Consider the following 106,932-nt stretch of genomic DNA (forward strand, 5'->3'; position numbering starts at 1 on the left):
CTCACTTCCCACGGGTTTCCCGCATTTTTTGCACCGCGCGCCCAGAATCGGATGGATCTTTTCCACACAATTCCGGCATAGATACGGCTCCTCACGTGACAGCAGTCCGTCACAGATGGGACATCGTCTCGGATAAACTGCGTTTAAAAGCCAGTTTCCTGTTTTATTTTTTTCTTTCATGTAACCTGCGCTTTCCCTTATCCACTCTGCCGGATGCAGCCGCATCCATGCCCCGGAAAAACGTGTTTACGCGTTTTCTTCCCGCATTTCCCAGATTCTTCTGGCGAGCGTTGTATACCGGTTCGCCTCGATATGATTTCCGATCATTGCCTGGAATGTCACATCACTTCCAACGATGGTGACGCACTTTCTGGCTCTCGTCACGGCCGTATACAAAAGATTCCGCGTCATCAGCATGCGCGGGCCGCCGAGCAGCGGAATCACAACCGCCGGGTACTCGCTTCCCTGCGCTTTATGTATCGTTGTGGCGTAGGCGAGCTCCAGCTCGTCCGCCTGTTTGAACGTATAGTCTGCGAATTTTCCTTCCTCAAACTCCACGGTGATCACCTCGGTATACGGGTTGATACTCCGGATCATGCCGAGGTCTCCGTTGAATACACCCATACCGCGCTCCGCCACGATTCCGTTGATGCCGCGGATTTCCCACTCCATCTGGTAATTGTTGCGGATCTGCATGACCTTGTCGCCCTCGCGGAGGATATTACCTCCATTTTCCCGCTCGGCTTTGTCCGGTGCGGGCGGGTTCAGGTATTTCTGCAGAATCTGATTCAGATTTTCCACGCCGAGTGCACCTTTCCGCATCGGAGTCAGAATCTGGATATCCTGCGGGCGGGCATCCACATAACGCGGCAGTTTCTGGGACACCAGCGTCACCAGCACTTTCCAGATCACGTTGACATCGTACCGTTTCAAAAAGAAGAAATCTTTGCTCTTATTGTCCAGTATAACCTCTTCCCCATTATGGATCTTATGTGCATTGACAACAATATCGCTCTGGGATGCCTGCCGGAAAATGTGTGTCAGGCAGACAATCGGAAAGCATTCCGAACGGATCAGATCCCGGAGGACACTGCCCGGGCCGACACTTGGAAGCTGGTTCTGGTCTCCCACCAGGATCAGCCTTGTTCCCGGCACAATCGCGGAAAGAAGGGCATGCATCAGGTGGATATCAACCATCGACATCTCATCAATGATGATGACATCCGCGTTGAGCGGATTATCTGCGTTCCGCTCAAAATGCACATTTGCCGAGGAATCATCCACATTTCCCGTCAGTTCCAGAAGACGATGGATCGTGCATGCCTCACAGCCAGTTGCCTCTGTCATTCGTTTCGCCGCTCTTCCGGTCGGCGCTGCCAGGAAAATGTCGAGGCCTTCTGCCTCAAAATAATGGATCATCGCATTGATGGTCGTCGTTTTTCCGGTTCCGGGACCTCCGGTCAGGATCATAAGACCGCTGTATGCCGCCTCAACGACTGCCGTCTTCTGCATCTCATCCAGCTCGATCTGATATTTTTTCTCGATCTTTCCGATCCGCTTTTCGATTGCCTCACGGTCTTCCTCGCATGTAATATTCAGCTCATGCAGCATGCGCGCCGTACTCAGTTCCAGATAATAATACTGGCTGGCGTACACAATCCGCAGCGGCTCATCCCCTTCCCGTTCGGCCGGGAGCTCGCGGATGACCGCTTTTTTGTCGATTGCCATATCCTGCAGAGATTTCTGCATCCGCTCCGGTTCTACGCCGAGAAGTTCCTGCCCTCTCCGAAGCAGCACCGGTTCCGGCAGATAGACATGGCCTTCTGCCGTCGCCTGATTCAGCACATACGAAAGACCGCTCTTGATGCGGAATTCGCTGTCCACGGCAATCCCGATTTTTCCGGCAATCTCATCCGCCGTCCGAAATCCCACGCCTGCGATATCTTCCGCCATTTTATACGGGTTTTCCTTTAAAATCCGGTACACATTGTCCCCGTACTGCTGATAAATCTTTGCACCGAGATTCAGTGCAATGCCATATCCCGAGAGGAAAATCATCGCATTCTGCATTTCGGCTTTTTCTGCCACCTGCTGTGCAATTTCACGCGCTTTCCGCTCGCTGATTCCCTTTACCTCCGCGAGGCGCTCCGGCTCTTCCTCGATGATCCGAAGCGTATCGTCACCGAAGCGGCGCACAATTCTTGCCGCCAGCGCCGCACCGACTCCTTTGATCGCACCGGAACCGAGATACCGCTCCAATGCAACAGAATCCTGTGGAACTTTCGTCTCATAGGATTCAATGCGGAACTGCTTTCCATAGGCAGCATGTTCAATATAATCTCCGGAAGCCTCGATCAGCTCGCCCTCTCCGATCATCGGAAGCGTGCCGACGCATGTCAGCTCGCGCCCCTTCATGCTCAGATTCAGGACGGTATAGCCGTTCTCCTCATTTCGGAAAATAATGTGTTCTACGTAGCCTTCTACTTTTTCTTTTTCACTCATCTTTTATCAAAACTGGCTTTCAAATTCATTCATCACTTCGCGGTACTGGCCGGTTCCAAGCGCAACGACGCTCGCCGGATTTTCTGCTGTCACGGTATTGATGCCGGTCCGCTCCTGGATCAGCTCGTCCATTCCGGCAAGGAGACTGCCGCCTCCGGTCAGGATAATGCCGCGGTCGAAAACATCGGATGCCAGTTCCGGCGGCGTTTTTTCCAGCACGGCACAGATCGCGTCCGCAATCTGGTTTGTCGTCTGGACAAGGGCACCTCGGATTTCGTCGGAGGAAACCGTAATCGTCGCCGGAAGTCCGGTGATGACGTTTCTTCCCTTGATCTCCATCGTTTTCTCCTCGGCCCGCGGATAAGCGGAACCAATCCGGATTTTCACTGCCTCTGCGGTCTGTTCTCCGATAAATACGTTGTATGTTTTCCGTACATAGCGGATGATATCCTGGTCAAATGTCTCACTGGAAATCTTGACCGAATTAGAAACAACGGTTCCCGCAAGCGAGATCACAGCGATATCCGTCGTGCCTCCGCCGATGTCCACGATCATATTTCCGCATGGTTTCGTAATGTCAATTCCGGATCCGATTGCCGCTGCCACCGGCTCCGGCACGATCAGCACTTCCCGGGCTCCCGCCTGGTACGTTGCCTCCTCCACAGCCTTCCGCTCTACTTCCGTCACACCGGACGGCACACAGATGCTGATTCTCGGTTTCCGGAATGCTCTTCTTCCCATTGCCTTCTGGATAAAGTAGCGCAGCATGCGCTCGGTGATCAGAAAGTCCGTGATCACGCCCTGCCGCATGGGCCGGACCGCCATAATATTGCCCGGTGTCCGTCCAATCATCTGACGCGCTTCTTCTCCAATTGCCCGTACTTTATCTGCATCTTTATCATACGCAACTACGGACGGCTCCTTTAATACAATGCCTTTTCCCTTGGCATAGACCAGGATGCTGGACGTCCCCAGATCAATTCCGATATCGGTCGTTGCAGCCATAGTAATCCCCTTTCCTGTTCTCTTTTATTTTTCTTTATTTTAATCTGTTTGAAATTTGTATAGAATAAGTTCGGGTTCAAAACACCCGAAACACAAAAGGATCGAATGTGTTCTGAACCCAACCCGCTTCTTATTATATACAATCCCTTTTAAAATGGAAAGGATTTTTTAGAGATATTTTTCGACATATTTTCCGGTGTAGGATACCGGGCTCTTGGCCACTTCCTCCGGCGTTCCGCACGCAATCACGGTTCCGCCGCCGTCTCCGCCCTCCGGTCCGATATCAATAATATAGTCCGCCGTCTTGATGACATCCAGATTGTGTTCGATAACAACGACGGTATTTCCGCCCTCGGACAGGCGGTGCAGAATCTCCACCAGTTTGTGGACATCCGCAAAATGAAGTCCCGTCGTCGGCTCGTCGAGAATGTAGATCGTTTTTCCCGTGCCGCGGCGGCTCAGCTCTGCTGCGAGCTTGATACGCTGCGCTTCTCCACCGGACAGCGTGGTGGACGGCTGGCCGAGTCGGATGTAGGAAAGGCCGACATCGTACAGGGTCTGTAATTTCCGGAAAATCGACGGTACCGGCCTGAAGAATTCCAGTGCCTCCTCGACCGTCATATTCAGCACATCGTAGATGCTCTTTCCTTTGTATTTGACTTCCAGTGTCTCACGGTTGTACCGTTTTCCATGGCAGACCTCACACGGCACATAGACATCCGGCAGGAAGTGCATTTCGATCTTCAGGATACCGTCGCCGCCGCAGACCTCGCATCGGCCGCCCTTCACATTAAAACTGAATCTTCCCTTCTTGTAGCCGCGCGCCTTGGCATCCTGCGTTGCCGCAAACAGGTCGCGGATCTGATCGAACAGACCTGTGTACGTTGCCGGATTGGAACGCGGTGTTCTTCCGATCGGGGACTGGTCGATGTCGATGACCTTATCGAGCTGTTCCATACCGATGATGTCTTTGTGTGCACCCGGAATCGTCCGCGCACGGTTCAGATCTCTTGCCAGCCGTTTGTACAGAATTTCATTGACAAGGGAACTCTTTCCCGATCCGGAGACTCCGGTCACGCAGGTCATGACACCGAGCGGGAAATTCACGTTGATATTTTTCAGATTGTGCTCTTTTGCTCCGACTACCTTCAGCCAGCCCGTCGGCTTTCTGCGCTCGGACGGAACCGGAATTTTCAGCTCTCCGCTTAAGTATTTTCCGGTGATGGAATTCGGATTTTTCATCAGATCTTCCGCCGTTCCGATCGCCACCAGCTCTCCGCCGTGCTCACCGGCTCCCGGGCCGATATCGACAACGCAGTCAGCGGCGCGCATCGTATCCTCGTCGTGCTCCACGACGATCAGGCTGTTTCCGAGGTCACGCAGATGTTTCAGCGTCGCGAGAAGTTTGTCGTTGTCTCTCTGGTGAAGACCGATGCTCGGCTCGTCGAGAATATAGGCGACACCGACAAGGCCGGAGCCGATCTGCGTTGCCAGACGGATTCTCTGCGCCTCACCGCCGGACAGCGATGCCGTTCCACGCGCCAGGGTCAGATAGTTTAATCCGACATCCGCAAGGAAGCTCACACGCGCACGGATCTCTTTTAAAATCTGCTTTCCGATCAGCAGCTGCTGTTCGGAGAGTTCGAGGTTCTGCATAAACTTCTGCAGATTGTCGATGGAAAGGGATGTTACTTCAAAAATATTTTTATCTCCGACCGTCACACCAAGCGACGTCGGTTTCAGACGCTGGCCATGGCACGCCTGGCACGGGGTCACACGCATGAAGGTTTCGTATTCCTGTTTTGTAGAATCCGATCCGGTCTCACGGTAGCGGCGCTCTACATTTTTGATCAGCCCCTCAAAAGCCACATCGTACACACCGACGCCGCGCTGACCGCGGTAATGCACCTTGACGGATTTTCCGTTCGTTCCGTAAATCAGGATATCGTGGATTTTTTTCGGATATTCACAGAACGGAGTGGAAAGGGAAAAATCGTACTCCTCTGCGAGCGCATCGAGAATGGCTCTCGTATAGCTCGATTTGTCCGTGCAGGACTGCCAGCCGAGCACGGTGATGGCTCCGTCTGCGATGGATACGGTCTTGTCCGGAATCATCAGATCCTCGTCGAACTCCATCTTGTAGCCAAGGCCGGCACAGCTCGGGCAGGCGCCGAACGGGTTGTTGAAGGAAAAGCTTCTCGGCTCAATCTCCTCCATGCTGATGCCGCAGTCCGGGCAGGAAAAGCTCTGGCTGAAGTTGAGCTGATTTCCGTCCATCGTGTCGACCACCAGAAGGCCGTCCGCCAGATCCAGTACGTTCTCGACGGAATCCGTCAGACGTTTCTCAATGTCCGGTTTGACTACAAGACGGTCCACAATAATGGAAATGTTGTGTTTCAGGTTCTTATCCAGCGTGATCTCCTCGGACAGCTCATACTGGCTGCCGTCGATCATCACGCGGACATAGCCGCTGCGTTTTGCCTGTTCGAGCACCTTTTCGTGTCTTCCCTTGCGGCCGCGCACAACCGGCGCGAGAAGCTGGATTTTCGTCCGCTCCGGGAGTGCCATGATCTGATCGACCATCTGGTCCACCGACTGGCGGCTGATGACTTTTCCGCACTTCGGGCAGTGCGGAATACCGATTCTCGCGTACAGAAGACGGAAGTAATCGTAAATCTCCGTCACGGTTCCGACGGTGGAACGCGGGTTCCGGTTCGTCGATTTCTGATCGATCGAAATAGCAGGCGGCAGGCCTTCGATGCTGTCCACATTCGGTTTTTCCATCTGTCCTAAGAACTGGCGCGCGTAGGAGGAAAGGCTCTCCATGTACCGCCGCTGGCCCTCCGCATAGATCGTGTCAAACGCAAGCGAACTCTTTCCTGAACCGCTGAGGCCCGTAAATACAACAAACTGGTTTCTGGGGATATCGACATTCAGTGCTTTCAGGTTGTTCTCCCTGGCTCCCCGTATTCTGATAAACTCTTTTTTCTCTGCCATAACTGTTCCTCTTATTAATTGGAATCCCTGTCCGGACAGGGACAGGAATCTTGTCTCGTTTTCTCCCATTATAGCACACCGCCGTGCGTTGTGCAAACATTTGTTCTATTTCTTTATCATCTTTTTACAGCAGAAAATCTGCCAGAATCACATTGCTGACGGAAATCCCATCGCGTGTCAGAGCCAGGCGCCCGCTGTGTTCCTGTAAAAGATGCATCGCTTCGTATTTCTTCAGAACCCCGCCGTATACGGCATGGATCTCCTTTCCAAACTTCTCCTCAAACTCCGTCGTCGAGATCCCTTGTGTCATTCGAAGGCCGAGAAACATAAATTCTTCCATGGCATCCTGCCGGGAAAGAATTTCCTCATCCTCACGGATCTTTTCCAGTGCTCCGCACGCTTTCAGATACAAAGATCGATCTGCCGTGTTCGTCCACCGGCGGTTTCCGAATAACGATGCCGCGGAAGGCCCGAACCCCAGATAATCCGTCCTTTTCCAGTAGCCGATATTGTGGCGGCATGCGAAGCCCGGCTTTGCATAATTGGAAATCTCATACTGGAAAAAGCCGTATTCTGCGAGGATTTCCGCCGTTCTGGCATACATTTCGCGTTCTGTGTCCTCATCCGGCAGATCCAGTTTCTGCTCCGCAAACGGGGTTCCCGGCTCCACGATCAGGCTGTAGGCGGAAATGTGCTCCGGAGAAAGCTCCGCGATCGTCCGAAGACTCTCTTCCCATTTCTCTTCACTCTGCTCCGGCAGACCTGACATCAGATCCACGTTGATATTCGCAAACCCGGCATCCCGTGCCAGTGCAAAACTCTCCTGAAATTCCGCAAACGTGTGGATTCTTCCCAGCCGTTTCAGCTCCTCATCGTGAACCGACTGACAGCCGATACTGATCCGGTTGAAGCCGCTCTTCCTGTAACATTTCAGTTTTTCCGCATCCAGCGTTCCCGGATTGGCCTCCAGCGTAATCTCAGCATCCTCTGAAAAAATGTACTTGCTCCGCAGTTTTTCCATCACACGGGCGAGCATTCCGGCATCCACTGCGGATGGTGTTCCGCCGCCGAAAAAGGCGGAAATCACTTCACTTTCTGCCGTCTCTTCCGCTGCATCGATTTCTGCCAGCAGAGCCTCTTCATACTCCTTCTGCATTGCTTTCGTGCCCGGTCCCGAGACAAAATCACAGTAGGCGCATTTCCGGATGCAGAACGGGATATGCACATAGAGTTCCAGTGGTTTTCTTTTTTTATTCATTCTGCTTTTCCTCCGTACGATCGAAAGACCGGCCCCTGCGCTCCCGCAACAGCAGGCGGCGCCGACAGGCCGGTCTCATTTTTATTTCTTAATTTTCATCCAGTTTCAGTACGCTCATAAAGGCTTTCTGCGGAATCTCCACGTTTCCTACCTGGCGCATCCGCTTCTTACCTTCCTTCTGCTTCTCCAGCAGCTTCTTCTTTCGGGAAATATCGCCGCCGTAGCACTTGGCGAGGACGTCTTTGCGCATCGCGCGGACGGTTTCTCTGGCGATAATCTTCGATCCGACAGCCGCCTGGATCGGGATTTCGAAGAGCTGCCGCGGAATCTCTTCTTTGAGCTTCTCGCACATCTTTCTTCCGCGCTCGTAGGCAGATCCCTCGAATACGATGAAGGACAGCGCATCCACTTCTTCTTTATTGACGAGGATATCGAGTTTTACAAGCTCGCTTCTCTCATAGCCGAGCAGCTCGTAGTCGAATGACGCGTAACCTTTGGAGCGGGATTTTAAAGCATCAAAGAAATCGTAGATAATCTCATTCAGCGGGAGATGGTAATGAAGCATCGCACGCGTCGTCTCCATGTATTCCATTCCCTGATACTGGCCTCGTCTCTGCTGGCAGAGCTCCATGATCGGTCCGATGTAGTCGGTCGTCACCATAATCTCTGCTTTTACCAGCGGCTCTTCCATATAATCAATCTCGGACGGGTCCGGCAGATTCGACGGGTTGGTCAGGTCAATGACGGTTCCGTCGGTTTTGTGAACCTTATAGATAACGCTCGGTGCGGTCGTCACGAGATCCAGATTGTACTCACGCTCCAGGCGCTCCTGAATAATTTCCAGGTGAAGCAGTCCAAGGAAACCGCAGCGGAAGCCAAAGCCCAGTGCTGCCGATGTCTCCGGCTCGTAGAAGAGGGATGCATCGTTTAACTGCAGTTTTTCCAGCGCGTCGCGCAGATCGCCGTACTGTGCGCCGTCGGCCGGGTACATGCCGCAGTATACCATCGGGTTGACTTTTTTGTAGCCCGGCAGTGCTTCTGCACACGGACGGTCGGCATCGGTTACGGTATCACCCACGCGGGTGTCGCGCACGTTTTTGATGCTGGCGGTGATATAGCCTACCATTCCGGCGGAGAGCTCGTCGCACGGGATCAGACGGCCTGCGCCGAAGTAGCCGACCTCGACAACTTCCTCGACAGCGCCTGTCGCCATCATGCGGATTCTCGTTCCTTTTTTCACGCTTCCTTCCATCACACGGCAGGAAATGATGACGCCGCGGTATGCATCGTAGACGGAGTCGAAAATCAGTGCTTTTAACGGTTCCGTCGGATCACCTTCCGGTGCCGGAATTTTCTGTACGATCTGTTCGAGCACCTCGTCCACGTTCAGGCCGGTTTTTGCGGAAATCCGCGGAGCATCCTGCGCTTCCAGTCCGATGACATCCTCGATCTCTGCAATTACACGGTCCGGCTCGGCGCTTGGAAGGTCTACTTTGTTGATGACCGGGAACACATCCAGGTCATGGTCAAGGGCGAGGTAGACGTTGGCAAGGGTCTGCGCCTCGATACCCTGCGATGCATCGACAACGAGCAGCGCGCCGTCGCATGCGGCAAGGCTTCGGGAAACCTCATAGTTGAAGTCAACATGGCCCGGGGTGTCAATCATGTTTAAAATGTACTCCTCGCCGTCGGCCGCTTTGTATACGGTACGGACTGCCTGTGCCTTGATCGTGATGCCGCGCTCACGCTCCAGATCCATATTGTCCAGCACCTGATCCTGCATCTCACGCTCGGTCAAAAGGCCTGTTTTCTGAATAATACGGTCCGCAAGGGTTGATTTTCCATGGTCGATATGGGCAATAATACAAAAATTACGAATTTTACTCTGATCTATTCCTGACAAGTTTTTTCCTCCTGCTTTTTCCCTACGATACCAGATTGCTCCATATTTCGTACTCCCGCAATCTGTCTATTTTGTATGATACGAAATTCCACTCAAAAAAGCAAGATAAATTTATCCGCCTGATGCCGGACTTTTGCCCGACAGAACCTTATGCAGGATATCCGCAAACGGCCCCATTGCATTTTTCACCTCCTCGACCGTATTCGTCTGCGCACCAACCTCGAGAAGAACAGATCTCGGGCGGAGATGGAGGTTGTAGCGGTAGCCTTTTAAATAGATACAGCGCGAAAAGCCGGGATAATACTGTTTTGCCTCATACTCCATCTGAAAGGAAAATGCAAGGTTTTCCGCCTGATACGGATTGGGCAGGCTTGTCAGTTCGCCGCTTTCTTTCGTGCGGGAAAGGCCGTTGAAAAACATGATCTGCGCGGTCGGCTTTCCGTTGATTTCTGTCACAAGACGTTTTGAACCATTGACCCCGTCCCGGTGCAGGTCGATCACGACCTGAATGGACGGGTGTTCTTCCAGCGCCGCTGCGATGACCGGCTCCGCGTAGTTGTAGGCGCGGCTCCGCTCGAGACAGCCTTCTTTCATGTCAAATGCCTCTGTAATATGAAGCACTTCGTATCCGTACTGCTTTTCCAGAAGCTCCTGCAGATCATCACCGAGGCCGATTACCGTGTCCGCTCTTTCTCCCGGACGGGAATCGGCGAAGGTTTCCTGCGAATGGGTATGATAGATCAGAATCTGCGGGCCTTCGGCATTTTCCGGCAGGGTCAGGTCTTTTCCGAGCAGGGTGCTGCCGTCGATCTCGCCCGGCAGGACCGAAGTGTTGGGATCGACAACGAAGAAGCGGTTCAGGAGCGCCTGCGGGTCAGCAAGAAGGTCAGGTGAAATTGTCTCCTGAATCGTGTCGGCCTCCGGGTAGAGAATCTCACGCGGTGCGCCGCCGGTTTCGATGGTCTCCTCCGGGACAGACTGCGGCGCTTCGGGTTCTGCCGTTGATGCCGACTCTCCGGCTGCCGGTTCTGTGATTCCTGTTTCCGTCTGCTCCGGCTCCGTGATTTCCATTCCATCTTTTTGAGTTTCATCTTTTTGAGTTCCATCCTTTTGATCTTCCTCAGTTCCCTGCTCCTTCGATTCTGTCTGCCCTCTTTCTGCTCCCGGTCCCGGAAACGAATCCTGCTTCGCCGTATCCGTTTCCGCTGCTTCTGTCCCGGCAGACAGCGTATTTTCTGCCGTGCTTCCCTCCCGAAGCGCCGGTATCTGATCCCGCACTGCCGCGAGGAGATTTTCCATCCATCCCCTTCCGTCCTCTTTTCCGTCATAAAAAAGAAGCGGCATCATCACATCCACGGATAACTGCTCCGCCTGTGCTGCCGCCCGCTGCAGCAGAACTTTCCCCTCTAAGAAATGATTTTTCCGGAGAACCGCTGCACTGCGGAACAGCAGTATACTGCAGGACAGGAAAAGACATCCCCATCCGAACCATCGTCCATTTCGCCTGGCATTCCACATATTATCACCATATTCATGATATGTTACAGTTCCCCGGAAAATGCCTGATTCATACCTGCCGCAAGAACTCCGGCCAGGCGGCGGACCATCTCGTCGATCTCTTTTGTCGTCACGTAAAGGCTTTCGAGCGCCGGTGAAATGACTTCTCCCAGAAATTCATCCATCTCGGACTCCTCCAGCGATTCCAGAACGCCTGCGACGGCATCGTGGACGATCGTTCCTGCCCCTACAACGGTCGGCACACCGATTCCGATGACCGGCACTCCGAGCGTCTCCTGATTTAAGGCATTGCGGTGGTTTCCGACGCCCGAGCCCGGCCAGATTCCGGTGTCGGCAAGCTGGATCGTACAGTTCAGCCGGTGAATACTGCATGCGGCAAGGGCATCCACGGCGAGAATCACATCTGGATGGGTCTGTTCTGCCGTTCCGCGCAGGATTTCCACTGCCTCCATGCCCGTCTGTGCCATAACGCCGGGAGCAAGGGCACTCACTTCCCGGCCCTTCTTTCCGTAGGTGCGCACCAGATGGCGCGTAACGTTAAGCTGCTCCACCGTCTCCGGCCCGAGCGCATCCGGCGTGATGCCGCGGTTGCCGAGGCCGGCCACAAGAACGGATCCGCACGCTTCCGGCACCATTTCCATCAGACAGTGGGAAAACTCCTCCGCCGCTTTCCGGCTCTCCTCCTCGTCTGCCGTCAAAAGCAGCGGCGCTTCGATCGTCACATACGTCCCTTTCGGCTTTCCCATCATTTTTGCACCCTGCTCCGATGTGATTTTCACAATGGTTGTCTGAATTTCCGCCTTTCTTTTCTTCTTCTCAATCTCGACCCCGGAGATCTCCACATGGTCCCTCTCAAATTTTTCCTGATTCTCCATCGCCAGGTCTGTCCGCATCCTATACTTTCCTATCATACTTTTCTCCTTCTCCTGTATTTTTGTTGTAGTTTTTGCAATTTTTCCAAAAATATGTATTGACAAACCATGCGAAATATTATAGGATAATAAAGCATGTTTCAGTGGAGCGCCCGTGTCTGTTCCATTGAATAACATCCCTTAAATCACATTAATTTTAAAAATATTGGAGGTGTACAGTTTGGCTAACATTAAATCCGCAAAGAAAAGAATCCTGGTAAATCAGACAAAGGCAGACCGCAACAAAGCAATCCGTTCTGCAGTTAAGACTTCTATGAAAAAAGTAGATGCTGCTGTTGCTGCAAACGATAAAGAGGCTGCTGCTGCTGCATTAGTAAATGCGATCTCTACCATCGACAAGGCTGCTTCTAAAGGCGTTTATCATAAAAACAACGCTGCCAGAAAAGTATCCAATCTGAGCAAAGCTGTAAACTCAATCGCATAATAAAGATATAAACCAAAGAGAACTTAGTCATACCGTCATGTGGCTGGGTTCTTTTTTTATGCTTACCAAAAGAGTGCGCCGCGACAGATCTTTTGATAAACACAGAACAAGGCGTACCGGTACAGGAAAACTGGCCGATACGCCTTGTTCTTTTTAGAAAACTCTGCTCTTACGCCGCCCTGCTGTATTTCGTAATCAGCAGCTCCACGCTCAGCAGATCGGAAATTTTTCCCGTCTTCACGTCCTCTTCCATCTGCACGCAGTCATTGACCGCCGCTTTTAATTCCTCCGCCGCATACTGGCGCGACATGGGAATATAGTTCCGCACAACGAAGCTCTGCAGTCCCGTCCGTTTTGCGATCGTCGCCTGATCGCAATGCTCTGCCAGCAGCTCTTTGACCTGCAGCAGCAGATTGAACTGGCGTGCCAGCAGAAAGAGAATCCGCATCGGCGGCTCCTTTAAAGCCAGCAGATCCTGATACAGATCGAGCGCTTTCCGCTGCTTCTTCTCCGTTACCGCGCGGATCATCTCGAAAATCCGGTTCGTAATCTGCGTTGTGCAGACTGCCTCGATATCCGCCCGCGTGATCACATCTCTTCCCATCGTATAGCTGAGCAGTTTTTCCAGCTCCTGCGAGATATTTCCCATATCCGCGCCCGTCTTTTCCAGAAAATCTTCCATATCCTGGCGCGTGATCTTTTTTCCCTCTTTTTTCATCATGCCGAGTACCCAGGTCATCAGCGTCTTTTCGTCCTGACGAGCAAATTCCACTGCTCTTCCCTGCTTCTGCACCGCCTTGTACATACGGTTCCGCTTATCGACTTCCTCCTCCACGAAGATCAGCACCAGATAATCCGGCAGGGATCCCATGTAGTCTGCCAGCGCGTCGGCTTTGTTTTTGAAAAATCCTGTATTTTCCAGCAGAATCACACGGCGGTCCGCAAAAAACGGCATCGTCTCCGCAAGGTCAATCACTTTGGGAATCTCGGTTCCTTTTCCCTCAAAGCGGGAGAAATTCATCGTGTCGTCCTCCGGCAGCAGTGCGTTTTTCAGCTTGTTTTTATACTGATGCTTCAGATAGGCTTCTTCTCCGTAGAGCAGGTAGGCCTGCTTAAAATTCTGCGTTTTGATATCTTCTAAAATGCTTTTCATTCCATCCTCTTTCTTTCGTTCCGGCAGAAGCACGTTTGCGCAGTGCCGCAGCAGCCGGAGCTTTTGACCATTCAGGAGACGGGAAATTCCACATCCGACCGGTATCCGTGAACCGCCAGGCGGTCACGCTTCAGCTGTACTGTCACGGCTCCATCCACCGGTGTTCCGTAGATATGGCTTTTGCAGGCACGAAGCCGCTCCAGCAGCTCCCGGTGCGGATGGCCGTACCGTCCCGGCCACGCGCAGGAAATCAGGCTGATCTGCGGCTGTATGCGGTTCAGAAATGCCTCGCTCGTTGAATTTCTCGAGCCGTGGTGCGCCACCTTTAAAATCTGGCACCGCTCTGCCGCCCCCAGGACCTCTTCTTCTCCGCTTCCCTCCAGATCTCCCGTCAGAAGTGCGCGGCAGGCACCGCAGGAAAGCTGTAATACAACACTTCCGGCGTTTTCCTCTCCCGTATAGTCTTCGCCCGCTCCCGGATGAAGTACCGATACGGTGAGTTCTCCTGCACGGATCTCGTCTCCCTTTTTTAGATATTCTACCATAATTCCCGCTTTTTGTGCGGCTAAAATAAAAGGATTTTCTTTTTCGCTTCCTTTCATCCACACAGGCAGGAACAGATGGCGGATGCGAAGCGCCGTTTTCTGCTCCCCGATCAGCTCCAGCAGTTCGAGGATTCCGTTCGTGTGATCTGCGTCCGGGTGCGTGACAACAACGGCATCAAGAGCGGCAATGCCGCGCTGTTTCAGATATGGGAGAATCCTTTTTTCCCCGATCGCAGACGCACTGCTGCTCCCGCCGTCATTCAGCATCACAAAACGGCCGCTCTCCACCACCAGCGAATCGCCCTGGCCGACGTCCAGCGCTGTAATGGAAAACGTTTCCCGGGGACGGTAAAAAAGCAGAACACAGGCAAAAAACATGGTAATACCAAAGAGCATCCGCTCCCGCCTTCGTGCCTGCGCACCTTTTCGTTTTGCCCCATCCGGATTCATCTCCCGTTTTCGTTTTCGCACATACAGTATCACCAGCAGACCGGTCAGAATGATTCCATATCCTGCCATCTGCCATTTTTCCGGCTGACCGCAGATCCACACATTTCCCGGAATCTGTGCGACCGCCGCTGTCATCTGCCGCAGAAGTGTGAGCAGGAACCGCGTCGGAAGCAGAACAACACTTCCCGCTTTCACGCTTGCCAGTCCCGCCAGAAGCCCCGCAGCACCCGTCAGCAGCACCGCCGTCATGACAGCTCCTGCAAACAGATTCGGCAGAAACGCAAAGAGCGGAATCTCATAAAAATACCACGCCTGCAGCGGGATCATGACAAGCTGCAGGGAAAGGTACACCATCGCAGCCTCTTTTCCTTTCGCCGCAAGCTTTTCCAGCCCCGTTTTTTCCCCGCGTCTCTTCCGTTCCGCCTTCTCCCCCGCCAGAACCGGATAAACCCCGGAAATGGCTGTTACTGCTCCAAACGAAAGCCAGAACCCGCTCTGCTCCAGATACGAGGGGTTTTCTGCCAGCATCAGAATTGCCGCAAGAGAGAGCGCACTTAAGGAATCATACGTCCTTCCCACTGCGACAGCTCCCATCCGCACCGCAAACATCACCACTGCACGCACGGTCGCCGTTCCGCTGCCGGTAAACATGCCATACAGCACCATACCGGCGGCCGCTGCCAGAGACGCGGAAGTTTTCGGCAGATGCAGCGCCATCAGCAGCCGTCGGAGTGCCATGCCGAGCAGCATCAGATGCATGCCGGAAACGGAAATCAGGTGCAGCAGACCGCTCTGCTGATACGCCAGATACGTCTCCTCCGTGAGTTCCGACCGTTCCCCGAGCAGCATCGCAGAAAGCACACCTGCCTCCTCCTCCGGCATCATTTCTTTTAAAACGGCACAGCACCGCTCCCGCTCCAGCCGGAGCGCTTCGCCGAGATTCCACCGCCCGGCATCCACAACTTCCTCCCGTTCCGAAATCACGTAGAACGCACAGCCTTTTCCCTCATAATATGTTTTCTCATCAAACATCCCCGGATTGCGCGGGCTTTCCGGCTTTTTTACAGTTCCGTACACCCGCACAGCGGCTCCGACCGGCAGATCTCCCCGCTTTGCGAGCAGATAAATTTTCCCTTTGCTTCCCTCCCCACGCAGCACATACCCGTTGTTGCTGCTCTTTTTCTCATACGTTTCAATTGTCCCTGCAATCCACACCTTCCTGCCCTGCTGCGCTTTGTTTTCGTATTTGGGGTCAGAAAAAGGCGTGCCAAGAGGCACGCCCGCAATCCGCAGCAGCACAAGCACCAGCATGAATCCAAGACACGCCAGGCACATGGGCCGTTTTCTCATGTATCTTTTTCCTCCAGATAAGACAGGTCTTCCTCGTAGAACTGATTGAGTTTCATCGTTTCACGGAAGGTTACATCGCTCTCTCCGTTGATGGAAAACTGCACCTTATCCACCTTACAGTTCGCCGTGATGGAATCCACCACCGCGTAAATCGGAATCTGCTCCGCCACACTCGAAAGCGCAGAATCCTTAAAAGATTTGTCAAAATTCACATAGGCAATCCGATCGGATGTCGTGACACTTAAGACATTCATCGTATCCGGCAGCACTGCATAGTGGCCGTCTTCTTTCGGTCCCTTCATCAGCTGCTCCACCACGACACGTTCCAGCGGAATGTTCGTGCTGTACGGCACCCGCCGCGTCTCTTTCACAAGATGATCGCCTGCTTCATTTGCAAAATACAGTGTCAGCGTCGCATACTGATACTGATAAATTTCCCTTCCGGAATTTTCCAGAAAGCTGTCCGCCGTCATCGTTCCGATCTCGCGTCCTTTGGAATCCTTTAACGGATCCCCGTCAATCAGAAGCGTCACGCGCTCCACCTCCGGAACCTGCACAAAGGTACGCACCAGTCCTGCACGCACCAAAACCTCCTGCGGCCGCGCAAGCTCTCCGTACTCTCCACTTAAGTTCAGCGTAAGGAGCCCGTTCTCCAGCGTATACGTCTTGATGGAAATCCCATTGGAAAGAAGTGCCTGGTTTCCGTCCTTGGCAGGTTTCTCCTGCAGCGCGTCAACCAGCTCCTTGATCAGTTTCTGATCCGTTCCTTCTTTTGGTTCATACGGCTCCTGCACCAGTGTTGTGCCGGTTTTGTCCAGGCAGTACAGGTGATACGCCGACTCCTTCTGGCTCTTCTGCCACTGCCCGCAGCCGCTAAGAAGCAGCACGCCGGCCAGCAGTACGCCAAGTATCCGTTTCATGTGCGCCACCTCCTACATCACGTAATTCAGAGGAATCCGCACGGAAAATGTCGTTCCCTCGTTTTCTTTGCTGTATACACGGATCGCTCCCCGGTGCATGACAATCGCGCTCCGCGCAATCGCAAGGCCAAGGCCGGTTCCGCCGATTTCCCGCGAGTGGGACTTGTCCACGCGGTAGAAACGCTCGAAGATATGCGCAATCGACTCCTCCGGGATGCCGATGCCGGAGTCTGCCACCGTCACGTAGAAATATTTGTGATCCGCATTTAAGGATACACGCACCCATCCATTCTCGTTGTTGTATTTGATGCCGTTTTCGATCAGGTTCGAGAACGCCAGCGAGAGCTTCGTCGCATCCACCTCCGCATTGACCGGGCGGAAGCTGTCGAGAATGAGCTCCACATTTTTCTGTGCGGCAATCGGATGAAGCCGCTTCAGCAGCTGCTCTAACAGCTCGTTGATATTGACCTGGGTGATATTGAGGTCTGCCACCTTTTTATCCATCTTGACCAGCGACAAAAGGTCGGTAATAATCTGGTTTTCGCGGTCGATCTCCGAGGTAATATCCTGCATGAACTCCTGATAAAGTTCCACCGGAACGCCCTCCTGCCCGTTCAGCGAATCCGCCAGAACCTTCATGGACGCAAGCGGCGTCTTTAACTCATGCGAGACGTTCGAAACAAATTCCTGGCGGGAATCGTCGAGCGTACGGACGCGGGTCAGCATCTTGTTGAATGCGTCCGTGATCAGCTCTGTCTCGAGGTAATCCGGAACAGAAATGCTTTCGTCGAGATAGCCGTCGGTGATGTCCTCGATGGAACGGGTGACCTTCTGGAACGGCTTCATCAGAATGCCCGCGAGCAGATAGCCAAAAACCAGCACGAGAAGCGCAATGATCGAAAGAATCGTCATTCCCTTCGTCTCCAGAATTTTCATATTCGCACGGATCTCATCCGTCGAAATGCTGACGAGCATAACGCCGAGCGTCTCCTTCGTCTCGGTATTCTGAATCCGCACCGTCATTTCCAGATAGCTGTTTTTCCGGTCGTACTGGCTCGTCTCCTTGCCCTGAAAGCTCTGGATGACCTCCTGCGAGATAATCGTCTTTCCGCGGTCCATATCGTACGTATCTTTGATGACGCGGAAATCCTGATCGATAATCAGGATTCTGCCGCCGTAAATATTCGTCAGCATACTGAGCTGTCCGTTGATGACATCCGATCCAGGATCTTCCATGTAATTCTGCTGGATGAGCTGGTTGCAGATAATATCGCACTGATTTTTTACGGTAATGCTGCGCACCGATACCGCACGGTCCTCATAGCTGTTTACGATGCTCTTCTCAAGGATCACACACGGTACAATGCCGATGATCACAAGAATCACCGTGATGCGGAAGCGCAGACTCCGCAGAAACTTCCATTTTTCTTTGTTTTTAAGCCTGGAAATAGTAACCAACTCCCCACTTTGTGTGAACGTACTTCGGTTCACTTGGATTTTTCTCAATCTTTTCGCGCAGACGGCGGATATGTACATCTACGGTGCGCACGTCGCCCGGGTACTCATAGCCCCAGACAATGTTCAGCAGGTTCTCTCTGCTGTACACCTTGTTCGGATTGAAGACGAGAAGCTCGAGCACATCGAACTCCTTCGCAGTCAGATTGATCTCGCGGTCTCCGATGAAGACTCTTCTGCTCTCGCAGTCGATCCGCAGGTCTTTCACCTGTACGACTTTTGCTTTCTCTTCTTTTGGCTCCTGGCGGGCCGCACGGCGCATGATGGCCTTGATGCGTGCTTTTACTTCCAGAATGTTGAACGGCTTTGTGATGTAATCATCTGCGCCGTATTCCAGTCCCAGGATTTTGTCCATGTCCTCGCCCTTTGCGGTCAGCATAACGATCGGAACGTTGGAAAATTCACGGATCTGCTGGCAGACGGACAATCCGTCCAGCTTTGGCAGCATCAGATCCAGAAGGATCATATCGTATTCTTTTTCTTTTGCCATGGAGAGTGCTTCCTCGCCGTCGTATGCGCAGTCAACCTCCATGCCGTCCTGCTCCAGGCTGAAGCGGATTCCTTTTACGATCAGTTTTTCATCATCAACTACAAGAACTTTCTTTGCCATTTCTTCTCCTTCTTGTTCTAAACCTCGATAGAACCCCTTATCTTTTCAAACATCTTTTCCTTGATGCCCTCAATGTTCATAATCTCCTCAATCGAACCAAACGGGCCGTTTGCTTCGCGGTAGGCGATGATGGCATCCGCACGGCTCTCTCCGATGCCGGAGAGTGTCATCAGTTCTTCTTTTCCGGCCGTGTTCAGGTTGACTTTGCCGGAACCGGAAGCCTGCTCCGTGCCGCCCGTATTCTGCTGCGGCGTTTCCGTGATTTCCATGTTTTCTGCCTCCTCGCGCGTCCAGACGGTGATCTGCTCTCCGTCTTCGATTTTCCGTGCAAGATTGAGGATTTTTTCTTCAGCATCCGGCAGAAATCCGCCTGCCGCTTCCACAGCCTGCACTACGCGGCTTCCGCCCGGCAGCGTGTAGACACCGGGGGAAGCGACCGCACCGCAGATATAAACCTGCACCGTTTCTTCCGGTGCTGCCTCCTGTGCCTCACGTTTTTCCGGAATGCCTGTGGTTTCTCCGGCGCTTTTTTCGGAAACCGTCTGCTCCTCATCCACTTCCTTCTGATTCCCGAAAACGGTTTCCGTCGTGCTCCCGCCTGTGCTATCTGACAGTTTGTATTCTGTATCCCTGTGGTTGCATCCGCAGAGCAAAAAAACCAGCATCGCCGCCAGTATTTTTGCATGTTTTCTGCCTCTGTCCTGCTGTTTTTTCAATTTCATGCTGTGTACTCCCTTCCGCTTCGCATCTGACGCGCAAGGGTCCCTTGTGTACGCATAACTACGTTTCTATTGTATCGAAGAAACCATAAAAATACAAGTAGAAATCTTAATCGTTATTCCCACTGAAACACTACAATTCCCACAACGGCGATCGCCATGCCGATCAGTTTTCGCACGGTGAAATCCGTTTTTTCCATACCGAAAAGGCCGAACAGTTCAATCAGCCACGCCGCTGCGAGCTGGGAAATGACGATCAGCATCGCCGCCTTCGCCGGGCCGAGCCCTGCCATACTCCAGATAACCGTGATCGTGATAAACGCGCCAATTGCCCCGCCGAGCAGCAGATACCACGGCTTTACGCGGAACAGATCCCCGATGGGCTCCCTCCCGGTGATGCACCATGCCGCAAGACAGACGGCAAACGCACTGATCTGCACCCAGCCGGCCGCCAGCCATGTACTCGTCTGTTTCGTCACCTCTGTGTTGAAAACGCCCTGAATACTCATCAGTGCGCCGGAAAGCAGCGCTGTTAAAATTCCCGCCATTGATTTTTCCTCCTGCTGTTTTTTTATGTACTCTCGGAGTCTTTCTGCGCTTGATTTTACGAGAAGATTTTTTGTCAGCTGCACCCAATTTCTGAGGCGTACGCGGTGCGTACGTTGATGAAATTTGGGTGCAGCTGGCGGAAAATCGGCCGTAAAAGCAAGTGCAGAAAGGCCCCGAGAGTACATTTTATACTATTCCTTTTTTCCCCGTTTTTATACAGAACTCAGGGACAGCAGGAAAACAGCCGCCCGGTCTCCTGCGTAGGAAACCAGACGGCTGTCTATTCCACATTACTGTAATGCTTTCTCCAGTTTTTCAATCATCTCATCGATGTCATCTTTCGTAATCACAAGCGGCGGTACCATACGAAGAACGTCGCTTCCGGCGGAAATCACAAGAAGTCCGTTCTCAATCGCGCGGTTGATGACTTCTCCGACCGGACGTCCCGTTACGACAAGGCCCTGCATAAAGCCTTTTCCACGGCGTGCTGCGAGGCAGTCATATTTTTCCACCAGCTCGTCCAGCTTTTTCTCCAGATACGGAGCCGTCTCTGCTACATGCTCTACGACATGCTGTTTCTCATAGCATTCAAATACAGCATTGACAGCCGCGCAGGCCAGCGGGTTTCCGCCGTATGTCGTTCCGTGGTCTCCCGGAATGAGCGAATGCTCTGCCGTCTTTTTATTCAGCACGAAGGCGCCGACCGGAACGCCGCAGCCAAGTGCTTTTGCACACGTCATGACATCCGGCTGTACGCCGTAATCCTGCCATGCGAACAGTTTTCCCGTTCTTCCCATGCCGCACTGGATCTCATCGAGGATCAGCAGGATATCATGCTCGTCACACAGATCGCGCACGCCCTGTAAAAATTCTTTCGTTGCAGGATAGATACCGCCCTCGCCCTGTACAGTCTCCATGATGATCGCACATGTCTTGTCGGTAATCTGTGCCTTTACGCTCTCCAGATCATTAAAATCCGCAAATTTAATGCCGCCGATCAGCGGTTTGAACGGATCCTGATAATGCGTATTTCCTGTTACAGAAAGCGCTCCAAGGCTTCTTCCATGGAAGGAATGGTTCATCGCGATGATCTCGTGATCGTTGCTGCCATCTTTTAAGTAAGCGTATTTTCTCGCTACTTTGATGGCTCCCTCGATCGACTCCGTACCGCTGTTCGTAAAGAATACTTTATCCATGCCGGATGCCTTCGCCAGCTTTTCCGCCGCGGAGCCCATCGGAACATTGTAGAACAGGTTGGAAACATGGATGACTTTGTCCACCTGGTCTTTCACTGCTTTTTTATAATCGTCATTGCTGTAGCCGAGCGCATATACCGCGATACCTGCCGCAAAGTCCAGATATGCTTTTCCGTCGGTGTCATACAGATGAACGCCCTCGCCGTGGTCGATCACAAGCGGGAACCGGTTATAGGTGTGAAGCACGTACTGCTCGGTCTGTTCCATATACTCATTCGTCTTCATGATTGAATTTCTCCTTGTTTTCCCCTAAAATAGCCGTACCAATTCCTTTGTTCGTAAAGATCTCAAGCAGCAGGCAGTGCGGGATTCTTCCGTCCATGATGTGGACTCTCGATACGCCGTTCCCGATCGCATCGATGCAGCCCTGCAGTTTTGGAATCATGCCGCCGCCGACATTTCCGTTTGTGATGAGATCTCTTGCTTCCTGTACGTGGAGCTCGGAAATCAGGCTCTCCGGATCCTTCGGATCTTTGTAGACACCCTCGATATCGGTCAGGAATGCCAGTTTTTCCGCATTTAACGCCTCTGCGATCGCGCAGGCTGCGTCGTCTGCATTGATGTTATAGGTGTTGAAATCATCGTCCATGCCGACCGGGCAGACTACCGGCAGGAAATCGTTATCCAGAAGATCGTACAGCACTTTCGGGTTTACATTTTTGATATTTCCAACGAAGCCGATGTCTTCTCCCTTGGACAGCTTTTTCTCTACGTTTAAGAGACCGCCGTCTTTTCCACTGATGCCGACAGCATTAACTCCGAGTGACTGAATCATGGTGACAAGCTCTTTGTTGACCTTGTTCAGCACCATCTCTGCCACTTCCATCGTATCGGCATCCGTTACACGAAGGCCGTTGACGAATTTCGGTTCCATGCCGACTTTTCCGACCCAGCGGCTGATTTCCTTTCCGCCGCCGTGTACGATGATCGGTTTGAAGCCGACCAGTTTCAGAAGAACCACGTCCTGGATGACGTTTCTCTTTAACTCTTCATCCACCATCGCGCTTCCGCCGTATTTGATGACAATGATTTTGCGGTTGAACCGCTGAATATAAGGAAGTGCCTCGATCAGCACATTTGCTTTGTCCAGATACATCTGATTTACCATGATTTTTTCCTCGCTCTCCTCTTTTGATTCCTGGTTCTGCTGTACCGAAAATACGATTTCCCGGCACGTTTTCGTTGTATTCCCTCAGAATTTCATCCGAATGTTTTTAAGAACGGTAATCCGCATTAATTTTTACATAGTCATAGGTCAGGTCGCAGCCCCATGCCGTTGCTGCCGCCTCTCCCATGTGGATGTCGGCGATCGCAGTTACTTTCGGCTCGGAGAGGATCTTCGTTGCCTCCTCCTCGCTGTAGTCAACGGCAACACCTTTCGTGATAATCTGCAGTTTTCCGGCTGCGCTCTCAAAGTAGAGATCTACATTTTCCGGATCGAATTTTGCTCCGGAGTAACCCATCGCGCAGAGGATTCTTCCCCAGTTGGCGTCATGGCCGAAGATTGCCGCTTTCGTCAGACTCGATGTGATGACGGATTTTGCCAGTGTCACGGCCTGCTCTTTGCTCTCGGCTCCCTGAATCGTCACTTCGAACAGTGCGGTTGCGCCCTCGCCGTCGCCTGCGATGTGCATCGCCTGTGTTTTATTGACTTCAAAGAGTGCTTCTTTGAAAATCTTGTAATCCTCGTTTTCTTCCGTAATTTCCGGGTTTCCGGCAAGACCGTTTGCCAGAAGTAGAACGGTATCGTTTGTGGAAGTATCACCGTCTACGGAAACCATGTTGTAGGTGTCCGGTACGACTTCGCTCAGTGCTTTCTGCAGCATCTCTTTCGAAATATTGGCATCGGTTGCCACAAAGCTCAGCATGGTGCACATATTCGGATGGATCATGCCGGAGCCCTTGCACATGCTGCCGATCGTTACGGTTTTTCCGCCGATTTCGATCTGAACAGCAACTTCCTTCGGCTCGGTGTCGGTTGTCATGATCGCCTGTGCTGCTGTAGCTGCGGCTTCTCTTGTAGCTGCAAGCTGCGGTTTCAGCATTTCCACGCCGGCTGCGATCTTATCGATCGGAATCTGTTTTCCGATAACACCGGTCGATGCAACGAGAACGGAGTCCTCTGGAATGGAAAGTGCAGCCGATGCTGCCTCTGCGGTTTTTCTGCAGTAGCCATAGCCCTCCTCGCCGGTGCATGCATTGGCGATTCCGCTGTTGCAGACGATTGCCTGTGCGGTTGGATGGTTGTATACAATCTCCTGGTCCCATTTGACCGGAGCTGCTTTTACGATGTTTGTAGTAAAGGTTCCTGCTGCTACGCACGGTACCTCGCTGTAGACAAGTGCCATATCCTTTACGCCCTGTTTTTTAATTCCTGCTGCGCCGCCTGCTGCCTGAAAACCTTTCGCAGCGGTGATGCCTCCTTCGATCTTTTTCATTGTCTTATCCTCGCTTTTCGTCATTTAAGTCTTCTGTTTCGTCTTTTTGTTTTACGGGAACATCGGAGGCATGCACAGGCCTTCGTTTTCCGGCAGTCCGAACATCAGGTTCATGTTCTGTACCGCCTGTCCTGCTGCGCCTTTGACCAGGTTGTCCATCGCACCCATCATGATGATTCGTTTCGTTCTCGGATCGATCTTGAAGTTGACATCCACATAGTTGCTTCCCTCGACCCATTTCGTCTGCGGGCAGACATCCTTATCGAGAACACGTACAAACTGCTCGTTGGCATAATACTTATCATAAACGGCTTTAACCTCTTCGTAAGTCACATCTTTTTTCAGGGATGCATATGCCGTTACGAGAATGCCGCGGTTCATCGGAACAAGATGCGGGGTGAAGTTCAGGGTGATCGGGTAGCCGGCTGCATAGGAAAGCTGCTCCTCGATCTCCGGTGTGTGGCGGTGGCCGGCAACGCCGTATGCCTTGATGTTTTCATTAACCTCGCAGTAGAGGTTGTCCACTTTCGCTCCTCTTCCTGCTCCGGAAGTTCCTGATTTTGCATCAATAATGATGGTGTTTCCATCAATGAGATCTTCCTTTAATAAAGGATAAATCGAAAGAGTTGAGCAGGTCGGATAGCAGCCCGGGTTTGCCACGATACGCGCCTGTTTTACTTTCTCACGGTTGATCTCGCACAGTCCGTAAACCGCCTCGTCGATATACTGCGGGGATTTATGCTCGATCTTGTACCACTCTTCATACGTTTTTACATCTTTAATACGGAAATCGGCGCTCAGGTCGATGACCTTTACTTTCGAAAGAATTTCATCATTTACCAGGGAAGCACAGAGTCCCTGCGGAGTTGCTGTAAAAATGACGTCTACTTCCTTTGCAAGCTGCTCCATGTTGTCGTCCTTGCAGACATCGTCTACTAACTGAAACATATTCTGGTAAACCGACGCATATTTCTTATCGATATAGCTTCTGGAACCATACCATTTAATCTCCACATCTTTGTGTCCCAGGAGAATACGCACCAGCTCGCCTCCTGCATATCCTGTAGAACCGATAATTCCTGCTCTGATCATACCTTTTTCTCCTTTTTTCTTTCGCCCGTTTTCTTGTCTTGCCGGACATTTTTTCTTTTCTCTTTATGATAGCTCAATTATTTTCTTTTTTCAATGAAAAATCTTTGTTTTCTGCTGTCATATACCGTCGATTGCATAAGTATACACCTCAAATGTATATTATGCAAGTTTTTTTTGAATTTCTGAAAAAAAGCTTGCATAATCCTGTCGTATGATGTATATTTTAGTCATTGACGATGCACCGCGCATATAGGTGCACGAGAAATCCAAGGAGGATCTTACATTATGAAAGAAAAAGTTGTACTTGCCTATTCCGGCGGACTTGATACTACTGCCATTATTCCGTGGCTGAAAGAGACCTTTGACTACGAAGTAATCTGCTGCTGCATCGACTGCGGCCAGGGAAACGAGCTGGTTGGCCTCGATGAGAGAGCAAAACTTTCCGGCGCTTCCAAATTATATATCGAAAACGTTATCGACGAGTTCAGTGAAGACTTCATCATGCCGTGCGTAAAAGCAGGCGCTGTTTATGAGAACAAATACCTGCTCGGTACTTCCATGGCACGTCCGGTTATCGCAAAGAAACTCGTTGAGATCGCAAGAAAAGAAGGTGCTGTTGCCATCTGCCACGGCGCTACCGGTAAAGGAAATGACCAGATCCGTTTCGAGCTCGGCATCAAAGCCCTTGCTCCGGATATCAAAGTAATCGCTCCTTGGAGAATGACCGATGTATGGACCATGCAGTCCCGTGAAGACGAGCTGGCTTACTGTAAAGCACACGGCATCGACCTTCCGTTTGATGCAAACCACAGCTACAGCCGTGACCGTAACCTGTGGCACATCAGCCATGAGGGACTTGAGCTTGAGGATCCGTCCAACGAGCCGAACTACGACGATCTTCTCGTACTGACCACTCCTCCGGAAAAAGCTCCGGACGAAGGCGAGTACGTAACCATGACCTTTGAGGCCGGCGTTCCGAAGACCTTAAACGGAAAAGAAATGAAAGTTTCTGAAATCATCACCGAGCTGAACAAGCTGGGTGGAAAACACGGCATCGGTATTGTTGATATCGTTGAGAACCGTGTTGTCGGCATGAAATCCCGCGGTGTTTATGAGACTCCTGGCGGAACCATCCTGATGGCTGCACATGAGCAGTTAGAGGAGCTGATTCTCGACCGTGAGACCCTGAAAACAAAGAAAGATCTCGGAAACCTGCTTGCTGAGGTTGTTTACGAAGGAAAATGGTACACTCCTCTGCGCGAGGCAATCCAGGCATTCGTTGATGTAACCCAAAAATACGTAACAGGCGAAGTAAAATTCAAACTGTTCAAAGGCAACATCATCAAAGCCGGCGAGTCTTCTCCGTACAGCCTGTACAATGAGTCTCTTGCTTCCTTCACCACCGGCGATCTCTACGATCACCACGATGCAGACGGATTCATCACACTGTTCGGTCTGCCGCTGAAGGTTCGTGCGATGAAAATGCAGGAGCTGGAGAAAAACAACAACAAATAAGATCTGATCCTATGGATTCCCAAAAGAAAGCGGACTCGCTCCGCTTTCTTTTTTGCATGCAAAAAGGACCCGCCCATTTCAGGCAGGTCCCTTTGTTTATTCGTAATATGCGTCGATTCCGTCCGCAATTCCCTGTGCCATCTTGTTTCGGTAATCCTCGGTTGCCATCAAACGGTCCTCGGAAGGATTGCTCATGAAGCCAAGCTCAATGATCGTGACCGGAATGGTACTCCAGTTGATGCCGCTCATGGAATCGGTGTAAATCACATCGCGGTTCTTCGCACCGGTGTCTTTGCAGAATGCTGCGATCATCTTCTGGGAGAGCTTCTGGCTCTTGCTGATCACATCACCGGAAAGATACGTATTTCTGCTGCTCGGTGCCATCGTGAGTGCTCCGTAAACCGACTGGTTCGAATCTCCGTTCGCGTGTACACGCACGAGAATGTCTGCTCCGTTCTGCGCGGCAAGTTTTGCACGCTCGGAGTTGCTGATATTGACGTCGTGCGTCTCGCGGATCATGTAAACATCGTAGCCGCGCTCCTCAAGGATATCGCGTACCTTTAAAGATACCGCAAGGTTCAGCTCATACTCATTGATGCCGGTTGCCACACCGCATGTTCCGGAAGCAACCTTCGCCTTATAGGTCGATGATCCCGGTCCGATCGGCTCTTTCTCGCTGTTTCCTCTTCTCTGGTGTCCTGCGTCGATTGCCACGCAGATATTTTTGCTGTTCCGGCGGACACCGTTTTTATCAACGTAATAGCCGTCGATGTAGGTATCCTTATAGATGCCTCCCCAGCTTCGGAAGTAATACGTTTTTCCGTCCACTTCCTGCCAGCCGTTCTTGTAAATACCGCCCCAGCTCCGGAAGTAATACGTTGCGCCTTTGATCGTTACCCACTGGCTCTTATACATGCCGCCCCAGCTCCGCAGGTAATACCAGTTATTATCATACCACAGCCATTCACTGTGCATCATTTTGCCGTCCTGCCTCAGATAATACCAGTTCTTGTCATACAGCAGCCAGCCTTCCCCTTTTGGGGTTCCGTTGCTGTCCATGTAATACCAGTCACTGCCCTTGGCCGCCCAGGCGTTCACGCGCATGCCGCCCCAGCTTTCAAAGTAATAATCAACGCCGTCAATCGTCTGCCAGCCGGTACTCATCACACCGTCTGCGTCTACATGGTACGTTCTTTTATCATGCACAAACCACTGATTCGTTCTGAGGCTTCCGTCCTCATTCAGATAGTACCATGTTCCGCCGACTTTTTTCCAGCCCTGGAATCCGGCTCCGCCCCAGCTCTCGAAGTAGTAGAGCGTTCCGTCAATCTTCTGCAGTCCGGTGCTCATCACACCGTTTTCATCTACATGGTATGTTCTCTTGTCGTGAACGAACCATTCATTCGTTTTGACGCTTCCGTCCTCGTTCAGATAGTACCATGCCCCGCCGACTTTTTTCCAGCCTTTGTATCCGGCTCCGCCCCAGCTCTCAAAATAATAGAGCTTTCCGTTGACCATCGAAAGACCCGTGCACATGATTTCGTCTGCATTCAGATAATATCTCCTGTTCAGATGGGTGATCCACTCGCTGGCGGCCATCGTGCCGTCCTCTTTTCTGTATTTCCAGCTTCCGTCTTCCTGTTTCACCCAGCCGGCAGGAAGTTTCTCTTCCGGCTCCTGTTCATTGTCCTCACCTGGAATCGTAACAGCCGGCGTCTCGTTTTCCGAAGTACCGCTCTGCTCCTGCACTGCCGCTTCCTCATCCGAATTCTGCTCGGAACTTTCCGTCTCATCCTGCTGCCAGGTTACGGCCGTGCCGTCATTTTCTGCTGCGCTTACCCTTGCCGGAAGCGCCCAGCCTCCTGCCGCAACGGCCGCTGCGATCAGCAGTGCTGCGATTTTCTTTTTTGCCATCTGGTTTTCCTCCTTTTATCTCGCCATCTGGTAAATCTCATATACTTCCTGTGCGCCCAGCTTGCGGATGCGGGACAGTTTTACAGTGTCCTGCTGTGTTGCATCCATGGAAAGGGCACGCAGATCCTCATCCGACGGGTTCAGAATATCAAGCTCATGCAGGGAGGTCGGCATGCCGAGCGAATGGAAGAACGCTACTGTGCGCTCAATGCCTTCCGTTGCCCGTTTGTGATCGCTTCCCTCTGTGATGCCCCAGACTTTTTCTGCAAACCGTGCAAACCGCCAGAGAACCGTCTCCTCATCGTACTGATATTTCGCCCAGGCACCCCAGACTGCCGCCAGGGATGCGCCGTGTGCTACATCGTATTTTGCACTTAACGCATGGCCGAATTTATGTACCGAAAAATCTTTGCCGCGTCCGCACTCCGTCAGTCCATTGTGTGACAGGCTTCCGCACCACATGATTTCCGCCATCGCATTGTAATCGGATGGGTTTTCCAGAACCTTCGGTCCGTTTTTGATTACGGTACGGAGGAGTCCCTCTGCGATCTCGTCCGTCATCTCGCACTGGCTCTCCGGAATGAAATAGCGCTCCATCGTGTGCATCATGATGTCGGTTACTCCGCAGGCAATCTGGTATTTCGGCAGGGTTGCTGCCAGCTCCGGGTTCATGATGGCAAATTTGCAGCGGTTGAACGGCGTGTTGATGCCGGCCTTTTTGCCGATTGCCTCGTTTGTCAGAACGGCTGAATCGCTCATCTCGCTTCCGGCTGCCGGTATCGTCAGAACCGCTCCTACCGGGAGAGATTTTGTCAGCGGTACTTTTTTCGTCCAGATATCCCAGAGTGCCTCCTCCGGATTTGCAGCTCCATGCGCAACGGCTTTTGCGGTGTCAATCGAGCTTCCGCCGCCGACGGCAAGAATAAAGTCTGCCTGCATTTCCACTGCTTTTTTCACACCCTCCTCGGCAAGGGCAAGTCTCGGGTTTGGTTTTACGCCGCCAAGCTCTTCAAAGGCAAGGCCCTCTTTTGCAAGAGATGCTTCCACTCGGTCCAGAAGACCGCTCCGTTTTGCACTTCCGCCTCCGTAAACGACGAGCACCTTTGTGCCGCCCCATTTCTTTACCTCAGCGCCTGCCTGGTTTTCGGTCTCTTTTCCGAACACGACTTCCGTCGGGGTATACTGTATAAACTGATCCATCTTCTTATTTCCTCCCTGCATTTTTATTCTTCATAAATCCGTACGTTTCCCGAGCTTACACGGTAAAGATCGTCTCTCCTGTTTTCCAGAGACGGGATTTCATTTCTTGTCCGCTCCAGCACTTCCGGATCCAGCTCTGCGATGAGTACCTGCGGGGTATCATCTGCCTCCGCAAGAATTTCGCCGTCCGGCGCAATGATCATGGAATGGCCGTACGCCTCAAACCGCGCTTTCTGGCCGCACTGGTTGGCGGCGAGCACGTAGCATCCGTTTTCAATGGCGCGCGTGCGCAGCAGTGCTTCCCAGTGGCGCTCTCCCGTTGCTTTCGTAAAATCCGCCGCTATCAGAAATGCATCTGCTCCGGAGGATGCCATCAGCCGGTACTGTTCCGGAAAGCGGATATCGTAGCAGATGCTCATGCCGAACAGGCCAAGCGCCGTGTCCGCAAGAACAATTTCATTTCCCGGGCAGATCTCGTGTGATTCTTCGTAGGAGACACTGCCCGGAATATTTACATCAAACATATGTATTTTGCTGTATTCTGCAATCGTTTCTCCATCTGGTCCGAACAGAAACGACGTGTTGGACGGACGCCCCGGATGGCGCCGTACCGTCATGCTGCCGCAGTGCAGATAGACACCGTACCGTTTGGCAAGGCTGGAAAACCGGCGGCTGACGTAGCCCGGCACTGCACTTGCGTGCCCCGGCATGTCTGCTCCCGTGTATTCTGCGGTCTCCGGGAAAAGAATCAGCTTCGCTCCCTGTTCCGCCGCCTCCCGCACATACTGCTCGGCCATGCGCATATTTTCATTCATATCCGGCCCAGAATCCATCTGCACCAGGCCTGCAATTATTTTTTCCATCTTTTTGTCCCCTCGTTTCACATGTTAGCTTGTGATTTTTCCGCTTATACTCTCGTTTATTATATCGTTACAGTTCACAGATACCTGCGAACTGTAACATTCGCAGCCCTCATTGAAAGTTTTGCTACGCAAAAGGAGGGCTGCTCACACCTGAATCACTTTCTTACGCAGCGAAACAGCAAGTGTTTCACTGCTGATTGAACAGTAATATTATATCTCATATTCCCCAAAACAGCTACCCAAATTCGCAATTTTCATACCTTTTGCAGCTTTTATTTTTTAATTTTTGAAAATAACAATTGACAAATCCAGAAAACAGGAGTAGCTTAGAACCATAAGCTGTCGTGTTCGATCAGATGCGGCAGAAAAAATCATGAAAGGAGAACACCACTTATGATCAATCTTATTTATGCATCCAGCGTAAAACAGAATAAACTTCGTATGGCGATCAAACCAGGTGGCTGCCCTTCTTTCGAAATTCTTTGTAAGCATTAACTCTGCATAACAAATCTCTATGCATTCTTTATGCCTGCTATTTCGCACAGAAGGCGCGGTACGTCGATACTGCGGCTTTTTTTATTGCTATAAACAGTACGAAACCGTTCTTTCCGGCTTCGCTCCGTTTCCGGCAGGCAGATTCCGCGGTCTTCTTACCGCATCGATTCCCTTCTTTTATATACAAACGCAGCCTTCGCTTTCGTTTCCCGTTGTTCCGTTCCCACACTTACGGAGCTTTTGAAAGCCTATGTTCTGCCAGACACCCAAACGACATCAATGAGGAGGTTTTAACATTCATGAAGAAAAATCCAATCGGTAAGTACCTGCTCCAGAACTGGTACTACTACGTTTTCGCTTTTGGTTCCATGGCCTTAAGTGTCTTTCTCGATATGCTCGCGCCGCTTGTCACGCTGCACATCGTGGATGACGTGCTGGTCAGTCACAAAATGGAACTGCTCTGGAAATACCTTGCCGCCTTTCTTCTGATCGGTGCCGCAAAAGCCCTGTTTCAGTACATCAAAGAATTTTTATTCGATGTCAGCAGCGTCCGCGTCGCCAGCCAGATGAGGGACAACCTGTTCCGCCACGTCCAGCGGCTTTCGGTGGAATACTTTGACAAAAACAATACCGGCGAACTCCTCGCCCGCGTGCGCGATGACGTCGACCGGATCTGGGATATCCTCGGCTTTGCCGGCATGCTGATCTTAGAAGGCCTGATCTGTATCATGATGGCAATGGTCAGTATGGTCAAACTGGATCTGCCGCTGACACTCGTCTCCGTGGCGATCCTTCCTTTCGTCGCAGGCATCGCAATCCGCCTCGAAAAAGAACTCGACCGTGTCTACGATGCGATCAGCGAGGAAAACGCCGTCATGAATACCGTTGCACAGGAAAATCTCGCCGGTGTCCGCACCGTCAAATCCTTTGCACGGGAACCGTATGAGATCAAAAAATTCCGGAAACACAATCAGAAATACTGCGATCTCAACATGGATCAGGCGCGCGTCCTGATGAAATACGATCCCGCCATCTCGTTTCTTACGAAGCTGATGCGCGTGCTCGTCCTTCTCGCGGGCGGCTACGGTGTCATCCACGGACGCATTACGCTCGGTGTTTTAACGGCCTTTATGGAGTACACCTCCAAGATCACCTGGCCGATCGAAAACGTCGGCTGGCTCGGCAACTGCTTCGCTTCTGCGATTGCTTCCAACAAGAAGCTGAACAAAATTCTCGCAGAGGAGCCGCAAATCGCAGAACCGGAAAATCCGGTGGAGCTTTCAAAACTTCCGGGTGACCTGGAATTCCATCACGTCGATTTCTCCCTGCATGACACACCGATTCTGCAGGATATCGACTTTACCTTAAAGCAGGGCCACACACTCGGCATCATGGGTATGACGGGTTCCGGAAAAACAACCATCGTCAATCTGCTCGAGCGTTTTTACGATGTCACCAACGGTTACATCTGTCTCGACGGCCACGATATCCGCACCCTGCCGCTGCGCACCGTGCGCGATACTTCTTCCGTCGTCATGCAGGACGTCTTCCTGTTCTCAGATACCATTTCTGAGAATGTCCGCCTCGGCAGCCGCAGCACGATGAAATCCGAGGAGGTACATAACGCTGTCTCCGCTGCATGTGCTTCCGAGTTCGTCGACCATCTTTCGGATCAGTACGAAACCGTCATCGGCGAACGCGGCATGGGACTTTCCGGCGGTCAGAAGCAGCGTCTTTCCATCGCACGCGCCCTGGCAAAACAGGCTCCGATCCTCGTACTGGATGATTCCACCTCGGCGCTCGATATGGAGACCGAATACGAAATCCAGAGCCATCTCGCCGAGAAAAAAGATGTTTCCAAGATCATCATTGCCCACCGCATTTCTTCGGTGCAGAGTGCCGATGAGATCCTGTATCTCGATCACGGACGCATCGCCGAGCGCGGCACGCATGAGAGTCTGATGGCACAGAAAGGCCTGTACTACTCCACCTGGGAGGCTCAGTACGGTGATTACCATAAAGCAAAGGCAGCCCTCGAGCAGGCACTTCCTGCCAATGCTTAATTCAATTTAATCTGTTACCCGACAACTTCTGTATTTACTTACCCGTTAAGAGAGGAACAATACGATTATGGCTATCAATTCCAGTAAAGTAGATGAAGAGCAGAAAGAGGTCTTAAAGAGCGCGACCATCCGCCGCCTCTTCTCCTACTTAAAAAATTATAAACGCCAGGTTGCCGTCGTTCTCGTGGTTCTCGCCGTTACCATCGCGATTTCCACTGTGAACCCGCTGCTCCTGGAGTACGCCATCGACGTCAATATTGCGCAGAAAGACTGGCGCGGGCTTATTGCCCTCTGCGTATTCATGGTTGTGATCAACCTGGTTTACGCGGCCGGTGTCCGCCTGCGGATGCTTCTGATGGCGCGTATTACCAACAACATTCTTCTGGAAATCCGTGACGAGCTCTACACGCATATCCAGACCTTAAGCTTCAGCTTTTTCGATACCCGCCCGGCCGGAAAGATTCTGGCGCGCATCATCGGCGATGTCAACTCGTTAAAGGATGTGCTGAACGACGGTGTCACAAAGCTGATTCCGAACATTCTCACGATCATCGCCATTCTGGTGATCATGATGATCAAAAACATCTGGCTCTCCTTAAGTGCGATTCTCGTGCTGCCGCTGATCGCTATCGGCATGTATTTTATTCAGATCGTCGCACACAAGAGATGGCAGACATTCCGGAAAAAATCTTCCAATGTTACGGCGTATATCCACGAGGACTTCTCCGGTATCCGCATCATCAAGAGCTTTACCGCAGAGCAGGAATCGCAGGGCGAGTTTGACCGGCTTCTTCTTGAGCATCAGAACTCCTTCATCCATGCGGTCCGCCTAGCGGATGGTTTTTCCGCTGTGATCGAAGTGACATGGGGCATCGGAACGTTTCTTCTGTATTTTATCGGTATTTCCGTGCTCGGCGTGGATGCCGTTCCGATCGGTACGTTCACGGCATTTGCGATGTATCTGACGATGTTCTGGGATCCGATCCAGAACCTGGCCGGTTTTTACAACAAGCTGATCACGAACCTTTCCGCTGCGGAGCGAATCTTTGAGATCCTCGACACACCGGCGGAGGTTGCCGACAAGCCTGGCGTCACAGAACTGCCGCCGATCAAAGGAGAAGTAACGTTCGACCACGTCAGCTTTGCCTACTCCGATGATCCGGACACGCTGGTTTTAAAAGATGTCAGCTTTACAGCGGCTCCCGGTGAGACGATCGCACTCGTCGGCCCGACTGGCGCTGGAAAGACGACCATTGTCAATCTGATCAGCCGTTTCTACAACATTACCTCGGGAACGGTCCGCGTCGACGGCCACAGCCTGACAGATGTCTCCATCAACAGTCTGCGTGCGCAGATGGGCGTTATGACCCAGGACAACTTTCTCTTCTCCGGCACGATTCGCGACAACATTGCGTATGGAAAGCTCGATGCCACGGAGGAAGAAATCATTGCCGCCGCAAAGGCCGTGCATGCCCATGACTTTATCATAGAACTGCCGGACGGCTACGACACCGAGATCAGCGAGCGCGGTGCCCGTCTTTCCAACGGCCAGCGCCAGCTTCTCGCCTTTGCCAGAACGATGGTGTCCGATCCGCGGATTCTGATTCTCGACGAGGCGACGTCCAGCATCGACACACAGACAGAAATTCAGGTGCAGCAGGGAATCGAAAGCCTGTTGAAGGGCCGTACCTCGTTCATCATTGCGCACCGTCTTTCTACTATTAAAAATGCGGACCGGATTTTTGTGATCGACCACGGAAAGATTTTCGAGCAGGGAACCCACGACGAACTGATGGCAAAACAGGGCGCGTACTACCAGCTCTACCAGGCACAGTTCCGCCGGGTATCCTAAAATCAAGAAATTTTCTCAAAACTGCCTTTCTTTTTTACAGGGAAAGGCAGTTTTTTTCCCTCTTTTCTATAACTGGTTTTCCTTTCCTTGACAAATGAATCCTCCCTGCTATATGATGATAACTGATCTTTTTTCGGGGACATTTGTTCCCGTCTGCCGCTTCCCACTCCTGCGGCATTTGTCACGAAACAGTCTGATACGGAGCTTTTTCGAATGCCTCCGTGTTTTCTTTCAGAAAGGAGTATCATGACATTTTTTTCAAAAAAAACGTTACGCCTTCTCCTCCTTCCTGCCCTCCTTCTTCTGACGGGCTGTGCGGGATCCTCAAAAGAGACGGCGGATTCCCAGGAGAACACGAAACTCTCCGCCGTGGCGACCATTTTTCCGCAGTATGATTTTCTGCGCGCCATCGGCGGCGATCACCTCGATCTCCACATGCTGCTTTCCCCGGGTGCGGAAAGTCACTCGTTTGAACCGACACCGGGCGATATGATTACGGTTTCCGAATGTGATCTCTTCGTCTACGTCGGCGGCGATTCCGATGCCTGGGTCGAGACAATCCTTGATTCTGTCGATACCTCGAACAAAGAGGTAGTGACGCTGATGGACTGCGTTGACACCGTTGCCGAGGAAACCGTCGAGGGAATGGAGACCCACGGCCACGCACACGATCATGAGGACGAGGATGCGCACGACCATGAGGACGAAGATGCAGATCACGAGGATGTACACGACCATGAGGACGAGGATACACACGACGAATCTTCCCATGATCATGCGCACGAATCCCACGGCGAACAGGACGAGCACGTCTGGACCTCGCCGAAAAATGCAATGCGGATTGTCCAGAAGCTCTGTGATTCCCTCTGCCGCCTCGACCCGGAGCATGCGGATGAATACCAGGCAAACACCGCCTCGTATCTTGCTTCGCTTGCCTCCCTCGATGAGGAATTTTCCGATGTCACCGCAACTGCAAGCCGCCATACCATTGTTTTCGGCGACCGTTTCCCGTTCCGCTACTTTGCGGACACCTACGGCCTCGACTACTACGCGGCGTTTCCCGGCTGCTCCTCGGAATCCGAGGCAAGTGCCAAAACCCTTTCTTTTTTAATTGATAAAATCAAGGAAGAACAGATTCCCGTCGTTTTCCACACCGAGCTGTCCAATGAACAAATGACGGACTCCATCTGTGAGGCGACTGGCGCGAAAAAGCTGCTGCTTCATTCCTGTCACAATGTATCCAAAGATGATTTCGAAAGCGGCGCTACGTATCTCTCCCTCATGGAACAGAACGTTTCCGCATTAAAGGAGGCTTTAAACTAAATGGCTCTACTTACCTGCAGTGATGTCACCTTCTCCTACGAGGGCATCCCGGTCCTGACCGATGTCAACTTTGCCCTGGAAGCCGGCTCCTACCTCTGTATTGTGGGCGAGAACGGTTCCGGAAAAAGTACTCTGATCAAGGGACTGCTTCACTTAAAAAATCCGTCCACCGGCTCGATCACAACCGGCGACGGGCTTCATCCAAGCGAGATCGGCTATCTGCCGCAGCAGACCGCCGCACAAAAGGATTTCCCGGCGAGCGTCTGGGAAGTCGTGCTGTCCGGCCGGCAGAACCACCCGCATTTCCCGCCGTTTTACACAAAGGCAGACAAAGAGGACGCGCTCCGCAATATGGAGCTTCTCGACCTCCTTCCATTAAAGAAACGATGCTACCGTGATCTCTCCGGCGGCCAGCAGCAGCGTGTGCTTCTCGCTCGTGCGCTTTGCGCCACAAAGAAACTGCTGCTCCTCGACGAGCCGGTCACTGGCCTTGACCCGGTCATGACAAACGAAATGTACCAGCTCATCCGCCGCATCAACCGCGAGCAGAACGTTACGATCATCATGGTTTCCCACGATATTCGCAATATTCTGCCGGACGCAACGCACATTCTCCAGCTCGACCAGAAGCAGGTCTTCTTCGGTCCGACGAACGAGTATCTGAAAACCGAGGCTGGAAAACAGTTTTTAGGAGGTGCCGACTTATGATTTCGAATCTGCTGAAAATGCTTTCTTATCCGTTTATGCAGCGTGCCCTTGTGGTCGGTATTCTCGTCTCGTTGTGCGCCGCACTGCTTGGCGTCAGCCTCGTGTTAAAGCGCTACTCCATGATCGGCGACGGCCTCTCCCATGTCGGATTCGGCTCTCTTGCGATTGCAACGGCACTCGGTTTTGCTCCGCTTGCCTTCACAATCCCTGTCGTCGTGCTTGCCGCCTTTCTGCTGCTCCGCATGAACGAATCCAGCAAGATCAAAGGCGACGCCGCCATCGGCCTGATTTCAAGCTCTGCGCTTGCGATCGGTGTCATCACGGTTTCGTGGTCGAGCGGCATGAACACCGATGTCAACAACTACATGTTCGGAAGCATCCTTGCGATGAGTGATGAGGACGTTGTTCTCTCCGTGGTGCTCTCCATTGTCGTGCTGATCCTGTTCGTCCTGTATTACAACCGTATTTTTGCCGTCACTTTCGACGAGACATTTGCCAAAGCAACCGGTGTCCGCGCAGAGTTTTACAACATGCTGCTGGCATTCTTAACCGCCATCACCACCGTCCTCGGCATGCGCATGATGGGCGCGCTTCTGATCTCCAGCCTGCTGATTTTCCCGGCACTGACCTCGATGCGTCTCTGCCATACCTTCCAGAGCGTGGTGATCTGCTCCGCGGTTCTCTCGGTGGTGTGCTTCCTTCTTGGCATGTCCCTCTCGTTTTTCCTGTCCTCCCCTGCCGGAGCGACGGTCGTAATCGTGAACCTGCTGGCATTCCTGATCTTTTCTGCGATTGCCAGAATCCGCGAGCATACCGCATAAAAAGTTTCCGATCTGACCTGCTTTGTTTTACTGGAGGTATTTTATGAATCGAATTGTAATTGCACTGTTAAAACCGTTTTCCTTCATCCCGGCGATTCTGATGATGTCGATGATTTTCTCCTTCTCTTCCCAGAACGGAACGGAATCCTCACAGCTCAGTGAAAAAGTGGCGCGCGGCATTTTCATCACGATCGACCACATCATGGACCGCGGATGGGATGATGAGAAGATCCAGGAACTGGCTGACGAGTATCAGTACCCGGTGCGGAAGCTGGCTCATATGACAGAGTACTGTCTGCTTGCAATCTGTGTTTCGCTTCCGCTCTACGTCTACGGCCTGCGCGGCTTCGCGCTCACGTTTCTTGCCGGCATCCTCTGTGTCGCCTTTGCCGCGAGCGATGAGTTCCACCAGACGATGGTCGCCAACCGCGGCCCGTCGGTAAAGGACGTCGGCATCGACAGCATCGGCGTTCTCTTCGGCATCACGTTTGTACGGCTGTTCTGCTGGATTGCACTCGGCGGAAATACGAAAAAAAGAAAGCGGCGCAGACGGCGTTACTATTACTAAAAATATTGGATAACAGAAAAATCCCCGTTGGAAAAATCATTTCTCCTGAAACTGATTTTCCCAACGGGGATTTTTTCATTTTTCTTAAAAACAGCTCTTAGGAAAGTGAATCCGCATACGCCTGAATATCTGCCTTCATCTGAATCCAGGCATCCTCATGCTCCACGTAGTACAGAGGGCAGAGCTTTTCGGTTACATCATAGTGACGGATCACATCGTCCGAAGTCAGATTGAACCGCTTGCATAAGAAACCGGCGAGCTGGACCACAGAATTGTATGTCTCATCGGTAAATTCACCGCTGTCATCCGGGTGGCAGCATTCAATCGAGATCGTATCGAAATTACGCTGGTTCGATGCATACGACCATTCACTCGTCGGGATACACTGAACGACTTCTCCCTCGATGCCGACGACGAAATGGCTGCTGGCCTGCGCCTCCTGCGTCTCAGGCAGGTTTTCAAAGTAATCACGGTTCTGCATCGCCGTGCTTCCCGGGTTTGCGGTGTAGTGAATAACGATACCGTCCACCTTTTTCAGCCTCGTCTGCGGTCTGGACCAGCTGTTCGGCGTCAGAAGCTCCACATCAATCGGCGGAGCGCCGGTCCAGTCGGTGATATCGTTGTCCTCATAATCAGAACCGGAATAGTCAACGGCCGTGATATCACTTGCCGTTTTTGCCACACGGCGGATGCCGCTGTAAATGCCGACGCAGATCAGCACCACCAGAACTCCCGTCAGAAACATTCTGCGGTGAAGCTGGCGCTGCCTCTGTTTTCTTGTCATTTTTCCCCGTCTCTTCTGTGCCATATGTTCTCTCCCCGCTGCAAATAAGCGCCCCCTCATTTGAAAAGGCAGAAGCTGAAAAGTTTCTGCCCTTTCCCCCTTCTGCCTTTTGCGACTTTTTATTCTTATTTATCGTCCACGCTATAGTTCGGAGCCTCTTTGGTGATGTGGATATCATGCGGATGGGACTCTTTTAAGGATGCTGCGGAAATCTTCACAAATTTTCCGGTCTCCTTTAAGGTCTCAACATCTTTCGCTCCGCAGTAGCCCATACCGGAACGAAGTCCGCCGATCAGCTGGAATACAGTGTCCTCTACGAGGCCTTTGTATGCTACACGGCCTTCCACACCTTCCGGAACCAGTTTCTTGGCGCCGGTCTGGAAGTAACGGTCTTTGCTTCCGTTCTCCATGGCTGCGATGGATCCCATTCCACGGTATACTTTGTATTTTCTTCCCTGGAACAGTTCGAAATCTCCCGGGCTCTCATCGCATCCTGCGAAGATGCTTCCCATCATGCAGACATTGGCACCGGCTGCGATAGCCTTTGTCATGTCTCCGGAGTACTTGATACCGCCGTCGGCGATGATCGGAGTTCCGGTCTTCTTTGCTTCCGCATAGCAGTCCATAACGGCTGTGATCTGCGGTACACCGATACCTGCAACGACACGGGTCGTACAGATAGAACCAGGTCCGATACCGACTTTAACAGCGTCTGCTCCGGCTGCGATCAGGTCTCTTGTTGCCTCTGCGGTTGCCACGTTTCCGGCGATTACCTGCAGATCCGGATAATGCTCTTTGATGAGACGAAGTGTTTTGAAGATATTTGCGGAATGTCCGTGAGCGGAGTCGATGACGATCACGTCTACGTGTGCTTTTACCAGCGCATCGACACGATCGAGCACGTTTGCCGTGATGCCGACTGCGGCACCGCAGAGCAGACGTCCCTGCTCATCCTTGGCGGACAATGGGTACTTGATGGTTTTCTCGATATCTTTGATGGTGATCAGACCTTTGAGGTTGAAATCGTCATCGACAATCGGAAGTTTTTCTTTTCTGGATTTTGCAAGGATTGCTTTTGCCTCGTCCAGCGTAACGCCTACTTTTGCAGTGATCAGGTTTTCGCTGGTCATGGACTCTTTGATTTTCTTGGTGAAATCAGTTTCAAACTTCAAATCACGGTTTGTAATAATACCAACCAGTTTTCCGTTCTCGGTAATCGGGACACCGGAAATACGGAATTTTGCCATCAGATTATTGGCATCTTCCAGGGTGTGCTCCGGAGACAGATAGAACGGATCGGTGATAACACCGTTCTCAGAACGTTTTACTTTGTCTACTTCTTCTGCCTGCTGCTCAATCGACATATTCTTGTGAATAATACCGATTCCTCCCTGACGTGCCATGGCAATTGCCATACGGTGTTCTGTAACCGTATCCATGCCGGCGCTCATCATCGGGATGTTCAGCTTGATCTTCTTGGTCAGATGCGTAGTCAGATCTACCATGTTTGGGGTTACTTCAGAATACTGCGGAACCAGAAGCACATCATCGAAGGTAATACCATCACCAATAATTGTACCCATTTTCTTATCTTCCTTTCTTCTTAAGTCTTTTTGATTTATCACCTAATTTAACACAAAACAAAAAAGCTGTCAATCCATAAATACTTTTCTTGGTGCGCGGTTGCGGATATCTTTTAACATCACTTCATCCGGTTCGAAGATCACCATCTGCATTGTGTTGTCCTTGGAGATCACAAATGCATACGGTTTGTGGCCCTGTCCTTCGATTCCGGAGGAATAGTTGTAACGTTTGATGCTCTGATTGTTTTTGTAGGAATCGAGCTGATGGGACTGGTACGGAGCCAGGATTTCCATGTTGGAAAGCTCATAGCTTGCGGCTCTTTTTCTTCTTGACTGCGAATAGATACGGTCGATGTCGAGCTCGCCGTTGACGTACAGATACTCAAACTCTACCGAAAGCTTCGGGATAAAAATATAGTCTACGATTCCAAGTACCAGCGCAAGAAGCAGAATCAGCGGATTCATCATAATTCCTGCGGCTGCAAAAAGAACGGTAAAGAAGATCAGAACTCCTTTGATCGCCTTGTCTTTTCCTGTCTGCTGTTTTTTCACCAGCACTTCTGTGTACAGATCACTCATTTACTCCATCCTCCTCAAGATATTCGATCAGTTTTGCTGCATTGTCCGTGTTCTTGGAGTTGACCACAACGGTCAGGTAACACGGCTCATAGTACGTAAGGCCCATATCCTGGTATTTCTTCAGCTTGGAAATATCGAGGCAGGTATCTCCCGCCTTTATCCCGTACTTCTCACACGTCGCTTCGTCAAACAGTGTGGACAGATCCAGAAAATAATCGTCTTTGCTGTAGTTGTCGTACACGGCCTGTGAACAGATCAGAACATCCATGCTCTGTGCGGCAATCACGGCTGTGAATTTCATCAGCGTGTTGTAATCCGCGTTTTCCAGGTTTTCACCGAAGCTGTAGCTCGTATCGATGCTTACCTTTTCGTACTTATCTCCGGTTCCGAGCGCTTCTTTTAGGTCCTCCTCGATCGGACTTACATCCTGCAGTCCTGCGTAATCCACTACGGCAATGCTCACGAGGTCATAATACTTCGCATTTTCATGGATATTCACAATCGTGCCGATGATGAAGATAACAGCGATGATGCCGAAAATGACAGCCTTGTAGTATTCCCAGATATAGGCCAGTTTCTCTTTAAAATTCATTTTCGACAGCTTCTCTTTTTCGAGCTGCATCTTCTCCTTCCTTGTCATGTCGGATTCATAACGACTTGCCATGTGTGTTTCTTCTCCTTTGTTGTATTTCCCCCAACATCCTACAAATCAGTATAGCATAAAACGCCGGAAGCGTCCATATACGCCGCCCGGCGAAAGCATGAAAACTTTCTGAAATTTTTTGTAACGATTCAGAGCCATGCGAAATGGAAGAAAAACTTTCCACTAAAAAACCGGCCGGCAAAGACAGGACTTCGGAACCCATGTTCCGCTACGGTCTTTGCCAGCCGGTTTTCTTATTTTGTTTTACCAGACATTTTTATCCCGGAAATTACATCATTCCCATTCCACCGTCTGCGCCTGCCGGCATAGCCGGAGCCGGCTCTTTGATGGTTGAAACAACGGATTCTGTGGTCAGCAGGGTTGCGGAAACGCTGGTAGCGTTCTGCAGTGCGCTTCTGGTAACCTTAACCGGATCAAGGATACCAGCCTGGATCATGTCTACATACTCTTCGTTGTATGCATCAAATCCAACACCTACTTTGGACTCTTTTACTTTGTTGATCACAACAGCGCCTTCCAGACCTGCGTTTGTTACGATGTGGAACAGAGGAGCCTCGAGTGCTTTCTGTACGATTCTTGCACCGATCTTCTCGTCGCCGTCCAGGCTGTCAATCAGCTCTGTAAGCTGTGTTGTTACATGGATGTATGCAGAACCGCCGCCTGCGATGATACCCTCTTCTACGGCTGCTCTCGTTGCATTTAAAGCATCCTCCATACGGAGTTTTTCTTCTTTCATCTCGGTCTCGGTTGCTGCACCTACACGGATAACAGCTACGCCGCCTGCCATTTTTGCCAGTCTCTCCTGCAGTTTCTCTTTATCGAACTCAGAAGTGGTCTCCTCGATCTGGGATCTGATCTGGCCGATTCTTGCTGCGATGGCATCTTTTGCGCCGGCACCGTCAACGATAACGGTGTTCTCTTTCTGAACTTTAACAGATTTTGCACGTCCGAGCATTTCCAGAGTAGCGTCTTTTAATTCCAGACCAACTTCCTCGGAGATCACCTGGCCGCCGGTCAGGATTGCGATATCCTCGAGCATTGCTTTTCTTCTGTCGCCGTATCCCGGTGCTTTGACAGCTACTACGTTGAAGGTTCCGCGCAGTTTGTTGATCACGAGTGTCTGGAGAGCCTCGCCCTCTACGTCCTCAGCGATGATCAGCAGTCTTGCGCCGCTCTGTACGATCTGCTCCAGCAGCGGAAGAACTTCCTGAATGTTGGACAGTTTCTTATCGGTAATCAGGATATATGGATTGTCGAGAACGGCTTCCATTTTCTCCATATCGGTGCACATATAAGCGGAGATATATCCACGGTCGAACTGCATACCTTCTACCAGCTCCAGCTCGTTCTGCATGGTCTTGGACTCCTCGATGGTGATAACGCCGTCTTTGGAAACTTTTTCCATAGCGTCAGCTACCATCTGGCCTACTTCTTCGCTTCCGGAAGAAACAGCTGCAACTTTTGCAATCTGCTCTTTGCCTGCTACCGGCTGGCTCATCTCTGCAAGGATCTGAACAGCTTTATCGGTTGCTTTCTTCATTCCCTTACGAAGAACGATCGGGTTCGCACCTGCTGCCAGGTTTTTCATTCCTTCGTTTACCATAGCCTGTGCCAGAACGGTTGCGGTTGTGGTGCCATCACCTGCTACGTCGTTGGTCTTTGCAGCAACTTCTTTGATGAGCTGTGCGCCCATGTTTTCAAAGCCGTCTGCCAGCTCGATCTCTTTTGCAATCGTAACACCATCGTTTGTGATGAGCGGAGCGCCGTACTGTTTGTCCAGAACAACGTTTCTTCCTTTCGGTCCAAGGGTTACACGTACGGTATCTGCAAGCTGGTTTACACCATTCTGAAGAGCGTTTCTTGCCTCTGCTCCATATTTAATCTCTTTTGCCATGATTGTCATGCCTCCTGATTTTTACTTGATTATTCTTTATTTTACAACTGCCAGAATGTCATCCTGTTTTACGATGATGTACTCTTCGTCTTCCAGTTTGACGTTGGTTCCTGCATATTTGGAATAGATTACCTGATCTCCGACTGCAACTTCCATTTTTACTTCTTTGCCGTCTTCTACTTTTCCAGGTCCTACTGCGATAACCTCAGCCTGCTGCGGTTTCTCCTGTGCCTGTCCCGGAAGTACGATACCGGATTTTGTGGTTTCCTCTGCTTTTAACTCTTTTAATACAACTCTGTCACCTAAAGGTACTAACTTCATTTATGTTTCCTCCTTCAAGATTTCATTCAGTTTTATTTATTAGCACTCAGTTCATTCGAGTGCTACTTGATGGTTCTTACTATAGTGTTTTCCACCTCATTTCGCAAATGCATAAATTTTGTAATTCTCTTTTTTTCTCTCGTGATAGCTCTTAATTTCTCTTATTTCCTCGTTTTTTCTTATTTTGGCAATTTTTTCATATTTTATACTCTCTTTAGAATCTAATTATAGTTTATTCCTAAAAACGGGAATGATACCATTTTTTCCGCTCCCCGAATGCTTTTTTGCACAAAAAGAAACGGCGCCATTCTTAAACGGCTCCGATTCTTTTCTACATTCCACTTTTTTATTTTTTCGCCTCGTCCGGATGGGCATCGCCCTTTCCTTTCAGGTTCTTTCTTGCTTTGATCTCGTCGAGTTCATCAAAGATATAATCATTTAATACCTTGATATACGTTCCCTTCATACCGCTGGAACGGGACTCGATGACGCCTGCGCTCTCGAATTTGCGGAGGGCATTTACGATGACGGATCTTGTGATGCCGACGCGGTCTGCAATTTTGCTTGCAACCAGAATGCCCTCATCCCCGTTCAGTTCATCAAAGATATGGATGATGGCTTCCAGTTCGGAGAAGGACAGCGTGTTGAATGCGGATTTAACCACCTGAACCTTACGGTTTTCCTCCACATTTTCCTCGTTGACGGAACGCATCATTTCCAGTCCGACAACGGTTGTGCCGTACTCACTGACGATGATATCGTCGATATCGTACTGCGGGGTGCAGCGGTACATAAATACGGTACCAAGGCGTTCTCCGGCGATCTCGATCGGGCAGATAATTGCGGTGTAGCGCTCTACACCAGGCCGCTCAAAGCCGAGGGTCTGTAAATTGACGTTCTCTTTTGTGGAGAGTACGCCGAGGAGACGCTCGTTTAATGCGGCATCGACATAACCGCCCACCTTATCCTCGATCAGCTCTGTAATTTCTTCCACGCCCGGGCAAAGGCTGATGCCCAGCACTTTTCCTTTTTTACTGATCACCAGGATATTGGAACTTAACGTTTCCATCAGGACTTCACAGATATCGTTGAACACGACCTTCGTGGAGTGATTGTTATGAAGCAGTTTGTTGATTTTTCTGGTTTTATCCAGCAGTTGTACGCTCATGTTCTTCTCCTTTCTTTATTTTCTGCATTTTTTTGGCGTATCCGCCGAAAAAAATGCACACTGATGCCTTTTTCAGACAACCCTTAAAACTAAGCTCATTCTATCATGTAGTTTTCCGGAAATCAATATATTTTTCAGAAAACTATAAATTTTATAAAAATTCATGCTAAATTTTTTCGGATCTTCCTGTTTTTCCGCCGCGATAAGCAAAAAAACGGCCTGCACCAGTTTTTCACCAGTACAGACCGCTTTGTCATTCTCAGTCTTCGTCTTTCTTTTCGCGTGCTTCTACATAGCCGCACTGCTCGTCCGCGCAGACCAGCTTATTGCCTTTTTCCAGCATATAGCCGCCGCACTGCGGGCATTTCTTGGCAGACGGTTTCTGCCAGGACATGAAATCGCATTCCGGATTGTTTTCGCATCCATAATATTTCCGTCCTTTTTTCGTCTTGCGCAGGATCACTTCTTTTCCGCACTTCGGACACGGAACACCGATCTTTTCCAGATACGGCTTCGTGTTCTTGCAGTCCGGGAATCCCGGGCAGGCGAGGAATTTTCCGTGCGGGCCGTATTTGACCACCATGTTGCGGCCGCAGTTCTCGCAGATGACATCTGTCACCTCATCCTCTACCTTAACTTCTTCGAGGTTCTTTTCTGCCTCTGTGACCGCCTCATAGAGATCCGGCCAGAAGTTCTCGACTACTGTCTTCCACGGAACACTTCCATCTCCAACCCTGTCGAGCAGAGCTTCCATCGTTGCCGTAAAGTTGACATCCACGATGCTCGGGAATGCCTCTTTCATCATGTTGTTGACCACCTCGCCGAGCTCTGTCATGTAAAGGTTCTTGTTCTCCTTTGCCACGTAACGGCGGTTGATGATCGTTGTGATGGTCGGCGCATACGTACTTGGACGGCCGATGCCGAGTTCCTCAAGCATTTTGACAAGGGATGCCTCGGTGTAGTGTGCCGGCGGCTGTGTGAAGTGCTGCTGCGGATCCATCTTTTCCAGTGCCAGCTCCGTTCCTGCCTCCAGGCTCCGGACAGCGGCGTTTTTCTCTTTCTTTTCCTCATCCGGATCGGTGTAAACGGACATGAAACCATCAAATGCCAGACGGGAGGAAGCTGCTGTAAAGAGATACTCTCCTGCATTGATCCGTGCGGAAATTGTCTCATAGACGGCCGGCTGCATGCGGCTTGCCACAAAGCGTTTCCAGATCAGCTGATACAGGCGGAACAGATCTCTTGGCAGGGATTCTTTTACCATTACCGGTGTATTCGTCACATCGGTCGGACGGATGGCCTCGTGCGCATCCTGTGCCTTGCTGTTTTTATTCTCCGTCGTGTCCCCGCTTGCGGTATATTTTGTGCCGTACTGCTCCTGGATAAAGGAACGTGCTGCCGCATCGGCCTCCTCGCTGATTCGTGTAGAATCGGTACGCAGATAGGAAATCAGAGCGATCGTTCCCTTTCCCTTTACTTCCACGCCCTCGTAGAGCTGCTGCGCCAGACGCATCGTCTTCTGCGTGGAGAAGTTCAGCACCTTCGATGCTTCCTGCTGCAGGGTACTCGTGGTGAACGGAAGCGGCGCTTTCTTGGAACGCTCTCCTTTTTTCACTTCGGATACGGTAAAGGTCTCATTTTCCAGTCCCTTTAAGATTTCATCGAGCTGCTCTTTCGTCTCGATCGCCATCTTTTCACTGCCTTTGCCGTGGAATTTTGCGACGAGCGGTTTCTTCTCGCCCGGAATTTTCAGATCTGCTTCCAGTGTCCAGTATTCTTTCGGAATGAACGCATTGATCTCATCCTCGCGGTCGCCGATGATGCGCAGTGCAACGGACTGCACACGGCCGGCGGAAAGTCCGCGTTTGATTTTCTTCCATAACAATGGGCTGATTTCATAACCTACCATACGGTCGAGGCAGCGGCGCGCCTGCTGCTCGTCCACCAGGTTCATATCGATGTCGCGTGCCTGTTTGATCGACGCTTTGACTGCTGATTTTGTGATCTCGTTGAAGGTGATGCGGCGCATCTTGTTCTCATCGAGATTCAGCGCAATCGACAGATGCCAGGAAATTGCCTCTCCCTCGCGGTCAGGGTCAGTTGCGAGATAAACTTTATCTGCTTTTTTTGCGGCTTTTCGAAGAGATGCCAGAAGCTCTCCTTTTCCGCGGATGGTGATATATTTTGGTTCAAAGTCATGTTCTACATCAATTCCAAGCCGGCTTTTCGGCAGATCGCGCACATGGCCCATAGATGCTGCAACTTCGTAATTTGCTCCGAGATACTTTTTCACCGTCTTGACTTTTGCCGGTGATTCCACTATTACAAGATATTTTGCCACCTCTGATGCCTCCTGAATACATATTTTTATAACTGTCCAGATCTATATTGCGTTTTTCATATCGCATAGTTCTGCATCATTACAAATTCCAGAATAATTCCTAAATTAGTCGTAACTTCCACTGACTATACACCAAAAAGTTTTTTCTTGCAAGTGTTTTCCATTTTTAAAATGTACCATTTTTCGATGTTTCCCGGCAAAATAACAGGATTTTTTCTATTTTTTAACGATTTTTCCTGATTTTTTTCTTTTCTTTTTCCTTTTTCAGACATGCACGCGGCGCAGAAGAGCCCCCTTTTTTCTTTTTCTTCTATTATAATTGTGCACCGGACGGAATATCACAAAACCTTTCTTTTCCTCGTCCCTTTTACGATAACGCCATGTACACGCCCGGCGGATTTTCCGCAATAACGCCGTCAATTTCGAGTGCCAGCAGAATGCCGGTCAGCTCCTGCAGCGGGATTCCGGTGCTGCCGGCAAGCTGTGCAAGATTCTGCGGTTCTGCCGCGAGTGTTTTCAGAACCATTTCCGCCTCTTTTCCATAGCGCGGACGCGGTGCGGCTCTTTTTGTCCCGGCCTTTTTCACGCCCAGCTCCTCGAGAATCGTTTCGGGTGAAATCGCAATTTCCGCTCCCTGCGCGATCAGGCGGTTGCAGCCGCGGCTTGTCGCATCCGTTGTCCGTCCGGGCAGGGCAAATACCGTTTTTCCCTGCTCCAGCGCGTAGTCCGCCGTAATGAGCGAGCCGCTCTTCTCTTTTGCCTCAATTACCAGAACGACATCTGCCAGCGCACTGATCACGCGGTTGCGGATCGGGAAATGCCACGGAAGCGGCTCTGCGCCCGGCGGAAATTCACTTAAGACACCGCCTCCGTTTTCCAGCATCCGCCGCATCAGCGGGTAATTCTGTTTCGGATAGCAGATATCCACGCCGCAGCCAAGCACGGCAAACGTCTTTCCCTTTCCGCGCAGTGCCCCCTCGTGCGCCGCCGCGTCGATTCCGCACGCCAGTCCGCTGATCACCGCCACGCCGTTTGCCGCCAGCACCTGCGCGAAAAAGGCCGCCTGGCTCTTTCCGTACGCCGTACATATCCGCGCGCCCACAATCGCCGCTGTTTTCTGCTCATCCGCCGGCAGCGCGCCCCGCACGAAAAGGCGGGACGGCATGTCCGCGAACGGCATAAGCCGCTCCGGATAGCCCTCCTGCCCGCGGCCGACTGTAAAGATTTCCATCGCCATACGTCAGATCCTCCATATACTTTTGTCGGCGCTCCGAAAGCAGATCGCCTCGCTGATATGCGGCACGCCGATTTTGACCGCCCCGTCCAGATCCGCAATTGTCCGCGCGGTGCGGATAATCCCGTGGTAGGAACGCGCGCTGAGGCGCAGGCGGCGGAAGGCATCCTCTAAAAGCTCTTCCGCTGCCTTTTCCAGGATACAGTATTTCTCGATCTGGCCTGCTTTCAGTTCGCTATTGAAATGAATCGACTCCTGCCGGTAGCGCGCCGCCTGAATTTCCGCCGCTGCCGTCGCTTTTTCCCGCATCTTGGCCGAGGATTCGCACCGCTCCTCGCCGTGCAGATCCTCGTAGGAAAGTGCTTCCACCTGCACGCAGAGATCCATGCGGTCGAGGAACGGCTGGCTGACTCTCGAGAGATACCGGCTGATGTCGCCGGGTGCGCAGGTACAGCGCGATAAGTCGGGGTAAAAGCCGCAGGGGCAGGGGTTCATTGCCGCCACCATCAGAAATGACGCCGGGAACACATAGTTTCCGCTGACACGGGAAATCACAATCCGGTGCTCCTCGAGCGGCTGGCGCAGGATCTCAATGGTTGTGCGCGTCATCTCTGGGAGTTCATCAAGGAAGAGAACGCCGCGGTGTGCCAGCGTAATTTCGCCCGGGGACGGCTGTTTTCCGCCGCCTGCAAGAGCCTGCGGCGTCATCGTGTGATGCGGAGCACGGAAGGGCCGCTCCCGGCGGACACCCTCTCCTTTGGCAAGCATTCCGGCGATGCTGTAGATCCGCGTTACTTCCATCTGCTCCTCCTCAGACATCGGAGGCATGATCGTCGGAATCCGCCTTGCGATCATGGATTTTCCGCTGCCCGGCGGCCCCAGCATCAGCAGATTGTGAAATCCGGCCGCAGCGATGAGCGCCGCCCGCCGCGCCGCCGTCTGGCCCTGCACTTCGGAAAAGTCCGGCTCTTTTCCGTCCTCCTTCTTTTGATTTTCTATAGACGGAAGCGACGGCATTTTCCCTTCACAGCAGTAGTTCAAAAGCTCCTGTAAATTCTGGATTCCAACGACGTGAAGCCCGCCGACCAGACCCCCTTCCGCGGCATTTCCGGCTGGAACAAGAAGCGTTGTGCATCCAAGCTCCCGCGCCTTCGCCGCTGCCGGAAATACACCGCTGATCTCCTGCACATGGCCGTCAAGGCCGAGTTCGCCGAGCACCATCGTTTTCCGGAGTGACCCGGGCGGAATCCGGCCGAGCGTCATCAGAACGCCCGCTGCAATCGGAAGATCGAAACGCGATCCTTCTTTTCGGACGTCCGCCGGGGATAAATTAATCGTAATTCGTTTCGGCGGCAGGGAAATTTCCATGTTTTTGAGGGCTGTCCGCACGCGGTCCTGCGCCTCCTTTACCTGGGCACTCACGTAGCCGACCATCGTAAACTGCGGCATGCCGTCACTGACATCCGCCTCCACCTGCACCGGAATCATCTCCATGCCCGAGACGGTGGCTGATAATACACTGCAATACAAAGAAAACCTCCTTTTCTTTCAGTAGCAGGTCGTATAGTTCCTATTTATTTTTCATTTTGGGAAAATGTCCGGCAAGAACACCGGGAAGATATTATCTTTGATTTTTGTTCGAAAAAGTAAGGATAAGGAAACCTTTTCTGCACCTGATTTCCTTACCCTTTATTATAGAAGCAGTCCGTTTGAAATGTCAAGCATTTACGAAGCGGCAAACCGTAACCGCAACTTTTCAATTGCATTCTTCTCGATCCGCGACACGTACGAACGGCTGATGCCGAGCCGGGCAGCGACCTGTTTCTGTGTGTATTCTGCTTTTCCGCCAAGGCCGTACCGGAGAAGAAGCACCTGTTTTTCCTGCTCTTTTAATTCCGAATCCAGATAACAGTACAGCCGCACCGCGTCCTCTTTCCGGTTGTACTGTTCCGCGATATCCTCCCCGCCGCCCTCCACGATGTCGAGCAGATGGATCTCATTTCCCTCCTTGTCGGTTCCGATCGGCTCGTAGAGGGAAATCTCCCGTGCCGTTTTCTTTTTGCTCCGAAGATACATCAGCAGCTCATTATCAATACAGCGGGCGGCGTATGCGGCCAGCCGGTTTCCTTTTTTCGAATCATATGTCATCACCGCCTTGATGAGGCCGATCGTTCCAATGGAAATCAGATCATCGAGATCATCGGGCAGGCCCTGATACTTTTTCACAACGTGCGCGACCAGGCGCAGATTCCGCTCGACCAGAATGTCTCTGGCTTTTGTATCGCCCCTCTGATACGCATCCAGACAGCTTTTTTCTTCCTGTGCAGACAGTGGTTTTAAAAAGGGTTCCAAGAAAAGCGGCACCTCAAAGGGGATTTTTCTTTATTTTATGTTTGAATTGCAGGAAACGTGCCTGTCTGCTATACTGATAAGATCAGCCGGGTTTTCCGGCACTCGACATTATATTTTTAAGAGGAGGTTTCCTTTTATGACAGACCAGAAAAACGGACAGGAATATCTTTCTTTTGTGCTGGAAAAGCTGCAGGCGCGTCTTGCCGAGATCAGCCAGTCTCTGCTGGACGGACAGAAAGAAATTGAAAATATGCACGATTATTACTGGCAGAACTATACCGAGATGGACCAGTACGGATATGAGGATTACGACAATCAGCAGGCACTGCTGCATCAGGTGAATGCGAATCAGGAGCAGCTTCTTCTGCGGAGCCGCTTCCGGAAAATGCTGGATTCTCCGTTCTTCGGGCGTGTGGATTTCCGCTATGACGGGGATGATGAGCCGGAAATTTTCTATATCGGCATCGGCAATTTTGCGGAGCGGCCGGGCGAGCTGCCGCTGATTTACGACTGGAGAAGCCCGGTCAGCGGTCTTTTCTACGATTTTGACCGCGGGCCGGCTTCCTATCTGGCGCCGGGCGGCGAGATGACAGGGGAAATCTGTTCCAAGTGGCAGTATAAGATCCGGGATGGAAAGATGATTTACGGATTTGAGAGTGATGTGAAAATTGATGATGATATTTTAAAGGCGGAGCTTGGCAGCAACGGCGAGGTACAGCTGAAGAATATTATCCGCACAATTCAGAAGGAACAGAATGCGATCATCCGCAATACGAAGGACCGGATTCTGGTAATTCAGGGAGCGGCGGGAAGCGGCAAGACATCGGTGGCGCTGCATCGGATTGCCTACCTTTTGTATCATGACAGACAGAATCTGAAGTCTTCGAATATTCTGATTTTATCGCCGAACGGGGTATTTTCGGATTATATTTCACATATTCTGCCGGAGCTCGGTGAGGAGAATATTCAGGAGATGAGTTTTGATCTCTTTGCTTACCGCAAATTACAGGACACGGCGGCGGACTGTGAGGATCGCTGTGATCAGATTGAGCGGGAGATGCAGGATCCAAAAGCCGCAGAACGGTTTGCTTTAAAACAGTCGCAGGCGTTTGTGGACCAGATGGAGGGATTTGCGCTGGAGCTTGAGGACGAGCTGATGAATTTCTCAGACGTTTCGTATAAGTCGTTTGTGAAGTCAGAATCGGAGATTATTACGCTGTTTTATGACAAGTTTGCGGATATTCCGCTGCTCTCGCGGATGGATGCGGTGGCGGAGACGTTTATTGACGAGATCGAGACGCTGCTGAACCGGGATCTGCCGGAGGAGGAGCGGATTCCGCTCATCGAAAAATTCCGGAAGATGTATGAGACGATGGATTTTTATGTTCTCTACAATCGTTTTCTGAAGAAAGAGGGATATCAGACGCTGCCGCGGCGGCCGTTGGAGAAGCGGAAACTGCGGTATGAGGATGTGTATCCGGTTCTGTATCTGAAGTACCGCCTGTCGCGGCAGGCGGAGCGGTCGAATATTAAGCATCTGGTGATTGATGAAATGCAGGATTATTCGCGGCTCCAGTATCTGATTATCCGGCGGATGTTTTCCTGTAAGATGTCGATTCTCGGCGACCGGGCGCAGACGATGGCGGATCAGCAGCAGGATGTACTGCAGTTTTTACCGGGGATTTTCGGGAAGGATCTGCGGCGGATTGAGATGCGGAAGAGTTACCGGAATACGGTGGAAATTGCGTCGTATGCGGCAAATCTCATTGGCGTGACGGATCTGGAGCTGTTTGAACGGCACGGAATGCCGGTGTTGGAACGGGATGTCACGGATCTTGAGGCGGCTCTGCGGGAGGCAGTGGATACGCTGTTTCCAGATGAGAAAACGTATGAGACGGCGGCGGTGATTGTACCGGATGAGAAGACGGCGGAACGGGCTTATTTGATTTTGCGGGAGATTCTGGCGGAAAAAGATTTTGACTGTGAGAAGCGGCTTTCTTGGCTGAACCGTGACAGCTCCAGTTTTAAGAAAGGACTGACGGTTACCACATTTTATCTGGCGAAAGGGCTGGAGTTTGATCAGGTGTTCTCGATTTTCCCAAAGGACGAGAAACGGGAGATGATGATGCAGGCGCAGTATATTGCAGCGACCAGGGCATTGCATGAGCTGAGAGTGTATCATATTTAAAAACAGGGAGATCCTCCGAAAAAATTCGATTGGATCTCCCTGTCATTTTTATTTTCGATCAGATATGATAGAATCCTGCGGACTGCGCCGGGATGGTGATGGTTCCGTCTTTGGATTCTGCTTTTCCTCCGATCGTGTAGAGGGCATCCTTCAGCTCTGCACTGTATGGGAAGGACTGCTCTTTGCCGGATGGATTGATGATGACGAGGACTTTTTCACCCTCAGCCTCACGGACGTATGCCAGCGGATACTGGTTTTTCTCTGCATAAACGAACTCGATGGTTCCGCGGCTTAAGAGTGCTTTGCTGCTCTGGCGGATCTGGATGAGTTTTTTAACTTCGTGGTACAGGGAATCCGGATCGGCCATCTGTGCTTTTGCGGTCGGACGGTCTTTGCCCGGATCCATGGTGATGTAGAGGTCGCTGGCCGGTGCGCTGGAAAATCCTGCGTTGGTGCTGTCATCCCACTGCATCGGAGAACGGGAACCGGTGCGGTTGTATCCGCCCTCAACGGATTTCAGGCCTTCGACGTAGCGCATACCGATTTCATCACCGTAGTAGATGAACGGCGCACCTGGCATGGAAAGAAGGAAAGCGAAAGCAATTTTCAGCTCATCCCCCTGCAGACGACGTGCCAGACGGTCCATATCATGGTTTCCGGACGGGATGCAGATCAGGCCTTTCTGTGCGGTCTTATTGTAGTTGGTTTTGTAGGTCTCTACAAACTCAGAGATATCTCCTTTTCCGCGTTTGGAGAAGAATGGCTCATCGCAGCGGAACAGATCGTTGTAATGGGACGGTCCAAAGTGAAGCAGGAAGTCCATGTGGAAGCCGCCCTGTAAGGATTTGTCCGGCTCGCCCCACTCGGATACCATGGCTGCATCCGGGAACTCGGCGTCGAGGAATTTCCGTACCTGCTGCCACAGGCGGATGGTTCCTTTGCCTTCCTGATCGTTCTTTACCAAAGAGCCCGCCATATCGACACGGAAGCCGTCGCAGCCCATGTTCAGCCAGAATCTCATGACATCTTCCATCGCTGCCAGCGTTGCCTGCGTTCCCTCATCATCAAAGGACTGCTGCCACGGTTTTTCCGGATCCGGCTGATAAAAGCCGTAGTTCAGGGCCGGCTGGTTGGAGAAGAAGTTGATGGCGCAGGCGCCGTCACGCTCGGAAATGCCGCGCAGGCTTCCCATTCCCTCTGGTGCTTCCCATACGTTATTGGTCCATACGTAGCGGTCTGTAAATTCATTGCGGTCTGCTTTCATGGATTCTTTGAACCATGGATGCTCAACAGATGTATGCCCCGGAACCAGGTCGAGCAGAACGTGCATGTCACGTTTGTGTGCCTCTTCGAAAACTCTCTTCAGATCCTCATTCGTTCCGTAGCGCGGTGCAACGCGGCAGTAATCTGCGACATCGTATCCTGCATCACCGAATGGGGACAGGAAGCACGGGTTGATCCAGATGGCGTTGCAGCCCAGTTCCTTGATGTAGTCTAATTTTTCAATGATACCCTGGAAATCTCCGATTCCGTCGGCGTTGGTGTCGTTGAAGGACTGCGGGTAAATCTCATAAAATACTGCGTTATCTAACCATTTTGACATTTTTTCTTTTCCTCTTTCGCTCTTATTTCTGCTGTATTTTCGTCGTTGCAGCAAGTGTTTCTATATGATATATTACTACTGTATCCGCTGAAATACCAGTAATTTCCTATTTCATTCTAATACTATTCTATGATTTTAGTTACAGTTCACTGGTACCCAGCGAACTGTAACCTTCGCAACCCTCATTTAAAGTTTTGCTTCGCAAAAGGAGGGCTGCTCACACCTGAATCACTTTCTTACGCAGCGAAACAGCAAGTGTTTCACTGCTGAGTGAACATTAACTGATTTTATCCATGCCACGCTCTGCCATTCCCGGCATTTTACGGACATGCTTTTTGGAGGAGGATTTTATGATGCTTTCTGCTGCGAAAGAAAAACGCCAGCACGGCTCCATGCAGGTTCCCTACAGTTATTATGACTGCCGGATGCCCGACTATTTTCCCGGCGTACCGCTGCACTGGCACGGGGAGATGGAGCTGAATTATATCAAACGCGGAACGGGGTATTTTCAGTATGAGGACCGTCTGCTTACGGCGCATGCCGGTGATATTTTTCTGATTCAGCCGAACCTCGTACATGCCATTCTGCCCGCCGAGCAGGAGTCGATGTTTTATGATACGATTGTTTTCCACCAGAATATGCTGATCGGCGGGTATGACGACCGCAGCTACACGGAAATTCTGCAGCCGTTTTTCTCCGCCCGGCGCCGCATCCAGGCACCGATTTCACCCGAACATTCCGGTTATGCTGCACTTTCTGCATCCGTCCATCAGATTTTCCGCTGCATCCGTGAAAACTCTGCTGTCTCCGATCTTCTGCTGAAAAGTGAGCTGCTCCGCTTCTTCTATCTGCTCGCCGCATCGCCGGAACTCTGCACCGATCGTCCCGCCATGCCTGCGGCTGCTGAAAACCTGCGGCCTGTGCTCGCCTATATCCAGGAGCACTTCGCCGACCCGCTTACCATAGAGGAACTTGCCAGGCTGTCGCATTTGAGCAAAAGCTATTTTATGAGCTGTTTTAAGCAGACCTTCGGACTCGGGGCCGTTGAATATCTGACACAGCTTCGGATCAAAGCCGCCTGCGAGGCGCTGCGCAGTACGACGCGGAGTGTGTCCGAAATCGCGTACGACAATGGTTTCCGCAACCTTTCCAACTTCAACCGGCAGTTCCGAAACAAAGTGGGATGTACGCCGCAGATGTATCGGAAGGAATTTCAAAATTCGTAAATTCAAAAAGGGATGTATCAAAATATGCATCCCGAAAATCTATCTCTGATCCTATTTTTATTCCCTAATCTCCGGTACCGACGGAACATCTTTATCTTCTTCCCGCCAGCTCCCAGAATGCGACAGCGCTCGCCGCAGCGACGTTCAGTGAATCCACACCATGTGTCATCGGAATCAGCACGGTTGCATCTGTTTCAGCGATCGTATCACTTGCCAGTCCGTCACCCTCGGTTCCGAGCAGAATGGCGAGCTTTTCATGCGTTTTTAACGACGGATCATCCATCGGAACGGAGTCTTCTTTTAATGCCATCGCAACGGTATAAAATCCAAGTTCCTGCAGTGCAGCAATTCCCTGCTCCGGCCAGTAACTGCCGCCTGGCAGCACGGTCCACGGGACCTGGAATACATTTCCCATGCTCACGCGGATGGCGCGGCGGTACAGCGGGTTGCTGCAGCCTGATGTGAGGAGCACGGCATCGATGCCAAGCGCGGCGGCAGAACGGAAAATCGCACCGACATTCGTCGGGTTCACGACATTTTCCAGAATCGCCACGCGGCGGGCATTCCGGCAGATTTCCTCCATAGCCGGAAGCGTGCGGCGGTGCATCGCGCAGAGCATGCCGCGCGTGAGGGCAAAGCCTGTGAGCTGTTCCAGCACCTTCGTCTCTGCTGTATAGACCGGCGCGTCCGTGCAGTGCGCAAAGAGTGCTTCGTTTGCGGCAAGCTCTGCGCTTCCGGCAAGGAACGAAACCGGTTCATATCCGGCATCCAGCGCACGCTCGATGACACGCGGACTCTCCGCAAGAAAAAGGCCTGGCTGCGGTTCATAATAGTGCAATAACTGCGGTTCTGAAAGACGCGCATACACGTCGAGCTCCGGCGCCGCAAAGTTTTCGATTTTTCTGATCTCTGACATAATATTGATTTCCTTTTGCGTTTTCTCTTTGTTTTCACTATGTTCTATTGTAGCAATCCCGCTCCCGTTTCGCAATCCATTCTTTTTCCCGCCGGTGCCGTTCCCCGCACCATTCGCCAAACCATGCTTCCAGCACGCATCGAATTTTCTTGTTTATCTGTCTTTTTAAAAAATTTCTCAATTTCCTCTTGCCAAACGCCGCCGGAGACGTTATAATAATCGACGGTTCAAAATTAAAAACTGCAGAAAAGATTGGTATCAGATTGGAAACGGCACAAGTGCATTGCTTGGTTAACGAACAACACATGTGTCTTTTTTGCGCCCATTTTTCAAAATTGCAAAGAAAAGGAGAACAATCGATGCCAAAAACAAAATTTCAAAACGTTGTATTTACCCTCATGATGTCCTTTCTGATGGTCTATGCCATGATCTGCTACAACATTTCCATGAACATCGGCGGAATGACAAATCAGGTCTTTCTGATGGCGTTTCACGAGATGATGATCATGTGGCCGGCCGCTTTTATCCTCGAGTTTTTCCTCGTGGATCATCTGGCTCACAAATTAGCTTTTTGCATGGTAACACCGCAGGATCGTCCGATCGTAATCACGCTGGCAATTTCCATTATGATTATTGCTATTATGTGTCCGATTATGAGTTTTATTGCAACACTGCTGTTTAAAAATGCCGGAAAAGAATTTGTCGCTGTCTGGCTCCAGACCACGTTCTTAAATTTCCCGGTTGCCTTCTTCTGGCAGCTCATGTACTGCGGACCCTTCATCCGTTTTCTGTTCCGCAAACTGTTTCCGGAGAAATAAGAAAAGATATCCACAAAGGGAACCGTTTTTCCCCTCTCTGTCCACAATTTCTGTGGACAGACGGTGCAAAATGGTTCACCTTCTGTGGATATCTTTTTGTTTTTCCCCGGATTACTCCTGCGGTACCGGATTGGATACGCTGACTACATGGTCATACCAGGTTCCTTTTTTACCAATGATCGCAACATTGAAATTCTCGTCCAGTTTTTCTACCGGGATATCAAAGCCGTACACTTCATCTGTGGTTCCGTCAGAATACGTTACCTCATCTGTGGTCGGCTCGATCAGCTCTGCGCCGTCTGCCTGTGCTTCTTCTTTTGTTCCCACAAAGACATTGACAATGTTTTTGGATACCAGGCTGACGTGGATGGTCATTTTTCCGTCTTTTACCGTCAGGACACCCTTTCCTTCTTTTGCTTCATTGACATGGAACATATTGCTGTCTGTATTGAAGTCTGCCGTATACGTACCGTCTTCCAGCTCTGATGCGCTGCTTTCTCCTGCAGTCTCCGCTGCCGATGCGCTTTCTGCTGAAACATCTGATGTGGATGTACTGCTCTCTGTCTTAGATGCATCCTGTACAGAAGCGGAAGATACGTCCGCTGCGGAAGACGCAGATACTGCAGATGCAGAAGATGACGCTGCATCCTTTCCGCCACATGCGCCGAGCATGGATACAGTCAGTGCTGCTCCAAGAAAAAGAACTGCCAATTTTTTTCTCATAATAAAATTCCTCCTTGTATCACCTTGAAGCGGATCTTTTTCATCCGCTCAACTTAAAATCCGACAGCACACTGAGTCTCTTCAGCTGTACTGCCGGATCTTATTTTACTCTATTTTACGTTCGGAATACAACCCCTAATTATTCAGCATCGTCCTGAACGCCGTTGCCGTCCATAGCTGCCTTGGTGTGCTGTACATACAGCTGCTCAACAGCATCGATTCTTCCAAGACCTTCGATCTGAGTGTCGATCTCATCGAATGCACCGGATGCCTCAAACTGGCTCTTCCAGGAATCCTCATCCTCGCCTGCCATATCGTTGTTTGCGTGGTCACCTGCAACAACCATCAGCGGACGAAGAATTACTTTCTTGTATCCGGCTGCTTTTACTGCCTCGATCACGTTCTCGCAAGCGGTCTCTTCCGGCTCGCCCTCAACGGTTCCGATGAATACGTTTTTGTATCCAAGAGTATCCATCTGTGTCTGCATCTGGCTGTAGGTTACTTTTGCAGTGTGGGAAGTACCATGTCCCATAAATACGAAAGCAGTGCCGTCCTCTGCTGCTGCATCCAGACTGTCATAATTTGCAGATTTTACTGCCTGTGCCGTGATTGCTTCTGCAACGGCCTGTTTGTCCTCGTTGATTACGGTAGCGTCACTTCCAACCTCGCCAAGCAGCGGCTCTGCGATGGTTACGGACTCAAATTTATCTTTATAGCTATCTACTGCTTCTTTCAGCTCGTCGTACTCTGCGCCGTGCATCAGATGAGTCGGCTGAATAATCAGTTTTTTCACGCCATTGCTTACAGCTCTTTCCAGTGCCTGATCTACGTTGTCGATCTTCTCGTCATCGCGGGCCTGTACATGGTTGATGATGATCTGTGCAGTGAAGGCACGTCTTACGGACCAGTCCGGATATGCAGCCTGCAGAGCTTTCTCAACGCCTCCGATATCCTCAGCACGGCTGTCGTTGAAGGAAGTACCAAAGCTTACAACCAGAAGCTCATTCTCGCCGATCTCGTCTCCGTTTAACGGATCATCCTTGGATGCATCACCTGTGTCTCTTCCGAAGTAATCCGGATCTGCGTTCTCGCCTTCTACGAGTTCTTTCTGTGCGTCTGTCAGGGCATCCCATGCCTCTTTTGCTTCTTTGCACTGCTCGTCGGTGTTATCATTTCTTTCCTGTACATAAATTGCGTCAATCAGAGCTGCCACTTTATCTGCTGCCTCCTGGTCTGCATCTGCGGATACCTCTTCAGATGCAGAAGATGCGCTTACGCTGCTGCTTGCTGCTGTGGTGTCTTCCTCAGATGCGGAAGATGCACTTACGCTGCTTGTTGCTGTGCTGCTTGCGCTGCTGCTGGATGTGTTGCTGCTTCCGCATGCGCCGAGCATAGATGTTACCATAGCTGCTGAAATTAAAGCGACTACAAGTTTCTTTTTCATTTTTGTTTTCCTCCCATTTGCTGGTATCTTTGCAACAACCAATATCGGGGACGTTTTACATTTCAAACTATGAGAAACACGCTCCGCGAGTTTCTCAAGTTATCGCGGCAGTCGCTAAGGTCTCGTGCAAGCACGGACTTTGGCTCGTTGCCTGCGTAAATAGAAAGAAGCCCTTTCGTTTTTCAACGAGGGGCTTCCAGTATTTTCATCACAAAGAAAACCATTTCACCCGCTGTGGGGCAAAAGTCCGCTTTCCTGTTTTGTACTGCCAGTTCCTCGTGACACGAACGTAACGTTCCTGTACTGCGAAAGGCAGGTCTCCCGGCTCATTGCTTCAGGATTTGACTCCAGCGCATCGGTCTCCTTCCCGGTTTCCCAGTGGATCATTCCCCTGCTTGCAAAATACGGTGACGAGCTCGTGCAGGATTCACACCTGCTTCCCTTTTCACCGGACACGTATGTCCGACACCTTACACATCGATATTTAATTGTCTTTTCTTTAACGACTGTTAGTGTAGCACATCGTCTTTTCTCTGTCAAGTGCTGTAAAATCAGGAAATCCGGCCATTTTCCATTTCATATACCACATCCGCGACATTCATCGTGGACACTCTGTGCGATACGAGCACAATGGTTTTCTCTTCTGCCGATTCTTTCAGGGATTTCAGAATAATTCCTTCATTTAAGGAATCAAGATTCGATGTCGGCTCGTCCAGCAGGATCATGGATGCGTCATGCAGGAATGCCCGCGCGATACCGATCCGCTGTTTTTCTCCGCCGGACAGCGTATCGCCGAGTTCTCCGACTTCGGTGTCGTAGCCGTTTGGCAGTGTCATGATGAAATCATGTATGGACGCCTTCTTCGCCGCCTCCATAATTTCTTCCCGCGTCGCGCCGGGTTTTGCAATAGCGATGTTGTTCGCAATCGAATCGTGGAACAGATGTGTCTCCTGCGTCACATAGCTTTCCATATCGCGCAGATGCTTCATCGGGATTTCGCGGACATCGGCTCCGTCCACGGAAACGCGCCCCGTCTGGACATCCCAGAAGCGCATCAGAAGTTTTAAGATCGTCGATTTTCCGGAACCGCTCGCGCCGTGGATGCCGGTGATTTTTCCCGGTTCCAGTTTCAGCGAATACTGATCCAGAATCGTCTCGTCTTCGTAGGCAAATGTTACATTCTGCGCCTCGGCTCCTGCAAATGCGTGGTCACCGCCGGATGCCGCATCTCCCGGAATTTCCTCCACCAGCGGCGCTTCCTCGAGAAGGGAAAGCACACGCTCGCCGCTTGCCAGCGTCTGATTCAGGTTATTCGACAGGCTGGACAGCGCCACGACCGGGCCGAAGGAACCCATCATCGCGACTGTGCAGGTCAGGACTCCCTCAAATCCGATCCCGCCTTTCGTGTAAAGATAGATCGTCAGTGCCAGCATGCCGAACGATGCCAGAAGAATCACCATGTTGGTGACAGACCGCTGGGAGCCTTCCATGCGGCTTAAGTTTTCCTGCACAGAAGCCAGTTCTTTCGACCGCCCTGACATCTGCTCTTTCCGTTTTTCGCCCTGTCCGTACTGAATCGTCTCGTCGAGGCCACGCAGGGAATCCAGCACGAAGCTGTTCAGCTCGCCAAAGCCTGTCCGGAACTCCATTCCTTTCTGGCTTCCGCGCTTTCCGTTCCACATCGGGATCACAACGCCGACCGTCAGATACGCCGTAAGTGCAAGCAGCCCTGCCAGAACATGGTATCTTCCAATGAAGCATACCATAATCAGAGAAGTTAATGCTGCAATCGCAATCGGGGAAATCGTATGCGCATAGAATACTTCCAGAAGTTCGATATCGGTTGTGATAATCGAAATCAGATTTCCTTTGTCCCGTCCTTCCAGCTTCGCCGGGCAGAGCTTCCGCAAAGCTGCAAACACTTTATGGCGGATGATCGCCAGCAGTTTAAAAGCAATAAAGTGGTTGCAGTACTGCTCCGCATAATGCAGAATGCCGCGCAGCACCGCGTTCACGATCATCACCGTGAGTATCGTTTTTACCGGGGTATGTACAAGCCACATGTTTTGCACCGAAAGGCTCGTCCCTGCCGCGCCCGTCAGTAAGCCATGCACGATGACCTGTCCTGCCAGAATCGTCAGGAAGATCGCACATAAATATCCCATTGTTCCAAGAATAATTGCCGCCATCATAATATGAAGCAATGGCTTCACCAGCCCGATCAGGCTTCCCATAATCCGGAGGGCGCTTCTGCGTTTTGCTGTATTTTTCTTCTCGTTCATCATGCATTCCCCTGCTTTCCATAGTTTTCCAGTACCATCTGGCTGTCGTACAGATGCCGGTATGCGCCGTTCTGTTCCATCAGTTCCGCATGCGTTCCACGCTCGCAGATGGTACCGTTTTTCAGGAAATAAATCTGATCTGACTGTACGACGTTCGCAAGGCGGTGGGAAATCAGCAATACCGTTTTCGTCTTTGCGAGTTCATGAATCACATTCATGATCAGCTCTTCACTCTCGACATCAATATTCGATGCGGCTTCATCAAAGATATACACCGCACTGTCGCTCCGAAGCAGCGCCCGCGCAATCACAAGACGCTGGCACTGGCCGCCGGAGAGGTTTCCTGCTTTTTCGAGAAGCTCTGTCTGCAGTCCATTCTGTGTCTGTAAGAATCCCAGCAGATTGACTTTCTGCAGAACCGCCTCCATCTCCTCCTTCGTCGCATCCGGTTTCGCCATGCGCAGGTTCTCTTCTACGGTTCCTTTAAATAAGTAACTGTTGTGGCGGACTAGAACAACGTGCTTCATCAGATCCGTCTCATTGACTTCCGAGAGCGGCACGCCGCCCAGGGTGATGCTTCCCGCATATCCGCGGTTCTTTGCCGCAAGGATGCCCGCGATCGTACTCTTTCCGCAGCCGGATTCGCCGACCAGTGATACAAAACTGCCCGCCGGGAGCGTCAGGTCAATGCCTTTTAAGATTTCCCGGTCCTCTTCATAGGAAAAATGTACATCCTCCAACACGACATCCAGCGGTCCGTCCGGCAGCGTCCGCTCTCCCGTCTGCGGCTCCGGCAGATCGAGGATTTTGAAAATCTTGTCACTCGCCGCCATGCCGTTCATCGCGATGTGGAAGAATGATCCGAGCAGACGAAGCGGCAGGAAAAACTCGCTCGCCAGCAGCACAATGCAGAGCGTGCCGGACACGGTGAGGTTTCCTTTCAGAAATTCCGATACCGCCACCGCCATGCCAACCGCCGCGCCGCCGTATGCTACGATGTCCATCACGCTCGTTGAGTTGAGCTGCATCGTCAGAACTTTCATCGTGATCCGGCGGAAGTTCTGGGATTCCACATCCATCTCGTCGGCTTTCTGCTGGTCGGCCTGATAGATTTTTAAGGTCGTCAGACCCTGCAGATTTTCAAGGAACGAATCGCCGAGCCCTGTGTAAATACTCCAATATTTGTTCAACAGCTTCTTCGCAATCTTCTGCACGACCACAATCGAAATCGGGATCAGCGGTACGCAGATCAGAAGGATCACACTCGCTTTCATGCTCACCCGGCAGAGGATGGCGAACAGCGTGAGCGGTGCGAGCTGGCTGTAAAACAGCTGCGGCAGATACTTTCCAAAGTATGTTTCGAGCTGCTCCACACCTTCGGTGGACACCTGTACGACCTCTGAGGAAGACACCTGCTCGCTGTACGATGCCCCCAGTTTCAGCATTTTCTCATAAATTTTTTCACGCAGAATCCGTTTCACATCCACACACGCAAGATACGAAGACCGCGCACCCATCCGCTCGCAGAAAAAGCGGATCACAACAACAATTGCCAGTGTAAAAATCGTCCGTTTCACAGCCGCTGCCGTTACCGCACCATACACGACCCATTCCAGCAGATCGGCGATCGTAAATACTGCGATCACCTGCGACAGAAGCGCCGCCCACTGCCACAGAATCGTGTACACGATATACTTTTTCGCGTGGGACAGCAGCCCCACCAGTCTTGTTTTAATCATAAGTACCTCTCTTTTATGCTTTTGCTTTTCGCTTCTCTCTCATGCTGCAAATCAAATGCCAGATAGCTAAAATCGGATGATACAGCAGCATCCTCGGTCCCGAAAACCGCATAACGGCGCGGATCTTTTCCCGCATTTCCGGCTTGTAGCAGTGTACTTTGCAGTTTGCGCAGAATGTTTTCTGTTCCATGAAGGGACATTTCTGGCTCCGCTGTTTTGCATAGTCCGCTAATTTCTGACATTCCGGACACATCCCGCCGGATGCATTCCCCTTTTTTCCATGGTTCTTCCGGCAGTACAGGCGGATCATCTCTTCCACGACGTACTGTTCTTTCTGCCGCTTTTTTTCTACTTTGTTCATTTTGTTTCTCCTAGGATATGATCTTCTGTTTTTACGGTTTTGACCCGCAGGAAGAAATACAAAATATGGCACATCCATACCACAGCAATACAGATTCTTCCAATCGGCACATTCTTCATAGCAAAAAAGCCGATCGCCATCACAACCGTTACCATCCCGATAATTTTACATTTCGTTCCTACCGTCATCGCCCGATGCTGTACGAAGCTGTCGAGATGCTTCTTATATAACTGAGTTCCAATAAACCAGCTGTGCAGCCGTTCCGAACTTTTCGCAAAGCAGAACAGGGTCGCCATATAGAATGGAACTGTCGGCAGGATCGGAAGCACAATGCCGATGGTGCCAAATCCCAGGCACAGAAAACCGAGTATAATCCCAAAAATTGTCAGTGGATTTCTCATCATTTTCCTCCTTTCTTATCGAATAATAAATAGAAAAATAGCCGCCCATGGTTCTTGGCGAATACATGAGCGGTTAGTTATCACTTACGCTAGTTATAGATTAACATTGTTTGCCTTTCGTGTCAAACACATTTCACTCCTTAGAGAACACTTTGCAATCGTAGGGCAGTATCCTCGCGCACCTCCTTATTTTAACTCATGCTCCCACGAGGTGAGTGACCATTTCCTTTTTCTTTTCCGATGACTCGCGTCAAATTTCCATTCTTTCTTCTGCTAAGATAGCAGCGATCGTATCTGATATTGTGCTACCGTATGGCGTATTTCAACCTTTGTTCCCCTAAAGGGAGCGACCGTCCTAACGAGTTTATGACACCTACTGTATTTTGATTTCAATCCACGCTCCCGCGAGGGGAGCGACAGTCTCTATTGTCGGAATGATGCCGGAAAAAACAAATTTCAATCCACGCTCCCGCGAGGGGAGCGACATGGTACATCGGTAATAACTTATTGGAAATTTAACATTATTTCAATCCACGCTCCCGCGAGGGGAGCGACTATATTCCGGGCAATACACATGCTCTTCATGCGCTATTTCAATCCACGCTCCCGCGAGGGGAGCGACCCCACTGCTGTATTTCTTCTACATTTTCCATCAATTTCAATCCACGCTCCCGCGAGGGGAGCGACGGCAGGAATCACGGCAACGCAGAACTTGTCACAGGATTTCAATCCACGCTCCCGCGAGGGGAGCGACACGGTTTGTTCTCCATTTGTAATATCATCACAGTATTTCAATCCACGCTCCCGCGAGGGGAGCGACTTGCCCAGCTGGTGTATTTGGTCGATGGCGTCCATTATTTCAATCCACGCTCCCGCGAGGGGAGCGACAAAAGTTACAGTACATTTCAACCAGAACCATAGCAATATTTCAATCCACGCTCCCGCGAGGGGAGCGACTGGAGACGCAAAAGACATCTGGCTCGCAGTCAGAAATTTCAATCCACGCTCCCGCGAGGGGAGCGACATACAGCCCACACGAAATAAAAGAGAGACTGCAGATAAATTTCAATCCACGCTCCCGCGAGGGGAGCGACACCATTCGGTCGCATTTTCCGTCTTTTTGCTGCCATTTCAATCCACGCTCCCGCGAGGGGAGCGACAGACGATCTCCTTGCCTTTTTAGGACAAGATCAAGATTTCAATCCACGCTCCCGCGAGGGGAGCGACCTCCATCGTTTCCGGCACGTTCTCGTTGTTGTAGGTATTTCAATCCACGCTCCCGCGAGGGGAGCGACATGCCAGAGCTGAGACTGACGTGCGGAAAAAAAATTTCAATCCACGCTCCCGCGAGGGGAGCGACTGCGACCGCGTCGGTCGGTTTCGCGAGGTTTGTAAATTTCAATCCACGCTCCCGCGAGGGGAGCGACGTTTTGCCATCTGCTCGCCCTCCTTAATACTCGGAATTTCAATCCACGCTCCCGCGAGGGGAGCGACGGCCCCTCGGACGTTACGCTTTTGACCGTACCCGTATTTCAATCCACGCTCCCGCGAGGGGAGCGACGAAGATGTAACAACAAAGGTTGACAGCCTGGAAATTTCAATCCACGCTCCCGCGAGGGGAGCGACATCCACTTATCAACATACACATTATAGCACACGGATTTCAATCCACGCTCCCGCGAGGGGAGCGACGGATTTTTCGGACTTTTTCAAATTCTTTCTTCGTATTTCAATCCACGCTCCCGCGAGGGGAGCGACTGTAGATCCCTTTTTCGGTTCTCTCGATCATGTGATTTCAATCCACGCTCCCGCGAGGGGAGCGACGTTCGGAACCTTACGCAGCATTCCGGCCGCATCTTTATTTCAATCCACGCTCCCGCGAGGGGAGCGACTCCTTTGCGGCGCCAACCTTAAACTTGTTATCCAATTTCAATCCACGCTCCCGCGAGGGGAGCGACGCAATACTCAGCCGCGATCCGCGGAACGCAGAAATTTCAATCCACGCTCCCGCGAGGGGAGCGACGATGCAGGCGCAGAAGCGTGCTATATTGCAGCGCATTTCAATCCACGCTCCCGCGAGGGGAGCGACTAGAAGCTTATTTCGCATAGCAAAAGCGGGCAGTTATTTCAATCCACGCTCCCGCGAGGGGAGCGACGTCAACCCCTTGCCCCGTAGGGGTGCGAGCATAAGATTTCAATCCACGCTCCCGCGAGGGGAGCGACACGTTACCCACTGGCCGCCTTGCATCTTGTAAACAGATTTCAATCCACGCTCCCGCGAGGGGAGCGACGTATATCCTGTCGGATTTTTGGTTTCTACTACTTTATTTCAATCCACGCTCCCGCGAGGGGAGCGACATTCTGCAAGCGTCAGTTCTGACCTCCATAGTGCATTTCAATCCACGCTCCCGCGAGGGGAGCGACGCATAATAAATCAATATATAATTATGTCCCTTGTGATTTCAATCCACGCTCCCGCGAGGGGAGCGACCCATTCGGTCGCATTTTCCGTCTTTTCGTTGCCATTTCAATCCACGCTCCCGCGAGGGGAGCGACAAGGGAACAATCTGAACCAGATAGCCAAGAAGCTATTTCAATCCACGCTCCCGCGAGGGGAGCGACTTCAATTTTATCTAAAATTCACCCTATGTTTTTAACCATTTCTCACAACGCTTCATCTTTCTCCTCCTTCCCTTTCCATTCTTTTCTTCCCCATCTTCTCAATTCCAGCACCTTTTGTGCACTTTTTCAGGTGCGAATCTCCCGGGCTTTTTCTGTGTACTACCGATTCGCACCTAAAAAATCAACACCTGATCTATAGCTGTACCACGTTCTACACCGATATGTTCAACTTTAGTTTTATAATTGTTTCCCAGATAATAAAACCGAAGACTGTCTTTTTCTTCATCGATAATGTCTGCTAAAATAGATTTTAATACAATACACTGTGCATTATCCAATATACATTCGAATACAGAATTTTGCACCCGTCTTCCGTAGTTGGTACATTGTTTGGCGACTTTACGTAAACGTTTTTTCCCCGCATCAGTTTCCGTATTGACATCATATGTGATCAATACCAGCATCCTCCCACCTCACTTCCACAAAAATACAGGATAGCTGTCCAGATCCCCTCGCAGATATCTTGCGAGCAGCATCGCCTGCACATGAGGAACCATTCCCCATTCCACTTTTTCGTTTAGATAGGGATGCATAATTGTTTCTTTTTTCTTATTCTGCCACTCTGTCAGCAGTTTCTTTCGAAGTTCATCGTCCATCAAAACTGCGCCATTTTCTTTTCTGGTAAAATTCTTTCCATTGACGATTTTCTTATTAACAAGTGACAGCACAAAGCGATCCGCCATAACAGCTCTAAGTTCTTCAATCATATCCAGTGCCAGCGAAGCTCTGCCCGGTCTTTCGGTATGCAGATAGCCCATGTAAGGATCCAGACCGACCCCTTCCAACGCCGCTGCAATATTATTCGTCAGAAGCGTATACACAAATGACAGCATTGCATTCATGTTATCCATAGGCGGTCTTTTGTTCCGCCCTTCAAACTTGAAATCTTTCTTCTGCTGCAAAATCAATTCGTCAAACACGCCAAAATAAACACTTGCTGCTTCACCCTCAAATCCTCTTAACTGCTCTTTTGACTCACAATTTTGAATCAGCTTCAAAGAATTTTTCAGATTCATAGACGCCGTTTTGACCCGCTCCGCATCAATCTGCATTCCGTGGTCTCGCACCGCTCGTTCCAGTACCCATCTTGCATTGTATACTTTTCCCAGAATACAATTTTTCGCAATTTCAAGACTGATTTTCGAATCCATGCAGCTATTGTATTGCTGTTCCCGCAGAACAATATTTCCTTTTGTTTTTCCCGTTACTCTAGCCAGAAACTTTCCTTGTGGTGTCAGAAAACACAATGCTATATTTCGATCCGAGCAAGCTCCCATTAACGCCGGACTTACTCCACGATAACCAAAGGATACAATACTCTCCAAATTATGCAGCGGCAATCTTCCGAGTTCTTTATCATCCTCATAGATAACAATATTTTCCCCGTCAAGTCCCAGATAACTGTTCTCAGAAGTAACATACAACGTATTTAATAGCTTTTTCATTCCTCTTCCTCCAGTCTCTGTTCGATATAGGTTTTCACTGAAACCGTCTTATTCAGTTTCGGAAGGCAGATGTCCTTTAGTGAACATGCATTACATGCTTTGCTCGGTTTCACTTTTGGTGTATACTTTCGTGCATAATATTGATGCATTTCCGCCAACATATGAATTACTTCTTCCCGCAATTCTTCTGTAATTTCTATCTGCTCCCGTCTTCTTGTTTCGCCATAGAAAATTGCTCCCTGCGCCACTCTGGTCGAAAACATTTCCTCCAGACATAACGCCTGTGCCACCACCTGAAGCTTGTCTTCTTCCGTAAGCTTAGGTTTGCCTTTCTTGTATTCCACAGGAAACACAGAATACAATCCTCTATGTCCATGCAGTTGAATTCCATCTTCACACTTCTGGAATTCAACTACATCACACTCCCCGCTGATTCCAAGTTCTCTCGAAGAAACCGGCAGCGCACGAACAATAATCGTATCTTTCCGTTTTTCTGTCAAATAAGGATCGTGTGCCTTTTTATGCATTAGTTCACCCGTGACGGTATGTACGTTTTCAGCCCACTGCTGCTCCACATGAATCAATGCCCATTGTCTTCGGCAGAATTTGAAATGCTGAATTCCGGATATCATCAGATACTCATCTTCTGTATATTCCATCAGACCATCCTTTTCACCTGAATTGACTCAGGAATGTCTTCTTTGTGCAAAGTAACTGTATAGTCCTGATATTTTCTTGGATATTCTACATCTTCCTTTCTTTTTACTTCTACCGCGTCAAATAACTTATATGCAGGGCAGTCACCAAGTTCTTTACTATGCTTGAATACAATCAGTTCACGAACCGCCATTTTGCCTCTCGCTGCAGAATGGTCATGCTCAAACATATTGATAATTGCTTCCCACAGCAAATCAAGATCTTCTTCTGTAAATCCCGTTACTTTACGGGCAAGGTTTGCTGAGATGAATCCTTCCGCACGGTATAATGCATAAGGTACAATACTTTTACGCCCTATCTCTGTGTTTTTATCTTCTGCATCCTTTTCCGTTGTGATGGCAACTCTGGTAATTGTAACTTCCTGACTGATAATCGGATCAATACTGCGTGCAAATCCAATCTGCACCGGGCCTCTTACCTGACCACAGTTCAGTGATGCTTTCACAAAGGTCGTCATGACCGCACCAAAGGTTCGGATATCGAAAAAGTGATCACACATATAATTTCTTAATTTTACATCTGCATCCGGATCATTTCTTTTCAATTTTTTCAGTTCTTCTGTCACTTTTTTGTCTTCTGTTTCATTGACCCCCACCGATACGCATGCTTCCCGATCACCTCGGTTAAGCGGAACATCTTTTTTAATATAGATTTTATAGCCATCCTCGTCTTCTTTTACGGTTTCAACATAATTTCTGATCTTTCTTTTCAGGCACACATCTGTAACAAGACCTAAGCCACTTTCAGGGTCAACACGCGGCATATTTCCAGCATCTGGATCTCCGTTTGGGTTGCCATTTTCCACATCAAACAGTATTACAAATTCATATCTGTTTTTGATTACATCACTCATTTATTTTTCCTCCTGTTTTTCATTTTTGCTCTGTTTCTGATGATAATAGCCCAAAATAAATTTTCCCTGTTCTTCCAATGATAATCTTTTTGGAAAATATTCTACTTCTTCGAAAATTTCTCTCAGTCTATCCTCATAATATTTTGCCAAATTTGGTTTATCTCTTTCCAATTTTCGTATATGACTGTTTTTCAATCTCATCAAAATCGGAAATACCATCGCTGGCGTTACGCAGGCAGAGTTAAAATAACGATCTCGAATGGTAGATTTTATTTCTTTGTTCGTATTTATCTTATTCGCACCAATCTGAATTGCCTCCAAGATCGAAAAAGCCTGTCCTAATTTAAAAGCAACATCATTACTTGTTTTTCCTGAATTCATACACGCTTCGCCTTCCTCCCATTTGTAATTTTTAATAAGATACGCTTTTATAATCGCTGCTCTTCCCCAGGTTACATCTCCCTGATCGGAACGTATTCTTATCAATGTATCAATATACAAGCTTGCCGGATATCTGTTATCCGAAAGAATTGCCTCCAGCACCATTGCTGCCATATGGGCAATAGCCTTTTTGTTTTTGGTTCTTTGATTGATTGTCTCTTGTAGCAAATCATCGACCCCAAGATAATCTATTTCATCCTTTTTCAGTTTGGGAATATTAAGCCGCTGGTAATGTTTTTCCAGATTTTCCAACATATTTCCAAATGAATTTTCATAGAAAAATCTCACGGACAATCTTGCTGCATTTGGTGACAGACACAAAACATAAAATTTCTGATCCTTATTGATTTTTATATCTTTTACGTCTATATATTGCCCTTCTGTAAGCTTTTCCAATATGTCATGCACGATATCCTCATTATCCTTCGTTGGATTCAGAAATGTAGAAAAGAAATCCTGATATTCTGTTTTAGCTCCTTCCGCCCAATAAACAACCATGGACTCACCTAATGAGAATTTATACTTTTTTTGCGTCAAAAGATAATTCAACGATGTAGTATAAGCAAATTCTGCATATTTTCCAACAGGTGCATTGTAACTTTGTGTTTTTCCATAGGATTCAAACGCTTTTTCATTAAATGAAATCAACGAAGCTCCACTGCTCTGTGCACCTGGAATACCTTTAATATTTTTATGAATTCTGGAAATTTCATCCAAATTTCCTGTCACAAGACAAATTCCGGTTGCTTCTCCCTGTTTCTGATCCTGTGTCTTTTCCCATGCTTTCTGAACTTCCTCATCCTCCTGCGCATATTTCCCATTTACCCAGAAAATCAGATTGCCTCCTTCTGTCAGCTCCTCCCATGTTTCGGCAACTACTGGATTTTCCTTGGCCTGCTCTGGTTTCCAGCTTTCAAAGAATGCACAAATTGCATTTGCAGTTTCTCCCTGACTATTCTGTAATATCTGCAGATGTTTTTCTTTCGTCGCCTGAAAACATTCCTGCATTCTTTTGCTTGTTCCATCTTTGTCGATCCCTAACATGTATTTGGAATTGTCGCATAGAAAGTTAGCAGCTACACCTGATGATCGTGTTACCATCGTCGGCACAAATAACGGCTGCGGACTTAATATTGTTTTTTTTCCTGCCTGCACTTCTCTTTTCAAACTTAAAATAGCCTGAATTTTTCCATCGCATGACAATTGAATCCCATAAGAAATTTTTTCTGTGCACCATCCTCGCCTTGAAATCTTTCCTTGTTTTTCCAGGTCTTCGTAATACTTGACCAATGCTTGAAGAATCATCGTATCACCTCACAATTCCGTAAATCAATGACACCCTTTCGCATAACCGCTCGAAAAAACATTGGTTCAATGTTCTCTGGATCGGAATAATCCATGCCGAAAAGCATCAGTCCCATATCTTTTTCCTCTACATTCTCATACGCAGTGTGAATCTTCTCTTCTCCGCATAACGCAAAATGCGCCGGAAATTCTCGGCAACCAAAATAGGGCATGTGATAACATTCCCCTCTCTTGAGCCTTCGAAGCATAATGTCTTTAAATTTGCCTGGATTATCCGTTTCATTGGCCTTGTCCGTCATCTCAAAATGAGCTTCTATCACGTACTCTACATCTGTCAATATCACAGAAGCTCTCTGTACAATGTCCTGTTTTGTACTGATATACAATGGTTTTTCTGCTCCATTATATACTTCAAAAACCTTGCTTGCCAATGCCTTACTTTTTACTTCATTTCTTCGAACGCTGGTAAAACGAATCGGCTTATTCACATAGATTCGATCAATTTTCCATCTCAGGCCCGGATGCCAATAGATGGCCTCCAGGATGCCTCGCGCTGCGGAAGGTGTCATCACGTCGTAAGAATATCTTTCTACTTTTAACTCTGGTCTTGAAAAAAGTGCATAATCTCCCCATACTTTAACTTTTACTCCAATTCCCATAGGCGTTTCCTCTTTTCCTTGTTGTCAGACTTATGTCTTTCTTCCATTTTGCACTTGTATTATTATGTTTTCATAATACAATACCTTCTTCTGTAATTCAATTCAAATTTTACATAAAAATGTATTGAAATTTTTATGTATTTTGATTATAATAATCTTCGACAGGATCTCCATCCTGCGGATTGAAAAAATACATTTTTTTGTAGTGAAAAAACGAGAGGGAATGGAAAGTTTAAATGCTTCCATTCCCTCTCGCTTTCTCATACAAATAATGCTTTTCCCAGTTCAACTGACAAATCCAGTCCCATTTCTTCTGTATAACGTTTCAGATCTGTCAATTCATAAAAATCTTTTACATCGCCTGAAACTTCTCTTACGATTCCTGCTTCATAAAATTTTTCACACTCATTTTTCCGAATATTAATACAAAATTGTCCGGCTTTTCGCATATTACTTTTAGTGAATCCCTGACCCTTTATCTGCTGCAGAATCTCCTGAGCCTCTTTTGTACAACCAATAAATACTGCTACCGTAGCTCCATCAATTAACTGAAATTTCTCTGCTGTTTGTCTGAAATTATATTTCCCTTTTTGAAATTCCTGCAGAATTTTCTTTTTATCCAGATCTTCTCCCCTTAAATAATACAACCTTTCAAAATATGTTTTTATGGTTCCTAAATCTGAAATTTCAGCTTCATCTGCAATCAGACTTTTTGCCACATCAATTTGCTGTCTTTGTCCTGAAACGGTTTCTTTTTCATCGAATTGAAATATAAACACATTACTTTCAGAAACATCATACTGCCCTTCTCTATTGCATCTTCCCGCCGCCTGAATCATCGAGTCAATTCCCGCCAGTTGTCTGTATACTGTCCGGAAATCCAGATCCACTCCAGCTTCCACGAGACTGGTCGCAATTACGATACATTTTTGAGGATTCTTTTTGTCCAATCTTTTTCGTATCTGCTCCAATACTCGCTTTCTATGCTTCGGATACATACTCGTTGATAAGTGGTAACAGCCTTCGCCTTTTAGTTTCTGATATAATTTCTGCGCTTTTTTCCTCGTATTGACAATACATAATGTCTGGAATCCGCCTTCCAATCTGCTTACAAGTTCTTCTTCACTTAGATAGCCAAGATTTTTATAGCGCACTCGCTCAAAAAATCGGAATTGTTCTTCCATCCGCGGACATAGTTCTATTGCATTTCTCTCCTTTTGAAAGAGAGACTGCAATGCTGGCTGTGTAGCCGTACAGAGTACCACGCTTGATCCGTAACGGTCAATCAATTCTTCCATCGCAGCAATACACGGTTTCAGATAATCAACTGGCAGCATCTGCGCTTCATCAAAAATAATTACACTGTTGGCCATATTGTGGAGTTTTCTGCATTTTGATGATTTATTAGCATACAAAGATTCAAAAAACTGTACATTCGTCGTTACTACAACCGGTTTATCCCAGTTTTCCGCGGCAAGCTGCATCGGTTTGAATTCTTCTGAACTATCATAATCAACATTATAATGATTTTCCAGAACATTCTGATCTCCCAGAATTTTCCGGAAAACTTCTGCATTCTGCTCAATGATGCTCGTATATGGAATCACATAGATAATTCGATCCATATGATTGTACACACCATGTTTTAATGCAAATCCCAACGATGCAGTTGTCTTTCCGCCGCCCGTTGGAACCGTTAAGCGAAACAGTCCTTTCGAATTTTCCCCTTGTTCCATGCAGTTTCTTAAAATTTCCGTTCTTCTTCCATTAACTGACTCTGTTTCCTTATTTTTCAACCAATCTTCAACATGTTTCTCCAGCTTCTGCAAAAGCGTCGTCAGGTTCTCCCCCGCCTCGCGCTGTGTCTTCCCTGCTTTCATAAAATCTTCTGTATCCAGAAAATCTGCATCTACAAGGCAAGAATAAAGCATCCGCATAAAAAAGCTCAAAGAAAAATCTGGATTTTCTGTTTCTGTTGGATTGAATGGCAACGTTGTTAATGCCGGAATTTGTACTTCTGTTTTGTACGCTTGATAGTCTTCGATCCGCTTTTTCCTTCTCCCTGCCAATGTAGATGCACTTCCCGTATCCAGTTCATTCCCATAATCAGGCAGACCTGCATGGTGTCCTGCAATGCAATATTCTAATAGTGGATACATTCCCTGCTGTTCCAGACATAATCGAGCACCCGCTGTCGCGTGGTCTACACTGATACTATTATCTTCCTTGATTTTTCTCTGAAATTTGTCGCTGTACTTTCCAATATCATGCAGCATTCCACAGCAATAGCCCCATTCCCCTTTGCCAAATTTTTCCGCAAAATCCCTTGCCCGTTCTGCTGTTCCCAGCAGATGCTGCAACAACAACTGTACTCGATCTTCCTCTCGATGTGCTATATATTCCATTGTAAAATTCCCCCTTTGTTCTTAAAAATATATTAACCTAACTACTGCTAATTGTATATAAAAATAATCACCTGCTGTAAAAACAGATGATTATTTTTGAACTCAATTACATTTTATATAAAATGGATCGGTAACTATTTTCTTTTTTCAGATTTCCCGGAATCTCCGATACCTCTCCTCTACCAGCTCTTCCGCATCCAGCTCCGCATATTTCCCCATAAATTTCAGAATCTTCCTTCTCAGATCTCCACAAACCGCAGGTAATGTCTCCACCGTAAACTCTTCCGGTTCCGCCACAATCTCTTCTACGATTCCAAGCTCTTTCAAATCCCTCGCCGTCAGCTTCATCACCTCGGCGGCCTCCGGCGCGCGTTTGCCGTCTTTCCATAGAATACTTGCAAATCCCTCCGGCGACAGGATGGAGTAGATGGCATTCTGCATCATCCACACTTCATCCGCCACGGCGAGTGCCAGGGCGCCGCCGCTGCCGCCTTCGGAGATGACGATGGTAAGGACTGGGGTTTTTAAGGATGACATTTCATACAGATTCCGCGCAATCGCCTCGCCCTGGCCGCGTTCTTCGGCTTCCATTCCGCAGAAAGCACCTGGGGTGTCTACGAGGCAGATGACCGGGCGGTGGAATTTTTCGGCCTGTTTCATCAGACGCAGGGCTTTGCGGTAGCCCTCCGGGGACGGCATGCCGAAATTGCGGTGGATGTTTTCTTTCGTATCCGCGCCTTTCGCCTCGGCGATGACCGTGACCGGTGTGCCGTCAAACGACGCAATACCACCGATGATCGCCGCATCATCGCCATACAGCCGGTCGCCGTGAAACTCGATAAAATCCGGAAACAGCTCCCGAATATAATCCCCTCCGACCGGCCGGTCTTTTTTCCGCGCTTTCTGCACACAATCCCAGGCCGACGATTTCCGCAGATTCTCCCACTCCGTCTCTTCTTTTTCTCCCCGAAGCGATTTTTCCTGTCCGTCCCTGGCAGTTTCCGTATTTTCAGTTTCTTCTGCCAGCGCCTTCACGCTTTCTGCCGCAGTCTCTTCTTTCTGCAGTTCCTTCCCGTTTTCCTCCGGCACAGAATTCTTCATCAAATCGCCACTGCCCGATGCCATACCTTCCGCACGCTTCCCATGCATCCGCAGAATCTCCGCCAGCACCTCTTTCGCCTCTTCTCTTGGCAGAATCCGATCCACAAACCCATGCTCCACCAGAAACTCTGCCCGCTGGAACCCTTTCGGCAGTTTCTGTCCTATTGTCTGCTCAATAACCCTCGGCCCCGCAAACCCGATCAGCGCATGCGGCTCCGCCAGAATAATATCCCCCAGCATCGCCCAGCTTGCTGTCACGCCGCCCATCGTCGGGTCCGTCAGCACACTCACATACAAAAGCCCCGCATCACTGTGTCTTTTCAGCGCCGCCGACGTCTTCGCCATCTGCATCAGAGAAACAATCCCCTCCTGCATCCGCGCCCCTCCCGAGCACGCAAACAAAATCACCGGCAGCGAGAGCTTCGTCGCCCTCTCCACCGCCCGCGTAATCTTCTCCCCAACAGCCTCACCCATACTTGCCATCATAAACCTGCCATCACAGACCCCGATCACCGTCTCCATCCCGTTGATCCGTCCCTTACCAGTCACAACAGCCTCCGTAAGTCCTGTTCTCTCCTGCAGAGCCCTCACCTTCTCTTCATACCCCGGAAACCCCAGCGGATTCCCCGCCGTCATCCCCTGATCCCATTCCTCAAAACTCCCATCATCCAGAAGAAACTCAATCCTCCGATACGCATGCACCCGAAAATAATTCCCACACTTCGGACAAATATAAAGATTCCTCTTCACATCCTCCGTAAAAATGGCCCCCTTACAAGCATTACACTTCTTCAAAATCCCCTGCGGCGCCTCCGGCACCACCCCATCCGCCGTGTGCTCCTTCCGAAACACCGTCTTCTTAAAATACTTACCCAGCATCATACCACCATCACTCCTTACGTCATAACACTTTCACTCTATTGTCACCATAACAATCTTCCAACCACACACCTCACCCATCGAGGCATTCATTCTCTCTTCACCGCTCACTCCTGTCATCCCAGCCGCACCGCCCCGCGGTGTCGCTGACCACACTCTCCCAGTCGTGTGTCTGATCTCAGCCGCCCGGCAGTACAGCAGAGGGGGACGGCGCATTTGCAGGAGGAACTATAGCAAGACCCGAAAATAATGCAAAAAAGGCAGTGCTGCAGAGCGCGAATTGCAAGGAACAGATTTGAAGGCGTACCGGGGTACGACGAAAATCTGTGACGCAGTAATTCACGCTCTGCGGTGCTGAATTTTTTGCATTATTTTCGGGGATTGCTATAGAAACACTTAGGCTTCCAGAATTTGCGTTATTTTCAAAAATCTAACTGTCTGAGCGACAGCGGGTTTTTGATTTTTGAAAATGGTTTTAGCAAATGCTGGAGTCCTTAGTGTTTCTTTCCTCTGAAACCGCGCCGTCCCCCTCTGCTGTACTGCCGGGCGGCGTCCGTCTCTTACAATCTCTCCGTCAACCGCTCCACAAACTCAATATCCGCCCTCCCGGCCAGATACTCCTCTTCATTTAAAATAGAATACAAATAATCAACGTTAGTGTCGACTCCCTCGATGACGACTTCCCCCAGCGCACTCCTCATCCGCGCAATCGCCTCCTCACGCGTCCTCCCATGCACAATCAGTTTCGCCAGCATCGAATCATAAAACGCCGGAATCACATACCCGTCATACGCCGCCGTATCCACCCGTACTCCAAATCCACCAGGCAGATGCATCTCCGTAATCTTCCCCGGACAAGGCCTGAAATTCTTCGCCGGATTCTCCGCATTAATCCTGCACTCAATCGCATGCCCCGAAAGCCGGACCTCCCCCTGCGTCACCGACAGCGGCATCCCCGAAGCCACCCGAAGCTGTTCCTGAATCAGATCCACCCCCGTGACCCACTCCGTCACCGGATGCTCCACCTGAATCCGCGTATTCATCTCCATAAAATAAAAATTCCCGTCCGGCTCCAGCAGAAACTCTATCGTCCCCGCATTCACATAATGCGCCGCCTTCGCCGCCCGGACCGCCGCCGAGCCCATCCGCTCCCGCAGCGTGTCATCAATCGCCACACAAGGCGACTCCTCAATCATCTTCTGATGATTCCTCTGAATCGAGCAGTCCCGCTCGCCAAGATGAATCACATTCCCAAACGAGTCCGCCATAATCTGAAACTCCACATGACGTGGATGACGAATCAGCCGCTCCACATACATCGTCCCGTCCGCAAACGAACTTTTAGCCTCCTTCTGCGCCGTCTGAAACGCACTCTGGAACTCCCCGCGCGTCTCCGCCATGCGCATACCCTTGCCGCCGCCTCCAAGCGCCGCCTTAATCATCACCGGAAAACCAATCCGGTCGGCCTCAGAAAGACCCGTCTCCCAGTCAAAAACAGGTTCCTTCGTCCCCGGAATCACCGGCACACCGGCTGCCTGCATCGTATTTCGCGCCTCAGACTTATTACCCAGACGGTCCATCACCTCAGGCGACGGCCCAATCCACGTAATGTGGCACTCCTGACATCTCCGCGCAAACGTGCTGTTCTCCGACAGGAATCCAAATCCCGGATGAACCGCATCCGCCCCCGTCACAAGCGCCGCACTCAAAATACGTTCCATATTTAAATAACTGTCCTTCGACGGTGCCGGCCCGATGCACACCGCCTCATCCGCGAGCTGCGCATGCAGTGCCTCCCGGTCCGCCTCCGAATAAACAGCAACCGTGAGAATTCCCATCTCACGGCATGCCCGGATAATCCGGACCGCGATCTCCCCACGGTTTGCAATCAAAACTTTTCGAATCATTGTGCTGCCCCCACCATAAAGGTCAGTTCCGCCTGCGCGACCACCTTGCCGTCGACCGAAGCAACCGCTTCCCCGACACCCATCGGTCCCTTGTGGCGGATAATTTTCGTCTCCAGACGAAGCTTGTCTCCCGGTTTCACTTTTCCCTTAAAGCGGCACTTGTTGATGCCGCCGAAAAATGCAATTTTTCCCTTATTCTCGTCAAGAGAAAGAATCGCAACCGCACCGACCTGCGCCAGCGCCTCGATAATCAGCACGCCCGGCATCACCGGCTCCTGCGGAAAATGGCCCGCAAAAAAATCCTCGCGGTACGTCACACATTTATACCCAATGCCGAATTTGCCCGGCTCAAAATCTTCTATGTAATCCACCAGCAGAAACGGATGTCTGTGTGGAATAATCTCCTGAATCTGTTTCGTTGTCAAACTGTTCATTCGCTGCTTCCTTTCTCGTCCCGGCTTTACGCTTTCACCCGGAACAGCGGTTTTCCGTAATCAACCATCTCGCCGTTTTTCACCAGAACCTCCGCAATCACGCCGTCCACTTCACTCTCGATCTCATTCATCAGCTTCATGGCCTCCACAATCGCTACAACCTGTCCCTTTTTCACGGTGTCGCCGACCTTCACAAACGGCTCGGCATCCTCTGCCGGAGCTGTATAAAACGTTCCGACCAGCGGGGATGTCACAAAAACGCCTTCTTCTGCTTCACTGTGCTCCTCAGCCGTTGTATTTTTTCCTGCCGTTTCTTTTCTCTCCGGCATGGCTGCTTCTTTCGCTGTCACGCCATTTGCTCCGCCCATCATCTCTGCCATCTGCAGACCGGCACCGGATGGAACCCCGCTCATCTGCACCTGCACCGGAGCTGCTTTTCCATGCTCCATGGCAATCTTGATCCCATCAGCCTCGTAATCAAACGCGGTCAGCGAAGAATCCGAAACTTTATCAATCAACTGTAAAATCTGATCTAATTCCATCTTATTTTCCTTTCTGCACCGGAACACGATGCCGCTTTATTCATATTTCTGAAACAGCAGCACCGCATTGTGGCCGCCAAAACCAAGGGAATTGCTCATTGCCAGTTTCACATCGGTTTCCACCGGAGCGCCGATGCAGTAATTCAGATCGCATTCCGCATCTGCTTCCTTTGTTCCAACCGTCTGATGCACGAAGCCGTCCTGAATGGATTTCGCACAGACAACAGCTTCCACACCGCCTGCCGCGCCGAGCAGATGACCGACCATCGATTTCGTCGAGTTGACCAGCACATGGTCTGCCGCATCACCGAAGGCTTTCCGGATCGCACGCGTTTCAAACAGATCGTTGTGATGTGTAGACGTTCCGTGTGCATTAATATAAGTAACTTCTTCCGGTTTTACTCCCGCTTCTTCCATCGCAAGCTCCATCGCACGTGCCGCACCGCTTCCATCTTCCAATGGAGAAGTAATGTGGTACGCATCGCAGGTTGCGCCGTATCCGACTACCTCTGCATAGATCTTCGCGCCGCGCTGTTTCGCGTGCTCCAGCTCCTCAAGTACGAGAATGCCGGCGCCCTCGCCCATGACGAAACCGTTCCGGTCTTTATCAAATGGAATCGAAGCCCGCAGCGGATCTTCCGACTCGGAAAGTGCGGTCAGTGCCGAAAAGCCTGCCACGCCGACCGGCGTAATTGCACTCTCCGCACCACCTGCCACGCAGATGTCCGCGTCGTTGTACTGAATTGCGCGGAAGGCATCGCCAATGCAGTGCGTTCCTGTCGCACACGCCGTTACCACGCTGGTACATTTTCCTTTCGCGCCGAGTGCAATCGCAACATTTCCCGCCGCCATGTTCGCAATCATCACCGGAACGGTAAACGGGTTGACGCGGGACTGATTTCCGGCATCAATTTTGGCTTTCGCCTGCTCGCATGCATTCAGATCACCGACGCCGGAGCCCACCAGAACGCCGACGCGGAACGGATCTTCATTCTCCATGGAAATGCCGGCATCTGCAAACGCTTCTTTTGCTGCCGCAACGGCATACTGGGAGAAAGTTCCCATTCGTCTTGCCGCCTTGAAATCCATGCGTTCTTTTGCCACGAAGCCTTTGACCTCGCCTGCCAGATGTACTTTATATTCTGCTGTATCAAATTTCGTAATCGTTCCGATTCCGCAGGCTCCCTTGCGGACGCCGTTCCAGAATTCCTCCACGGTATTTCCAATCGGGGTTACCGCACCCAGCCCTGTGATGACTACTCTTCTCTTCATTCCAACTCTCCTTTTCTTAGATCACCATGCCGCCGTCGCAGTGAATCACCTGTCCGGTGATGTAAGCTGCCGCTTCAGATGCCAGAAATGCAGCCAGGTTTGCCACATCCTCCGGCTTTCCGAAATGGCCGAGCGGAATCTGGGATACGGATGCTTCTTTCACTTTATCCGAAAGAACCTCCGTCATATCGGTCTCAATAAAGCCCGGCGCAATCGCATTGACGCGGATGCCGCGGGATGCCAGTTCCCGTGCCGCTGTTTTCGTCAGGCCGATCACACCTGCTTTCGATGCCGCATAATTTGCCTGTCCTGCGTTTCCTGCCACGCCGACCACAGAAGCCATGTTGATGATGCAGCCGCTCTTCTGACGGATCATCGGCCGTGCCGCAAAGCGGATGCAGTTGAACGTTCCCTTGAGGTTTGTCTCAATGACACGATCGAAGGCTTCCTCCGACATGCCCATCAGAAGGCCGTCCTTTGTGATGCCCGCGTTGTTGACCAGAATATCGATTTTCCCATACAAAGCAAGAATTTCCTTCATCCACGCTTCACACGCCGCAAAATCCGATACATTGCACTGCATCACACAGCCGTCTCCTCCTGCCGCGCGGATTCCCGCAAGCACGGTTTCGGCCGCCTCTTTCGAACCATTGTAATTGATGACAACAAAGGCTCCCTCCGCCGCCAGTTTTTCTGCAATCGCACGCCCGATTCCGCGGGATGCGCCCGTTACTACTGCTGTTTTTCCACTTAACATCTCATTCTCCTGCTGCATAATCCACTATCTATAATAAAGTTTCGCACACCTGATGCATTTCCTCATAGGTGCGGATATTGTAACCTTTTACATCCCGGTTGATTTTTCTTAAAAAGCCGGTCAGTGTTCTTCCCGGTCCGATCTCCACGAAGGTATCAACGCCGTCCGCAATCATTGCCTCGATGCTCTGCTGCCACCGCACACCGGATGCCACCTGCTGGATCAGAAGGCCGCGCGTCAGTGCAGTATCACGCACATACTGGCCGGTTACATTCGTCACATACGGAATCTTCAACTCCATAAAACCGACGCCCTCGAGCGCTTCGGTCAGCCCCTGGGACGCAGCTTCCATCATCGGGGAATGGAACGGGCCGCTTACGTTCAGCGGAAGTACCCGCTTTGCGCCTGCTTCTTTTAACTTTTCCGAAGCCTCTGCCACTGCCGCCTCATATCCAGTGATGACAATCTGACCCGGGCAGTTGTAATTGGCAATGTAGGCGCCGGAAATCCCGCTCAAAATCTCTTCGATTTTTGCATCTTCCATGCCGAGCACCGCCGCCATCGCGCCCTCGCCTGCCGGAACGGCCTCCTCCATCAGGATGCCTCTTCTGCGGACGACCTTCATCGCATCCGCCATTTCCATACCGCCGGCGGACACAATCGCGTTGTACTCGCCAAGGCTGAGGCCCGCTGTCACATCCGGCGTAAGGCCGCACGCCCGGATGGACTGCTCCATCGCCATTCCGGTTGTCAGCAGTGCAATCTGGGTAAACTCTGTCTGATCCAGATGTTCATTTTCCTCAAAACAGAGTTTTTTCATATCAATCCCGATCAGCTCGGATGCCATATCGTAGACGGTTCTCGCTTTCGGACATGCTTCATAAAAATCCGCGCCCATGCCGACACACTGGGAACCCTGTCCCGGAAACATAAATGCTGTTTTACTCATAACCGCGCCGGTGCTCCTTTCAGAAGTTCTTCCATCTCATTCATCATCTGCTCTATGATTTCTTTGCAGCTTTTCTCGTCTTTTACCATACCTGCAATCTGACCGGACATCACGCTTCCGGTTTTGACATCGCCGTCCACAACGGCTCTTCGAAGACCGCCGAGCGTCAGTTTTTCCAGCTCTTCGAACGGAGCTCCCTCTTTTTCCAGTTCCAGATAATGGCGTGTCATCTCATTTCGGATCGCCCGCACCGGATGACCGGTTGTGCGGCCTGTCACGCGGGTATCAATATCTTTCGCCTTGATCACCAGCTGCTTGTAATTTTCATGCACAACGGCCTCTTTCGAAGCGACAAAACGCGTTCCCATCTGAACCGCCTCGGCACCCAGCATAAAGGCTGCTGCCATGCCGCGTCCGTCCGCAATTCCACCGGCCGCAATGACTGGAATTTTTACGGCATCTGCCACCTGCGGAACGAGTGCCATCGTTGTCGTCTCGCCGATATGGCCGCCGGACTCACATCCTTCTGCCACAACGGCATCTGCGCCTGCGCGCTCCATTCGTCTTGCAAGAGCCACGGAAGCGACCACCGGGATGACGCGGATACCAGCGTTTTTCCACAGTTCCATATATTTCTCCGGATTTCCTGCGCCCGTCGTAACGACTTTTACGCCTTCCTCGGCAACCACTTTTGCCACCTCATCCGCATACGGACTCATCAGCATGATGTTGACGCCGAACGGTTTGTCCGTCAGTTTTTTTGCTTCGCGGATTTCATTCCGAACCCACTCTGCCGGTGCCGCCGATGCTCCGATGAGGCCAAGGCCGCCGGCCTCGGAAACTGCCGCTGCCAGATGATGCTCCGCCACCCAGGCCATGCCGCCCTGAATGACTGGATACTGAATCCCGAGTAATTTTGTCACTTCTGTGATCATGAATCGCTTCCTCCTGCTTCCCGATCTTTCTTAGTTTTTGTGCTGCTCCAGATACTCTGCAACATCACCGACAGTTACCATCGTTTCCAGATCCTCGGTCGGGATTTCCACGCCGCAGGTGTCCTCGAGGGACATGACCATTTCAAACAGATCCAGGGAATCTGCTCCGAGATCCTCTTTGAAGGAAGTCTCCGCTGTGATAGTATCGATGTCTGCTCCCAGTGCTTCTGCTACGGTTTCTTTTACTTTTTCTAACATGTTTTTGTCCTCACTTTTTTTCTTATTCTTCTTATTTTATATGGGCGTTTCTTACCATTCCAGGTACGCCGCGCCCCAGATCAGTCCTGCTCCGAAACCGGAGAGAACGATTCTCTGTCCTTTTTGGGCTCTGCCGGACCGGTTCCACTCATCCAGCAGAATCGGAATGCTCGCCGCACACGTATTGCCGTATGCTTCGATATTCCGCGGAAATTTTTCTTTCGGCGCCTTCAGTCGTTTTGCCACGCCGTCGATGATGCGGCTGTTTGCCTGATGAAGGATAAACGCATCAATCTCCTCGACCGGCACCTCGGCTTCCGCGAGCACCTCGCGGATGACTTCCGGCACGCGGGATAAGGCAAACTGGAACACGGCACGGCCGTCCATCTGCAGATACGTTCCCTTTTCGCAGGTCAGCGACACGCCTTTTTCTCCATCGGAATGGATCTTTTCGCACGCTTTTGTCTCCTGCTCCTCCGCCGTCAGCACAACGGCTCCCGCGCCGTCCCCGAACAAAATGCAGGTTCCGCGGTCACTCCAGTCCACCAGGCGGCTCAGGGCATCCGCGCCGATCAGCAGCACGTTTTTTGCCTTGCCGCTCCGGATATACATCTGGCCCAGCTCATACACCGCAAGAAATCCGGTGCAGGCGGCGCTGACATCGAGACAGGCGGCACGGAAAGCTCCGATCTCATCCTGCACAAGACAGGCGGTATTCGGAAAGATGCTCTCCGACGAGGAGGTTCCGACGAGAATCAGATCCAGTTCTGTCGAACAGATCCCGGCATTTTCCAGCGCTCTTCTCGCCGCCTTTACTGCCATTTGGGCAACCGTCTCCTCCCCGGCTATGTGGCGCGCACCGATTCCTGTCCGCTCCCGGATCCAGGCATCGCTCGTCTCCACCATCTTTTCCAGATCTTCATTTTTCCATATCGTCTCCGGTACGTAAGAACCGGTTCCCGCAATTCTGCCGTTTTTCACCTTACTGTCCTCTTGCTTATTTCATTCTCAAACATTTTTCTTTTCAAATGTTTTGATATTCAAAGTATATCATCAAAATTCATTTTGTCAACCTTTTTTTATTGCTTTTTCCATTTCCCACTTCTATAATGAAACTATGTTCGGGATTTTTTCGAAACTATTTTTTCCGGATTCTATTATTTTGAGCCCCGGCGCAGGTTCTCTATCGAACACTCCGGCAGGCTCCAGAAAGGACACCAGACTTATGCAGGTTCCAATGTCATCCTATCTTGTGGAAATCAAACCACAGATTCAGGAACTGATCCGTCTGCTCGAGCGCGAATTCGATTATGTCAGCGTGCTCTGCACCGATGTCAAAGGCACGACCTACCGCGTCAGCATGCATCAGACCACCGTCGGCGATTATCACTTCTGTGAACGCGGCTTCGTTGTCCGTGCATGGCAGGACGGTTCCTACACCGAATATTCCTTCAACAACCTCACCGATGCCGCAGATCTTGCGGAGGAAATTACTTCCGCGCTGAAATCCGAATTTCAGGCATTAAAGGCACTCGGCATTGCGCAGATGGAGTCTCCTCTCGTGCAGGAAGAAGCCATCACCAAAACGATGCAGAACGAAATCGAGATTGACCCGGAGACCGTCTCCGCAGAGGAGATTCTCTCCCACCTTCGGAAGCTCTGCGACGCCGGCGCTGCCCATGAAGGAATTCTGGAATTCCAGAGTACCGTCAGCTTTGCCCGTGTCAACAAGCTGTTCCTCTCCTCCAAAAAGGATCTGATGCAGTCCTACGCTTTCTCGGAGGGCTCCCTTTCCGCAATCGGCACAGAAAACGGAAAACAGAATATGTCGTACCGTTCCTGCTCCGGCCTGAAAGGCGTGGAAATCTTAAATGAGATGGATGCGATTGTTGAGGAAATCATCGCCGTTCTGTACGACAAGCTCCACTCCGATCCGGTCACCCCTGGCATGTACGATGTCATCACCGCACCGGATGTCACCGGCGTGATTGCACACGAGGCATTCGGCCACGGTGTCGAGATGGATATGTTTGTCAAAGACCGTGCACTCGCCAAAGAGTATATCGGCAAGCCTGTTGCCTCCCAGCTCTCCTCCATGCACGACGGAGCAGTCGGCGCACAGCAGGTCAGCAGTTATCTTTTTGATGATGAGGGAACGCTCGGCACCGACACCACAGTCATCGACCACGGTACACTCGTTACCGGCATCAGCGATCTCGTAAGCGCACTCCGCCTCGGCACCACGCCGACCGGAAACGGAAAACGCGAGAGCTTCGAGCGCAAAGTCTACTCCCGTATGACCAACACCTACTTCACCGCAGGCACAGACAAACTCGATGATATGATCGCTTCGATTGAGCACGGCTATCTTCTCGAAAGCGTTCAGTCCGGTATGGAAGACCCGAAACACTGGGGCATCCAGTGCATGGTCGGACTCGGCCGCGAGATCAAAGACGGTAAGCTGACCGGAAAAGTCGTATCTCCTGTCACCCTGACCGGCTACGTTCCGGATCTCTTAAAGAGCATCTCCATGGTTTCCGGCAAAGAAGAGCTCTTCGGCTCCGGCATGTGCGGAAAAGGTCACAAAGAATGGGTCAAAGTCAGCGATGGCGGCCCGTATCTGAAATGTAAAGTGAGGTTAGGCTGATGAACGAATTATACGATGTATTAAAAACAAGCAAAGCCAGCGACTTTCTGATCCGCGAAGAGCAGACCGAATCCCGCGAGGCATTTTTCATCGGTCAGAAGCTCGACATGAGCCGCGCGAAAAAAGTAACGCACACGTTTCTGACTGTCTTTGTCGACAGTGAGGATGGGAAATTCCGCGGAAGCGCAGAAAAAGAAATCCACCAGGGCATTTCCCGCGAAGAAATGCAGCAGGAAATTGACCAGGCGCTGTTCGCCGCACAGTTTGTGCAGAACCCATGGTACCCTGTTGCAGAGCCATCGGATGCCCAGGCAAGCGCCGACATGGCTGATGCTTCCCGCGATCTTACCGCTAAACTCGTAAAACTGGTGCAGGCTATGCAGGAAATCAAATCGGAAGAGGATTCCCGCGTAAACTCTTATGAGATTTTCGTCAACCAGAAGCAGACACACATCCGCAATTCCCGCGGTGTCGATGTCACCTTCTCCGGCTTTGACTGTGAGATCGAGGTTGTCACAAACTCCCGCAAGGATGATCATGAGATTGAGATCTACAAGGATCTCCGCTTCTCCGACAAATCTGCCGAGAAGATCATCGCCGAAGTGCACGGAATGTTCCACACCGGCCGCCAGCGTCTGAATGCTGTTCCGACCCGGCAGAACGAGCACGCCGATGTTCTCTTAAGCGGAGACGCCGTCGGCCGCTTCTTCCAGTATTTTGCCATGCATACCAACGCTTCTTATCAGTATATGGGCGTTGCAAAAGCAAAAATCGGTGAATCCATCACCGGCGCGGATGCTGATCCGCTGAATATCCGCCTCGTGCCGACGCTCGACGGCTCTGCCAAAAACGCGCCGTACGACGAAACCGGTATGCCGGTAGCCGAGCGCGTTCTGTTTGAAAACGGCATCTGCCGCTCCTACTGGGGCAGCCTTCAGCATGCCCATTATATCGGCATGAAGGATACTACTTCCATGAATAACATGGTAGTTGAAGGCGGTTCGAAAACACTCGACGAGCTGCGCAGCATGCCGCATATAGAAATCACCGATTTCAGTGCGTTTGATATGGATGCCGTAAGCGGCACCTGCGGCGGTGAGATCCGGCTCGCGTATGAGAGCGACGGAACCACCTCCCATCCGACAACCAGCGGATCACTTTCCGCCCGTTATGACGATGTGCTGAAAAATCTGACTTTCTCGAAAGAGACACAGCAGCTCAACAACCGCGTGGTGCCGTGTGCGGTACTGCTGCGGGATGTGACGGTGGCGGGAGAATAATTTTTCATTCTGCAGCATACGAAAAAGGAGCATCTCCAGGTTTCAAGTTCGAAACCGGAGATGCTCCTTTTTAATTTTCTGTGTTTATATTCAGTCTTTTCTTCGTCTTCTGGATTTCTTTTTGCTTCCAAAATCCGGAACAACGACCAGGGTGTTAAGACCCAGATAAGTTTCAACATCTTCTGCCGTTTTGATATTGTCATTCAGCACAGTCTGCAGTGTCAGAATTGCCAAAACAAGAACAAAATTTCTAAACAGTAATGGGGTCTGACCCCAATGTGGTTATTTATAATCGTGTGTTTTCAGTGTTGTCGTAATCAGGTTGTGAACCGGCGTATCGTCTTCCACAACCAGTATCAATGTCTTATTCATTTAAATTCACCTCACTGAGCGGCAGCGTAAAACGAAAATGACAGCCGTGCGGAGCGCAGTCACGAAGCACCAGTTCCCCGCCATGCGCATTTACAATGGAACGGCACAGCGCCAGCCCAAGGCCAAGGCTTCTGCGGCTGTCACTCACCTTATTTTTTCCGGAATAGAACATTTCAAATACATGCTCCCTGCACTCCGCCGGAATGCCGGGTCCATTATCCTCCACCGCAATCCATACGTTTTTTTCTTCTTTTCCGGCTGTAATCCGGATCTTGGATCCTGCCTGTGTATATTTTACTGCATTGTTGATCAGGTTTACCAATACCTGTACAATCAGCTTTGCATCCATGCGGGCGAGCAGTATGTCTTCCCCGCAGTCCACCGTAATTTCATGTTCGTTTTTCCGCCGTTCTACATGGCGCAGCGCCTCACGTACTACATCCTCAACCACCTGATCGGATAACTGCAGTTTTACACTTCCATCTTCTATTTTCGTAAGCGCAAGCAGATTTTCCACCAGTTCAATCAGCCATCCGGCATCCTCATAAATATCCGAAAAAATCTGTTTCCGCATCCCTTCGTCCAGTGCGTCAAAGTTACTGATCAAAGAGTCTGCATTGCCGAGAATTGATGTCAGTGGTGTGCGCAGATCATGGGAAATCGTCCGCAGCAGATTCACCCGAAGCTGCTCATTTTTCGCCATGACTGCCGCCTCTTCTTTTTCTCTCGCACTTTGTTCCCGATCCAGTGCCATGGCGCACTCTCCCAGAATAGAAAGCAGGATACTGTTCTCAAACACATCCAGTGGCTTTTGTCCGATGAAAATGCCGATCACACCATATCTGTTCTGTGCCGCATAGATGGAAAGGTACAGATACGGTTCTTCAGAAAAACGTTCTGTCATAGCTCCCGCCCGTTTCCGGTTTTTCAGAACCCACTGCAGGATTTCCTGTTCTTTCTCATTAAAAACTTTTTCTGATTTTATTCCTGTTTCGGCGTTATAAAGAGTTCCCTGCACAATGCCGTTTTTCTTTTTTTCTACCGGCGCCACAACCAGATTTCTTCCCAGAAGCTTTATCAGCTGCGTTGCCGTAATATCAAAAATTTCCGACGCATCCTCTGCCTTTTGCAGAAGCTGGCTGGTATTAAAAAGAATCTTGGTTCGAAAGGCATCTCGTGCAGAAAGCTTTGCATTTTCTTTCAATTTTGAAGCAAGCGTACTGGTCAGGATTGAAGTGCCAAGCATGATCGCAAAAGTCACCGGATAGCCGGAACCATACGCATGCAACGAAAGCCTTGGCTCTGTCATAAAATAATTAAACAGGACAACACTTGCCACAGAGCTGACCACACTACAGGTATAACCGCTGGTCAGAATAGATGTCAGCATGACGCCAAACAGATATACCGTAATAATATTGGCATCCGTAAAACCAAGCCGAAAAAAGATTTCTCCGATTCCGGTCGCAGCAGCCAGAATCAGAACCGTAAGCATCAGTTCTTTCCAGGAAGGCAGCTCCATCCACTCCGGAAATTTTTTTCGTTTCTGATATCTCCGGTACACATCTGAGTCTGGAATGATGTGAATTTCCAGATCAGGCACAAGATCCGTCAGACGCTCGGTCCACACCCTTCGCTGATGGAAATAGCCCTGCTTCATCATGCTCTTTCCAATGACAATCCGCGTCACCTCGGAAATTCTTGCGTATTCTGCAATCTGCAGGGCAATATCCTCACTGTGTGTCGTTACAATTTCTGCCCCGCTCTGCTCTGCCAGACGAACATGCTTCTGCAGCCTTGCCAGATCCTCCGGTGTTTTTTCTGTTTTTTCTGCTGTCTGCACATACAATGCCGTAAAGCCGGCCTGAAACGCCTGTGCCATCTGCGCCGCAGTCCGAATAATTTTTTCATTGGATGGCGAAGAGGACAGACACACCAGGATATGCTCTTTTTTTTGTTTTTCTTTTTCCAACTGTCTCACCCCGCCTCCTATTGTAGATCATAAACGAAGAGAAAGCTATAGTCAGGAAATCTTTTTTTCTCCCGTTCCCTGTTCTTGTTTTCTGTTTTCCGTGAAATTTTGTCCCGTTTCCGGTTCCTCTCTTCTGTTTTCCGTGAAAAATGTCTCTATCTGATCTACGAGCACGCCTCCAGACAAAAAACCGACCAGGGTAACGAAGAGCAGTCCTACACTTAACACAGAAATCACCTCTCTTTCAGATTCGAAAACATTTCTGGATCGCTTTATATTCACCAAGAACCAATATGGTAGCATCGCCATCCAGAACTGTCTCCGGAGACACCGCAACATCTGTTTTTCCATATTTTCTTGTTGCCAGAATATTAATACCGTATTTTTTCCGGATATCCAGCTGGCCGACATTTTTTCCAATCCAGTTCTCCGGGATTTCAACCTCAAAAATCGCATACTGACTGTCAATTTCAATATAGTCAAACACATGATCCGAGCTGTAACGAATTGCTGTCCATTTTGCCATCTGTTTTTCCGGATAAACAACCTGATCCGCTCCGTTCCGCAACAGGAATTTTTCCTGTACATCCCGTTCTGCCCGGGACACGACCCATTTTGCGCCCAGCTCCTTCAAAAGACATGCGGTTTCCAGCGAATCCTGAAAGCTGCTTCCGATCGTCACAATACAGACATCATAATTTCCCACACCAAGGGATCGCAGAAAGTCTGCATTGACACTGTCACCGATCTGTGCATTTGTCACATACGGCATCACGGCGTCGATCCGTTCCTCATTTCGGTCTACCGCCATCACCTGATGTCCAAGCTGATTCAGATGCATGGCAATATGTCTCCCAAATCTTCCTACTCCAATCAGTAAAATATTTTTCATCTCATCTCTTCCTCTCTTCTTATCCTACATTTATTTTTTCCAGCGGCATTTTTGCATGTGCGCTCTTTCTCCCCGGCATCGCAGCATAAACAAGCGTCAGACCGCCAACCCTTCCAAGAAACATCAGTGCGATCAGAATTCCTTTCGAAAGAACACCGAGCCGCGGCGTAATTCCAAGCGTCAGGCCAACCGTTCCAACAGCAGATGCTGTCTCAAACAGACACTCAGAAATCGGCAGATTTTCTGCCACACTGATCACCATTCCTCCCATTAGCACCAGAAAAAGATACATCATCAGAATCGTAGATGCATTTTTTAATACCTCCTGGCCCACCCTGCGTCCAAACATCTGTGTGTCCTCTCTCTGACGGAACGTAGCAGACGCATTAGCTGTCAGCACGGCAAATGTGGTAATTTTCATTCCGCCAGCCGTTGATCCCGGTGCTCCGCCAATCATCATCAGAATAATCATAATCGCCTGGGAGGCACCTGTCATCCCGGAAAGATCTGCTGTATTAAATCCGGCCGTTCTTGTTGTCACAGACTGAAACAATGCGCAGAGCGTCCGCTCCTTGACCGGCATTCCGGCGAAATCCCGGAAGAAAAAGAAGGCCGCCGGAACAAAAATCAGAAACAGACTTGTAAGCAGGATCACCTTGCTTTGCATGCAGTACTGACGAAAATGGTATTTTTTTGTATAGATATCATCCCAGGTCAGAAATCCGATTCCACCTGTTACAATTAGCCCCATAATCGTAAGATTAACCAGTGGATTTCCCACATAAGAAGTCAGGGACGGATACAGATGATCCGTTTTTCCAAGAAGATCAAATCCTGCATTGCAGAATGCGGATACAGAATGAAACAACGCCATCCAGATTCCTTTTCCGCCGTAATCCCGTAAAAAAACAGGCAGAAGAAACAACGCCCCCAACAGTTCAATTCCAAAGGTTCCTTTGAGGATAAAACGCGTCAGGCGCACAATTCCGCCCACCTTCGGGGCAGAAATCGCATCCTGCATCGTGCTTCGCTGCATCAGGGAAATTTTTCTCCCGGAAAGCATCGCAATCGAAACAGCGATCGTAACCACACCAAGACCACCGATCTGAATGAGCAGCAAAATCACGCTCTGTCCAAAGACGGACCAGTAGCTTCCTGTATCCCTGACTGCCAGTCCTGTCACACAGACGGCTGATGTTGCAGTAAACAGTGTTTCTGTAAATGGCGTTACATTTCCTTCCCGCGAAGCCACAGGAAGCATCAAAAGCAGTGCTCCTGCCAGAATTACCCCCGCAAATCCAAGAATGATAATTTCAAACGACGACCATTGTTTCCTGTATCGCAGTTTTATACTCCACATTTCTCTTTTTACTCCTTCTTTTTGATTCTTCCTTATTTTAGAGACTTCCGTTTTAAAAACGTATAAATACCTTTTCCATGGCATTAAGATTGTATAAAGATTTTTCGAATTTCAAGCCCAAAAACAGGAACCGCCCAAAAGTTTCCCACAACAGTAATGAGGTCTGACCCCAATGTGGTTCAGCACTACCTGGAAATATATCCAGAACCCTTCACAATCTCCTTCGACCCGAACTCATACGTCATTCCGCCACCTCCATTTCCCCACGAAAAAAGCACCAGCCAACCAGGTGACCGATGCTTTCGTAAATATAATCATCCCCGTCCAAAACAATCTTTCCAGTCAGGTTCCACACCCCGGACCACGGAGGACCATCATCCCCCGGAACACAGAAGGACAGCCTTCCATCTTCCAGAATAACAGGAGCCACCGCAATATTTTTCATCCGGTTATTAAACCGCTAATTGAAAGGGACTTATACCACAGAACAATTACTTCACACTTTAAAAGACATAACATTTGCGGATATAGAAGAACAGGGTTTCATGCCGGTATATGAACGTCAGGAAATCACTGACGATCTCCATGAAACCTGCGGATTCAGAACGGACTATCCATTCATAACAAAACGGAAAATAAAACGTTCCTTTTTCCTTTGTCTGCTACCTCGTCTTGTAAATGTATTTGAAAAAAATCCTGTTATGAAAAGGGAGTGCGAAAAAACGTAACTTTGCTTTTTCGCACTCCCTTCCTATAATGTCAAGCCCTAAATCACTTCCGCGAGCCCCACTTTGCGGTATCGCTTGCTTCCTTTGGCTGCCGCAGCTCTCGTCTTACTTCGCGCTGTCTGCATCTATCACAGACTGGATCTGTTTCATCAGCGTATCATAATTCTCCTGATTGTCGATTCCGCCAAGCATCGGTTCTCCCACAATATTTCCATTTCGATCGACTAAGATTGTGGTCGGAAATGCCATAATATCGGAAGCATACTTTCCTGCAGCGGAAGCAGAGTCAATGGAAAGATTGCGGTATTTCGCACCCTGGCTTTCAAGAACCGCTGCTGCTTCTTTGATCGCATCCTGATTTCCGTCGAAGGTTTCTGTGTTGATGCCTACAACCTCGCCTCCCATGGATTTGATTGCATCGTTTAATTCGTTCAGCTTGGATAACTCAGCAACACAAGGCTTGCAGCCAGTAAACCAGAAATTCACGACCGTTACCGCATTTTTGGAAAACAGACTTTCGTCAACGGTGTTGCCATCATAATCCTGGCCCGAGAAATCCCGGAACGGAGATGCCTCTTCGGAATCGTTTTTCGCGTCGCTATCTTCCGATGCTGTATTGCCGTTTTCTATTTCCGCCATCTGTTCCTCGATTGTTCGTATCGTTTGAATATCATCCGTCAGTGTTTTCAGCTCGTCCTCTGAAAAAGAATCCTTGTTGGCTTCAACCGTGTCTGCCAGATAATCCGCATAATTTCCGCTTGGATCCGCCGTGCTTTTATTCATCATGCCAAACACCTTGTTCCATACATCCGCATGATCTGCAAAAATCTGGTTCTCCTGCTGATATAAATCGTCCAGCTTTGTGCCGGAAGCCCCTGCCGTTTCGGTTCCGGATTCCGCAACAGATCCCGTAACAGCTTCTGTGCCGGATTCCGTCTGGGTTGTCTGCGTTTTCTTTGTGTCTGCAGCCTCTTTTCCGTTGCATGCGGTAAGTAATAATGCTACGCTGAGTGTAAAAACAGGGATAAAAGTTCTTTTGGTTTTCATAAATTATGGCTCCTTTTAAGATAGTATAATGTAAAAAACAAGAATTCAATATCATCCTTCGATGCTTCGTGATCTGCTGCTGATCAATGGTTTCTGATCTCTGACTGTTGATCTCCGGTGTCCTTTTTCTGACACGTTTTTCCCATAAACTGATAGTGGATCGCATCCTTCGGGCAGGCCTTGATGCAGGCTCCGCATCGGATGCATTCCGGATGATTTGGGGTCCGGCACACGTCGATATCCATTTTACATGCCCTGGAACACTGATTGCATCCGACACATTTGCTGTTTTCAATCGTGATATGTAAAAAGCTTACCTTATTAAATAAGGAATAGATTGCCCCAAGAGGACAGATCCATTTGCAGAAGGGTCTGTAAAACAAGATGCTGAGCACGACAACCGTAATCAGAATACAGAATTTAAACGAAAACAGCTTGCCCAGTGCAGACCGGATTGCGGCATTTCCGATGGAAAGCGGGATCGCCCCCTCCAGAACGCCCTGCGGACAAATATATTTGCAGAAGAACGGATCTCCCATCCCGATCGAATTCGTTGCAAACATCGGCAGAAGAATCACAAAAACAACAAGGATGATATATTTCAGATACCGCAGCGGCTTCAGTCTGGCCGTGGAGAATTTCTTTCCAGGGATTTTGTGAAGCAAATCCTGAAACCATCCAAACGGACACAAAAAACCACAGATGAATCTTCCCAGTGTCACGCCGAGTAAAATCAGGAACCCGGTTATGTAGTAGGAAAACTTAAATTTGGATGATCCGACAACCGCCTGAAAGGCTCCGATGGGGCACGCTCCCGTCGCAGCAGGACAGGAATAACAGTTTAGGCCCGGTACGCATACCGTTTTCGCCTTGCCCTGATATATTTTGCCCTGAAAAAAATTGGGGATATGAGGATTGGTAAGCAGTGTGGCCGCTGCCTGGATCCACCCGCGTATTCCGGCTATTTTCTTTGATCGTAACTTCTTTTTCTTATCCAATTCCGACACACTCCAGACATAATTTAATTGCTTTCCCAAGCACAGCAGCCGCTTCCCCTCTGACGGCGCCATAGCCCATCATCGCTATGCCTGTGATAACTAGAACAATTTGAGATATTTTTCTGCATTTCAAAATGTGGTTGCTCCTTTGATTTTATTGATTGACCAGCTGACTCTGATATTATACAATAGCTGTTGTAAAATCATTGTTAAGAAATGGGCAGGTGAAAAAAATTTTGAGATTATTAATCGTGGAAGATGAGAAACAAATGTGTGACACAGTTGCCAGAAGTCTGTACGCCGCCGGGTACGAGGTAGATACCTGCTATGATGGGGCGGAGGCTCTGGAATGCATCCTGGCAGAAAATTATGATCTGATTGTCCTGGATCTCAATCTGCCCGGCATGGACGGAATGGATCTTCTAAAAGAGCTCCGGAAGGAAAACGAAGAAACGAAGGTGCTGATCTTATCTGCAAGAGGACAGATTGCAGACAAAGTAGAAGGACTCGATGCCGGGGCAAATGATTATATGGAAAAGCCGTTCCATCTGCAGGAGCTGGAAGCGCGGATCCGCAGTCTGACAAGAAGAAAATTTGTGCAGAAGGATGTCTGTCTGGAAAGTGGCGGGATCAAATTCGATACCATCAAACGAGAGGCCTATGCCAACGGAACCCTGGTTTCCCTGACAAGAAAAGAAAACGGAATTTTGGAATATCTGCTTCTCCACCTTGGCAGACCGGTAAGCCAGGAAGAATTGATCGAGCATGTCTGGGATGCCTCCGTGGACAGCTTCAGCGGATCCATCCGCGTACATATGTCTTCGCTTCGGCGAAAGCTCAGGGCGGTACTTGGATACGATCCGATTTTGAATAAAGTAGGCGAAGGATATCAAATACGAGAGGAGTCCGACCGATGAAAAAAATATCACTGCAGTGGAGACTTACCTGTATCATTACCCTGTATATTGCGGTCATCTGTGGATGTCTGACCCTGCTTGTCTATAAAAACGGAATTTATTATATCGATTCCCTGCAGGAGACCGTAGATGCCCGGGGCGATGATGCCGGAGATCAGGGCGGAGACGGTACCGCAGACGGTTCCGATCAAATCTATATCAGCATTCCGGAGGACAATTGGGATGAATTTGCCAGAGATTTCTCTGTTCAGGTGTACAACAACAAAGCAGACTACAAAAGAAACAGCCTGATCCTTTCCGCTTTATTGGCCCTTCTTGGCGGTGTCGCTACCTATTTTATCAGTGGCCATGCGCTCAGACCCATTCGTGAGTTCTCCGAAAAAATCGAGGAGGTGCAGGCACAGAATCTGGCCGATTCGCGCATTGAAGAAAACAAAGTAAAAGAGCTGAACCAGCTTCGTATTTCGTATAACAAGATGCTGGAACGTCTCGCAGATGCTTTTGAAATCCAGAGACAGTTTACGGCAAATGCAGCACACGAGCTTCGAACCCCATTGTCTGTCATGCAGGTACAGCTCGATTTATACCATTCCACCCCGCATCCGGGCAATGACGCCGACACCTTACAAACACTGAAAATGATGACGGAGCAAAACGGCCGACTCAGCAAAATGGTCAAGACACTGCTCGATATGAGTGAGCTTCAAACAGTAAGCAGGGATGAAACCATTGCCGTTGATGCCCTCGTCGATGAAGTACTGGTGGATCTGGAACCGCTTGCCCAGGAAAAGGAGATAAAACTGATCGGAAACTGTAAAGATACCACGATGGTCGGAAGTGACATTTTGATTTACCGGATGGTATACAATCTTGTTGAGAATGCAATCAAATACAACCATTTCGGCGGACAGGTTACCGTAACCGCATACCGGAAGGGAAAAAACATCTGCCTGTCCGTAGAAGATACCGGAAGCGGAATCCCGGCTGAATTAAAAGAACGCATATTTGAACCATTCTTCCGTGTAGATAAATCCAGAAGCCGCCAGCTTGGCGGAGTAGGCCTTGGGCTGGCCCTGGTTCGTGAAATCGTGCGCGTACATGACGGCAGAATAACCGTTCAGTCCAGCCCGTCCGGTGGAACGATCTTTGAGGTAGTCTTTACACAGTGACATCATCCCAAAAGCCAGTCGATGACATCATCTGTTCTGGTGTGACTCCATTTCTTCTTTTTTCTCAGTATGGCATATTATACGCAGGACATCAAAATATTTTCCCATTTCGGAAACTTTTATTTTATTCAGCCCAATATTTTCCCGTTTCAGAAGCAAAACCGCATAAGCCACAGCTGCACTTCGGATTACACCTGGGTGCTGTCTGTGGTTCATGCGGTATGAGGCACAGCCTTCATGCTTCCTTCCGTTGGGCAAAAAAAGAGCGAACCAACGCATTATCACATGTATCAATTCGCTCAAAATAATACTGATTCGGATGTGCTTCAGTCACTTTCCTCAGCGAAAAGAAGCCCCGTTTATCACACATTTGCTGTTTTCTGTTCAATCAAAAAATCACGCACATCTTCATCAAACCGTTTTGCTTGTGGACATTTTGCAACCACATCATCCCAATTTTCACAAACAGTTTCAATTAACTTTTCGTATGTCCGTTTTTCTTTTTTAGGACGATTTTTAATTTTCACTCCATGATATTGCGGTGAATGTGCAATGATGTTAACCCACGGATCAAGTAATGTTTCATAATCATCGTACTGATCACAGGCTGCCACAATCCATGTATCCGTTGCATCAAACGGAATCATATAGCTCACAGCCAGTCCATCTTCCGGAAGCAACAACGTCCCTATGAATGTTCTTAAAAAATCAGCCTCTGCATCTGGAGTATTTCCATGGTGTTCACACGGTAACGCAACCGGACATTCGTTTCTATCTCCAATTATTTTTTCACAGGTAAGCGGATGTGCTCCTTCCGGCGCATCACAAAGTGCCCTTTGACAAACACAATGGACTTCTTTCTCGCATCTTTGGACATCTCCATCCATATGGACAACCAAAAGATCAAGTACTGGTGTCAAGGAATGCATATAGGCCTTCAGCTTTCCCTGATTGTCTTCACACCATTTCCAGACACCTTTCCAACCATTTCCAAACTGTCCGATCATGTTGGGTTCTGGCTGAATCATTTGATAATTGTTTTCTTCATTGGTAATTGTATCAATGACTGCAGCAATCAGTTCAAAATCCCGTGGGCCTTCTGCAACAATTCCTATCGTTTTCATTACAGATTTGGTACGCCCCCTAACCGTCCTTCTGTCCACAATCTCGACAGAGAATAACCAGAATCCATTAACTCCTTAGTCACCTGAATTCTCTGTAAAGATGTGTGACCTGATTTTCTGCTTTTGTTTACTGCAAACAATCTTATATCATCATTCATTAAATCAAGTCCGTCCAAAACCAGAGGGTTGTGGGTTGTTACAAAAACAGTCTTATCCTGTTCCAGAATTGTTTTACAGAACAGCTTTGTCGTCTCTCTCGCAAGTCTAGGATGCATTGCATGATCAAAACTATCCACAGCAAAAATGCCCGGTGCATCAGGGTGCAATGCCAAGCAAAGAAGAAACAGAACATACAACGCTCCTTCACTGGCATCGTAAGCGGTAAAGCTTGTTTTTGAAGTCAAATATCGATCTTGGAACTCCAAAATTCTTCTCGTCGTCGGAACAGCAGCATTTACGCTTGACTTTTTAGGTGCAGTCACATCAAACCCACTTGCCCAATCGATCAGTTCCAAGACTTCATCCAGTGGAAGATTCTGCAAGTAGCTTTCACCGTCTTCATCTTGCCTCATGATTTCTTCAATTGCCTCTGCAAGTCTGCCTCCGCACAAACCGATAGGATTAACCTGATACGGATCAGGGAGCGTTCCTCTCAATGCTTGTGTGTTAGGTTGATAAATCGCATAGTTCTTAAACTTCTCAATTTCCGGTCTAACCTCAGCAAGTTCTTCATTAGGTTCGAGCATCAGTAACCCCACATACGGATCATATGTTGTTTTTGATGCACCGCTTCTTCCCCACAGTGTTTGATTATTTACAGTCAATTTTTCCGAATGATAACGCCACATGTCTCGTCTGGCTGAATCCGATTCATTTGGAACATTCAAATTGACTCCATATTGATAGTTCTTTTCATTTTGTCGCCAAGACACATCAAAATTGATGGTTGGTGCTTTTCTCCTTAAATCGGAGAATGCCGACTTATAAAGTCCCGGAACACTAAGACGAATACCTTTCCGCTGCATACTTGCGTTATCTACTCGATCTGTCATAGCAGCACAAAGCAAACCAATAGCCTCAAGGATTGTTGTTTTTCCAGAGCCATTTGCTCCAATAAAAACATTTACACGTCCCGGCTCAAACGACACCTCTTCCAATGTCTTGAAATTTTTAAAAACTAGCTTTTTAATGTTCAAAGCACTCACTTCCTTCATAAAGCCAGCTCAAGCTTAACATAAGCTTTGCCATGTTTCAAATTAAGTATACCAGTTTTCTAAAATAATTACAAACTTATTTTAGAATTTTTCTTCGTTTTGAAAATTTGTACTCGATATACAGGTTTCTTTTGTCTTTCCATAATAAAGACCCTCCTAACGATATTTATTGCATCACAGAAAAACCTTCTAAACATTATTTTACAGAAAAGTTTCATACTCTCGTAAATGATGCTAATGATGGCATAATATCAACTCCGCGAATCAAAATGGCAAGGATTCGTATACTGTTATTTTTCGTTTTTTCATCCAAACGTGCATCTTCCATCTGCCCAACAATAAATCAAGTCTTTCAAAAACTCCCTGTACTGTGTCTCAATTTTCTCTTCTTTCACATCATCTCCCGTCTTTTTTCTGTACACTGCGATGTAATGAATCACTGCCTTTCCACCCTCTGAATTAATAATACGATCTATAATTTCCTGACTCTTTTCATCAATTGGACATCCAATGAATTGATCCATAAACGCTTTGATTCCTGCCCCATAATCCCATAATGGTATCTCCGGATACTTCGCCAGCATTCCAATCTGTGCATGATATTGTTCTTCTGCATTTTCAATTCCAAGCATCGGATATTCTTCCATTCCAATCATAGCCACATATCCCTTCGGATCATGGCTCCGCTCTACTTCTTTCCAGAATTCTTTAAATATTCTCTTTTTCGTCTGTGAATCTATCTGTACTCCGTGTGTGTTACTGTTATGAATGCTGAATTCCATCCTTCTTTCGTCCATACTTACAAGAGACATTCTGTGGAAAACCGGAAACAGTTCACTTATATATGTCGTAAATGGTCTCCTTAAAACAATCGTCTCTTTATTCAGCATATCTTTTGCAACTTCAGATAATGGTCTGATTCGATAAAACAGTTTCCAGTTAAGATAGGACTCTGTGCAGAATTTACGCCATACTTTTTTCTCTTTTTCTCCAATCGGGCAGTTTTCCCCTGGTATGTCTAATACAATTTCAGGAATCCCTGAAAATCTCAGGAATATTTCCAACGGTTTTACATTTGAAAAACAGTGCTCTGCTCTCCATTCCACAAACACTTTATCCAAAGCCGAATTCGGCAGGCAATATTTCCATCTAATAAAATCCGGAACTCTGTTCCTGAATTCCGGTCGCCATCGAATCAACCCGCTTATGGCACTCTCCTCTACGCACTGATACATATCTTTTGTAAATTTCCATTGCGAGCAGAACGGAAATGCTTTTTGATAAAATTGAAAGCTTTTCTGCGTAATCAAATTTTTATATTCAAACAACGTATTTTTTTCGTTATCGTCAAAATTCACTTTTTCAAACGCAACATAGGAAAATCCAATTCCTGCAATCTGCAGAAAATGCCACAGCAGAGTTCTCATCTGCTGATCAAAATACGACTGTTGAAAGGATTCCCCGTGCATTCCGTTCCAATCCATTTTCCATCTTTTAATCAACTGATCTGCAAGGCAAAATATATGCTGCACCTCTTCCATCCCAGACTCTGGATCCCACAGTTTTATGCTTTTATCTAACATTTTTACAATTAAAAAATATGGCAGTATCTTTCTGGTAAGCATTTTATGGTTCCACCACTCTGGCACTCCCCAATATTTTTTCTTAAGTTCACAGCCCTCTGTCCATATTTCTTTCAATGATATCTCTTTCTTCTGATAAATTCTATTTGCCATTGCATCAATATCATTTGTGAGATTTCTAATATCATTGTCTTGATAAAATTCATCCAACATGAAAACATATATTCTTTTTGCAAATGCAGTAGCCTCTTCCACAACGCTTTCCAGTTTTCTGCGTGCTGCCAGAGATAATTTCATTCTTGCTGCGTCCACCCAATCATTTCCTGCACCATCCAGCACATCCATCTGATTCAGATATAAGCTGTCACTGCATTTGCCAGATTCCATCCTTTCTGTAAGACGAATCCCCTTATAGCAAACGTTATTTCCTTCCATGCTCTCCATTCCAAAACTTAATGCACAATCCTTCTCCCGATCCCACACCATTATCGACCGGTAGTCATCTGTAAACGCAAAATGATATCGTTCTGACTCGACAGACTGATCAATCAATTGATTTTCTTTTTCTGTTCTGCTCAGTTCATTGTACCAGGTCGACTGCGAAAAAGCTGGTATTCCATAATCCTGATCCGCATAGATGGAAACCATAGGTGTTACGCACCACGTTTCCATTATCTTTTTAATTTCCTTTTGTATTCCATCATTTACATTTTCGAGAAACAATTTTCCACCATTACTTCCGGTTACCCATTCTTTCAGTTCTTCCGTTAACAGAAACGAAAAACTAAATTCTGATCCCCTTTGCAGAGTCTGATTCGTTTTCTTGCAAAATGCATAACCACCTTTTTTCCCTGAATATAATGTCATCTCATTTGCCTTGTTCTCACTATCGGACTTAGTTCGTATCGTCAGGGAATCTGTTACTGAAAATACCGTATGCAGTCCAATTCCAAATGCCCCTGTCGGTCTCAGCCATTCCGGCATTCTTTTGATTTCATCCTGGTATTCTTTTCGTTCCGGCCAGCTTCGTCCTGTTGTCAGAATATTACGTTTAAACTCATCCATGCTGATGCCAATCCCTTTATCCCGAATCGAAAAATAAACTTTTCCCGTTTCACGACTATAGTCTGTGTGAATCATAATCGCATGTTCCTCAAAAATATTGGGATATGCTCTTTCTACATCAAACGGCGATGTTTTTTCATTAAATTGAAAGCCATACGCAGACAACGTCCTGTATAACTGCATCTTTGTTGCGTCCAGTGCATTCTGTATCAGTTCTCTCACAAAAATCAATTTATTATTCTGGTAAATGCTGATATCTTCAATCAGTTTAAATGCCTTTTCAGATGAGAAAAGAAACTTCAGATTTTTATGTGTAGATTCAGATTCCTCTCCGTCAATCAAAATCTTATACTTCAGTTCAGGAACAGAAATAAACTTTTTCTCTGGAAATAATTCCATTGAATGCATCTTTCCTGCAGTAACCTCCTGCTCCAGCCAGGATTTCCAGTTAATATGCTCTTTCACCGTATTCTGAAATATATTTTTCAGCGCAGAATCCCGTTCTGCTTTCTCCATATGTTTCAGCCAGTTCTCTTCACATTCCCTCTGAATCATATCATAACAGACATTGGCAACAACTACTATCCCATCCGAAGATATATGTAAAGTCTCTACACTCTTATGTTTGAAATAATGTGCAAGATTTTCTTCTCCGAGATTGCCGAATACTTTGATTCCAACACCATTAAAACGATTATTATCCATATCACATAAATCGCCCATACGGATCAGATATGCAACCATTCTCGGATGGAATTCTTCAACACCGAATGAATCTGCCAATGGCATTTCTTTTAAAATATCCTCAAACGACCAGTTGTGCGCCATGGATATCCGATAGATGTTATGAATAATTCTGTCTGGCAGGAATGAATCATCTATCGACAGTAATGAACCAAATTCACTTGTTCTGGCATCTGTCACATGCTTGATTCTCTGGCCATGTCTTGGGCGGAAATACTCCATCAGAATCACAGCAACAGAACGGCGTACTTCAAGAACCGAACATCCTTCTCCTTTTTCTGCCTTATCAATCTTCCGCGCAGCTCTTCCTACTTCATCTTCTCTCTTTCTGGCAGAAGTGAGAAAATCCTGAAATCCCTCCGTTTCCCATAATTGTTTCACTTCTTCGTCCGAATACAGCATTCCTGTATCATGCATATAAGCACACATTAAGATTAAAAACGTATCAATGCCCGACATTTTCTTAATCGTCTTTTGTCCAAGAATCTTTTCGATCGCTGAAATAATATTCATGGAATGAACGGCATCGTGCGTACTATAAGTGGGAAACGATGTAACGACAGAGCCGATATATCTTATAACTTTCTGCTTCTGAATATTGAATACACTTTCCAGATTTTTTACAGTTTCATCATATTCTGCTATCTTGTGCAGATGCGTTTCTAAGGTGATTCGTCTGGTTTTCATTTGTATTTTGCCCCTTTACTATCAAATATGTTTTCTCGTATAACTAAAAGATTTTCCCATATAATTTTTGCATATATTCACCTATACCGGCTTCGCCACCCGTTTCACATCGGTATCATATTCTTGATTTGTCACATCTGATCTTGTATATCTTTCCTCTTCTGTTCCATCACACAATTTTACTTCAATGTGCATTCCTAACGCCGAAGCGTATTTTTGCAGCACGACCAGTGTTGGAACCCTTTTTCTGCTCTCCAGCCGCGCCAGATTCGGTGCAAGAATTCCCGTCATATCCGCTAAGTCCTGCTGTGTCAGCCCCTGCCTGCGTCTCTCCTCTATAAGTTCTTCTATCACTTTGGACGATTTCTGCAAAGTGATCGTTTGAATCGCTTCCGCATATGCTTCCAACCGCTTCGCACGAGCTTCTTTTTCTCTTTGGTAATCCTTCTTATTCATTTCAATATCGTAATCCATATATTTTTCCTCTCGCATATATTATATAGATCATATCATAAATGATAGGATTTTTAAAGTCTCCTAAAAAATTTTATATTTTCTTCAAGCATATCTTCTCTTCCCTTCTTCTGTTTTTTATTGCCTCGATCATTTTTCTTTTCCTTCACTTCTTTCGGCACATCGATCAGTCCGAAGCGATAGAACATCCCATAGATGTAAGTCACACCCCGGATGTCACTCAGAGCCTTTGGTCGTTCAACTACTTCTCCTACCTTTTTGATATTCCCCAGTGCCAGCAGCACAGAACTCCACGCCAGGCTTTTGCTCTTCCCTCGGCGGTCGATCCACAATTCCTTTGTATATTCGCCGCTTCTGCCCTTTCGTATTTCATAGGTAAAGGGTAAGCCGGAATAGGTTTTAAATTGCACACCACAATAAAGCAAGACCGTCTCCCACAGGTGCTCCTCTGTCGGCTCTGATCTCAGTTTTCTTATCGCTCTGTATCTCCGCTGCCGCTCTGCTCCAACACTGATTTTCTCTTTATCTGCTGTACTCGGGAAGTACACGCCTTTCTGATATGGCAGGTATGAGGTGACGGAGGCTTTGGAAAGTTGAAGAGTATTTGCGGTTGAGAGGATGGCTTCTTTATAACTCTGTGTTTCTCGATACTTCTCAAAGGTATCCTGTACCTTCTCCGCCACTTCCGATTCATACACACCGGCCGTGATAAGCAGCTTTCTTCCTTTTAAAAAGTGCAAATTCATTGTAAGAAAATCATAAGAGGGTCTGACCCCAATACTCTCCACTCTGTATGAATTCCTTTAAATTGAAGGTACTGATCATAAGTGTAATGGCGTCTGTCTGTTGGAGTACGGTTGGCTTTTAAAATTCCTTCCCGGTCCCATCGCTGCAACGTTTTGACCGAACCCCCTAATAATTCAGCAAAATCTTTTGGTTTATAATTTCTGATATTTGACGTGTTCATCGTACACTGCAAATTACGCTTAAACGGAACGCCAGTTCCGCTACTGCGGAACGGCTATTCCATTTTTAACGGTACGAAGTACCGCTAGATTACATCATTCTGTTTCACGCATATTTATACCGTTCATCTCCAGACGATACGTATGGTGCTTATCCGTGATTCGTATAAGACACGCATCGGCGTAGGTGTTATCGGCAAACATATCGAACCATGTGCTGACTGGAAATTGTGAGATGACTACAGTTGATTTTCTTCCATCTCTGGTGTCAAGGACTTCAAAGAGAGCCCGGCATTTATCAAGGTCGAGATCCATAAGACCGAAATCATCGATCACAAGCAGATCCAGCTTGGTCAGTTTATTCAGGTAATCCAGATTTGTGGATTTGATGCGTGCCTGTTGCAACATATTGGCTGCCACGATCCGAATGGATAATGAATGGTTGATCGATATTTCGGCGAGCTTTGGCTTTGTTTATAGTATCAATCACGCAAGATACTTCCAGTGTTTCTGAAAGCGTCCAGGCTATAATTTTTCTGGAAAATAAATCCATAACACTGGTCAGATAGACAAATCCATCTATTGTCCAGATGTAGGTAATATCCGAACACCAGACTGCATTCGGACGATCAGGATTAAATTGCTCATCAAGGATATTTTGTAATTCAGTGCTAAAATCGGAATCTTTTGTGGTGATCGTCCATGGTTTGCTCCACTGAGCACGAATTCCCATTTGGCGCATATATGTACCAACGGTTCTTTCCGAAATGACTTCACCAGTTTTTCGAAGTTCTACAGTGATTTTCGGAGCACCGTAGTTCTGCTTGGAATTATCATAAATATCCTGTATTTTTGCTTTTACAGCTTTACGACGTTTTTCTGTATCAGAAGGTACGTGGTGGAGCCATGCAAGATATCCTGAGCGAGAGACACCTAAAAATTTCAACATTCCGGAAACGGAAACCCGGCATCCAGCCTTTTTGGCAGCTTCCGTCTTCTCAGACACTTCAAGATAAATGGCTTACCATCATTCATCATATCAAGTGCTGTTAGGATTGCTTGCTGTGCACATCT

General features: G+C 49.3%; 88 protein-coding genes, 4 pseudogenes, 1 CRISPR repeat array and 1 riboswitch (1 of these 94 running past the window's edge). Of the genes and pseudogenes, 16 read left to right on the forward strand and 76 right to left on the reverse strand.

The features are described 5' to 3' along the window. From DWX26_RS02710 to gpr, 8 genes are all read right to left on the reverse strand, one after another. Positions 1-180, reverse strand: the 5' end (the start) of a protein-coding gene (locus DWX26_RS02710) for a ComF family protein (RefSeq protein ID WP_158565814.1). Its footprint begins 540 nt before the window's first position; only the first 180 of its 720 coding nucleotides appear in the window; it begins with the start codon at positions 178-180; its stop codon lies off the left edge, out of view. A gap of 66 nt (positions 181-246) precedes the next feature. Continuing rightward, a complete protein-coding gene (gene recD2 / locus DWX26_RS02715; protein ID WP_118600759.1) occupies positions 247-2,502 on the reverse strand; it encodes an SF1B family DNA helicase RecD2 in 2,256 nt (751 codons plus the stop codon). A 6-nt stretch (positions 2,503-2,508) separates the two neighbouring features. After that, entirely contained in the window at positions 2,509-3,507 is a 999-nt protein-coding gene (locus DWX26_RS02720; protein WP_118600761.1) for a rod shape-determining protein, read from the reverse strand. Between the two features lie 168 nt (positions 3,508-3,675). Continuing rightward, positions 3,676-6,504: an excinuclease ABC subunit UvrA gene (uvrA, locus tag DWX26_RS02725; RefSeq protein ID WP_118600763.1), complete on the reverse strand. Its 2,829-nt coding sequence runs from the start codon at positions 6,502-6,504 to the stop codon at positions 3,676-3,678. 124 nt (positions 6,505-6,628) lie between these two features. After that, positions 6,629-7,762 carry a radical SAM family heme chaperone HemW gene (gene hemW / locus DWX26_RS02730; protein WP_117804123.1) on the reverse strand — a complete coding sequence of 378 codons (1,134 nt, stop codon included), beginning with the start codon at positions 7,760-7,762 and terminating at the stop codon, positions 6,629-6,631. A gap of 88 nt (positions 7,763-7,850) precedes the next feature. Next, the gene (gene lepA / locus DWX26_RS02735; protein ID WP_022462217.1) at positions 7,851-9,665 is read right to left on the reverse strand and encodes a translation elongation factor 4; all 1,815 of its coding nucleotides are present in this window, start codon (positions 9,663-9,665) and stop codon (positions 7,851-7,853) included. A gap of 111 nt (positions 9,666-9,776) precedes the next feature. Further along, entirely contained in the window at positions 9,777-11,183 is a 1,407-nt protein-coding gene (locus tag DWX26_RS02740) for a stage II sporulation protein P (RefSeq protein ID WP_243030489.1), read from the reverse strand. Positions 11,184-11,206: 23 nt separating this feature from the next. Beyond that, on the reverse strand, positions 11,207-12,094 hold the full coding sequence (gpr, locus tag DWX26_RS02745; RefSeq protein WP_055218620.1) for a GPR endopeptidase: 888 nt from the start codon (positions 12,092-12,094) through the stop codon (positions 11,207-11,209). 181 nt (positions 12,095-12,275) lie between these two features. Here gpr and rpsT point away from each other — a divergent pair, with 181 nt between their 5' ends. Beyond that, entirely contained in the window at positions 12,276-12,539 is a 264-nt protein-coding gene (gene rpsT, locus DWX26_RS02750) for a 30S ribosomal protein S20 (RefSeq protein WP_022462214.1), read from the forward strand. Between the two features lie 169 nt (positions 12,540-12,708). Here the strand turns inward: rpsT and holA are convergent, their stop codons facing one another. The 11 genes from holA to argC all read right to left on the reverse strand — a co-directional run bounded on the left by holA (position 12,709) and on the right by argC (position 25,136). Further along, the gene (holA, locus tag DWX26_RS02755; protein ID WP_117509509.1) at positions 12,709-13,692 is read right to left on the reverse strand and encodes a DNA polymerase III subunit delta; all 984 of its coding nucleotides are present in this window, start codon (positions 13,690-13,692) and stop codon (positions 12,709-12,711) included. Positions 13,693-13,763: 71 nt separating this feature from the next. Then, entirely contained in the window at positions 13,764-16,037 is a 2,274-nt protein-coding gene (locus DWX26_RS02760; RefSeq protein WP_118600765.1) for a DNA internalization-related competence protein ComEC/Rec2, read from the reverse strand. Beyond that, entirely contained in the window at positions 16,034-16,957 is a 924-nt protein-coding gene (locus DWX26_RS02765) for a GerMN domain-containing protein (RefSeq protein ID WP_055227346.1), read from the reverse strand. Before DWX26_RS02765 ends, DWX26_RS02760 begins: the two co-directional genes overlap by 4 nt. Positions 16,958-16,969: 12 nt before the next feature. Then, complete coding sequence (locus tag DWX26_RS02770) at positions 16,970-18,448, reverse strand: sensor histidine kinase (protein WP_022462210.1); 1,479 nt, start codon at positions 18,446-18,448, stop codon at positions 16,970-16,972. After that, entirely contained in the window at positions 18,393-19,082 is a 690-nt protein-coding gene (locus tag DWX26_RS02775) for a response regulator transcription factor (protein WP_022462209.1), read from the reverse strand. Before DWX26_RS02775 ends, DWX26_RS02770 begins: the two co-directional genes overlap by 56 nt. 17 nt (positions 19,083-19,099) lie before the next feature. Beyond that, on the reverse strand, positions 19,100-19,804 hold the full coding sequence (locus DWX26_RS02780; RefSeq protein ID WP_118600767.1) for a helix-hairpin-helix domain-containing protein: 705 nt from the start codon (positions 19,802-19,804) through the stop codon (positions 19,100-19,102). A gap of 113 nt (positions 19,805-19,917) precedes the next feature. Then, positions 19,918-20,349 carry a DMT family transporter gene (locus DWX26_RS02785; RefSeq protein ID WP_118595125.1) on the reverse strand — a complete coding sequence of 144 codons (432 nt, stop codon included), beginning with the start codon at positions 20,347-20,349 and terminating at the stop codon, positions 19,918-19,920. Between the two features lie 291 nt (positions 20,350-20,640). Continuing rightward, the gene (locus tag DWX26_RS02790; protein ID WP_117801489.1) at positions 20,641-21,831 is read right to left on the reverse strand and encodes an aspartate aminotransferase family protein; all 1,191 of its coding nucleotides are present in this window, start codon (positions 21,829-21,831) and stop codon (positions 20,641-20,643) included. Further along, entirely contained in the window at positions 21,818-22,714 is an 897-nt protein-coding gene (argB, locus tag DWX26_RS02795) for an acetylglutamate kinase (RefSeq protein ID WP_118600769.1), read from the reverse strand. The genes DWX26_RS02790 and argB overlap by 14 nt, the downstream gene beginning before the upstream one ends. Before the next feature lie 106 nt (positions 22,715-22,820). Next, on the reverse strand, positions 22,821-24,044 hold the full coding sequence (gene argJ / locus DWX26_RS02800; protein ID WP_118600847.1) for a bifunctional glutamate N-acetyltransferase/amino-acid acetyltransferase ArgJ: 1,224 nt from the start codon (positions 24,042-24,044) through the stop codon (positions 22,821-22,823). Between the two features lie 51 nt (positions 24,045-24,095). Beyond that, the gene (gene argC, locus DWX26_RS02805; protein ID WP_022462202.1) at positions 24,096-25,136 is read right to left on the reverse strand and encodes an N-acetyl-gamma-glutamyl-phosphate reductase; all 1,041 of its coding nucleotides are present in this window, start codon (positions 25,134-25,136) and stop codon (positions 24,096-24,098) included. Positions 25,137-25,418: 282 nt separating this feature from the next. On the opposite strand from argC, the gene DWX26_RS02810 reads away from it, so the two are divergent. Beyond that, positions 25,419-26,651: an argininosuccinate synthase gene (locus DWX26_RS02810; protein WP_055218598.1), complete on the forward strand. Its 1,233-nt coding sequence runs from the start codon at positions 25,419-25,421 to the stop codon at positions 26,649-26,651. A gap of 96 nt (positions 26,652-26,747) precedes the next feature. Here DWX26_RS02810 and DWX26_RS02815 read toward each other — a convergent pair whose 3' ends face one another. From DWX26_RS02815 to DWX26_RS02825, 3 genes are read right to left on the reverse strand one after another with little or no spacing between them, the layout of a single operon-like run. After that, the gene (locus DWX26_RS02815; protein WP_118600771.1) at positions 26,748-28,565 is read right to left on the reverse strand and encodes an N-acetylmuramoyl-L-alanine amidase; all 1,818 of its coding nucleotides are present in this window, start codon (positions 28,563-28,565) and stop codon (positions 26,748-26,750) included. Between the two features lie 15 nt (positions 28,566-28,580). After that, positions 28,581-29,765 (reverse strand): iron-containing alcohol dehydrogenase, encoded by a 1,185-nt coding sequence (locus DWX26_RS02820; protein WP_082424905.1) that lies wholly within the window; start codon positions 29,763-29,765, stop codon positions 28,581-28,583. 23 nt (positions 29,766-29,788) lie between these two features. Then, on the reverse strand, positions 29,789-30,628 hold the full coding sequence (locus tag DWX26_RS02825) for a carbon-nitrogen hydrolase family protein (protein ID WP_055218595.1): 840 nt from the start codon (positions 30,626-30,628) through the stop codon (positions 29,789-29,791). 794 nt (positions 30,629-31,422) lie between these two features. Between DWX26_RS02825 and DWX26_RS02830 the strand changes: the two genes are divergently transcribed. After that, the gene (locus tag DWX26_RS02830) at positions 31,423-33,186 is read left to right on the forward strand and encodes an ABC transporter ATP-binding protein (RefSeq protein ID WP_118600773.1); all 1,764 of its coding nucleotides are present in this window, start codon (positions 31,423-31,425) and stop codon (positions 33,184-33,186) included. A 67-nt stretch (positions 33,187-33,253) separates the two neighbouring features. Continuing rightward, positions 33,254-35,038 (forward strand): ABC transporter ATP-binding protein, encoded by a 1,785-nt coding sequence (locus DWX26_RS02835; protein ID WP_118600775.1) that lies wholly within the window; start codon positions 33,254-33,256, stop codon positions 35,036-35,038. 2 nt (positions 35,039-35,040) lie between these two features. Here the strand turns inward: DWX26_RS02835 and DWX26_RS16830 are convergent, their stop codons facing one another. Beyond that, positions 35,041-35,394 (reverse strand): hypothetical protein, encoded by a 354-nt coding sequence (locus DWX26_RS16830; RefSeq protein WP_173815799.1) that lies wholly within the window; start codon positions 35,392-35,394, stop codon positions 35,041-35,043. A gap of 13 nt (positions 35,395-35,407) precedes the next feature. Between DWX26_RS16830 and DWX26_RS02845 the strand changes: the two genes are divergently transcribed. The 4 genes from DWX26_RS02845 to DWX26_RS02860 are packed head-to-tail and all read left to right on the forward strand — an operon-like array spanning position 35,408 to position 38,458. Next, complete coding sequence (locus DWX26_RS02845) at positions 35,408-36,361, forward strand: metal ABC transporter substrate-binding protein (protein WP_243030493.1); 954 nt, start codon at positions 35,408-35,410, stop codon at positions 36,359-36,361. After that, a complete protein-coding gene (locus tag DWX26_RS02850) occupies positions 36,362-37,069 on the forward strand; it encodes a metal ABC transporter ATP-binding protein (RefSeq protein WP_117804114.1) in 708 nt (235 codons plus the stop codon). Further along, a complete protein-coding gene (locus DWX26_RS02855; RefSeq protein ID WP_117761022.1) occupies positions 37,066-37,890 on the forward strand; it encodes a metal ABC transporter permease in 825 nt (274 codons plus the stop codon). The genes DWX26_RS02850 and DWX26_RS02855 overlap by 4 nt, the downstream gene beginning before the upstream one ends. 43 nt (positions 37,891-37,933) lie before the next feature. Further along, entirely contained in the window at positions 37,934-38,458 is a 525-nt protein-coding gene (locus DWX26_RS02860; protein ID WP_118600779.1) for a VanZ family protein, read from the forward strand. Positions 38,459-38,555: 97 nt separating this feature from the next. On the opposite strand, the gene DWX26_RS02865 is transcribed toward DWX26_RS02860, so the two are convergent. From DWX26_RS02865 to sigK, 11 genes are all read right to left on the reverse strand, one after another. After that, positions 38,556-39,266, reverse strand: a complete 711-nt coding sequence (locus tag DWX26_RS02865) for a peptidoglycan recognition protein family protein (RefSeq protein ID WP_022462190.1) — start codon at positions 39,264-39,266, stop codon at positions 38,556-38,558. Positions 39,267-39,367: 101 nt separating this feature from the next. Next, a complete protein-coding gene (gene guaB / locus DWX26_RS02870; protein ID WP_055218584.1) occupies positions 39,368-40,825 on the reverse strand; it encodes an IMP dehydrogenase in 1,458 nt (485 codons plus the stop codon). Between the two features lie 69 nt (positions 40,826-40,894). Continuing rightward, positions 40,895-41,404 carry a DUF6106 family protein gene (locus tag DWX26_RS02875; RefSeq protein WP_022462188.1) on the reverse strand — a complete coding sequence of 170 codons (510 nt, stop codon included), beginning with the start codon at positions 41,402-41,404 and terminating at the stop codon, positions 40,895-40,897. Then, positions 41,397-42,068: a hypothetical protein gene (locus tag DWX26_RS02880; protein ID WP_022462187.1), complete on the reverse strand. Its 672-nt coding sequence runs from the start codon at positions 42,066-42,068 to the stop codon at positions 41,397-41,399. The genes DWX26_RS02875 and DWX26_RS02880 overlap by 8 nt, the downstream gene beginning before the upstream one ends. Before the next feature lie 268 nt (positions 42,069-42,336). Then, a complete protein-coding gene (gene groL, locus DWX26_RS02885) occupies positions 42,337-43,962 on the reverse strand; it encodes a chaperonin GroEL (protein WP_118600781.1) in 1,626 nt (541 codons plus the stop codon). A 36-nt stretch (positions 43,963-43,998) separates the two neighbouring features. Next, positions 43,999-44,283, reverse strand: coding sequence for a co-chaperone GroES (gene groES / locus DWX26_RS02890; protein ID WP_022462185.1), 285 nt, complete (start codon positions 44,281-44,283; stop codon positions 43,999-44,001). Positions 44,284-44,629: 346 nt separating this feature from the next. Then, positions 44,630-45,451: a GTP-sensing pleiotropic transcriptional regulator CodY gene (gene codY / locus DWX26_RS02895; protein ID WP_022462184.1), complete on the reverse strand. Its 822-nt coding sequence runs from the start codon at positions 45,449-45,451 to the stop codon at positions 44,630-44,632. A gap of 259 nt (positions 45,452-45,710) precedes the next feature. Further along, positions 45,711-47,792: a type I DNA topoisomerase gene (gene topA / locus DWX26_RS02900; RefSeq protein WP_055227381.1), complete on the reverse strand. Its 2,082-nt coding sequence runs from the start codon at positions 47,790-47,792 to the stop codon at positions 45,711-45,713. 367 nt (positions 47,793-48,159) lie between these two features. Continuing rightward, entirely contained in the window at positions 48,160-49,029 is an 870-nt protein-coding gene (gene dprA, locus DWX26_RS02905; protein ID WP_022462182.1) for a DNA-processing protein DprA, read from the reverse strand. A 3-nt stretch (positions 49,030-49,032) separates the two neighbouring features. Beyond that, positions 49,033-50,556 carry a YifB family Mg chelatase-like AAA ATPase gene (locus DWX26_RS02910; RefSeq protein ID WP_082424900.1) on the reverse strand — a complete coding sequence of 508 codons (1,524 nt, stop codon included), beginning with the start codon at positions 50,554-50,556 and terminating at the stop codon, positions 49,033-49,035. A 195-nt stretch (positions 50,557-50,751) separates the two neighbouring features. Beyond that, on the reverse strand, positions 50,752-51,378 hold the full coding sequence (gene sigK / locus DWX26_RS02915) for an RNA polymerase sporulation sigma factor SigK (protein ID WP_022462180.1): 627 nt from the start codon (positions 51,376-51,378) through the stop codon (positions 50,752-50,754). A 136-nt stretch (positions 51,379-51,514) separates the two neighbouring features. Here sigK and DWX26_RS02920 point away from each other — a divergent pair, with 136 nt between their 5' ends. Next, positions 51,515-53,566 (forward strand): HelD family protein, encoded by a 2,052-nt coding sequence (locus tag DWX26_RS02920; protein WP_118600783.1) that lies wholly within the window; start codon positions 51,515-51,517, stop codon positions 53,564-53,566. 58 nt (positions 53,567-53,624) lie between these two features. On the opposite strand, the gene DWX26_RS02925 is transcribed toward DWX26_RS02920, so the two are convergent. Further along, on the reverse strand, positions 53,625-55,169 hold the full coding sequence (locus DWX26_RS02925) for an alpha-amylase family glycosyl hydrolase (RefSeq protein WP_118600785.1): 1,545 nt from the start codon (positions 55,167-55,169) through the stop codon (positions 53,625-53,627). A gap of 350 nt (positions 55,170-55,519) precedes the next feature. On the opposite strand from DWX26_RS02925, the gene DWX26_RS02930 reads away from it, so the two are divergent. Beyond that, positions 55,520-56,395: an AraC family transcriptional regulator gene (locus tag DWX26_RS02930; protein WP_158580579.1), complete on the forward strand. Its 876-nt coding sequence runs from the start codon at positions 55,520-55,522 to the stop codon at positions 56,393-56,395. A 91-nt stretch (positions 56,396-56,486) separates the two neighbouring features. On the opposite strand, the gene DWX26_RS02935 is transcribed toward DWX26_RS02930, so the two are convergent. Beyond that, positions 56,487-57,311: a TrmH family RNA methyltransferase gene (locus DWX26_RS02935; RefSeq protein WP_118600789.1), complete on the reverse strand. Its 825-nt coding sequence runs from the start codon at positions 57,309-57,311 to the stop codon at positions 56,487-56,489. Positions 57,312-57,670: 359 nt separating this feature from the next. On the opposite strand from DWX26_RS02935, the gene DWX26_RS02940 reads away from it, so the two are divergent. Next, positions 57,671-58,129 carry a DUF2798 domain-containing protein gene (locus tag DWX26_RS02940; protein ID WP_118600791.1) on the forward strand — a complete coding sequence of 153 codons (459 nt, stop codon included), beginning with the start codon at positions 57,671-57,673 and terminating at the stop codon, positions 58,127-58,129. Between the two features lie 111 nt (positions 58,130-58,240). Here the strand turns inward: DWX26_RS02940 and DWX26_RS02945 are convergent, their stop codons facing one another. The 23 genes from DWX26_RS02945 to DWX26_RS03055 all read right to left on the reverse strand — a co-directional run bounded on the left by DWX26_RS02945 (position 58,241) and on the right by DWX26_RS03055 (position 85,601). After that, positions 58,241-58,852, reverse strand: a complete 612-nt coding sequence (locus DWX26_RS02945) for a hypothetical protein (protein ID WP_118600793.1) — start codon at positions 58,850-58,852, stop codon at positions 58,241-58,243. Positions 58,853-58,991: 139 nt separating this feature from the next. Further along, positions 58,992-60,296 carry a sirohydrochlorin cobaltochelatase gene (locus DWX26_RS02950; RefSeq protein WP_118600795.1) on the reverse strand — a complete coding sequence of 435 codons (1,305 nt, stop codon included), beginning with the start codon at positions 60,294-60,296 and terminating at the stop codon, positions 58,992-58,994. Between the two features lie 294 nt (positions 60,297-60,590). Next, positions 60,591-60,784, reverse strand: a riboswitch (cobalamin riboswitch). Between the two features lie 63 nt (positions 60,785-60,847). Continuing rightward, complete coding sequence (locus tag DWX26_RS02955; RefSeq protein ID WP_118600797.1) at positions 60,848-62,578, reverse strand: amino acid ABC transporter ATP-binding/permease protein; 1,731 nt, start codon at positions 62,576-62,578, stop codon at positions 60,848-60,850. Next, positions 62,578-64,317, reverse strand: coding sequence for an ABC transporter ATP-binding protein/permease (locus DWX26_RS02960; RefSeq protein WP_118600799.1), 1,740 nt, complete (start codon positions 64,315-64,317; stop codon positions 62,578-62,580). The genes DWX26_RS02955 and DWX26_RS02960 overlap by 1 nt, the downstream gene beginning before the upstream one ends. Positions 64,318-64,330: 13 nt before the next feature. After that, on the reverse strand, positions 64,331-64,678 hold the full coding sequence (locus DWX26_RS02965) for a nitrous oxide-stimulated promoter family protein (protein ID WP_118600801.1): 348 nt from the start codon (positions 64,676-64,678) through the stop codon (positions 64,331-64,333). Continuing rightward, on the reverse strand, positions 64,675-65,079 hold the full coding sequence (locus DWX26_RS02970; RefSeq protein ID WP_118600803.1) for a YbaN family protein: 405 nt from the start codon (positions 65,077-65,079) through the stop codon (positions 64,675-64,677). Before DWX26_RS02970 ends, DWX26_RS02965 begins: the two co-directional genes overlap by 4 nt. A 386-nt stretch (positions 65,080-65,465) precedes the next feature. Then, a CRISPR array of direct repeats spans positions 65,466-67,701; the repeat unit is 32 nt; unit sequence ATTTCAATCCACGCTCCCGCGAGGGGAGCGAC. A 173-nt stretch (positions 67,702-67,874) separates the two neighbouring features. Continuing rightward, positions 67,875-68,165 carry a CRISPR-associated endonuclease Cas2 gene (cas2, locus tag DWX26_RS02975; RefSeq protein ID WP_118600805.1) on the reverse strand — a complete coding sequence of 97 codons (291 nt, stop codon included), beginning with the start codon at positions 68,163-68,165 and terminating at the stop codon, positions 67,875-67,877. A gap of 9 nt (positions 68,166-68,174) precedes the next feature. Continuing rightward, positions 68,175-69,206 (reverse strand): type I-C CRISPR-associated endonuclease Cas1c, encoded by a 1,032-nt coding sequence (cas1c, locus tag DWX26_RS02980; protein WP_118600807.1) that lies wholly within the window; start codon positions 69,204-69,206, stop codon positions 68,175-68,177. Then, a complete protein-coding gene (gene cas4 / locus DWX26_RS02985; RefSeq protein ID WP_118600809.1) occupies positions 69,203-69,865 on the reverse strand; it encodes a CRISPR-associated protein Cas4 in 663 nt (220 codons plus the stop codon). The genes cas1c and cas4 overlap by 4 nt, the downstream gene beginning before the upstream one ends. Then, a complete protein-coding gene (cas7c, locus tag DWX26_RS02990; RefSeq protein WP_118600811.1) occupies positions 69,865-70,776 on the reverse strand; it encodes a type I-C CRISPR-associated protein Cas7/Csd2 in 912 nt (303 codons plus the stop codon). The genes cas4 and cas7c overlap by 1 nt, the downstream gene beginning before the upstream one ends. Beyond that, positions 70,777-72,522: a type I-C CRISPR-associated protein Cas8c/Csd1 gene (cas8c, locus tag DWX26_RS02995; RefSeq protein ID WP_118600813.1), complete on the reverse strand. Its 1,746-nt coding sequence runs from the start codon at positions 72,520-72,522 to the stop codon at positions 70,777-70,779. It abuts the gene before it with no gap. Then, the gene (gene cas5c, locus DWX26_RS03000) at positions 72,519-73,181 is read right to left on the reverse strand and encodes a type I-C CRISPR-associated protein Cas5c (protein WP_118600816.1); all 663 of its coding nucleotides are present in this window, start codon (positions 73,179-73,181) and stop codon (positions 72,519-72,521) included. The genes cas8c and cas5c overlap by 4 nt, the downstream gene beginning before the upstream one ends. 260 nt (positions 73,182-73,441) lie before the next feature. Then, positions 73,442-75,586, reverse strand: a complete 2,145-nt coding sequence (gene cas3, locus DWX26_RS03005) for a CRISPR-associated helicase Cas3' (protein ID WP_118600818.1) — start codon at positions 75,584-75,586, stop codon at positions 73,442-73,444. A 147-nt stretch (positions 75,587-75,733) separates the two neighbouring features. Next, the gene (locus DWX26_RS03010; protein ID WP_118600820.1) at positions 75,734-77,569 is read right to left on the reverse strand and encodes an acetyl-CoA carboxylase carboxyltransferase subunit alpha; all 1,836 of its coding nucleotides are present in this window, start codon (positions 77,567-77,569) and stop codon (positions 75,734-75,736) included. Between the two features lie 557 nt (positions 77,570-78,126). Next, positions 78,127-79,473 (reverse strand): acetyl-CoA carboxylase biotin carboxylase subunit, encoded by a 1,347-nt coding sequence (locus DWX26_RS03015; RefSeq protein WP_117509541.1) that lies wholly within the window; start codon positions 79,471-79,473, stop codon positions 78,127-78,129. Then, positions 79,470-79,907 carry a 3-hydroxyacyl-ACP dehydratase FabZ gene (gene fabZ / locus DWX26_RS03020; protein ID WP_118600822.1) on the reverse strand — a complete coding sequence of 146 codons (438 nt, stop codon included), beginning with the start codon at positions 79,905-79,907 and terminating at the stop codon, positions 79,470-79,472. Before fabZ ends, DWX26_RS03015 begins: the two co-directional genes overlap by 4 nt. A gap of 26 nt (positions 79,908-79,933) precedes the next feature. After that, positions 79,934-80,449 (reverse strand): acetyl-CoA carboxylase biotin carboxyl carrier protein, encoded by a 516-nt coding sequence (gene accB, locus DWX26_RS03025; RefSeq protein WP_117801508.1) that lies wholly within the window; start codon positions 80,447-80,449, stop codon positions 79,934-79,936. A 36-nt stretch (positions 80,450-80,485) separates the two neighbouring features. Continuing rightward, positions 80,486-81,721, reverse strand: a complete 1,236-nt coding sequence (gene fabF / locus DWX26_RS03030; RefSeq protein ID WP_118600824.1) for a beta-ketoacyl-ACP synthase II — start codon at positions 81,719-81,721, stop codon at positions 80,486-80,488. Between the two features lie 16 nt (positions 81,722-81,737). Continuing rightward, positions 81,738-82,478: a 3-oxoacyl-[acyl-carrier-protein] reductase gene (gene fabG / locus DWX26_RS03035; RefSeq protein WP_022462594.1), complete on the reverse strand. Its 741-nt coding sequence runs from the start codon at positions 82,476-82,478 to the stop codon at positions 81,738-81,740. A 28-nt stretch (positions 82,479-82,506) separates the two neighbouring features. Then, positions 82,507-83,427, reverse strand: a complete 921-nt coding sequence (gene fabD / locus DWX26_RS03040) for an ACP S-malonyltransferase (RefSeq protein WP_118595072.1) — start codon at positions 83,425-83,427, stop codon at positions 82,507-82,509. Further along, positions 83,424-84,362, reverse strand: a complete 939-nt coding sequence (gene fabK, locus DWX26_RS03045; protein WP_022462596.1) for an enoyl-[acyl-carrier-protein] reductase FabK — start codon at positions 84,360-84,362, stop codon at positions 83,424-83,426. Before fabK ends, fabD begins: the two co-directional genes overlap by 4 nt. Positions 84,363-84,392: 30 nt before the next feature. Beyond that, the gene (acpP, locus tag DWX26_RS03050; protein ID WP_022462597.1) at positions 84,393-84,620 is read right to left on the reverse strand and encodes an acyl carrier protein; all 228 of its coding nucleotides are present in this window, start codon (positions 84,618-84,620) and stop codon (positions 84,393-84,395) included. Between the two features lie 51 nt (positions 84,621-84,671). Then, complete coding sequence (locus DWX26_RS03055; protein ID WP_118595071.1) at positions 84,672-85,601, reverse strand: beta-ketoacyl-ACP synthase III; 930 nt, start codon at positions 85,599-85,601, stop codon at positions 84,672-84,674. A 244-nt stretch (positions 85,602-85,845) separates the two neighbouring features. On the opposite strand from DWX26_RS03055, the gene DWX26_RS03060 reads away from it, so the two are divergent. Both DWX26_RS03060 and DWX26_RS03065 read left to right on the forward strand, forming a co-directional pair. Then, entirely contained in the window at positions 85,846-87,267 is a 1,422-nt protein-coding gene (locus tag DWX26_RS03060; RefSeq protein ID WP_118600826.1) for a TldD/PmbA family protein, read from the forward strand. Next, entirely contained in the window at positions 87,267-88,547 is a 1,281-nt protein-coding gene (locus DWX26_RS03065) for a metallopeptidase TldD-related protein (RefSeq protein WP_118600828.1), read from the forward strand. Before DWX26_RS03060 ends, DWX26_RS03065 begins: the two co-directional genes overlap by 1 nt. A 90-nt stretch (positions 88,548-88,637) precedes the next feature. Here the strand turns inward: DWX26_RS03065 and DWX26_RS16960 are convergent, their stop codons facing one another. The 6 genes and pseudogenes from DWX26_RS16960 to DWX26_RS03090 form a co-directional block, all read right to left on the reverse strand. Continuing rightward, a complete protein-coding gene (locus DWX26_RS16960; RefSeq protein ID WP_158579545.1) occupies positions 88,638-88,781 on the reverse strand; it encodes a hypothetical protein in 144 nt (47 codons plus the stop codon). A 51-nt stretch (positions 88,782-88,832) separates the two neighbouring features. Beyond that, a pseudogene (locus DWX26_RS17620) lies at positions 88,833-88,919 on the reverse strand (DNA-binding response regulator); the annotation flags it as partial. Beyond that, the gene (locus DWX26_RS03075; RefSeq protein WP_022462601.1) at positions 88,912-90,900 is read right to left on the reverse strand and encodes a DUF4118 domain-containing protein; all 1,989 of its coding nucleotides are present in this window, start codon (positions 90,898-90,900) and stop codon (positions 88,912-88,914) included. The pseudogene DWX26_RS17620 and the gene DWX26_RS03075, both read right to left, overlap by 8 nt. A 235-nt stretch (positions 90,901-91,135) precedes the next feature. Further along, entirely contained in the window at positions 91,136-91,783 is a 648-nt protein-coding gene (locus tag DWX26_RS03080; protein WP_022462603.1) for a potassium channel family protein, read from the reverse strand. A 19-nt stretch (positions 91,784-91,802) separates the two neighbouring features. Next, complete coding sequence (locus DWX26_RS03085) at positions 91,803-93,143, reverse strand: TrkH family potassium uptake protein (RefSeq protein WP_118600831.1); 1,341 nt, start codon at positions 93,141-93,143, stop codon at positions 91,803-91,805. A 241-nt stretch (positions 93,144-93,384) separates the two neighbouring features. After that, positions 93,385-93,588 (reverse strand): hypothetical protein, encoded by a 204-nt coding sequence (locus DWX26_RS03090; protein WP_118600833.1) that lies wholly within the window; start codon positions 93,586-93,588, stop codon positions 93,385-93,387. On the opposite strand from DWX26_RS03090, the pseudogene DWX26_RS17830 reads away from it, so the two are divergent. After that, positions 93,584-93,871 (forward strand): annotated as a pseudogene (locus tag DWX26_RS17830) (hypothetical protein); the annotation flags it as partial. The gene DWX26_RS03090 and the pseudogene DWX26_RS17830 sit on opposite strands and share 5 nt — an antisense overlap. 105 nt (positions 93,872-93,976) lie before the next feature. On the opposite strand, the gene DWX26_RS03100 reads toward DWX26_RS17830, so the two are convergent. From DWX26_RS03100 to DWX26_RS17625, 3 genes are all read right to left on the reverse strand, one after another. Then, a complete protein-coding gene (locus DWX26_RS03100; protein ID WP_118600837.1) occupies positions 93,977-94,918 on the reverse strand; it encodes a TlpA disulfide reductase family protein in 942 nt (313 codons plus the stop codon). A gap of 83 nt (positions 94,919-95,001) precedes the next feature. Continuing rightward, complete coding sequence (locus DWX26_RS03105; protein ID WP_117760975.1) at positions 95,002-95,916, reverse strand: 4Fe-4S binding protein; 915 nt, start codon at positions 95,914-95,916, stop codon at positions 95,002-95,004. Then, complete coding sequence (locus tag DWX26_RS17625) at positions 95,909-96,052, reverse strand: CD1871A family CXXC motif-containing protein (protein WP_055218540.1); 144 nt, start codon at positions 96,050-96,052, stop codon at positions 95,909-95,911. Before DWX26_RS17625 ends, DWX26_RS03105 begins: the two co-directional genes overlap by 8 nt. Before the next feature lie 133 nt (positions 96,053-96,185). Here DWX26_RS17625 and DWX26_RS03115 point away from each other — a divergent pair, with 133 nt between their 5' ends. Both DWX26_RS03115 and DWX26_RS03120 read left to right on the forward strand, forming a co-directional pair. Further along, on the forward strand, positions 96,186-96,833 hold the full coding sequence (locus DWX26_RS03115) for a response regulator transcription factor (RefSeq protein WP_022461282.1): 648 nt from the start codon (positions 96,186-96,188) through the stop codon (positions 96,831-96,833). Next, entirely contained in the window at positions 96,830-98,002 is a 1,173-nt protein-coding gene (locus DWX26_RS03120; RefSeq protein ID WP_118600839.1) for a sensor histidine kinase, read from the forward strand. The genes DWX26_RS03115 and DWX26_RS03120 overlap by 4 nt, the downstream gene beginning before the upstream one ends. A 362-nt stretch (positions 98,003-98,364) precedes the next feature. Here DWX26_RS03120 and DWX26_RS03130 read toward each other — a convergent pair whose 3' ends face one another. From DWX26_RS03130 to DWX26_RS03165, 8 genes and pseudogenes are all read right to left on the reverse strand, one after another. Further along, on the reverse strand, positions 98,365-99,126 hold the full coding sequence (locus DWX26_RS03130; protein ID WP_022461284.1) for a hypothetical protein: 762 nt from the start codon (positions 99,124-99,126) through the stop codon (positions 98,365-98,367). Continuing rightward, entirely contained in the window at positions 99,126-100,322 is a 1,197-nt protein-coding gene (locus tag DWX26_RS03135) for an AAA family ATPase (protein WP_117509553.1), read from the reverse strand. The genes DWX26_RS03130 and DWX26_RS03135 overlap by 1 nt, the downstream gene beginning before the upstream one ends. Before the next feature lie 323 nt (positions 100,323-100,645). Beyond that, positions 100,646-104,419, reverse strand: coding sequence for an HD domain-containing protein (locus DWX26_RS03140; RefSeq protein WP_117509554.1), 3,774 nt, complete (start codon positions 104,417-104,419; stop codon positions 100,646-100,648). A gap of 81 nt (positions 104,420-104,500) precedes the next feature. Then, the gene (locus tag DWX26_RS03145) at positions 104,501-104,893 is read right to left on the reverse strand and encodes a helix-turn-helix domain-containing protein (RefSeq protein WP_022461287.1); all 393 of its coding nucleotides are present in this window, start codon (positions 104,891-104,893) and stop codon (positions 104,501-104,503) included. Between the two features lie 53 nt (positions 104,894-104,946). After that, positions 104,947-105,318 (reverse strand): hypothetical protein, encoded by a 372-nt coding sequence (locus DWX26_RS03150; RefSeq protein ID WP_242991130.1) that lies wholly within the window; start codon positions 105,316-105,318, stop codon positions 104,947-104,949. Between the two features lie 374 nt (positions 105,319-105,692). Continuing rightward, positions 105,693-105,845: pseudogene (locus DWX26_RS03155) on the reverse strand (MerR family transcriptional regulator); the annotation flags it as partial. Between the two features lie 109 nt (positions 105,846-105,954). Then, positions 105,955-106,260: pseudogene (locus DWX26_RS03160) on the reverse strand (ATP-binding protein); the annotation flags it as partial. Then, complete coding sequence (locus tag DWX26_RS03165) at positions 106,217-106,807, reverse strand: IS3 family transposase (protein ID WP_242991131.1); 591 nt, start codon at positions 106,805-106,807, stop codon at positions 106,217-106,219. The pseudogene DWX26_RS03160 and the gene DWX26_RS03165, both read right to left, overlap by 44 nt. Positions 106,808-106,932 lie beyond the last annotated feature (125 nt).

Origin of the sequence: Blautia sp. AF19-1, assembly GCF_003479155.1 — a bacterium.
GTDB lineage: Bacteria > Bacillota > Clostridia > Lachnospirales > Lachnospiraceae > Fusicatenibacter > Fusicatenibacter saccharivorans.

Coding starts and splice junctions, on each gene's coding strand:
- recD2 (WP_118600759.1), bottom strand. CDS start 2,502: ATGAGTGAAAAAGAAAAAGTAGAAGGCTACGTAGAACACATTATTTTC.
- DWX26_RS02720 (WP_118600761.1), bottom strand. CDS start 3,507: ATGGCTGCAACGACCGATATCGGAATTGATCTGGGGACGTCCAGCATC.
- uvrA (WP_118600763.1), bottom strand. CDS start 6,504: ATGGCAGAGAAAAAAGAGTTTATCAGAATACGGGGAGCCAGGGAGAAC.
- hemW (WP_117804123.1), bottom strand. CDS start 7,762: ATGAATAAAAAAAGAAAACCACTGGAACTCTATGTGCATATCCCGTTC.
- DWX26_RS02740 (WP_243030489.1), bottom strand. CDS start 11,183: ATGTGGAATGCCAGGCGAAATGGACGATGGTTCGGATGGGGATGTCTT.
- gpr (WP_055218620.1), bottom strand. CDS start 12,094: ATGATAGGAAAGTATAGGATGCGGACAGACCTGGCGATGGAGAATCAG.
- holA (WP_117509509.1), bottom strand. CDS start 13,692: ATGAAAAGCATTTTAGAAGATATCAAAACGCAGAATTTTAAGCAGGCC.
- DWX26_RS02760 (WP_118600765.1), bottom strand. CDS start 16,037: ATGAGAAAACGGCCCATGTGCCTGGCGTGTCTTGGATTCATGCTGGTG.
- DWX26_RS02765 (WP_055227346.1), bottom strand. CDS start 16,957: ATGAAACGGATACTTGGCGTACTGCTGGCCGGCGTGCTGCTTCTTAGC.
- DWX26_RS02775 (WP_022462209.1), bottom strand. CDS start 19,082: ATGGCAAAGAAAGTTCTTGTAGTTGATGATGAAAAACTGATCGTAAAA.
- DWX26_RS02780 (WP_118600767.1), bottom strand. CDS start 19,804: ATGAAATTGAAAAAACAGCAGGACAGAGGCAGAAAACATGCAAAAATA.
- DWX26_RS02785 (WP_118595125.1), bottom strand. CDS start 20,349: ATGGCGGGAATTTTAACAGCGCTGCTTTCCGGCGCACTGATGAGTATT.
- DWX26_RS02790 (WP_117801489.1), bottom strand. CDS start 21,831: ATGAAGACGAATGAGTATATGGAACAGACCGAGCAGTACGTGCTTCAC.
- argB (WP_118600769.1), bottom strand. CDS start 22,714: ATGGTAAATCAGATGTATCTGGACAAAGCAAATGTGCTGATCGAGGCA.
- argJ (WP_118600847.1), bottom strand. CDS start 24,044: ATGAAAAAGATCGAAGGAGGCATCACCGCTGCGAAAGGTTTTCAGGCA.
- argC (WP_022462202.1), bottom strand. CDS start 25,136: ATGATCAGAGCAGGAATTATCGGTTCTACAGGATATGCAGGAGGCGAG.
- DWX26_RS02815 (WP_118600771.1), bottom strand. CDS start 28,565: ATGGCAAAAAAGAAAATCGCAGCACTGCTGATCGCAGCGGCCGTTGCG.
- DWX26_RS02820 (WP_082424905.1), bottom strand. CDS start 29,765: ATGGATCAGTTTATACAGTATACCCCGACGGAAGTCGTGTTCGGAAAA.
- DWX26_RS02825 (WP_055218595.1), bottom strand. CDS start 30,628: ATGGAAAAAATAATTGCAGGCCTGGTGCAGATGGATTCTGGGCCGGAT.
- DWX26_RS02830 (WP_118600773.1), top strand. CDS start 31,423: ATGAAGAAAAATCCAATCGGTAAGTACCTGCTCCAGAACTGGTACTAC.
- DWX26_RS02835 (WP_118600775.1), top strand. CDS start 33,254: ATGGCTATCAATTCCAGTAAAGTAGATGAAGAGCAGAAAGAGGTCTTA.
- DWX26_RS02850 (WP_117804114.1), top strand. CDS start 36,362: ATGGCTCTACTTACCTGCAGTGATGTCACCTTCTCCTACGAGGGCATC.
- DWX26_RS02855 (WP_117761022.1), top strand. CDS start 37,066: ATGATTTCGAATCTGCTGAAAATGCTTTCTTATCCGTTTATGCAGCGT.
- DWX26_RS02860 (WP_118600779.1), top strand. CDS start 37,934: ATGAATCGAATTGTAATTGCACTGTTAAAACCGTTTTCCTTCATCCCG.
- DWX26_RS02865 (WP_022462190.1), bottom strand. CDS start 39,266: ATGGCACAGAAGAGACGGGGAAAAATGACAAGAAAACAGAGGCAGCGC.
- guaB (WP_055218584.1), bottom strand. CDS start 40,825: ATGGGTACAATTATTGGTGATGGTATTACCTTCGATGATGTGCTTCTG.
- DWX26_RS02875 (WP_022462188.1), bottom strand. CDS start 41,404: ATGAGTGATCTGTACACAGAAGTGCTGGTGAAAAAACAGCAGACAGGA.
- DWX26_RS02880 (WP_022462187.1), bottom strand. CDS start 42,068: ATGGCAAGTCGTTATGAATCCGACATGACAAGGAAGGAGAAGATGCAG.
- groL (WP_118600781.1), bottom strand. CDS start 43,962: ATGGCAAAAGAGATTAAATATGGAGCAGAGGCAAGAAACGCTCTTCAG.
- groES (WP_022462185.1), bottom strand. CDS start 44,283: ATGAAGTTAGTACCTTTAGGTGACAGAGTTGTATTAAAAGAGTTAAAA.
- codY (WP_022462184.1), bottom strand. CDS start 45,451: ATGAGCGTACAACTGCTGGATAAAACCAGAAAAATCAACAAACTGCTT.
- dprA (WP_022462182.1), bottom strand. CDS start 49,029: ATGGCGATGGAAATCTTTACAGTCGGCCGCGGGCAGGAGGGCTATCCG.
- DWX26_RS02920 (WP_118600783.1), top strand. CDS start 51,515: ATGACAGACCAGAAAAACGGACAGGAATATCTTTCTTTTGTGCTGGAA.
- DWX26_RS02925 (WP_118600785.1), bottom strand. CDS start 55,169: ATGTCAAAATGGTTAGATAACGCAGTATTTTATGAGATTTACCCGCAG.
- DWX26_RS02930 (WP_158580579.1), top strand. CDS start 55,520: ATGATGCTTTCTGCTGCGAAAGAAAAACGCCAGCACGGCTCCATGCAG.
- DWX26_RS02935 (WP_118600789.1), bottom strand. CDS start 57,311: ATGTCAGAGATCAGAAAAATCGAAAACTTTGCGGCGCCGGAGCTCGAC.
- DWX26_RS02940 (WP_118600791.1), top strand. CDS start 57,671: ATGCCAAAAACAAAATTTCAAAACGTTGTATTTACCCTCATGATGTCC.
- DWX26_RS02945 (WP_118600793.1), bottom strand. CDS start 58,852: ATGAGAAAAAAATTGGCAGTTCTTTTTCTTGGAGCAGCACTGACTGTA.
- DWX26_RS02950 (WP_118600795.1), bottom strand. CDS start 60,296: ATGAAAAAGAAACTTGTAGTCGCTTTAATTTCAGCAGCTATGGTAACA.
- DWX26_RS02955 (WP_118600797.1), bottom strand. CDS start 62,578: ATGAACGAGAAGAAAAATACAGCAAAACGCAGAAGCGCCCTCCGGATT.
- DWX26_RS02960 (WP_118600799.1), bottom strand. CDS start 64,317: ATGATTAAAACAAGACTGGTGGGGCTGCTGTCCCACGCGAAAAAGTAT.
- DWX26_RS02965 (WP_118600801.1), bottom strand. CDS start 64,678: ATGAACAAAGTAGAAAAAAAGCGGCAGAAAGAACAGTACGTCGTGGAA.
- DWX26_RS02970 (WP_118600803.1), bottom strand. CDS start 65,079: ATGAGAAATCCACTGACAATTTTTGGGATTATACTCGGTTTTCTGTGC.
- cas2 (WP_118600805.1), bottom strand. CDS start 68,165: ATGCTGGTATTGATCACATATGATGTCAATACGGAAACTGATGCGGGG.
- cas1c (WP_118600807.1), bottom strand. CDS start 69,206: ATGAAAAAGCTATTAAATACGTTGTATGTTACTTCTGAGAACAGTTAT.
- cas4 (WP_118600809.1), bottom strand. CDS start 69,865: ATGGAATATACAGAAGATGAGTATCTGATGATATCCGGAATTCAGCAT.
- cas7c (WP_118600811.1), bottom strand. CDS start 70,776: ATGAGTGATGTAATCAAAAACAGATATGAATTTGTAATACTGTTTGAT.
- cas8c (WP_118600813.1), bottom strand. CDS start 72,522: ATGATTCTTCAAGCATTGGTCAAGTATTACGAAGACCTGGAAAAACAA.
- cas5c (WP_118600816.1), bottom strand. CDS start 73,181: ATGGGAATTGGAGTAAAAGTTAAAGTATGGGGAGATTATGCACTTTTT.
- cas3 (WP_118600818.1), bottom strand. CDS start 75,586: ATGGAATATATAGCACATCGAGAGGAAGATCGAGTACAGTTGTTGTTG.
- DWX26_RS03010 (WP_118600820.1), bottom strand. CDS start 77,569: ATGATGCTGGGTAAGTATTTTAAGAAGACGGTGTTTCGGAAGGAGCAC.
- DWX26_RS03015 (WP_117509541.1), bottom strand. CDS start 79,473: ATGATTCGAAAAGTTTTGATTGCAAACCGTGGGGAGATCGCGGTCCGG.
- fabZ (WP_118600822.1), bottom strand. CDS start 79,907: ATGAACAGTTTGACAACGAAACAGATTCAGGAGATTATTCCACACAGA.
- accB (WP_117801508.1), bottom strand. CDS start 80,449: ATGGAATTAGATCAGATTTTACAGTTGATTGATAAAGTTTCGGATTCT.
- fabF (WP_118600824.1), bottom strand. CDS start 81,721: ATGAAGAGAAGAGTAGTCATCACAGGGCTGGGTGCGGTAACCCCGATT.
- fabG (WP_022462594.1), bottom strand. CDS start 82,478: ATGTTAAGTGGAAAAACAGCAGTAGTAACGGGCGCATCCCGCGGAATC.
- fabD (WP_118595072.1), bottom strand. CDS start 83,427: ATGAGTAAAACAGCATTTATGTTTCCGGGACAGGGTTCCCAGTGTGTC.
- fabK (WP_022462596.1), bottom strand. CDS start 84,362: ATGATCACAGAAGTGACAAAATTACTCGGGATTCAGTATCCAGTCATT.
- acpP (WP_022462597.1), bottom strand. CDS start 84,620: ATGTTAGAAAAAGTAAAAGAAACCGTAGCAGAAGCACTGGGAGCAGAC.
- DWX26_RS03060 (WP_118600826.1), top strand. CDS start 85,846: ATGCAGGTTCCAATGTCATCCTATCTTGTGGAAATCAAACCACAGATT.
- DWX26_RS03065 (WP_118600828.1), top strand. CDS start 87,267: ATGAACGAATTATACGATGTATTAAAAACAAGCAAAGCCAGCGACTTT.
- DWX26_RS03080 (WP_022462603.1), bottom strand. CDS start 91,783: ATGAAAAATATTTTACTGATTGGAGTAGGAAGATTTGGGAGACATATT.
- DWX26_RS03085 (WP_118600831.1), bottom strand. CDS start 93,143: ATGTGGAGTATAAAACTGCGATACAGGAAACAATGGTCGTCGTTTGAA.
- DWX26_RS03090 (WP_118600833.1), bottom strand. CDS start 93,588: ATGAAAAATATTGCGGTGGCTCCTGTTATTCTGGAAGATGGAAGGCTG.
- DWX26_RS03100 (WP_118600837.1), bottom strand. CDS start 94,918: ATGAAAACCAAAAGAACTTTTATCCCTGTTTTTACACTCAGCGTAGCA.
- DWX26_RS03115 (WP_022461282.1), top strand. CDS start 96,186: ATGTGTGACACAGTTGCCAGAAGTCTGTACGCCGCCGGGTACGAGGTA.
- DWX26_RS03120 (WP_118600839.1), top strand. CDS start 96,830: ATGAAAAAAATATCACTGCAGTGGAGACTTACCTGTATCATTACCCTG.
- DWX26_RS03130 (WP_022461284.1), bottom strand. CDS start 99,126: ATGAAAACGATAGGAATTGTTGCAGAAGGCCCACGGGATTTTGAACTG.
- DWX26_RS03140 (WP_117509554.1), bottom strand. CDS start 104,419: ATGAAAACCAGACGAATCACCTTAGAAACGCATCTGCACAAGATAGCA.
- DWX26_RS03145 (WP_022461287.1), bottom strand. CDS start 104,893: ATGGATTACGATATTGAAATGAATAAGAAGGATTACCAAAGAGAAAAA.
- DWX26_RS03165 (WP_242991131.1), bottom strand. CDS start 106,807: ATGTTGAAATTTTTAGGTGTCTCTCGCTCAGGATATCTTGCATGGCTC.